The 110641-nt window shown below is 65.4% G+C and carries 112 protein-coding genes, 2 tRNA genes and 1 riboswitch; of the genes, 59 read left to right on the top strand and 55 right to left on the bottom strand.

Annotation, left to right across the window (positions count from 1 at the left end; genetic code table 11):
• The first annotated feature begins 9 nt into the window (after nucleotides 1-9).
• Nucleotides 10-297, top strand: a complete 288-nt coding sequence (locus ABD923_RS17160; protein WP_259553240.1) for a YggT family protein — start codon at nucleotides 10-12, stop codon at nucleotides 295-297.
• A 19-nt stretch (nucleotides 298-316) separates the two neighbouring features.
• Here the strand turns inward: ABD923_RS17160 and ABD923_RS17155 are convergent, their stop codons facing one another.
• Together ABD923_RS17155 and msrA are read right to left on the bottom strand one after the other, a co-directional pair.
• Nucleotides 317-994 carry a sulfotransferase family 2 domain-containing protein gene (locus tag ABD923_RS17155; protein WP_345229548.1) on the bottom strand — a complete coding sequence of 226 codons (678 nt, stop codon included), beginning with the start codon at nucleotides 992-994 and terminating at the stop codon, nucleotides 317-319.
• 143 nt (nucleotides 995-1137) lie between these two features.
• On the bottom strand, nucleotides 1138-1806 hold the full coding sequence (gene msrA, locus ABD923_RS17150; protein ID WP_259553247.1) for a peptide-methionine (S)-S-oxide reductase MsrA: 669 nt from the start codon (nucleotides 1804-1806) through the stop codon (nucleotides 1138-1140).
• A gap of 109 nt (nucleotides 1807-1915) precedes the next feature.
• Here msrA and ABD923_RS17145 point away from each other — a divergent pair, with 109 nt between their 5' ends.
• The 8 genes from ABD923_RS17145 to ABD923_RS17110 all read left to right on the top strand — a co-directional run bounded on the left by ABD923_RS17145 (nucleotide 1916) and on the right by ABD923_RS17110 (nucleotide 9502).
• Nucleotides 1916-2809 carry a D-amino acid aminotransferase gene (locus ABD923_RS17145; protein ID WP_259553248.1) on the top strand — a complete coding sequence of 298 codons (894 nt, stop codon included), beginning with the start codon at nucleotides 1916-1918 and terminating at the stop codon, nucleotides 2807-2809.
• Between the two features lie 53 nt (nucleotides 2810-2862).
• Complete coding sequence (locus tag ABD923_RS17140; RefSeq protein ID WP_259553249.1) at nucleotides 2863-3567, top strand: sulfotransferase-like domain-containing protein; 705 nt, start codon at nucleotides 2863-2865, stop codon at nucleotides 3565-3567.
• 56 nt (nucleotides 3568-3623) lie between these two features.
• Nucleotides 3624-5432, top strand: a complete 1809-nt coding sequence (gene ade, locus ABD923_RS17135) for an adenine deaminase (RefSeq protein ID WP_259553254.1) — start codon at nucleotides 3624-3626, stop codon at nucleotides 5430-5432.
• The gene (locus ABD923_RS17130; RefSeq protein WP_259553255.1) at nucleotides 5429-6916 is read left to right on the top strand and encodes an AMP nucleosidase; all 1488 of its coding nucleotides are present in this window, start codon (nucleotides 5429-5431) and stop codon (nucleotides 6914-6916) included. Before ade ends, ABD923_RS17130 begins: the two co-directional genes overlap by 4 nt.
• A gap of 133 nt (nucleotides 6917-7049) precedes the next feature.
• Entirely contained in the window at nucleotides 7050-7340 is a 291-nt protein-coding gene (locus tag ABD923_RS17125; protein ID WP_222191762.1) for an HU family DNA-binding protein, read from the top strand.
• A gap of 73 nt (nucleotides 7341-7413) precedes the next feature.
• Nucleotides 7414-8295, top strand: coding sequence for a DMT family transporter (locus ABD923_RS17120; protein WP_259553257.1), 882 nt, complete (start codon nucleotides 7414-7416; stop codon nucleotides 8293-8295).
• A gap of 58 nt (nucleotides 8296-8353) precedes the next feature.
• Nucleotides 8354-9067: a cytochrome c biogenesis CcdA family protein gene (locus ABD923_RS17115; RefSeq protein ID WP_259553258.1), complete on the top strand. Its 714-nt coding sequence runs from the start codon at nucleotides 8354-8356 to the stop codon at nucleotides 9065-9067.
• Between the two features lie 21 nt (nucleotides 9068-9088).
• The gene (locus ABD923_RS17110; protein ID WP_259553259.1) at nucleotides 9089-9502 is read left to right on the top strand and encodes a thioredoxin family protein; all 414 of its coding nucleotides are present in this window, start codon (nucleotides 9089-9091) and stop codon (nucleotides 9500-9502) included.
• A gap of 3 nt (nucleotides 9503-9505) precedes the next feature.
• On the opposite strand, the gene ABD923_RS17105 is transcribed toward ABD923_RS17110, so the two are convergent.
• Together ABD923_RS17105 and aroC are read right to left on the bottom strand one after the other, a co-directional pair.
• Nucleotides 9506-10054, bottom strand: coding sequence for a hypothetical protein (locus ABD923_RS17105; protein WP_259553260.1), 549 nt, complete (start codon nucleotides 10052-10054; stop codon nucleotides 9506-9508).
• Nucleotides 10055-10321: 267 nt separating this feature from the next.
• The gene (aroC, locus tag ABD923_RS17100) at nucleotides 10322-11422 is read right to left on the bottom strand and encodes a chorismate synthase (protein WP_259553261.1); all 1101 of its coding nucleotides are present in this window, start codon (nucleotides 11420-11422) and stop codon (nucleotides 10322-10324) included.
• Nucleotides 11423-11520: 98 nt separating this feature from the next.
• Nucleotides 11521-11629: riboswitch (TPP riboswitch) on the top strand.
• A 42-nt stretch (nucleotides 11630-11671) separates the two neighbouring features.
• Here aroC and thiB point away from each other — a divergent pair.
• From thiB to ABD923_RS17085, 3 genes are read left to right on the top strand one after another with little or no spacing between them, the layout of a single operon-like run.
• Complete coding sequence (gene thiB, locus ABD923_RS17095) at nucleotides 11672-12658, top strand: thiamine ABC transporter substrate binding subunit (protein WP_259553262.1); 987 nt, start codon at nucleotides 11672-11674, stop codon at nucleotides 12656-12658.
• Complete coding sequence (locus tag ABD923_RS17090) at nucleotides 12634-14199, top strand: thiamine/thiamine pyrophosphate ABC transporter permease ThiP (protein WP_259553263.1); 1566 nt, start codon at nucleotides 12634-12636, stop codon at nucleotides 14197-14199. Before thiB ends, ABD923_RS17090 begins: the two co-directional genes overlap by 25 nt.
• Nucleotides 14186-14875 (top strand): thiamine ABC transporter ATP-binding protein, encoded by a 690-nt coding sequence (locus ABD923_RS17085; protein ID WP_259553264.1) that lies wholly within the window; start codon nucleotides 14186-14188, stop codon nucleotides 14873-14875. Before ABD923_RS17090 ends, ABD923_RS17085 begins: the two co-directional genes overlap by 14 nt.
• Nucleotides 14876-14921: 46 nt before the next feature.
• Here the strand turns inward: ABD923_RS17085 and ABD923_RS17080 are convergent, their stop codons facing one another.
• From ABD923_RS17080 to dapF, 9 genes are all read right to left on the bottom strand, one after another.
• On the bottom strand, nucleotides 14922-15731 hold the full coding sequence (locus tag ABD923_RS17080; protein WP_259553265.1) for a cytochrome c1: 810 nt from the start codon (nucleotides 15729-15731) through the stop codon (nucleotides 14922-14924).
• Nucleotides 15732-15751: 20 nt separating this feature from the next.
• Nucleotides 15752-17110: a cytochrome b gene (locus ABD923_RS17075; RefSeq protein WP_259553266.1), complete on the bottom strand. Its 1359-nt coding sequence runs from the start codon at nucleotides 17108-17110 to the stop codon at nucleotides 15752-15754.
• A 20-nt stretch (nucleotides 17111-17130) separates the two neighbouring features.
• Nucleotides 17131-17709 (bottom strand): ubiquinol-cytochrome c reductase iron-sulfur subunit, encoded by a 579-nt coding sequence (gene petA, locus ABD923_RS17070; protein ID WP_259553267.1) that lies wholly within the window; start codon nucleotides 17707-17709, stop codon nucleotides 17131-17133.
• Between the two features lie 286 nt (nucleotides 17710-17995).
• Nucleotides 17996-18457: a GNAT family N-acetyltransferase gene (locus ABD923_RS17065; RefSeq protein ID WP_259553268.1), complete on the bottom strand. Its 462-nt coding sequence runs from the start codon at nucleotides 18455-18457 to the stop codon at nucleotides 17996-17998.
• Complete coding sequence (locus ABD923_RS17060; protein WP_259553446.1) at nucleotides 18457-19053, bottom strand: glutathione S-transferase; 597 nt, start codon at nucleotides 19051-19053, stop codon at nucleotides 18457-18459. The genes ABD923_RS17065 and ABD923_RS17060 overlap by 1 nt, the downstream gene beginning before the upstream one ends.
• Complete coding sequence (locus ABD923_RS17055) at nucleotides 19053-19334, bottom strand: hypothetical protein (RefSeq protein ID WP_259553269.1); 282 nt, start codon at nucleotides 19332-19334, stop codon at nucleotides 19053-19055. The genes ABD923_RS17060 and ABD923_RS17055 overlap by 1 nt, the downstream gene beginning before the upstream one ends.
• 29 nt (nucleotides 19335-19363) lie before the next feature.
• Entirely contained in the window at nucleotides 19364-20014 is a 651-nt protein-coding gene (locus ABD923_RS17050) for an FMN-binding negative transcriptional regulator (RefSeq protein ID WP_259553270.1), read from the bottom strand.
• Nucleotides 20015-20036: 22 nt separating this feature from the next.
• Nucleotides 20037-21296: a tRNA (N(6)-L-threonylcarbamoyladenosine(37)-C(2))-methylthiotransferase MtaB gene (gene mtaB, locus ABD923_RS17045; RefSeq protein ID WP_259553271.1), complete on the bottom strand. Its 1260-nt coding sequence runs from the start codon at nucleotides 21294-21296 to the stop codon at nucleotides 20037-20039.
• Nucleotides 21296-22132 (bottom strand): diaminopimelate epimerase, encoded by an 837-nt coding sequence (dapF, locus tag ABD923_RS17040; RefSeq protein ID WP_259553272.1) that lies wholly within the window; start codon nucleotides 22130-22132, stop codon nucleotides 21296-21298. Before dapF ends, mtaB begins: the two co-directional genes overlap by 1 nt.
• A gap of 108 nt (nucleotides 22133-22240) precedes the next feature.
• Here dapF and ABD923_RS17035 point away from each other — a divergent pair.
• The 3 genes from ABD923_RS17035 (at nucleotide 22241) to ABD923_RS17025 (ending at nucleotide 25353) form a co-directional block, all read left to right on the top strand.
• Nucleotides 22241-22316, top strand: a tRNA-Lys gene (locus ABD923_RS17035).
• Between the two features lie 287 nt (nucleotides 22317-22603).
• Nucleotides 22604-24298, top strand: coding sequence for a glycosyltransferase family 2 protein (locus ABD923_RS17030; protein ID WP_310796437.1), 1695 nt, complete (start codon nucleotides 22604-22606; stop codon nucleotides 24296-24298).
• 173 nt (nucleotides 24299-24471) lie between these two features.
• On the top strand, nucleotides 24472-25353 hold the full coding sequence (locus ABD923_RS17025; protein WP_259553273.1) for a glycosyltransferase family 2 protein: 882 nt from the start codon (nucleotides 24472-24474) through the stop codon (nucleotides 25351-25353).
• 41 nt (nucleotides 25354-25394) lie between these two features.
• On the opposite strand, the gene xylB is transcribed toward ABD923_RS17025, so the two are convergent.
• Complete coding sequence (gene xylB / locus ABD923_RS17020) at nucleotides 25395-26843, bottom strand: xylulokinase (protein WP_259553274.1); 1449 nt, start codon at nucleotides 26841-26843, stop codon at nucleotides 25395-25397.
• A gap of 162 nt (nucleotides 26844-27005) precedes the next feature.
• Here xylB and ABD923_RS17015 point away from each other — a divergent pair, with 162 nt between their 5' ends.
• The 8 genes from ABD923_RS17015 to ABD923_RS16980 all read left to right on the top strand — a co-directional run bounded on the left by ABD923_RS17015 (nucleotide 27006) and on the right by ABD923_RS16980 (nucleotide 36086).
• A complete protein-coding gene (locus tag ABD923_RS17015) occupies nucleotides 27006-28037 on the top strand; it encodes a LacI family DNA-binding transcriptional regulator (RefSeq protein WP_259553275.1) in 1032 nt (343 codons plus the stop codon).
• Nucleotides 28038-28132: 95 nt separating this feature from the next.
• Nucleotides 28133-29449, top strand: coding sequence for an ABC transporter substrate-binding protein (locus ABD923_RS17010; RefSeq protein ID WP_259553276.1), 1317 nt, complete (start codon nucleotides 28133-28135; stop codon nucleotides 29447-29449).
• 127 nt (nucleotides 29450-29576) lie between these two features.
• The gene (locus ABD923_RS17005; RefSeq protein ID WP_222191916.1) at nucleotides 29577-30443 is read left to right on the top strand and encodes a carbohydrate ABC transporter permease; all 867 of its coding nucleotides are present in this window, start codon (nucleotides 29577-29579) and stop codon (nucleotides 30441-30443) included.
• 13 nt (nucleotides 30444-30456) lie between these two features.
• Entirely contained in the window at nucleotides 30457-31287 is an 831-nt protein-coding gene (locus tag ABD923_RS17000) for a carbohydrate ABC transporter permease (RefSeq protein WP_222191785.1), read from the top strand.
• A 12-nt stretch (nucleotides 31288-31299) separates the two neighbouring features.
• Nucleotides 31300-32304: an ABC transporter ATP-binding protein gene (locus tag ABD923_RS16995; RefSeq protein ID WP_259553277.1), complete on the top strand. Its 1005-nt coding sequence runs from the start codon at nucleotides 31300-31302 to the stop codon at nucleotides 32302-32304.
• Nucleotides 32301-33074 (top strand): L-iditol 2-dehydrogenase, encoded by a 774-nt coding sequence (locus tag ABD923_RS16990; RefSeq protein WP_259553278.1) that lies wholly within the window; start codon nucleotides 32301-32303, stop codon nucleotides 33072-33074. The genes ABD923_RS16995 and ABD923_RS16990 overlap by 4 nt, the downstream gene beginning before the upstream one ends.
• Nucleotides 33062-34576, top strand: coding sequence for a mannitol dehydrogenase family protein (locus tag ABD923_RS16985; protein WP_345229545.1), 1515 nt, complete (start codon nucleotides 33062-33064; stop codon nucleotides 34574-34576). Before ABD923_RS16990 ends, ABD923_RS16985 begins: the two co-directional genes overlap by 13 nt.
• A 94-nt stretch (nucleotides 34577-34670) precedes the next feature.
• Nucleotides 34671-36086, top strand: coding sequence for an L-serine ammonia-lyase (locus ABD923_RS16980; RefSeq protein WP_259553280.1), 1416 nt, complete (start codon nucleotides 34671-34673; stop codon nucleotides 36084-36086).
• Between the two features lie 6 nt (nucleotides 36087-36092).
• Here ABD923_RS16980 and ABD923_RS16975 read toward each other — a convergent pair whose 3' ends face one another.
• Nucleotides 36093-36959, bottom strand: a complete 867-nt coding sequence (locus tag ABD923_RS16975; protein ID WP_259553281.1) for a LysR family transcriptional regulator — start codon at nucleotides 36957-36959, stop codon at nucleotides 36093-36095.
• Between the two features lie 98 nt (nucleotides 36960-37057).
• Between ABD923_RS16975 and ABD923_RS16970 the strand changes: the two genes are divergently transcribed.
• Nucleotides 37058-38113, top strand: a complete 1056-nt coding sequence (locus ABD923_RS16970; protein ID WP_259553282.1) for a sodium-dependent bicarbonate transport family permease — start codon at nucleotides 37058-37060, stop codon at nucleotides 38111-38113.
• Nucleotides 38114-38167: 54 nt separating this feature from the next.
• On the opposite strand, the gene ABD923_RS16965 is transcribed toward ABD923_RS16970, so the two are convergent.
• A complete protein-coding gene (locus ABD923_RS16965) occupies nucleotides 38168-39154 on the bottom strand; it encodes a LacI family DNA-binding transcriptional regulator (protein WP_259553285.1) in 987 nt (328 codons plus the stop codon).
• A 153-nt stretch (nucleotides 39155-39307) separates the two neighbouring features.
• On the opposite strand from ABD923_RS16965, the gene ABD923_RS16960 reads away from it, so the two are divergent.
• Both ABD923_RS16960 and ppsA read left to right on the top strand, forming a co-directional pair.
• Nucleotides 39308-39384, top strand: a tRNA-Arg gene (locus tag ABD923_RS16960).
• A gap of 97 nt (nucleotides 39385-39481) precedes the next feature.
• Nucleotides 39482-41866 (top strand): phosphoenolpyruvate synthase, encoded by a 2385-nt coding sequence (gene ppsA / locus ABD923_RS16955; RefSeq protein WP_259553286.1) that lies wholly within the window; start codon nucleotides 39482-39484, stop codon nucleotides 41864-41866.
• 160 nt (nucleotides 41867-42026) lie between these two features.
• Here ppsA and ABD923_RS16950 read toward each other — a convergent pair whose 3' ends face one another.
• Entirely contained in the window at nucleotides 42027-43211 is a 1185-nt protein-coding gene (locus ABD923_RS16950; RefSeq protein WP_259553288.1) for a cupin domain-containing protein, read from the bottom strand.
• 168 nt (nucleotides 43212-43379) lie between these two features.
• Here ABD923_RS16950 and ABD923_RS16945 point away from each other — a divergent pair, with 168 nt between their 5' ends.
• Nucleotides 43380-43685 (top strand): twin-arginine translocation signal domain-containing protein, encoded by a 306-nt coding sequence (locus ABD923_RS16945; protein ID WP_259553289.1) that lies wholly within the window; start codon nucleotides 43380-43382, stop codon nucleotides 43683-43685.
• 74 nt (nucleotides 43686-43759) lie between these two features.
• Here ABD923_RS16945 and ABD923_RS16940 read toward each other — a convergent pair whose 3' ends face one another.
• A complete protein-coding gene (locus ABD923_RS16940; protein WP_259553290.1) occupies nucleotides 43760-44461 on the bottom strand; it encodes a winged helix-turn-helix domain-containing protein in 702 nt (233 codons plus the stop codon).
• Nucleotides 44433-44726, bottom strand: a complete 294-nt coding sequence (locus ABD923_RS16935; protein ID WP_222191797.1) for a hypothetical protein — start codon at nucleotides 44724-44726, stop codon at nucleotides 44433-44435. Before ABD923_RS16935 ends, ABD923_RS16940 begins: the two co-directional genes overlap by 29 nt.
• A 319-nt stretch (nucleotides 44727-45045) precedes the next feature.
• Between ABD923_RS16935 and ABD923_RS16930 the strand changes: the two genes are divergently transcribed.
• From ABD923_RS16930 to ABD923_RS16915, 4 genes are all read left to right on the top strand, one after another.
• On the top strand, nucleotides 45046-45483 hold the full coding sequence (locus ABD923_RS16930; protein WP_345229543.1) for a hypothetical protein: 438 nt from the start codon (nucleotides 45046-45048) through the stop codon (nucleotides 45481-45483).
• 95 nt (nucleotides 45484-45578) lie between these two features.
• The gene (locus ABD923_RS16925; protein ID WP_259553294.1) at nucleotides 45579-46184 is read left to right on the top strand and encodes a ribonuclease HII; all 606 of its coding nucleotides are present in this window, start codon (nucleotides 45579-45581) and stop codon (nucleotides 46182-46184) included.
• 112 nt (nucleotides 46185-46296) lie between these two features.
• Nucleotides 46297-47397 (top strand): site-specific DNA-methyltransferase, encoded by a 1101-nt coding sequence (locus ABD923_RS16920; RefSeq protein WP_259553295.1) that lies wholly within the window; start codon nucleotides 46297-46299, stop codon nucleotides 47395-47397.
• Between the two features lie 133 nt (nucleotides 47398-47530).
• Nucleotides 47531-48166 (top strand): NAD(P)-dependent oxidoreductase, encoded by a 636-nt coding sequence (locus tag ABD923_RS16915; protein ID WP_259553296.1) that lies wholly within the window; start codon nucleotides 47531-47533, stop codon nucleotides 48164-48166.
• On the opposite strand, the gene ABD923_RS16910 is transcribed toward ABD923_RS16915, so the two are convergent.
• Nucleotides 48163-50049 carry an FAD-binding monooxygenase gene (locus ABD923_RS16910; RefSeq protein ID WP_259553297.1) on the bottom strand — a complete coding sequence of 629 codons (1887 nt, stop codon included), beginning with the start codon at nucleotides 50047-50049 and terminating at the stop codon, nucleotides 48163-48165. The genes ABD923_RS16915 and ABD923_RS16910 overlap by 4 nt on opposite strands.
• Nucleotides 50050-50183: 134 nt before the next feature.
• Here ABD923_RS16910 and ABD923_RS16905 point away from each other — a divergent pair, with 134 nt between their 5' ends.
• Nucleotides 50184-50621, top strand: a complete 438-nt coding sequence (locus ABD923_RS16905; protein ID WP_259553298.1) for a MarR family winged helix-turn-helix transcriptional regulator — start codon at nucleotides 50184-50186, stop codon at nucleotides 50619-50621.
• A 4-nt stretch (nucleotides 50622-50625) separates the two neighbouring features.
• Here ABD923_RS16905 and ABD923_RS16900 read toward each other — a convergent pair whose 3' ends face one another.
• Nucleotides 50626-51768: an alkane 1-monooxygenase gene (locus ABD923_RS16900; RefSeq protein WP_259553299.1), complete on the bottom strand. Its 1143-nt coding sequence runs from the start codon at nucleotides 51766-51768 to the stop codon at nucleotides 50626-50628.
• Nucleotides 51769-51824: 56 nt separating this feature from the next.
• On the bottom strand, nucleotides 51825-52898 hold the full coding sequence (gene mutY, locus ABD923_RS16895) for an A/G-specific adenine glycosylase (protein ID WP_259553300.1): 1074 nt from the start codon (nucleotides 52896-52898) through the stop codon (nucleotides 51825-51827).
• Nucleotides 52899-52981: 83 nt separating this feature from the next.
• On the opposite strand from mutY, the gene ABD923_RS16890 reads away from it, so the two are divergent.
• The 3 genes from ABD923_RS16890 to ABD923_RS16880 are packed head-to-tail and all read left to right on the top strand — an operon-like array spanning nucleotide 52982 to nucleotide 55345.
• Nucleotides 52982-53509 carry a DUF721 domain-containing protein gene (locus tag ABD923_RS16890; RefSeq protein ID WP_259553301.1) on the top strand — a complete coding sequence of 176 codons (528 nt, stop codon included), beginning with the start codon at nucleotides 52982-52984 and terminating at the stop codon, nucleotides 53507-53509.
• A 10-nt stretch (nucleotides 53510-53519) separates the two neighbouring features.
• A complete protein-coding gene (locus ABD923_RS16885) occupies nucleotides 53520-54218 on the top strand; it encodes a DsbA family protein (RefSeq protein ID WP_310796438.1) in 699 nt (232 codons plus the stop codon).
• Nucleotides 54215-55345 carry a CaiB/BaiF CoA transferase family protein gene (locus ABD923_RS16880; RefSeq protein WP_259553302.1) on the top strand — a complete coding sequence of 377 codons (1131 nt, stop codon included), beginning with the start codon at nucleotides 54215-54217 and terminating at the stop codon, nucleotides 55343-55345. The genes ABD923_RS16885 and ABD923_RS16880 overlap by 4 nt, the downstream gene beginning before the upstream one ends.
• Before the next feature lie 17 nt (nucleotides 55346-55362).
• Here ABD923_RS16880 and lpxK read toward each other — a convergent pair whose 3' ends face one another.
• From lpxK to ABD923_RS16850, 6 genes are all read right to left on the bottom strand, one after another.
• A complete protein-coding gene (gene lpxK / locus ABD923_RS16875; protein WP_259553303.1) occupies nucleotides 55363-56349 on the bottom strand; it encodes a tetraacyldisaccharide 4'-kinase in 987 nt (328 codons plus the stop codon).
• A complete protein-coding gene (locus ABD923_RS16870; protein WP_259553305.1) occupies nucleotides 56349-57647 on the bottom strand; it encodes a 3-deoxy-D-manno-octulosonic acid transferase in 1299 nt (432 codons plus the stop codon). Before ABD923_RS16870 ends, lpxK begins: the two co-directional genes overlap by 1 nt.
• An 8-nt stretch (nucleotides 57648-57655) precedes the next feature.
• The gene (locus ABD923_RS16865; protein ID WP_222191811.1) at nucleotides 57656-57901 is read right to left on the bottom strand and encodes a DUF4170 domain-containing protein; all 246 of its coding nucleotides are present in this window, start codon (nucleotides 57899-57901) and stop codon (nucleotides 57656-57658) included.
• Between the two features lie 82 nt (nucleotides 57902-57983).
• Nucleotides 57984-58769 (bottom strand): 3'(2'),5'-bisphosphate nucleotidase CysQ, encoded by a 786-nt coding sequence (locus ABD923_RS16860; RefSeq protein WP_259553306.1) that lies wholly within the window; start codon nucleotides 58767-58769, stop codon nucleotides 57984-57986.
• Entirely contained in the window at nucleotides 58756-60105 is a 1350-nt protein-coding gene (locus ABD923_RS16855; protein ID WP_259553307.1) for a TldD/PmbA family protein, read from the bottom strand. The genes ABD923_RS16860 and ABD923_RS16855 overlap by 14 nt, the downstream gene beginning before the upstream one ends.
• A 117-nt stretch (nucleotides 60106-60222) precedes the next feature.
• Entirely contained in the window at nucleotides 60223-61731 is a 1509-nt protein-coding gene (locus tag ABD923_RS16850; RefSeq protein ID WP_259553308.1) for a DUF2125 domain-containing protein, read from the bottom strand.
• A gap of 167 nt (nucleotides 61732-61898) precedes the next feature.
• On the opposite strand from ABD923_RS16850, the gene ABD923_RS16845 reads away from it, so the two are divergent.
• Nucleotides 61899-62657 (top strand): SDR family oxidoreductase, encoded by a 759-nt coding sequence (locus ABD923_RS16845; protein WP_259553309.1) that lies wholly within the window; start codon nucleotides 61899-61901, stop codon nucleotides 62655-62657.
• Entirely contained in the window at nucleotides 62654-63277 is a 624-nt protein-coding gene (locus ABD923_RS16840) for an enoyl-CoA hydratase/isomerase family protein (protein WP_259553310.1), read from the top strand. The genes ABD923_RS16845 and ABD923_RS16840 overlap by 4 nt, the downstream gene beginning before the upstream one ends.
• A gap of 5 nt (nucleotides 63278-63282) precedes the next feature.
• On the opposite strand, the gene ABD923_RS16835 is transcribed toward ABD923_RS16840, so the two are convergent.
• Nucleotides 63283-63588 (bottom strand): HNH endonuclease family protein, encoded by a 306-nt coding sequence (locus ABD923_RS16835; RefSeq protein WP_259553311.1) that lies wholly within the window; start codon nucleotides 63586-63588, stop codon nucleotides 63283-63285.
• On the opposite strand from ABD923_RS16835, the gene ABD923_RS16830 reads away from it, so the two are divergent.
• Nucleotides 63587-64795, top strand: coding sequence for a TIGR03862 family flavoprotein (locus ABD923_RS16830; protein ID WP_259553312.1), 1209 nt, complete (start codon nucleotides 63587-63589; stop codon nucleotides 64793-64795). The genes ABD923_RS16835 and ABD923_RS16830 overlap by 2 nt on opposite strands.
• A 56-nt stretch (nucleotides 64796-64851) precedes the next feature.
• Here the strand turns inward: ABD923_RS16830 and ABD923_RS16825 are convergent, their stop codons facing one another.
• From ABD923_RS16825 to ABD923_RS16805, 5 genes are all read right to left on the bottom strand, one after another.
• Nucleotides 64852-65451, bottom strand: a complete 600-nt coding sequence (locus ABD923_RS16825) for a glutathione S-transferase family protein (protein ID WP_259553313.1) — start codon at nucleotides 65449-65451, stop codon at nucleotides 64852-64854.
• Nucleotides 65452-65474: 23 nt separating this feature from the next.
• Nucleotides 65475-66506: a DNA polymerase III subunit delta gene (holA, locus tag ABD923_RS16820; RefSeq protein ID WP_259553314.1), complete on the bottom strand. Its 1032-nt coding sequence runs from the start codon at nucleotides 66504-66506 to the stop codon at nucleotides 65475-65477.
• Nucleotides 66503-66994 (bottom strand): LPS assembly lipoprotein LptE, encoded by a 492-nt coding sequence (lptE, locus tag ABD923_RS16815; RefSeq protein WP_259553315.1) that lies wholly within the window; start codon nucleotides 66992-66994, stop codon nucleotides 66503-66505. Before lptE ends, holA begins: the two co-directional genes overlap by 4 nt.
• Nucleotides 66981-69533: a leucine--tRNA ligase gene (gene leuS, locus ABD923_RS16810; RefSeq protein ID WP_259553316.1), complete on the bottom strand. Its 2553-nt coding sequence runs from the start codon at nucleotides 69531-69533 to the stop codon at nucleotides 66981-66983. The genes lptE and leuS overlap by 14 nt, the downstream gene beginning before the upstream one ends.
• Nucleotides 69534-69628: 95 nt before the next feature.
• A complete protein-coding gene (locus tag ABD923_RS16805; protein WP_425584035.1) occupies nucleotides 69629-70057 on the bottom strand; it encodes a DUF3576 domain-containing protein in 429 nt (142 codons plus the stop codon).
• 314 nt (nucleotides 70058-70371) lie between these two features.
• Between ABD923_RS16805 and ABD923_RS16800 the strand changes: the two genes are divergently transcribed.
• From ABD923_RS16800 to ABD923_RS16790, 3 genes are all read left to right on the top strand, one after another.
• Nucleotides 70372-71334: a porin gene (locus ABD923_RS16800; RefSeq protein ID WP_259553319.1), complete on the top strand. Its 963-nt coding sequence runs from the start codon at nucleotides 70372-70374 to the stop codon at nucleotides 71332-71334.
• 109 nt (nucleotides 71335-71443) lie between these two features.
• A complete protein-coding gene (locus tag ABD923_RS16795; RefSeq protein WP_259553320.1) occupies nucleotides 71444-71914 on the top strand; it encodes an acyloxyacyl hydrolase in 471 nt (156 codons plus the stop codon).
• Between the two features lie 43 nt (nucleotides 71915-71957).
• Nucleotides 71958-72611, top strand: a complete 654-nt coding sequence (locus tag ABD923_RS16790; protein WP_259553322.1) for a YggS family pyridoxal phosphate-dependent enzyme — start codon at nucleotides 71958-71960, stop codon at nucleotides 72609-72611.
• A 25-nt stretch (nucleotides 72612-72636) separates the two neighbouring features.
• Here ABD923_RS16790 and ABD923_RS16785 read toward each other — a convergent pair whose 3' ends face one another.
• From ABD923_RS16785 to ribA, 3 genes are read right to left on the bottom strand one after another with little or no spacing between them, the layout of a single operon-like run.
• Nucleotides 72637-73146, bottom strand: coding sequence for a L,D-transpeptidase family protein (locus ABD923_RS16785; RefSeq protein ID WP_259553323.1), 510 nt, complete (start codon nucleotides 73144-73146; stop codon nucleotides 72637-72639).
• A gap of 17 nt (nucleotides 73147-73163) precedes the next feature.
• Nucleotides 73164-73451: a DUF1330 domain-containing protein gene (locus ABD923_RS16780; RefSeq protein WP_259553324.1), complete on the bottom strand. Its 288-nt coding sequence runs from the start codon at nucleotides 73449-73451 to the stop codon at nucleotides 73164-73166.
• 54 nt (nucleotides 73452-73505) lie between these two features.
• Nucleotides 73506-74597 (bottom strand): GTP cyclohydrolase II, encoded by a 1092-nt coding sequence (gene ribA, locus ABD923_RS16775; RefSeq protein ID WP_259553325.1) that lies wholly within the window; start codon nucleotides 74595-74597, stop codon nucleotides 73506-73508.
• 165 nt (nucleotides 74598-74762) lie between these two features.
• Between ribA and ABD923_RS16770 the strand changes: the two genes are divergently transcribed.
• The 5 genes from ABD923_RS16770 (at nucleotide 74763) to ABD923_RS16750 (ending at nucleotide 78290) form a co-directional block, all read left to right on the top strand.
• On the top strand, nucleotides 74763-75449 hold the full coding sequence (locus tag ABD923_RS16770; protein ID WP_222191830.1) for a response regulator transcription factor: 687 nt from the start codon (nucleotides 74763-74765) through the stop codon (nucleotides 75447-75449).
• Between the two features lie 195 nt (nucleotides 75450-75644).
• Nucleotides 75645-76433 (top strand): exodeoxyribonuclease III, encoded by a 789-nt coding sequence (locus ABD923_RS16765; RefSeq protein WP_259553326.1) that lies wholly within the window; start codon nucleotides 75645-75647, stop codon nucleotides 76431-76433.
• A 67-nt stretch (nucleotides 76434-76500) separates the two neighbouring features.
• Nucleotides 76501-77409 (top strand): thioredoxin, encoded by a 909-nt coding sequence (gene trxA / locus ABD923_RS16760; protein ID WP_259553327.1) that lies wholly within the window; start codon nucleotides 76501-76503, stop codon nucleotides 77407-77409.
• 27 nt (nucleotides 77410-77436) lie between these two features.
• Nucleotides 77437-78081, top strand: a complete 645-nt coding sequence (locus ABD923_RS16755) for an LON peptidase substrate-binding domain-containing protein (protein ID WP_259553336.1) — start codon at nucleotides 77437-77439, stop codon at nucleotides 78079-78081.
• Nucleotides 78078-78290 (top strand): Trm112 family protein, encoded by a 213-nt coding sequence (locus ABD923_RS16750; protein WP_259553337.1) that lies wholly within the window; start codon nucleotides 78078-78080, stop codon nucleotides 78288-78290. Before ABD923_RS16755 ends, ABD923_RS16750 begins: the two co-directional genes overlap by 4 nt.
• 22 nt (nucleotides 78291-78312) lie before the next feature.
• Here ABD923_RS16750 and ABD923_RS16745 read toward each other — a convergent pair whose 3' ends face one another.
• A complete protein-coding gene (locus ABD923_RS16745; RefSeq protein ID WP_405048329.1) occupies nucleotides 78313-79575 on the bottom strand; it encodes an FAD-dependent monooxygenase in 1263 nt (420 codons plus the stop codon).
• A gap of 57 nt (nucleotides 79576-79632) precedes the next feature.
• Here ABD923_RS16745 and ABD923_RS16740 point away from each other — a divergent pair, with 57 nt between their 5' ends.
• From ABD923_RS16740 to ABD923_RS16725, 4 genes are all read left to right on the top strand, one after another.
• Nucleotides 79633-80976 carry an amidase gene (locus ABD923_RS16740; RefSeq protein ID WP_259553341.1) on the top strand — a complete coding sequence of 448 codons (1344 nt, stop codon included), beginning with the start codon at nucleotides 79633-79635 and terminating at the stop codon, nucleotides 80974-80976.
• 108 nt (nucleotides 80977-81084) lie between these two features.
• The gene (locus tag ABD923_RS16735) at nucleotides 81085-82266 is read left to right on the top strand and encodes an aminotransferase class I/II-fold pyridoxal phosphate-dependent enzyme (protein ID WP_259553346.1); all 1182 of its coding nucleotides are present in this window, start codon (nucleotides 81085-81087) and stop codon (nucleotides 82264-82266) included.
• A gap of 12 nt (nucleotides 82267-82278) precedes the next feature.
• Entirely contained in the window at nucleotides 82279-85167 is a 2889-nt protein-coding gene (locus ABD923_RS16730; protein WP_259553351.1) for a DNA translocase FtsK, read from the top strand.
• Nucleotides 85168-85243: 76 nt separating this feature from the next.
• The gene (locus ABD923_RS16725; RefSeq protein ID WP_259553356.1) at nucleotides 85244-85840 is read left to right on the top strand and encodes a LolA family protein; all 597 of its coding nucleotides are present in this window, start codon (nucleotides 85244-85246) and stop codon (nucleotides 85838-85840) included.
• Nucleotides 85841-85846: 6 nt separating this feature from the next.
• On the opposite strand, the gene ABD923_RS16720 is transcribed toward ABD923_RS16725, so the two are convergent.
• Both ABD923_RS16720 and ABD923_RS16715 read right to left on the bottom strand, forming a co-directional pair.
• The gene (locus ABD923_RS16720; RefSeq protein WP_259553357.1) at nucleotides 85847-86425 is read right to left on the bottom strand and encodes a transglycosylase SLT domain-containing protein; all 579 of its coding nucleotides are present in this window, start codon (nucleotides 86423-86425) and stop codon (nucleotides 85847-85849) included.
• Nucleotides 86426-86519: 94 nt separating this feature from the next.
• The gene (locus tag ABD923_RS16715; RefSeq protein ID WP_259553358.1) at nucleotides 86520-86714 is read right to left on the bottom strand and encodes a hypothetical protein; all 195 of its coding nucleotides are present in this window, start codon (nucleotides 86712-86714) and stop codon (nucleotides 86520-86522) included.
• A 202-nt stretch (nucleotides 86715-86916) separates the two neighbouring features.
• On the opposite strand from ABD923_RS16715, the gene hspQ reads away from it, so the two are divergent.
• Complete coding sequence (gene hspQ, locus ABD923_RS16710; RefSeq protein WP_222191841.1) at nucleotides 86917-87243, top strand: heat shock protein HspQ; 327 nt, start codon at nucleotides 86917-86919, stop codon at nucleotides 87241-87243.
• A 36-nt stretch (nucleotides 87244-87279) separates the two neighbouring features.
• Here hspQ and ABD923_RS16705 read toward each other — a convergent pair whose 3' ends face one another.
• The 3 genes from ABD923_RS16705 to ABD923_RS16695 all read right to left on the bottom strand — a co-directional run bounded on the left by ABD923_RS16705 (nucleotide 87280) and on the right by ABD923_RS16695 (nucleotide 89942).
• Complete coding sequence (locus ABD923_RS16705; RefSeq protein WP_259553359.1) at nucleotides 87280-88863, bottom strand: gamma-glutamyltransferase family protein; 1584 nt, start codon at nucleotides 88861-88863, stop codon at nucleotides 87280-87282.
• Nucleotides 88864-89119: 256 nt separating this feature from the next.
• The gene (locus ABD923_RS16700; RefSeq protein WP_345229542.1) at nucleotides 89120-89536 is read right to left on the bottom strand and encodes an ATP-binding protein; all 417 of its coding nucleotides are present in this window, start codon (nucleotides 89534-89536) and stop codon (nucleotides 89120-89122) included.
• 58 nt (nucleotides 89537-89594) lie between these two features.
• Entirely contained in the window at nucleotides 89595-89942 is a 348-nt protein-coding gene (locus ABD923_RS16695) for an STAS domain-containing protein (protein ID WP_259553361.1), read from the bottom strand.
• A gap of 79 nt (nucleotides 89943-90021) precedes the next feature.
• On the opposite strand from ABD923_RS16695, the gene ABD923_RS16690 reads away from it, so the two are divergent.
• Nucleotides 90022-91200: a thiolase family protein gene (locus ABD923_RS16690; RefSeq protein ID WP_259553362.1), complete on the top strand. Its 1179-nt coding sequence runs from the start codon at nucleotides 90022-90024 to the stop codon at nucleotides 91198-91200.
• Between the two features lie 81 nt (nucleotides 91201-91281).
• Nucleotides 91282-91737, top strand: a complete 456-nt coding sequence (locus ABD923_RS16685) for a GAF domain-containing protein (RefSeq protein WP_259553363.1) — start codon at nucleotides 91282-91284, stop codon at nucleotides 91735-91737.
• Nucleotides 91738-91772: 35 nt separating this feature from the next.
• Here ABD923_RS16685 and ABD923_RS16680 read toward each other — a convergent pair whose 3' ends face one another.
• The 9 genes from ABD923_RS16680 to ABD923_RS16640 form a co-directional block, all read right to left on the bottom strand.
• On the bottom strand, nucleotides 91773-93104 hold the full coding sequence (locus ABD923_RS16680; RefSeq protein ID WP_259553364.1) for a DNA recombination protein RmuC: 1332 nt from the start codon (nucleotides 93102-93104) through the stop codon (nucleotides 91773-91775).
• The gene (gene mutL / locus ABD923_RS16675) at nucleotides 93101-94969 is read right to left on the bottom strand and encodes a DNA mismatch repair endonuclease MutL (RefSeq protein WP_259553365.1); all 1869 of its coding nucleotides are present in this window, start codon (nucleotides 94967-94969) and stop codon (nucleotides 93101-93103) included. Before mutL ends, ABD923_RS16680 begins: the two co-directional genes overlap by 4 nt.
• 66 nt (nucleotides 94970-95035) lie before the next feature.
• On the bottom strand, nucleotides 95036-96358 hold the full coding sequence (locus ABD923_RS16670; protein ID WP_259553366.1) for a M16 family metallopeptidase: 1323 nt from the start codon (nucleotides 96356-96358) through the stop codon (nucleotides 95036-95038).
• Nucleotides 96355-97707, bottom strand: a complete 1353-nt coding sequence (locus ABD923_RS16665) for a M16 family metallopeptidase (RefSeq protein WP_259553367.1) — start codon at nucleotides 97705-97707, stop codon at nucleotides 96355-96357. Before ABD923_RS16665 ends, ABD923_RS16670 begins: the two co-directional genes overlap by 4 nt.
• A gap of 105 nt (nucleotides 97708-97812) precedes the next feature.
• Nucleotides 97813-98319: a DUF3035 domain-containing protein gene (locus ABD923_RS16660; protein ID WP_259553368.1), complete on the bottom strand. Its 507-nt coding sequence runs from the start codon at nucleotides 98317-98319 to the stop codon at nucleotides 97813-97815.
• Nucleotides 98320-98368: 49 nt separating this feature from the next.
• Nucleotides 98369-98842: a signal peptidase II gene (gene lspA, locus ABD923_RS16655; protein ID WP_222191852.1), complete on the bottom strand. Its 474-nt coding sequence runs from the start codon at nucleotides 98840-98842 to the stop codon at nucleotides 98369-98371.
• Nucleotides 98843-98866: 24 nt separating this feature from the next.
• On the bottom strand, nucleotides 98867-100453 hold the full coding sequence (gene purH / locus ABD923_RS16650; RefSeq protein ID WP_405048330.1) for a bifunctional phosphoribosylaminoimidazolecarboxamide formyltransferase/IMP cyclohydrolase: 1587 nt from the start codon (nucleotides 100451-100453) through the stop codon (nucleotides 98867-98869).
• 38 nt (nucleotides 100454-100491) lie between these two features.
• Nucleotides 100492-102186 (bottom strand): heparinase II/III family protein, encoded by a 1695-nt coding sequence (locus ABD923_RS16645; RefSeq protein WP_345229541.1) that lies wholly within the window; start codon nucleotides 102184-102186, stop codon nucleotides 100492-100494.
• A 134-nt stretch (nucleotides 102187-102320) separates the two neighbouring features.
• Nucleotides 102321-103691 carry an RsmB/NOP family class I SAM-dependent RNA methyltransferase gene (locus tag ABD923_RS16640; protein WP_345229540.1) on the bottom strand — a complete coding sequence of 457 codons (1371 nt, stop codon included), beginning with the start codon at nucleotides 103689-103691 and terminating at the stop codon, nucleotides 102321-102323.
• Between the two features lie 77 nt (nucleotides 103692-103768).
• Between ABD923_RS16640 and ABD923_RS16635 the strand changes: the two genes are divergently transcribed.
• Nucleotides 103769-103954, top strand: a complete 186-nt coding sequence (locus ABD923_RS16635; RefSeq protein WP_259553373.1) for a DUF1674 domain-containing protein — start codon at nucleotides 103769-103771, stop codon at nucleotides 103952-103954.
• Nucleotides 103955-103961: 7 nt separating this feature from the next.
• On the opposite strand, the gene ABD923_RS16630 is transcribed toward ABD923_RS16635, so the two are convergent.
• On the bottom strand, nucleotides 103962-104342 hold the full coding sequence (locus tag ABD923_RS16630) for a dihydrodipicolinate reductase (protein WP_259553374.1): 381 nt from the start codon (nucleotides 104340-104342) through the stop codon (nucleotides 103962-103964).
• A gap of 63 nt (nucleotides 104343-104405) precedes the next feature.
• Complete coding sequence (dapB, locus tag ABD923_RS16625) at nucleotides 104406-105218, bottom strand: 4-hydroxy-tetrahydrodipicolinate reductase (protein ID WP_259553375.1); 813 nt, start codon at nucleotides 105216-105218, stop codon at nucleotides 104406-104408.
• Between the two features lie 109 nt (nucleotides 105219-105327).
• On the opposite strand from dapB, the gene rbfA reads away from it, so the two are divergent.
• Genes rbfA through ABD923_RS16600 form a run of 5 tightly spaced genes read left to right on the top strand, consistent with a single transcriptional unit; the run spans nucleotide 105328 to nucleotide 108912 of the window.
• A complete protein-coding gene (gene rbfA, locus ABD923_RS16620; RefSeq protein ID WP_222191859.1) occupies nucleotides 105328-105759 on the top strand; it encodes a 30S ribosome-binding factor RbfA in 432 nt (143 codons plus the stop codon).
• Entirely contained in the window at nucleotides 105756-106511 is a 756-nt protein-coding gene (locus ABD923_RS16615; protein ID WP_259553377.1) for a phosphodiester glycosidase family protein, read from the top strand. The genes rbfA and ABD923_RS16615 overlap by 4 nt, the downstream gene beginning before the upstream one ends.
• A gap of 36 nt (nucleotides 106512-106547) precedes the next feature.
• Nucleotides 106548-107453, top strand: a complete 906-nt coding sequence (gene truB, locus ABD923_RS16610) for a tRNA pseudouridine(55) synthase TruB (RefSeq protein WP_259553378.1) — start codon at nucleotides 106548-106550, stop codon at nucleotides 107451-107453.
• 48 nt (nucleotides 107454-107501) lie between these two features.
• Nucleotides 107502-108026 (top strand): DUF1643 domain-containing protein, encoded by a 525-nt coding sequence (locus ABD923_RS16605; protein WP_259553380.1) that lies wholly within the window; start codon nucleotides 107502-107504, stop codon nucleotides 108024-108026.
• Entirely contained in the window at nucleotides 108016-108912 is an 897-nt protein-coding gene (locus ABD923_RS16600) for an alpha/beta fold hydrolase (protein ID WP_259553381.1), read from the top strand. The genes ABD923_RS16605 and ABD923_RS16600 overlap by 11 nt, the downstream gene beginning before the upstream one ends.
• Here ABD923_RS16600 and ABD923_RS16595 read toward each other — a convergent pair.
• Nucleotides 108909-110453 (bottom strand): calcium-binding protein, encoded by a 1545-nt coding sequence (locus tag ABD923_RS16595; RefSeq protein ID WP_259553382.1) that lies wholly within the window; start codon nucleotides 110451-110453, stop codon nucleotides 108909-108911. The genes ABD923_RS16600 and ABD923_RS16595 overlap by 4 nt on opposite strands.
• Between the last annotated feature and the right edge of the window lie 188 nt (nucleotides 110454-110641).

Here is a 110641-nt window from a genome sequence, read left to right as displayed (position 1 = left end):
GGCCCGCAGATGACCTCGCTTTTCCAGATCCTGATGCTGCTGATCGACGTGGCGTTCTTCATCGTCATCGCCCATGTGATCCTCAGCTGGCTGATCAGCTTCGGCGTGCTGAACATGCGCCAGCCCATCGTGGCGCAGATCTGGGACGGTCTGAACCGCCTGCTCGAACCGGTCTACGGCCCGCTCCGCCGCGCGCTGCCGCCGATGGGCGGCCTCGACCTTGCGCCGCTGGTCGTGATCATCGGCCTCTACGTGGTCGAGATCATCCTGCGCAACAACGTGGCGTTCTTCCTCTGACCAAGTCCCGCGGGGCGCGTCAGACCGGCGCCTCGTAGCCAAACATCTCGATTTCTTCGCGGCATAGATCCTGGATCTGACGGACGGCCCCGGGATAGGCCGCGAAGATCTCTTGCGCGGTTCCGCCCGATTTTGGGCGATGGCCCGACTTCGCCCGGATGTTCTTCTGCGTGTCCCCGACAAAGCCCAGGCCCGCGGCCTCCAGATCGTCCTGCAGGTGCTCGTAGCGCAGGTAGACGTCGAGCTTGTCCTCCCCGTGCAGGGGCGCGATGCGCAGGTTTTCCGTCAGCCGCTCGGGAAAGCGTTGATAGAACGCTTCGAAATCGAGCCCCTCGTCCCGGTTGCACGTCTTGGCCCAGAAATACCGCGACACGGCACGGTCATAGGGGCTGCGCACAATCGTGATCCAGCGGTATCCGTCCCGGATCTCGGGCGGCAACTTGGAGCGCGCCTCGGCGGCGGGCATGTGCTTCGTGAACACCTTGCCGTTCGGGGACAGAAGCCGACGAAAGCCCTTGTGCTTGTAATTCTGCGGTCCGCGAAACTTCAGGGCTGACCGGGTCTGCTCATCCACCTTGGAGATTGGCGTAATGATGCAATCCGGCCCGCAATACCTGGAGAGCGCGATCTCGAACGACGTCCCGCCAACCTTCTTCGTCTTGATGAATACCAGATCCAGTTCGTGGCAGACGATCACCTGATCATTCCTCCGGGGCAGCAGCAAAGGCCGGGCCGTCGAGCGGCCCGTGCTACGCATGGGACCACAAGCCACGGGAGGTCAAGCCAGAAGATCGGCTGCCGCGCGCCGCGCGGCGGAGGCTCGCCGGGACCCCCGGTGCCTCAGTACAGGAACGGCGCGTCCGCGCCCCAGATCGCCTCGACCCGGTCGTCGCGTCCGCACGCGTCGCGGTACAGCCCGTAGGCCACCGATTTCCGGCGCGGGCCGAAGCGTGTCAGGATCAACTCGTCGCTGCGGTAATAGTCCTGGTGATATTCCTCGGCCGGGTAGAAGGGCGCGGCATCGCGCACCGGCGTCACGACAGCAGCGCCCAGGTCCGCCTCGGCCTGGGCGATCGCGGTCTCGGCAATGGCGCGTTCCTCGGGCCCGTTCACGAAAATCGCGGTGGTATAGCTAAAGCCCCGGTCGCAGAACTGCCCGCCCTCATCCAGCGGATCGATGGAGCGCAGGAACAGGTGCAGCAGTTGTTCGTAAGCCAGCACATCGGCGTCATAGGTGATCGCGACCACCTCCAGATGCCCGGTGCCGCCATTCACCACCTGCCGGTAGCTGGGGTTCTCGACCGTGCCCCCGGCAAAGCCCGAGACGACCTCCTGCACGCCCTCGACGCGTTCGAAATCGGCTTCGACACACCAGAAACACCCACCGGCCACCACGGCGGTCCGGATATCCTCGGCATGGGCGCGACCGGTCTGGATGGCCAGTGCGGCCAGCATGGCCAATCCAAGCGTGACGGGTTTCAGCGTGTCGCGGATCGGGGCGCGGGGCATGGTCAATCTCCTTTCGGTGCCGCCACGGTCGGACGTGGCCCCTTGAAATGCAAGGCACAGGGGTGTGAGGTCACGCGGCGGTGAACGGCGGTGACAGGAAAGGGCGAGAATGGTCAGCACGCACCAGTCCGAAGAGGACGCGCGCAACGAGAACATCCTGATCTGGGTGAACGGCGCGCTCAAGCCCCGGCCCGAGGCCATGGTCAGCGTCTATGACAGCGGGTTCATGCTGGGCGATGGCGTGTGGGAGGGGCTGCGCCTCTATGACGGCAAATGGGCCTTTCTCGACGATCACCTCGACCGGCTGTTCGAGGCGGCGCTGGCCATCGACCTCGATATCGGTCTCGACCGCGCCGGCGTGATCGCCGCGCTGGAGGACACCCGCGCAGCGAACGGCATGACGACCGACGCCCATGCCCGCCTGATGGTCACGCGCGGGGTCAAGATGCGCCCCTTCCAGCACCCGGCGCTATCGGTTTCAGGGCCGACCGTTGTCATCATCATGGAGCACTCCAAACCCTCCATCCCGCGCCCCATTCGCCTTGCCACCGTCCCGCACCAACGCGGGTTGCCGATGACGCAGGACCCCAAGCTCAACTCCCATTCCAAGCTGAACTGCATCCTCGCCTGCATCGCCGCCGAAAAGGCCGGCGCGGACGAGGCGTTGATGCTGGATGTGCATGGCTTCGTGAATACCACCAACGCCTGCAATTTCTTCATCGTCCGCAAGGGCGAGGTTTGGACCAGCACGGGCGATTACTGCATGAACGGGATCACGCGGCAGAAGGTCATCGACGTGTGCCGCGCCGACGGCATCCCCGTCTTCGAGCGGAACTATTCGCTGGTCGACACCTACGGCGCGGACGAGGCGTTCCTGACCGGCACCTTCGGGGCACAGACCCCGGTGGGCGAGATCGACGGGCGTGTCATCGGGGATGGGCAACCGGGGTCGATGACGAGGCGGATTCGGACGCTCTACAAGGAACTGGTCGACCGGTCCTGAGCGGCCGGCGTGTATGCACGGGGTGTGTACAGGATGTGTACAGGATGTGACTCATGAAAATCGCGATGTGGTCGGGGCCGCGAAACCTCTCGACGGCCATGATGTACAGCTTCGCCGCGCGGGGTGATTGCGCCGCCTGGGACGAGCCGTTCTACGCCCCCTACCTCGCCGCGACCGGCATGGATCACCCCCTGGCGGAGGAGATCGTCGCCGCCCATGAAGCCGACCCCGAGAAGGTCGCCGCGCGCTGTGCCGGGCCGATCCCGGATGGCAAAAAACACTTTTACATGAAGCACATGCCCCATCACATGCTGCCCGGCTTTCCGCTGGATTGGGCCAAGGGTTGCGTGAATGTGCACCTCATCCGCCACCCCGCCCGCGTCATCGCCTCCTATGCCGCCAAGCGGGGCAGGGTGACGCTGGAAGACATCGGCTTTCCCCAGCAACTCCGCCTGTGGCAAGCTTTGCCCGGTCCCGTTGTGGACAGCGCCGATATTCGCCGCAACCCACGGGAAATGTTGCAGAAAATATGCACTGAGATCGGCCTCGATTTCACCGAATCCATGCTCCACTGGCCGCCCGGCCCGCGCCCTTATGACGGGGTCTGGGCACGGCATTGGTACGGCGCGGTCCATGCCTCCACCGGCTTTGCCGAGGCCGAGGGGCCGCTGCCTGAACTGCCCGCAGAGCTCGCCCCGCTACTGGCCCAAGCCCTCCCGATTTACGAGGAGATGCGCGCGCAGGCTCTCGCCGGCTGACGCCGTGTCATGCAATCGTCGCTTGAAGGGGCGCGATGCATCTGAAAACCTTAGACATGGACACGCAAACACCCTTCCCCGCCTGGCCCGACGTCGCCGCCGACCTTGTCGCGGTCGCCGCCGGCCGCACACCCGCCGATCTCGTTCTGACCAATGCGCAGGTCGTCCTCGTCCAGACCCGCGAGGTGATGGAGGGCTGGCAGGTCGCCGTCGCTAAGGGCCGCTTCGCCTATGTCGGCCCGGACGCGGGCCACTGCATCGGGCCGGACACGCAGGTCGTTGACCTGCAAGGGAAATACCTGGTCCCCGGCCTGTGCGACGCGCATATGCATATCGAGTCGGGCATGCTGACCCCTGCGGAATTCGCCCGTGCCGTGATCCCGCATGGCACGACCAGCATGTTCACCGACCCGCATGAGATCGCCAATGTCTTCGGCCTGCGCGGGGTCAAACTGATGCATGACGAGGCGCTGATGCAGCCGGTCAACATCTTCACCCAGATGCCCTCTTGTGCGCCCTCCGCGCCGGGGCTGGAGACGACCGGGTTCGAGATCACGCCCGAGGACGTGGCCGAGGCGATGACTTGGCCCGGTATCGTGGGCTTGGGCGAAATGATGAATTTTCCCGGCGTGGTCGCGGGTGACCCCAAGATGCTGGCCGAGATCGCCGCCACGCAAATCGCGGGCAAGACCGTTGGTGGCCATTACGCCAGCCCCGATCTTGGCCCCGCCTTTCACGCCTATGTCGCCGGTGGCCCCGCCGACGATCACGAAGGCACCTGCGAGGAAGACGCCATCGCCCGGATGCGGCAGGGCATGCGCTCGATGATCCGGCTGGGCAGCGCCTGGTACGATATCGAGGCGCAGATCACCGCCGTGACCGAGCGGGGCTTGGACCCGCGCAACATGATCCTCTGCACCGACGATTGCCATTCGGGCACGCTGGTCCATGACGGGCACATGAACCGCTGCGTGCGCCACGCCATCGACTGCGGGGCCGAGCCGCTGCTGGCCCTGCAAATGGCCACGATCAACACCGCCACGCATTTCGGGCTGGAGCGTGAATTGGGCCAGATCGCACCGGGCCGTCGCGCCGACATGATCGTCACCAGCGACCTGCGCAGCCTGCCGATCGAGGTGGTCTATGCGCGCGGGCTAAAGGTCGCCGAGGGCGGGGTGTGCCTTGTGGATTGCCCGCATCTGGACTGGCCCGAGGATACGCGAAACTCGGTCTATCTGGGCAAGGCGCTGAAGGCCGCCGATTTCGAGGTGAAGGCCCCGGAAGGCGCCAATGCCGTGACCGTCAAGGTGATCGGCGTGGTCGAGAACCAGGCCCCGACCGAGGCGCTGACCGCCGAGCTGCCGGTGGTCGATGGCGTGGTCGAGGGCGAAGGCGGCGTCTGCCAGATCGCGTTGGTGGAACGTCACCGGGGCACCGGGCAGGTCACCAACGGGTTCGTTTCGGGCTTTGGCTACCAGGGGCGCGTCGCCGTCGCCTCGACCGTGGCGCATGACAGCCACCACATGATCGTCGTCGGCACGGACCGCGACAGCATGGCCAAGGCGGCAATGCGCCTCGGCGAGGTTGGCGGTGGCGTCGCCGTCTGGAAGGACGGAGAGGAACTTGCGCTGGTGGAACTTCCGATTGCCGGCCTGATGTCCGACAGCCCCGCCGAAGAGGTCGCCGCCAAGGCACAGGCGATGGTCGAGGCGATGGCCGCCTGTGGTTGTACGCTCAACAATGCCTATATGCAGCATTCCCTCCTGGCGCTGGTCGTCATCCCGTCGCTCCGCATTTCGGATCTCGGGATCGTGGACGTGACCCGCTTCGAGGTAACCGATCTGTTCGTGACGGAGGATGAATGACCGCGCCGATGAAGCACCTGCCCGTGGAAACCCCTGAGCTGCCGGGCGTGAAGCCCTTTTCAGACGCTGCCAAGGCGGTGGCCTATCTCGAGGAGCTTTACGAGACAGGCACGCGGTTCCTGCGCGACCATTTCTCGGCCGTGGTGCGGGCCGGTGAAGCGCCGGGGGTGCGGTATCGCGCCTTCTATCCCGAGATCCGCGTCACGACGACGACCTACGGCCAGGTGGATACCCGCCTTGCATTCGGCCATGTGGCCGATCCCGGCACCTACGCCACCACCGTCACCCGCCCCGACCTGTTCCGCCATTACCTGACGCAGCAGATCGGCCTGATCCTGTCGAACCACGACGTGCCGATCTATATCGGGCCGTCTCAAACGCCGATCCCGGTGCATTTCGCGGTCCTGAACGACGCCGATGTGCAGATCCCGCAGGAAGGCGCACTGGCCTTCCCCTTGCGCGATGCGTTCGACGTGCCGGACCTTCAGACGACGCATGACGACATCGTCAACGGCTTCGGCTTCACGCACGAGGACGGGGCAGGCGCGCTGGCACCCTTCACCGCGCAACGCATCGACTATTCGCTGGCGCGTCTGGCGCATTACACCGCGACCAAGCCCGAGTACTTCCAGAACCATGTGCTGTTCACGAACTACCAGTTCTACATGGACGAGTTCGTGGAATACGCCCGCGCCGCGCTGGCGGATCCCGACAGCGGCTACACGGCGTTGGTCGGGCCCGGCAACGACGTGATCACCGATCATACGCAGGCGCTGAACCCGCCTGCGAAACTGCCGCAGATGCCGACCTATCACCTGACGCGCGAGGGCGGGGGCGGGATCACGCTGGTGAATATTGGCGTGGGGCCGTCGAACGCGAAAACCGCGACCGACCATATCGCCGTGCTGCGCCCGCATGTCTGGCTGATGGTGGGGCATTGCGCGGGCCTGCGGAACACGCAAAGCCTTGGCGATTACGTTCTGGCCCATGCCTACCTGCGCGAAGACCGGGTGCTGGACGACGACCTGCCGGTCTGGGTGCCGATCCCGGCGCTGGCCGAGGTTCAGATCGCGCTGGAAGAGGCGGTCGAGGACGTTTCTGATGTCTCGGGCTACGAGTTGAAGCGGATCATGCGCACCGGCACCGTCGCCACCGTCGACAACCGCAATTGGGAGTTGCGGGATCAGACCGGCCCGGTGCAGCGCCTGAGCCAGAGCCGCGCCATCGCGCTCGACATGGAAAGCGCCACGATCGCGGCGAACGGGTTCCGGTTCCGGGTGCCCTACGGCACGCTGCTCTGCGTGTCCGACAAACCGCTTCATGGCGAGTTGAAGCTGCCGGGCATGGCCTCGGCCTTCTACAAGACGCAGGTCTCGCGGCATTTGCTGATCGGAATTCGGGCCATGGAAAAGCTGCGCGAAATGCCTTTGGAGCGCCTCCATAGCCGGAAATTGCGGTCTTTCGAGGAAACAGCCTTCCTTTGACGGTGCAAAAACGCCCCTGAACCCCTGTTTTTAACGCTTTTTGGCCCACGAAGCGTTGTGTGTAGCCACAATGTTCGGTTAGCTTCCCGGCAACGAACCCCTAGGGTTCGGGCAGTATCAGGAGAAGAAATACATGGCACAGAAACCCATGACCAAGACCCAGCTCGTTGCCGCACTGGCCGATGAGATGGGCAGCGACAAGAAAACCGCAGCCGCCGCGCTCGATGCCGTGACCGCTGTCGTGACCAAGGAAGTCGCCAATGGCGGCGCCGTGACCCTTCCGGGCATCGGCAAGGTCTACTGCCGCGAGCGCCCCGAGCGCATGGTGCGCAACCCCGCCACCGGCGAGCAGATCAAGAAAGAGGCCGACAAGCAGGTGAAAGTCACCGTTGCGAAGGCTCTGAAGGACAGCGTGAACGGCTGATTGCCGACCGCATGGAATTCTGAAAGGGTCGCGCCCGACGGGCTGCGGCCCTTTTCTTTTTGACGGTATCTCGATGGATCTTCGCGCGTTGGCGATGGGGCTGCTGTTTGCCCTGATCTGGTCTTCGGCCTTTACCTCGGCCCGTATCATCGTCGAGGCGGCGCCCCCCCTCATGGCGCTTTCGCTGCGGTTCTTCCTGTCGGGGGTTCTCGGCATCGGCATCGCGCTTGCCATGGGGCAGAACTTTCGCCTGACCCGCGTGCAATGGGTGTCGGTCCTTGTCTTCGGGATCTGCCAGAACGCGCTTTACCTGGGCCTGAACTTCATCGCGATGCAGACGGTCGAGGCCTCGCTGGCCGCGATCATCGCCTCGACCATGCCGCTGCTGGTGGCGGCGGCCAGTTGGCTGGTGTTCCGCGAACGGCTGCCGCTGTTGGGTGTGGCCGGGCTGGTTGTCGGGTTCGGGGGCGTGGCCCTGATCATGGCGCAGCGGTTTTCGGGCGGGGCGGATATGTTCGGCGTCGCGCTCTGCCTGGTCGGGTCCGTCGCGCTGACGGCTGCGACGCTGGTGGTGAAGGGCGCGTCCAAGGACGGGGCGAACCTGTTGATGATCGTCGGGCTGCAACTGATGGTGGGCAGCCTTGCGTTGGCCCCCTTCGCCGCGGTGTTCGAGACCTATCAGGTCAGTTGGTCGACCTCTCTGGTCGTCGCGTTCCTCTATACGACGCTGATGCCCGGCCTTTTCGCGACATTCATCTGGTTCCGCCTTGTCGGACGGATGGGGGCAACGCGCGCGGCGACCTTCCATTTCCTGAACCCGTTTTTCGGCGTAGCCATCGCCGCCATTCTGCTGGGTGAGGCGCTGACATGGGCCGATGCCTTGGGCGTGACGGTCATCGCGGCGGGCATCCTTGCGGTGCAGATGGCGCGCCAACGCCCGCGTCCCGCGCCCTGACATATGGCTCACGCGGACGTTTGATGACTGTGTTCGCGCTTTGGCGCATCACAGCGGCATGGAATTGATCCTGTCATACGGCGCGGGGCTGCTGACCCTTATCAATCCCTGCGTCTTGCCGGTGCTCCCTATCGTTCTGGCGGGGGCCTTGCAGGCCAGCCGCTGGGGGCCGGTTGCCCTGGCCGCCGGGATGGGGCTGGCGTTTGTCACGCTTGGATTTGGCATCATCGCGGCGGGGCACCTGGTGGGCCTGACCGAGCAGACGGTCGCGCGGGCCGGCGCCGTTTTGATGATCCTTTTCGGTTTGGTGTTGCTGGTCCCGCAGGCGTCGGCCCGGTTCGCGACGGCCACCGCCGGAATGTCGGCCCGCGCCGATCAGGAGATGCACGGGATCGAGGCGCAGGGGTGGCAGGGGCAGTTTCTTGGCGGCCTGCTCCTTGGCGCGGTCTGGAGCCCTTGCGTCGGCCCGACGCTTGGCGGGGCCATTTCGCTGGCCAGCCAAGGGGAGGAGTTGGGGCGCGCCTTCGCCATCATGGTGGCCTTCGCCCTTGGCATCGGCACGGTGATCGTCGCGCTCGGCTATGGTGCGCGCTCCCTGCTGCAACGGCGCATGGGACTGCTGCGCCGCTTCGCCCAATCATCCCGCCCCGTTCTTGGGGGCGTCTTCGTTTTCGTCGGCGTGGCGATCTTGCTGCGCTGGCACCACATGGCCGAGGCCTGGCTGCTGGATCACATGCCGATCTGGCTTCAGGACCTGTCGGTCGCCCTTTGAGATCCTCCGGGAGGAACAGACATGACGCGACGCGAGATTTTTCTGGGCGCTTCGGCGCTGGTTTTGGCGCCAATGGCGGCGTCGGCGCAAAGTGCCGCGATGATCGACTATGAACCGGGCCTGCCCGAGCGGCTTCTGGCCGAGGGGCACACGGTGCTTCTCGATTTCGCGGCAAGCTGGTGCAGCACCTGCCGCGCCCAAGGCCGTATCATCGAGGCGTTGCGCGCCCAGAACCCCGCCTATGACGCCGCTATCACCTTTGTTCGCGTCGATTGGGACACTTACGGCCAGTCGGAGTTCGCGATGCTTCTGGGGGTGCCGCGCCGGTCGACCCTGATCATGCTGCGCGGCGAGGACGAGTTAGGCCGGATCATCGCCTCGACCCGCGAGGATGACATCCGCGCCCTGCTCGACACCGCCGTGGGCGAGGCCTGAGCGCTAGGCGTTCGGCGCGGAAAGGCTGACGATCAGCGAAAGGTTGTCGATGGCCCATTGGCCATCGCCCTGGCCCGTGATGGCCACCTCCAGCGTGTCACCGGGTGCGGCCACAGGGTAGGCAAGGTGTTGGAGGGTTGCGCCATCGGCGAGGGTGCGCACCTGCGATACGTTCGGTGAGACGGGTGCCCCGTTGATCGTGATGACCGGTGCCGTGGCACCGTCCCAGAGAATGAGATCGAAGCCAAGGCGCGCGGACGTCGCCCCATCGGGAAGCGGAAACCGCCGATCCAGCGTTTCGCCAGACAGGGGACCGAGCATGCGGCCAAGGCCATCGACGTCGCTGGCCTGCTCGGCCCATTCCGGCGCGGCGAACCTGTCGTCTTCAAGCGCAACGATACGCTCGGTCGGTGACAAAAGGTACAAGCCGCCAGACCGGGCAAGCGCCACGTCCGGGCCGATTTCTGACCGGATGGTCGTCAGGGCCACAAGGACCAGACCCGCTGCCGCCAAGGCAACGTAAGTCCAGTCGAGGGTGATCCCTCGGGCCAAAGTGGTTGAGCTGGCAGGCCGCCCCATCGCAAATACGTCCAATTTTCCCCAAGTGTGACGAAACTTGGGGTCAAATGTGGCAGGATCGTGGCGCGGAAGGGGCCGATTTGTTGCATTGTCCTTTGTTTCGCGCCAACGCGGCAAAGATAGGTGGAACTAGGCCCACTCCGGCAACAAAGAGAGGGAATTTCCAACAATCGACACGCACCGGCCCCGACTCAGCCTCGAAATCGTCACAATTGGAGAATCGTCCGAATCGGGTGTGGCTTAGCCGATCTGGCCTTGGTTCTCGCCCACATGCCCGCGGTGCCACAGCAAATGGTCGAGGATCACGCAGGCCGCCATCGCTTCGGCCACGGGGACCGCGCGGATGCCGACGCAGGGATCATGGCGCCCCTTGGTGACGATCTCGGTCGGTTCGCCCGACTTGGTGATCGTCTTGCGGGGCGTGAGGATCGAACTGGTTGGCTTGACCGCAAACCGCACGACCACGTCCTGCCCGGTCGAGATGCCGCCGAGGATGCCGCCCGCATGGTTGGAGCTGTAGTCCGGCCCGTCCGGCCCCATCGTGATCTCGTCGGCATTCTCGGTGCCGGTCAGAGCGGCGGCGGCCATGCCCTCGCCGATCTCGACGCCCTTCACCGCGTTGATCGACATCATCGCGGCGGCAAGGTCGGTGTCCAGCTTGCCATAGACAGGCGCACCAAGGCCGGCCGGCACACCGCGTGCGGTCACTTCGATCACCGCGCCCACGCTGTCACCAGATTTGCGCAGCGCGTCGAGGTACGCGGCCCAATCCTCGGCCGCCTTGGCGTCGGGTGACCAGAACGGGTTTTTCTCGATCTCGTCCCAGTTGAAGCGTGCGCGGTCGATGCCATGCGGCCCCATCTGGACCATGTAGCCGGTGATCCGCAGCTTCGGCGCCAGTTTCGCCAGCGCGGCCCGTGCCACGCCGCCGGCTGCGACCCGCGCGGCGGTTTCCCGCGCGCTGGATCGGCCCCCACCGCGATAGTCGCGGATGCCGTATTTCTGCCAGTAGGTGATATCGGCATGGCCGGGGCGGAATTTCTCGGCGATGTCGCCGTAATCCTTGGACCGCTGGTCGGTGTTGCGGATCATCAGCTGGATCGGGTGCCCGGTGCTGACGCCCTCGAACACGCCGGACAGGATTTCCACCGCGTCGGGTTCGCGCCGCTGCGTGGTGAACTTGTTCTGCCCGGGTTTGCGCAGGTCCAGCCAGTGTTGCAATGCCTCGTCGGTCACCGGCACGCCCGGCGGGCAGCCATCGACGGTCGCGCCAAGGGCCGGCCCGTGGCTTTCGCCCCAGGTGGTGACGCGGAAGATATGACCGAAGGTGTTGAAGCTCATCTGCACTGCCCCGTTGCTGTCGCCCTTCGGTTAGCGGCCCACGCGCGAAATGCCAAGTCGCAAGGCCCTTGCCGAGCGTCTCGGTCTGCCATACCTCTTGCCCTACCTCGGGGTGGCCGGTTGCGGCCTGAGATGCGTGGGATGCCACGCGAACCCGTTGAACCTGAACCGGTTAGGACCGGCGGAGGGAAGGTTTCGGGACCACGCACATGCCCCGGCTTCACTTCGCCCGTCGCAAGGAGGAGTGAGATGAGACACACCATCATTGCCGCGGGATTGACCATGATCGCAGGGGGCGCCTTGGCGCAGACCCCGGTGCTGACGGTCTATACCTACGACAGTTTCAATACCGAATGGGGCCCGGGCCCGGCCGTCGAGGCCGCGTTCGAAGAGACCTGCGGATGCGACCTGCAATTCGTCACCGCGGGTGACGGCGCGGCGCTTCTGTCGCGCCTGCGGCTGGAAGGCGCGCGCAGCGATGCCGATATCGTGCTTGGTCTCGACACCAACCTGACTGCGGCGGCGGTCGAAACCGGCCTGATCGCCGAGCATGGCCTGATGGCCGAGGGGCTGAGCCTGCCCGTCGCGTGGGAGGATCCGCATTTCCTGCCCTATGACTGGGGGTATTTCGCCTTCGTCCATCGCACCGACCTTGCCGATGCGCCGACCAGTTTCGAGGATCTTGCGGCCAGCGATGTGTCCATCGTCGTACAGGACCCGCGCAGTTCGACCCCGGGCCTTGGCCTGCTGTTGTGGGTGCAGAACGCCTATGGCGATCGCGCCGCCGAGATCTGGGAGGGGCTGTCCGACAACATCGTGACGGTGACCCCGGGCTGGTCAGAAAGCTATGACCTGTTCCTCGAAGGCGAAGCGGACATGGTGCTGAGCTACACCACCTCGCCCGCCTATCACCTGATCGCCGAAGAGGATGATGGCTACACCGCCGCCGCCTTCGACGAGGGGCATTACATGCAGATCGAGGTGGCTGGCGTGCTGGCCAACAGCGACCAGCCGGAGCTTGCGCGCGATTTCCTCACCTTCATGCTGAGTGGCGCTTTCCAGTCGGTCATCCCGACCACCAACTGGATGTATCCCGCCGCGCTGCCCGCTTCGGAGTGGCCAGAGGGGTTCGAGACGCTGATCCAGCCTGAAACCGCGCTTGTCTACGATGCCGAGGAGGCCGCCGCGATCCGCGACGCGGCCTTGGCCACATGGCAAAGCGCGCTCAGCAACTGAGACCCCTGGATTGGGCGGGCGCGGCCCTGGCCGCGCTCGTCTGCCTTGCCCTTCTGGGGCCTCTTCTGGCCGTCACGCTGCGCGCCGAGGCGCCGGGCCGTCTGGGCGCCGCCGATTGGGCGGCCATTCGGTTTACCCTGCTTCAGGCCGTGCTGTCGGCAGCGGTCAGCGTCACGCTGGCCATCCCCGTTGCCCGCGCGCTGGCGCGGCGACGGTTCGTCGGGCGGAGCCTGTTCGTGACGCTGACAGGCGCGCCTTTCATCCTGCCGGTGATCGTCGCTGTTCTCGGGCTGCTCGCCATTTTCGGGCGGGCCGGGTGGCTGAACGCGGCCTTGTCGGGCATCGGCCTTGGGACGCTCGACATTTACGGGCTTAGCGGCGTGGTCCTAGCCCACGTTTTCCTGAACCTGCCGCTTGCCGTGCGCCTGATCTTGCAGGCGTGGTTGTCTCTCCCGTCCGAGCGGATCCGGTTGGCCGCCTCGCTCGGATTTTCGGATGCGGATATGCGGCGACATTTCGAACGCCCCCTGCTGCACGAGGTGCTGCCCGGGGCCGCGTTGGTCATTTTCCTGATCTGCACGACCAGTTTCGCCGTCGCCTTGACGCTTGGGGGCGGGCCGCGTGCGACGACCGTCGAATTGGCGATCTACCAAGCCTTTCGGTTCGAGTTCGATCTCGGGCGGGCCGCATTGCTGGGTTTGGTGCAGGTCGCGATCTGCCTTGCCGCCGGTTTGATCGCGCTGCGTGCCGCGCGGGTCGAGCCGATGGGTGCGGGCCTCGATCGTCCGCCGCTGCCCTGGCCGGGGGATGGCCTGCGCGCGCGCATGACCGACGGGGCCGCCATCGTCGGCGCGGGCGCGTTCCTGTTGCTGCCTCTTGCCGCCGTGATCGGCGAGGGCGCTTTGGCCGTCTGGTCGCTGCCGGAAAGCGTCTGGTGGGCGGCGGTGCGGTCGATCCTTGTGGCAGTTGCGTCCTCGGCCCTTTCGGTGGCCCTTGCCCTGCCCATCGCGCTTTTCGTGGCCCGGGGGCGGGGACGCGGCGCGGTGGAGCTGGTCGGGTTCCTTTCCATTGCGATCTCGCCGCTGGTGGTCGGCACCGGGTTGTTCATCATCATTTATCCTATCGCCGATCCGGTCGCGCTGAGCCTGCCCATAACCGGGCTGGTCAACGCGCTCGTCGCGCTGCCGTTCCTGTTGCGCGCACTGGTGCCGGCTGCGCGGGCGGCCGAGGCGACGCAAGGCCGCTTGGCCGATGCACTGGGAATGCGGGGCGTTTCGCGCCTGCGTCTTGCGATCCTGCCCCGGTTGCGGCGTCCGCTTGGGTTCGGCGGCGGGCTCGCGGCGGCGTTCTCGATGGGAGATCTCGGGGTGATCGCCCTGTTCTCGGCCCCGTCGCAATCCACCTTGCCGCTCGAGATGTATCGTCTGATGGGGGCTTACCGGACCGACGATGCGCAAGGGGCGGCGGTGTTGCTGCTGGTGCTTAGCCTTGGGTTGTTCTGGATCTTCGACAAGGGGGGACGCGTCAATGCTGCGGCTTGAGAACACCGTCACGCGGTGGGGGGATTTCGTGCTGAGCGCCGATCTGTCCGTCGCACGGGGGGAGCGTGTTGCGCTGCTCGGGGCGTCGGGCTCGGGAAAGAGCAGCCTTCTGTCCCTGATTGCCGGGTTTCAACGCCCGGATGAAGGGCGCATCCTCATCGACGGGCGGGACATGACCGATACGACCGTCGCGGGTCGGCCACTGTCGATTCTCTTTCAGGACGGCAACCTGTTCCCGCACCTGAGCGTCTTTCAGAACGTCGCGCTTGGGGTGCGGCCCGATTTGCGCTTGGCGCCGTCCGATACGGAGCGTGTCGAGGGCGCTTTGGAGAAGGTCGGTCTTGTGGGCATGGGCGCGCGGGCGCCGTCCGAATTGTCGGGCGGGCAGCAAAGCCGCGTGGCGCTGGCCCGGATGCTGCTGCGGGATCGGCCCCTTGTGTTGCTCGACGAACCTTTCGCGGCGCTCGATCCCGGCCTCAGGTCCGAGATGCTGGGGTTGATGGCCGATCTTTGCGACGAGGCCGGGCTGACGCTGGTCATGGCCAGTCACGATCTGCGGGATGCCGAACGGTTGTGCGACCGGCTGATCCTGCTGTCCGAGGGGGCTGTCGTTCTCGACATGGGGCTGGCCGATGCGCTGCGCGATCCGCCCGAGATCCTGAAACCCTGGACATGAAAAAAGCGCGCCCGAAGGCGCGCTTTTCAATAGTTGTCTGCGTGGCTTACTCGGCCGGTTGCCGTGCCTTTGCGGCTTTCTTGACCGGCGCCCAGAGACGCTTGTTGGTCAGGTACAGCAGGGCCGACAGAAGGATCAGAAGCATCACGGCGGTGAAGCCCATCTGCTTGCGGTCCATCAGGTGCGGTTCGGCGGCCCACATCAGGAAGGCCGAGACGTCCACCGCCATGCTCTCGACGTCGTTGGGCGACCCGTCGGCGAATTCCACCATGCCGTCCCACAGGGGGGGCGCCATTTGGGTCCAGCCACCGTCGAAGGTTTCGTTCCCGTAGAGATAGGTGCCGTACTGTTCCATTTCCTCACCGGTGTAGTGGGTGAGGTAGGACGCGATGTACTCGGGTCCGCCGATGCCGTTGACAAGCGGGCTGAGGCCCAGGCCGTAGGGGCCGTGGAAGCCCGCGCGCGCCTTGGCCATGACCGACAGGTCGGGGGCCTCGGGCAGGGAGCTTTCGGGGAAGTGGTCGTTCGGCGTGGCCGCGCGCCAATCCTGCAGTTCTTCATCGTACACTTCGATGTAGTTCTGCTCGATATAGGCGCGGACCTCGTCGTCGGTCAGCCCTGGACCATCCTCGTCGCTGAGCGAGCGGATAGGAACAAGGTTCATGCCGTGACAGGCGGCACAGACCTCGGTGTAGACCTGAAGGCCACGCTGCAACTGCGTCTGGTCGTAGGTGCCGAAAGGCCCCTCGAACGAGAAGTCGTGGTCCGTGACGTGCCCGCCGCCGCCGGCGGCCAGCGCAGCCCCCGTTCCGAGGGACAGCGCCGTTGCGGTGGTGATGGCTAGTTTCCTGAACATTGCGATATGTCCTTTCCGCGTCACTCGGCCGGGGTGGGAATGCGCTCACCCGAAGGCGTGCCACCCGAGGCGTCGTCGTCGCCATAGTGCTCGTTGAAGTCGTCTTCGATCGTGGCAGGCTGCGGCAGCGGCTTCTCGATCACACCCAGAAGCGGGATGATCACGAGGAAATACGCGAACCAGACGGCCGATCCGATCAGGGCGATGTAGGGGTAGATCCCTTCGGCCGGCATTGCGCCAACCCACATCAGTACGAAGAAGTCGATGAAGAAGACCCAGAACCAGAACTTGAACATCGGGCGGTAGCGACCGGAGCGCACCGACGAGGTGTCGAGCCACGGCAGCAATGCCATCACCACGATCGAGCCGAACATTGCCAGCACGCCGAAGAACTTGGCGTCGACGATGCCGCCGGTGATGAAGCTGGCCAGCTGCACGACCCAGACCTCGCCATCGAAGGCGCGCAGGATCGCGTAGAACGGCAGGAAGTACCATTCCGGCACGATGTGCGGGGGCGTCACCAGCGGGTTGGCCGGGATGTAGTTGTCCGGGTGCCCGAGGTAGTTCGGCATGAAGCCCACGACCGCGAAGAACACGACCAGGATCACCGCCAGGGCGAAGAGGTCCTTGATCACGAAGTAGGGCCAGAACGGCAGGGTGTCTGCCTCGGCTTCCTTCCTCGAGGTGCGGCGGACTTCGACCCCGGTGGGGTTGCTGTTGCCGGTGGTGTGGAACGCCCAGATGTGCACCAGCGCCAGCGCGAGGATGACGAAGGGCAGCAGGTAGTGGAGCGACAGGAAGCGGTTCAGCGTGGCATTGTCCACCGACGGCCCGCCGAGCAGCCAGGTCTGCAGCGCTTCACCCACGAAGGGGATGGCGCCGAACAGGCCGGTGATCACGGTGGCCCCCCAGAAGGACATCTGGCCCCAGGGCAGAACGTAGCCCATGAACGCCGTGCCCATCATGCACAGGTAGATCAGCATGCCGATGATCCACGTCACCTCGCGCGGGGCCTTGTAGGACCCGTAGTAGATGCCGCGGAAGATGTGCAGATACACCGCGATGAAGAACAGAGACGCGCCGTTGGCGTGGATGTAGCGCATGGCCCACCCGCCGTTCACGTTGCGCATGATATGCTCGACCGACTCGAAGGCCAGGTCGACATGCGGCGTGTAGTGCATGACCAGCACGATGCCGGTGACGATCTGCAACACCAGGGTGAACATCAGAACGATGCCCCAGATCCACATCCAGTTGAGGTTCTTGGGGGTGGGAATCATGATCGTGTCGTAGATGAGCGACACGATCGGAAGACGACGATGAAGCCATTTTTCGGCGCCGGTCTTCGGTTCGTAGTGGTCGTGGGGAATGCCAGACATTGTCGAGTTCTCCCTCGCGGTTAACCGAGCAGGATCGTGGTTTCGTCCACGAACGCTGCGACCGGAATGTGAAGGTTTTCAGGGGCGGGGCCGCGACGAATGCGTCCCGCGGCGTCGTAGTGCGAGCCGTGGCAGGGGCAGAACCAGCCACCGAAGTCACCGGCACCGTTGCCGATGGGAACGCAGCCGAGGTGCGTGCACACACCGATCTGCACCAGCCATTCGCCGGTATTTTCGCCCTCGTAGGGGGGGAGCGTGCGGCTCAGGTCGGTTGCGGGTGCGTCGAACTCCGCATTCGGGTTGCGCGAGATCGGGTCCACCAGATCGTCCACGTCCGTTTCAGCGGCGGATGCGATCTGTTCCGGCGTGCGGCGGCTGATGAAAACCGGCTTGCCGAGGAAAAGAATGGTCAGTTGGGTGCCTTCCATGACGCCCGACACATCGACGCGCATCTGGCTGGCGGCCTGGACATCTGCCGACGGGTTCATCTGATCGATCAGTGGCCATACCGCGGCCCCGGTTGCAACGGTACCCACACCTGCGGTCGCGTAGTACAGGAAGTCGCGGCGGGTACCGGAATGGTCTTCTGCGTGTGACACTTGAAGCGTCCCCCTTGTCTGGGCCCGAGCGGACTATCAGGGCCTGGAAAAACCACATCGGGCCACGGTGCACCCGCCGTAACCCGACGCCTGCTGTCTATGGCGCATTACTCTAGTCGTCCAGCGGACAAACGCGCGCAGGAATGATCAAATGTCGCAGTGTTTCGTGCGAAAATTCACGAAAACGTGAGATTTCGACGCGCTTATGGCGAGCCAATCAACGAAAGCAATCGCCTTGATTGAAAATTCCGATGTGCGCCTGGACGAAAATCACTCGAATCGAGGGTCATTGCGCTATGGTGGCACTGGTCTTGGCGCGCCGGAATCCAAGCGCCATGTAGCGGTGCAGAATGCCCGAGCCATCGTCGAACTCGGGGCCTTCGGCGGTGAAGCCGAGGCGCTCGTAAAAAGGGATCGCGTAAAGCTGTGCTTCCAGCTCGGCGCCCGCAAAGCCCGATTGCCGTGCGTGCTGCAGGCAGAACTGCACCAGATCGCGTCCAAGCCCCGTGCCGCGAAACTCGGACAGGACGGCGACGCGCCCGATCTTCGCCCTGTCGCCCTTGCCGATGATACGGGCCGTGCCAGCCGGCTGACCGGACGGGGTGGAGGCCAACACATGCGTGCAGCGATCGTCGCACGCGTCCCATTCCTCGGCTTCGGGAATGCGTTGCTCGTCGATGAACACCGCACGGCGGATGTCGAAACAGGCCTGCCGGGCCGCGTTGGTGCGGGCGAGGGAGATCTGCATCAGGGGGCGGTGTCCACCATCGACGGGCGCGCATTGAACCGGGCGAACCAGTCGGCCAGGGCCGGGTGCCCGTTGCGCCACCCCTTGTCGTCATGGCGCAGGTCCAGATAGGCCAACGCGCAGGCGACCGCGATCTGACCCATGTCGAGCGGGCCGCTGAGATGGCTCATCCATTGCCGTTCCAGCGCGTCGAGGGACCGGGCGATCTTGGCCCATTGCCCGTCCAGCCACGGCGCGAACCAGATGTCCTCGGGGCGGTGCCGCTTTTCGTAGGTGATGTTGACGGCGGCATCCATCATGCCGTCCGCCGTCGCCTCGAGCGTCAGGGTCTCCCACACGCGGGTCGGGGGGTAGAGCCCGGCCTGGTAGCGGGCATCAAGAAAGCGGGTGACGACGCGGCTGTCGTAGATCGTCGGACCGTCGTCGCGGGTCAGTGCGGGGATCTTGCCCAACGGGTTGGCGGCATTCAGCGATTCCTCACCGCCAAGCGGCGACGCGGTCACCTCGGCGAAGGGGACATCCTCGATGCCGGCTTCGATCATCATGACCCGCGCTTTGCGCACAAAGGGCGAGGCGGGCGAACCGAGAAGCTTCATCATGCGATGCGATCAACCTTTAAACGCCCCAGGAGGGTCGCATCCACGCGCACTCCGCTGCCATTGCGCCCCAGGCGGAAGGCGCGCCGCCAGCGGGCAGAGCCGTTCACCTGCTCCTCGGTCTTGCGCAGGGTCAGACCCTCGGGCGTGGCGTCCATCTCGTCTTCGACCGGCTGGGCCAGGCGGCCCGGACCGATGGCGCGGGTCGCGACGTAGGTGGCCAGGGCCACGGCGCCGTAGCGCAGGGCGATGGCCCCGATGGGGGCGAATTGCAGGGCCATGGTCATCCTCCCGTTTCGACCGTTTCGGCCTAGATGTAGGTGACCGGTGCGTCCTTGTCTATTTCCGGCACGCCGCCCTTCATGAGCCACGACAGTGTTTCGACCTCGTGCCCGATGGGCGAATGCCGGATGGCCCCGGCGGCGTTTTCCCGCGCGCTGTCCGTCTTGTTCTGGTTCAGCTTCCAGGTGCCATCGACCTCCTCGATCTCGAACCGAAACGGCAGGATCTGGCGCATCATGCGTTCAAGCGTATCCTCGGGCATCTTGTCGACGGTCCACGGGCGTTTGAACAAACGCTCTTCGAACTGGGCGGACACCTTGTCGAGGTGGTCGCGCATCGTCTTGGGATCGCTTGGGATCAGTTTCCCGCGCAGGTGGACCGCCACGTAGTTCCACGTCGGCACCTGTGCCGGGTCGCCGTACCAATCGGGCGAGACGTAGCCATCCGGGCCGGAGATCGCGATGACCGCAGGCGTGGCTTCGGTCACGGCGCGCGCGATGGGGTTCGACCGCATCAGGTGCAGCTCGGCCTCCTTTTCGGCGTCGTCGAGGGCGAAGGGCACATGGCTGACCAGCGGCAGGGGGTCGCCGTTCAGAACCAGCGTCCCGAAGCCGCGTTTTCGGGCCAGATGCAGGTTCAGGAATTCCGGTTCCTGTCGAAAGGCGGGGTTTGGATGCATGGCGCGTCTCCTTGGCGGTCGATCAGACCCGGAGCTGTCGCCCATCCTGCCCGGTTATCCGCGCGGTGACGATCTGCCCCTCGGGCTGATCTAACGCAAAGGTCACCTCGGTGAACTGTTCCGTGCGCCCCATGCGCGGGTTTTCCATCAGGATGTGGTGTTCGCGACCTATCTGTTCGGACAGGTGCCGCGCGACTGCCGCATCACCGGCTTGGCGCAGACGCGCCGCGCGCGCCTTGATCGTGGCCCCGTCGAGTTGGGGCATCCTGGCCGCTGGCGTGCCTTGCCGGGCCGAGTAGGGGAAGACGTGCAGCCATGTCAGCCCGCACTCCGCCACCAGCCTCAGCGAGTTTTCGAAATGCGCCTCGGTCTCGGTCGGGAAGCCCGCGATGATGTCGGCGCCATAGGTCATATCGGGTCGCAGGCGGCGGGCCTCTTCGCAAAAGCGGATGGCATCGTCGCGCAGGTGGCGGCGCTTCATCCGTTTCAGGATCAGGTCGTCGCCATGCTGAAGGCTCAGGTGCAGATGCGGCATCAGGCGCGGCTCGGTCGCGATGGCCTGCATCAGGTTTTCATCCGCCTCGATCGAGTCGATGGAGCTGATCCGCAGGCGGGGCAGGTCGGGCGCCAGTTTCAGAATGCGCATCACCAGATCACCGAGACGCGGCGCGCCCGGCAGGTCGGCGCCCCAACTGGTGAGGTCGACGCCGGTCAGCACCACCTCGTTATAGCCACGATCCACCAGCCGCTTGATCTGGTCGACCACGACACCGGCGGGCACGCTGCGCGAATTGCCCCGGCCATAAGGGATGATGCAAAAGGTGCATCGGTGATCGCAGCCGTTTTGCACCTGCACATAAGCGCGCGAGCGCGTGCCGAACCCGTCGATCAGGTGGCCCGCCGTTTCGGTCACCGACATGATGTCGTCGACCTGCACCTTTTCCGTCTCGCCGATGAAGTCCGGCCCCATGCGCGACCATGTCTCGGGCTGCATCTTTTCGGTGTTGCCGATCACCAGGTCGACCTCGGCCATGTCGCGGAAGGTCTCGGGCTCGGTCTGCGCCGCGCAGCCGGTCACGATGACCTTGGCGCTCGGGTTCTCGCGCCGAAGCTTGCGGATTTCCTGCCGCGCCTTGCGCACCGCCTCGGCGGTGACGGCGCAGGTGTTCACGACCACGGCATTCTCGACACCGGCGGCGGCCGACAGCTCGCGCATCGCTTCGGTCTCGTAGGCATTCAGCCGACAGCCGAGCGTGTGAAAAACGGGGGCGCGGCGGTCCATCACAGCCCCCTCAGGAACTCGGGCGTCAGCACACCGGTAAAGACATGCGCCGTCGGCCCGGTCATCCAGACGCCGTCATCGCGCCACTCGATCTGGATGTCCCCGCCGTCGAGTGTCAGCCGCACCGACCGCCCCGTCAGCCCGCGACGGGCGGCGGCAACGGCCACGGCGCAGGAAGATGAGCCCGAGGCCAGCGTGATGCCGGTGCCCCGTTCCCACACCCGCATCCGCAGGTGATCGGGGCCGATGACACTGGCGAATTGGACATTCGTGCGCTCGGGGTAGAGGGGATGGTGCTCGATCTCGGGGCCGCGCGTGGCAAGGTCCACCGCTTCGGCGTCGTCGACGAAGAAGGTGCAATGCGGGTTGCCCATGCCGGTGGCGACCGGGTCGCCCGCGATGGGGAGGTGCAGCGGATCGACATCCTCGGCCAGCGGGATCTCGCGCCAGTCCAGAACCGGTGGCCCCATGTTGACCGAGGTCAGCGCTCCGCCAGCGTCCCGGGCGATCAGGATGCCGCGTTCGGTTTGCAGCGTAACCTCGGCTGCGCCGGTTCGGTCCATCTCGTGCCGCGCGATGCAGCGCGTGGCATTGCCGCAGGCCGCCGACAGAGACCCGTCCGCGTTGAAGAAGGTCAGCCGCAGGTCGGCAGCTTGGCCTTGCTCGATCACGGCCAGCTGGTCGAATCCGACGCCACGGTGACGATCCGCCAGCGCACGCGCCAAGGGCGCGGTGATGGCGGCATCGGTTTCCCGCGCGTCGATCACCACGAAGTCATTGCCAAGCCCGTGCATCTTCATGAAGGGCGTGCCGCTGGTCTGGCTCAGGTCGGACATGCGCGCGCGTATACAGGCCGTGCGGCGTGCTGGAAATCCCTTCTTCGAGAAAGTGCCGGATTTCCGCTTGACGCCCCGGGCCTCCCTGCGTAGGTAGCCCGCCTGAGTGGGCCCGTAGCTCAGTTGGTAGAGCAGTTGACTTTTAATCAATTGGTCACAGGTTCGAATCCTGTCGGGCTCACCATTTCCAACCCTAGATCCAACGCGTGCTGACGCCATGCAGATCAGACGCGATTCCGACGGCTCGGTTTGTCGATCAGGTCATGTGTCCAAGGAAGCTGCATCGGTCTCCCTCCCTTGGAAAGCGAAGGCCTATGGTCTTGCATTTCGTGCCGGCCCAACGCTTGATGGCCTCAGGCTCCGAGGCTTCATGGCTTCGGTGGCTCCTTCAACCGACTTGTGCCACAACCAAGCTAGGGAATCACGATCAGCCCCCTTGTTTGGCAGGCTGATTCAAACTTGGAAGCAACGATGCAGCGCCGTTCCAAATCCAAGCCCCAGAGCAAGAAAAAGACGATGAAAGGCCCGGCGGACGACGCGACGCCTTCGGCGGCGGACAAGACGCACGCGACTCGTTTGCTGATAGTCTCGGTGAAAAACGAGGCGCCATTCCTCCTGGAATGGGTCGCCTATCATCGTGCGCTTGGGTTCAATCGACTTGTCGTGTTCTCCAGCGAAAGCGATGATGGCTCCACGGACCTGCTCAACGCATTGGCTGCGAACGATATCATCGAGCATGTCGAGCACGCACCCGCGCCCGGCGTCGAGCGGCTGGCCGATGCGGCGCGCCTCGCGAATGAATCGGCCATACTCAACGGTGCCGATTGGGCGATGTGGCTGGATGTGGATGAGTTCCTGGTGATCTCCAAAGGCAACGGCACGCTGGACGCCCTGATCGATGCGCTTGCGGATCGTGACGGTATGCTGGTTCCCCGCCGCATGATGGGCGACGGCGGCAACGACCGTTTTCCCGGGCACCTGGTTTCCGAGGATTTTACCGACGCTGCCGCCGCTGATGATGGCAGCAACCTGGAAGCGAAAACGCTCTTTCGTTGCTCGGACAAGATCGAAGGCTTCTTCCTGCACGGGACGCACCGCCCCAAGATTCGCGCGGGCATGGATGCGTCCGACCTTTCATTCGTGATGGCGAGCGGTAATGCGCTTGACCTGCGTCACCGCGCGCATCGGCGGTGGATCAGCGGCGAGGATTTCAGCCGAACCAGACAGGTTCAACCTGACGAACACGGCTATGCCCTGGCTCAGATCAATTGCTACGCCGTGCGAACGCCCGAGCATTTCGTCCTGAAACACAACCTCGCGCATGGGGCGGAGGCCGGCCAAACGGCACAGAGCCTCGATCAGAATGCCAGCGGCCTCTATCGTGCACAGAATTACGCCGCGACGCAGGACCGCCGGATCCTGCGCCTTGCCGATGCGACGCGGGATCAGTTGACGTATCTTCGGTCCCTGCCAGGCGTGACCGAGGCCGAAGCCGAGGCTCGGACGCGTCTCGATGCCCGCCTTGCGGACATCCCGGCGCATGTCCTTGACGCCTGTAGGGCAACCCGCCCGGCCCGTGTCGAGCCGCGGCATTTCCCGTTGACCTTGCCAGACGAGGAAGCCGCGCTTTTGCGCGCGGAATACGCGAAAGCCGACACGATCCTGGAATATGGCAGCGGCGGGTCGAGTTTCGTGGCGCTCGAAGGCGATGCCAAGACGCTCTTCACGGTCGAGTCCGACCGCGCCTGGGCGCTTGCGATTTACGACAGCCTGCAAGCGGCACATCCACATGCCGACTTCACGGTCCAGTATGTCGACATCGGGCGCACGAAAGCGTGGGGCAAACCCGCAGGTTGCGAAGGCTATGCACAATATGCCCGGTACCCCGCCAGCGTCTGGGATCTGATCCAGTTCAAGCAACCTGACATTGTGCTTGTGGACGGACGTTTCCGAGCTGCCTGCTTCCTCACAACGCTCTTTCGGACACGAAAACCCGTCACGCTTTTGTTCGATGATTATACCGGCAGGCCCTACTACCATTGGATCGAGAAATATGCGCAACCGTCGCACATCGCGGGCCGCATGGCGCGCTTCGACCTAGAGCCGATGGCAATCCCTCCCCAGGATCTAACTCAAATCCTGTCGGCCTATGCCGATCCGCAGTGACCGCCAAGAGGCCCACGTCATGCCACCGGTGCGACGGGTGCCACGCCGTGTCAGGAGGCTATCCAGGCGGGGCGATTGAACGGCGTGATGCCCCCCCTCGCTGAAGCTCTGCTTGCGTCCAAGCCCCTTGTGTGTGAGCGTCAATTTGTCGGGCAGAAAAGCGAGGAAAAGCATTGCGGGTTGCTGCGGTTACCCATGTCAGGAAAGATGACTTCTTCCTCGATATCTGGGTGCGATATTACGGTCGGCTGCTTGGCCGCGAAAACCTGTACGTCATGCTCGATGGCGACGATTGGCAGACCGAGGTTGATCTCAGCGGTGTGAACGTCAGCCTCATGGAGGGCCGGTCTGGCCACCGCATTGCTGACAATGAACGCTTCATCAAGGCGCATTGGGATCTCCTGACGGCATTGCAGGGTCAGTACGATTTTTTCGTGCGCGGGGATTGCGATGAAATCGTCTGCGTTGACCCACAGAGTGGACGCAGCTTTCACGAAGCCATCCAGGATGCCGCCGATGTCGGCTATCGATATACCAAGGGCATCGAGGTCGTCGAAGTTCCGGGTGAGACGCCGCTGGACCCCTCGAAACCGTTGATGGCGCAGCGCTCCGTCGGGGCGATCAGCAAGCTCTATGTCAAACCGAACATCGTGAGCGGGCCAACCGAATTGACGATCGGCGGACATGTGGCAGTCGGAAAGCCGGTGGCGCTGTCGCACGACCTTCTGATGCTGCACATGGCCAACGCCTCTCTGCGTCATCTGGAGATGAAGGTCGGAGTTCGGACATCCGAGCAGGTGGGCGTCACCTTTACCAACCACACGTCGGGTCGCTTGAGTCTCACCCGCAATGTCGCAGCGTGCCGGGATATCGTTCCCTATGACGATGTTGCCGACAAGGTTTACACCGAGATCGGAAAGCGCGGCGATCGCGGCGCAACCCGCCCCCGCGATCTAAAGACCTACAACGCGATCTACGGGCACGATATCGAGAATCCTTGGGAAAACAGGATCATGGTGGTCAGCTTGCCCGACCGGTTCGACGATATCATTTGATTGGGCTAGCGGGCCGTCCTTCGCCGGCGCTGCGATGCAGATCAGTGCATCTTGGCCTGCACGCCCTTGAGGGCGGGGTAGAGCGCACGGAAGGCCGCGAGGCGCGGTTTCAAAGCGTCGCCGTGATCGCTCGAAGGCTCGAACCAATTCCGCACATCCGGTTTGGTCATGACCTCGGCAACCGTACCGCCGCCCGAGGCTACGCAAGCAAGCCGTGCAGCCCCCAACGCAGGGCCAAGGTCCGCCCCTTCGCTGCGCCCAAGTCGGCAGCCCGTGACATCGGCGATGGTCTGCATGAGGAAATCGCTTCTGGTGCCGCCACCGATGGCCAGCAACGCCTCGGGCGCTTGTCCGGAGTCGGACAGCGCGGCAATGGCGTCGGCGAAGGTAAAGGCGACGGCTTCGACCACGGCGCGCATCAGGCTGCCTTGCGACGTGGTTTCGCCCAGGCCTGCGAAGCCGCCGCGGATGTCCGTATCGCCATGGGGCGTCCGCTCTCCGGTCAGGTAGGGCAGGAAGAGGGGGCCGGACGGCGCGGCCTCGGCCTCGGCAAGCAGGGTTTCGATCGGGCGTTGCAACAGGTTCGCAAGCCACGCCATCGGGCGCGCGCCGTTCAGCATGGCCGCCATCTGGAACCAGTAACCCGGCATCGTGTGGGCATAGGCGTGGATGCGGCTTTCGGGGTTTGGTCGATAGTCGGGGGTCGTGAAGAAGAGCTGCCCCGACGTGCCGAGCGAGATGAACCCGTCCCCGGCCTCGACAGCGCCGATTCCGACCGCCCCCGCGGCGGCGTCGCCTGCCCCTGCCGCGACGGGAATGCCAACAGGCAGGCCAAGCTCTGCGGCGGGGTCCGGCAACAGGTGGCCCGCGATCTCGGTGCCGTGTTTCACCTCCGGCAGCCAGCATGGGTCGGTCGCGCTGATCTGGCACAGGCGGTCGGACCACGCGCGCCGCTCCTCGTCGAACCAGGATGTGCCGGCCGCATCGGACGGATCGGTGACCATCTCTCCATGCAGGCGCAGGCCGATATAGTCCTTCGGAAGAAGGATATGCGCGATACGGGCATGAACCTTTGGGTCGTGGCGAGAGAGCCAGAGCACCTTGGGCGCGGTGAAGCCCGCCATCGGAAGCACGCCAGAAAGCGCGCCCGCGTCGGGCTCTGCGGCCAGCATCACGGCGCATTCCTCGGTCGCGCGGGCGTCGTTCCAGAGGATGACCGGGCGCACCGGGCGCTTGTCCTTGTCCAGCAGGACCGCCCCGTGCATCTGCCCGGATAGCCCGATGGCCTTCACCTGCGCGCGCAGGTCGGCGGACAGGCTGCCAACGGCTGTGCAGGTGGCGGCCCACCAATCCGCGCAGTTCTGCTCGCTGGCGCCGTCGAACGGGTGGGAAACGGACAAGGCCGTTGTTGCCGTTGCGGCGACCCGGCCATCGGGTTGCAAAGCGCAGACCTTTACCGCAGACGTCCCGAGATCGATACCGAGATACATTTCGTGTCCTCCCAAATTCGGACGGGTTCGCCAGTCTCGGGCTTGGTCCGCACCTTTCCATGGTAAAGTAAAACTTTACTCGCGTAAGGTTTGCGGGAATTCTGGTTCGGGACGCAAGGGGTATTCCGGAGCACCGTCGTTTCGACGACACAGGAGGTCCGCATGGGCGAACAGAAGATCAGGAACATGGAGGAGTTCGCGGCGCTCAGCGGCCTGTCCCGGCCGACCGTGTCGAAATACTTCAATGATCCCGACAGCGTCCGCCCGTCCACCCGCAAGCGAATCGAGCAGGCGCTGGAGCAATACGATTTTCGTCCGAACATCTACGCGGTGAACCAGAACAGGCGCCTGACCAAGAATATCGGGATCGTGGTGCCCTACCTTGCTGACCCGTTCTTTGCCGAGATTGCCCGGAATATCGAACAACTCTGCATCGACACAGGGTATCGGCCGATCCTGATGAGTTCGCATGGTCAGACCGACCAGGAGAATGACAACCTCGACACGCTCCGTGCGCTGAAGCCTGCCGGCGTGTTGCTTGCGCCCTTGGGGCGGATCTCGGACAAGGGCGTGATCGAACGCTTCTGCCGCGATGTGCCGACCGTCCTGTTCGACAGCAATATCGAAGGCATGGGAGAGGCGTTCATCGGTTCCGACAATGCCAGTTTCGTGGATCAGACCGTCGATTACCTGTGTCGCAGCGGGGAGCCGCCCTGCTTTTTCGAGATGCGCACACCTGCCAACCCGAACGCGAACAAGCGCCGGATCGCCTATCTCGAGGCGATGGCGCGGCACGGCGAATCGCCCGTCGTGGTCAGCGTCGAAGGCGACGGATGGGGGTTCGAAGAGATCGGCCGGCGCGGTGCGCATAGCGCCATCGCGGCGGGTGACTTCAAGACGAACACGATTCTTTGCAGCAACGATCGCCTTGCGATCGGGGTGCTGTCGGCCTGCTATGAGCGCGAGCTGCGTGTCGGGCGCGGGCCCGATTGCGACCTGCGCGTGGCCTCGCATGACGACCACCCGTTTTCCCGGTTCACCTGCCCCGCGCTGACCACAGCGGCCCATGATTACAAGGCGGTAGCCGGGCGCAGCGTCGAAACCATGTTCGAGATGATCGAGCATGGAGGCCGGTTCCGCGAGCGCACGGAAACGCTGTTCAAGCCTTACCTGGTCGTGCGGGCGTCGGCGTGATCCGGACCTAAAATTGACGCGCGTAAAAATTTTGTTGACCCGCGTATGATTTGAAAGCAGGGTGCAGGCGTCACATCCAACCAGGGAGGATACGGATGTCTCTCAAGACCGTGCTCCGCGCGTCCGGTGCTGCTGCACTCTGCGCTATTGCCTCGGCCGCCACGGCCCAGGACACCACCATCACCATCGCGACCGTCAACAACGGCGACATGATCCGGATGCAGGGGTACACCGACCTCTTCACCGAACAGACCGGCATCGCCGTCGAATGGGTCACTCTGGAAGAAAACGTCCTGCGTCAGCGCGTGACGACCGACATCACCACCAATGGTGGCCAGTTCGACATCATGACCATCGGCATGTACGAGACGCCGATCTGGGGCGCGAACGGGTGGCTTGTGCCGCTCGATGGCCTGTCCGACGAGTATGACGTCGACGACCTGCTGCCCGCGATGCGTGCCGGCCTCAGCCATGACGGTACGCTTTACGCCGCGCCGTTCTACGGCGAGTCGTCGATGATCATGTATCGCACCGACCTGATGGAAGCCGCGGGCCTTGAAATGCCCGATGCGCCGACCTGGCAGTTCATCCGCGAAGCCGCCGCCGCGATGGATGATCCCGAAAATGGCGTCAACGGTGTCTGCCTGCGCGGCAAGCCCGGCTGGGGCGAAGGCGGGGCCTTCATCACCGTGACCGGCAATTCCTTCGGCGCGCGCTGGTTCGACGAAGACTGGAACGCCCAGTTCGATCAGCCCGAATGGGCCGAGGCACTGAACTTCTACGTCAACCTGATGAACGACTACGGCCCCGACGGCTACGAGAACAACGGCTTCAACGAGAACCTGTCGCTGTTCCAGCAGGGTCTGTGCGGCATGTGGATTGACGCCACCGTGGCCGCATCCTTCGTGACCAACCCCGAGGAATCGGAAGTGGCGGACAGCGTCGGCTTCGCACTGGCCCCGAACAGCGAAGGTGTCGAGCGTCGCTCGAACTGGCTGTGGGCCTGGGCACTGGCGATCCCCGCCGGCACGCAGCAGGCTGACGCCGCTCTGCAATTCATCGAGTGGGCCACCTCGCGCGAATACATCGCGCTGGTTGCCGAGAACGAAGGCTGGGCCAACGTGCCGCCGGGTGCGCGCACCTCGCTTTATGAAACGCCCGAGTACCAGGACGTGCCCTTCGCACAGATGACGCTCGACTCGATCCTTGCGGCTGATCCGACCAACCCGACCGTTGACCCGGTTCCCTATGTCGGTATCCAGTTCGTCGCGATCCCCGAATTCGCCGGCATCGCCACCGAGGTGAGCCAGGAATTCGCCGCCGCCTATGCCGGTCAGCAGACCGTGGAAGAGGCGCTGGAGCGCGCGCAAGACATCACGAACGAGGCGATGGAAGCGGCCGGCTACCGCTAAGCCGACGCTCGCCCGAAAATCGGAAGGCGGCGCGCGCCGCCGCCTTCCACCCCCCTCCGATTTCCGCACAATCCGCTAGTACCGGCTTGTCACGGGCGCTTGCGTCCGCATGCAGAGGATCTGTCTCATGGCGACCCAGCATTCCCGAACCGCAGCACGGATCATGATGACCCCCGCGGTCTTCCTGCTTCTGGTCTGGATGCTCGTGCCGCTGTCGATGACCCTCTGGTTCTCGTTCCGCCGTTTCCTGCCGCTTCGTGGTGGCGACCAGGGTTTCGTCTGGTTCGAAAACTACACCCGCTTCATCAGCTCCAGCTCGTTCTGGCCCGCGGTTCAGACCACCCTTGTCATCGTCGGTGGTGTCCTGCTGGTCTCCATCGTGTTCGGCATTCTCCTCGCGCTTCTGCTGGATCAGCCGATGTGGGGGCAGGGTGTCGTCCGCATCCTTGTGATCGCGCCTTTCTTCGTCATGCCCACGGTGTCGGCGTTGGTCTGGAAGAACATGTTCATGGACCCGACCAACGGCCTGTTCGCGCATCTCTGGCGGGCCTTCGGCGCCGACCCGGTCGTGTGGCTCAGCGATGTGCCAACCTTCTCGATCATCATGATCGTGTCGTGGCAATGGCTGCCCTTCGCCACCCTTATCCTTCTGACGGCGATCCAGTCGCTCGACAGCGAACAGCTCGAGGCCGCCGAGATGGACGGCGCGGGGCCGCTGGCGCGGTTCGGTTTCATCACGCTGCCGCATCTCAGCCGCGCGATCACCATCGTGATCCTGATCCAGACGATCTTTCTTCTGTCCATCTTCGCCGAGATTTTCGTGACCACCGGCGGGGCCTTCGGCACCCGGACCCTGACCTACCTGATCTACCAACGCGTTCTCGAAAGCCAGAATGTCGGCCTGGGCAGCGCGGGCGGCGTCTACGCCATCATCCTCGCCAATATCGTCGCGCTCTTCCTGATGCGCATCGTCGGCAAGAACTTGGACCGTTGAGGAGGACCTGACCATGGCACGCGCCGTTACCACTCAACGCAAGGCCATCAACACGACCATCGCCTGGGCGATCGGCCTTCTGATCTTCTTCCCGATCCTCTGGACGATCCTGACCTCGTTCAAGACCGAAGGGGAGGCCGTCGCGAACCCGCCCGTCTTCCTGTTCTTCGACTGGACGCTGGAGAATTACGCGGTCGTGCAGGAACGCTCGAACTACATGCGGTTCCTGTGGAATTCGATCATCATCGCGGGCGGCTCGACCCTGTTGGGCATCCTTGTCGCGGTTCCGGCGGCTTGGTCCATGGCCTTCGTCCCGTCGAAGCGGACCAAGGACATCCTGCTTTGGATGCTCTCGACCAAGATGTTGCCGGCGGTGGGGGTGCTCTACCCGATCTACCTGCTCTGCATCGAGTTGGGCGTTCTCGACAGCCGCGCGGCGCTGGTGGTGATCCTGATGCTCATCAACCTGCCGATCATCGTCTGGATGCTTTATACCTACTTCCGCGAGATCCCCGGCGAGATCCTGGAGGCCGCGCGGATGGACGGCGCGGGCCTGAAGGAAGAGCTTCTCTATATCCTGACGCCGATGGCCGTGCCCGGCATCGCCTCGACCCTCCTGCTGAATTTCATCCTCGCCTGGAACGAGGCGTTCTGGACCCTCAACCTCACGGCGGTCGACGCGGCCCCGCTGACGGCCTTCATCGCCAGCTATTCCAGCCCCGAGGGCCTGTTCTTCGCCAAGCTCAGCGCGGCTTCGACCATGGCCATCGCGCCGATCCTCATCCTTGGCTGGTTCAGCCAGAAACAACTCGTCCGCGGCCTGACCTTCGGCGCGGTGAAATAAGGAGACCTCTGCATGGGACGCATCACGCTCGACAAGGTCCGCAAGGCCTTCGGTGAGGTCGAAGTCATTCCGCCGCTGGACCTGACCATCGAAGACGGGGAGTTCGTGGTTTTCGTCGGCCCCTCGGGCTGCGGCAAGTCCACGCTCCTGCGGTTGATCGCGGGGCTGGAGGATGTCTCCGGCGGACAGATCCGCATCGACGGGCAGGACGCCACGATGGTGCCGCCCGCCAAGCGTGGCCTTGCCATGGTGTTCCAGTCCTACGCGCTTTATCCGCATATGTCGGTGCGCAAGAACATCGCCTTTCCGCTGCGCATGGCCAAGCTGGACCCTGCCGAACAAAACCGGCGAGTCGAGGCCGCGGCAGAGGTTCTGAACCTCACCGACTACCTGGACCGGCGTCCGGGCCAGCTTTCGGGCGGTCAACGTCAGCGTGTCGCCATCGGCCGCGCCATCGTGCGGGAGCCTGCGGCCTTCCTCTTTGACGAGCCGCTGTCGAACCTCGACGCGGCGCTGCGTGTCGGCATGCGGCTGGAGATTTCCGAGCTTCACAAGCGCCTCAAGACCACGATGATTTACGTCACCCATGATCAGGTCGAAGCCATGACCATGGCCGACAAGATCGTGGTGCTGCGCGCCGGGCATATCGAGCAGGTGGGCAGCCCGCTGGAACTGTATCGCGAACCGCGCAACACATTCGTCGCCGGGTTTATCGGCAGCCCCAAGATGAACCTTCTGGAAGGGGCCGAGGCCGAGAAGCGGGGGGCGGCCACTGTCGGCATCCGCCCCGAGCACATCACGCCGTCCGCGACCGAAGGCCAGTGGAAGGGCAGGGTCGGCGTGGCCGAGCACCTCGGCTCTGACACGTTCTTCCATGTCCATGTCGACGGCTGGCCCGAACCGATCACCGTGCGTGCGGGGGGCGAGGTCGACATGAACCACGGCGACACGATTTACCTCACGCCGGATGAAGAGCGGATGCACCGTTTCGACGCGCAGGGGCTGCGGATCGCATGAGCCGGCTTGAAGGAAAAACGGCGCTTATCACCGGTGCGGCCCGCGGTATCGGGCGGGCCTTTGCCGAGGCCTATGTGCGCGAGGGGGCCAAGGTTTGCATCGCAGATATCGACATCGCCCGCGCGCGGAAAACCGTGGACGAGATCGGCCCGGCCGCCACTGCGATCGCGATGGACGTGACGCGACAGGAAAGCATCGACGCCGCCGTGGACGAGGCGATCGCGGCCATGGGCCATATCGACATCCTGATCAACAACGCCGCGATTTTCAGCGCCGCGCCGATCGTCGAGATCACGCGCGAGGATTACCGGCGCGTGTTCGATATCAACGTCTCGGGCGTGCTGTTCACCATGCAGGCCGTCGCGCGCCACATGATCGACCGGGGCCAGGGCGGCAAGATCATCAACATGGCAAGCCAGGCCGGTCGCCGGGGGGAGCCGCTCGTCGCGGTCTATTGTGCCAGCAAGGCCGCGATCATAAGCCTGACGCAATCGGCCGGGCTGAACCTGATCGAACACCGGATCAACGTGAACGCCATCGCGCCCGGTGTCGTGGATGGGGAGCATTGGGACGGCGTCGACGCCTTCTTTGCCAAGTACGAGGGCAAGGCCCCCGGGCAAAAGAAGAAAGAGGTCGGCGCGGGTGTCCCCTACGGGCGCATGGGTCGGGCAGAGGACCTGACCGGCATGGCGGTATTCCTCGCCACCCCCGAGGCCGATTACATCGTGGCGCAGTGCTACAACGTGGACGGCGGACAATGGATGAGCTGATGATTGCAAGCACTGCCCACCCCGTCCGGCTGTCCAACAGCACGCTGGCCGATCTGCCCAAGGGAATCGCGCGTCCGAGCTATGACCGCTCGGCCCTGACCCCCGGGATCGTCCATATCGGGCTGGGCAATTTCCATCGTGCGCACCAGGCGTGGTATTTGCACCGGCTGATGCAGCAAAGCGAGGCGCTGGATTGGGCGATCATCGGCGCAGGTGTCCGGCCCTATGACGCGGCGATGCGCGAACGGCTGATTGCGCAGGATTGCCTGACCACCCTGATCGAGCTCGCCCCAGACCACCGCTCGGCGGAGGTCACCGGCGCAATGATCGACTACCTGCCCATCGAAGAGGGCAATGGCCCGCTTATTGCGGCCATGTCCAACTCGTCTGTCCGCATCGTGGCGCTGACCGTGACCGAGGGCGGGTACTACACAGACCCGGCGACTGGCCTGTTCGATAGCCGCCATCCCGACATCCGGCATGATGCAATTCACCCCGACCGGCCCCGCACGGCCTTCGGCGCGATGGTCGCGGCCTTGCGCGCAAGGCGAGAGGCGGGGATCGGCCCCTTTACCGGCCTGTCTTGCGACAACCTGCGCGGCAATGGTGGCGTTCTGCGGCAGACCGTCGTGGGCCTTGCCCGGTTGAGCGATCCGGCCCTGGCTGACTGGATTGAGGCCGAGGCGAGCTTTCCGAACTCGATGGTCGATTGCATCGTCCCGGCGACCGGGCCAGCCGAATTGGCCCTCGCGCGCGAGATGGGCATAGAGGACGCCGCCCCCGTCACGCACGAGAATTTCCGCCAATGGGTGATCGAGGATGATTTCTGCGCCGGTCGTCCCGATTGGGACCGTGTCGGCGCCACCTTTACCGACGATGTACATTCCTACGAGATGATGAAGATCCGTATCCTGAATGCGGGTCACCAAGTGTTGGCCAATGCGGGCGAACTGCTCTCGGTGCCGACCATCGCGGGATGCGCGGCGCATCCGGCCATCGCACCCTTTTTCCGAAAGGTGCAGACCGAGGAAATCGTGCCTTACGTCCACGCTGTCCCCGGCATGACGCCGACACAATACCTGGACCTGATCGAACGTCGTTTTTCCAACCCGGCCATCCGCGACACGACACGCCGCGTCGCGTTTGACGGATCGTCCCGCCACACCGGGTTTGTCCTGCCGATCCTGCGCGACGCGCTCGCCGTCGGTGGCCCCGTTCGAGGGCTGGCGCTGGTCGAGGCGCTGTGGGCCCGCATGTGTGCCGGCACGCGGGAGGATGGGTCGGTGATCGAACCGAACGATCCGGCTTGGGCCACCCTTGTTGCCGCCGCGCAAACGGCCAAGGACAATCCGCGCAGCTGGCTGCATCAGGGCGACCTCTACGGCGATCTCGCGTCGCATACGGATTTTGCCGATGCGTTCGAGCAATGGCTTCGCATGATCTGGCAAGACGGGACCGAGGTGGTTTTGCGCGAATACGCCCGGGCTTCGCGGTCGCCGTAACCGGGGGGCTGTCGCAGACCGGCCCCGCCGCGTCGCATGCGATGTGACCTGAGCTATCCGGCGCGCTAGGGTGCATCCCGAAAAGGGGTGCGCCATGTTTCTCAGCGTTTTCGACATCTTCAAGATCGGGGTCGGTCCTTCGTCGTCGCACACGATGGGGCCGATGACCGCCGCCGCGCGCTTCCTGTCCGATCTGCGCGGCGGGCGCGAGAAGGAACCGGGCGCGGGCGATCTGGCCGCGTTGGGCTGTTCATTGCACGGATCGCTGGCCTTCACCGGCAAGGGCCATGCGACCGACCGCGCCGTGATCCTTGGATTCGCGGGGTTCGAACCCCACACCCTCGACCCTGACCGCGCCGAAGAGCTGGAGGCCGACATTCGCGCCAGCGGGCAGGTGACGCCGCCCGGCCTGCCGCCCCTGCGGTTCGATCCCGAGAAAGACCTGGTGTTCGATTATGGCCCGCCCCTGCCGGGACACGCGAACGGCATGATCCTGCGGGCCTTCGACACAGCCGGGAACCTCTACATGGAGGAGACCTACTACTCCATCGGCGGCGGGTTCGTGATGACGGCGCGCGAACTGGCGCAGCAGGATCAGGGCGGGGCCGCCGCCCTGCATGCCGAGAAGGAAGAAGCGGGCTTTCCCTATCCGTTCGGCTCGGCGGCCGAGATGCTGGCGATGGGTCGCGCCTCGGGGAAAACGATCGCGCAGATGAAATGGGCGAACGAGGAACGCCTGACGCCGCGCGCAGCACTTCGCGACGGGGTCGATGGGATCTGGGCCGCGATGGACGATTGCATCGACCGCGGCCTGCGGATGTCGGGCGAGTTGCCCGGCGGCCTGCGCGTCAAACGCCGGGCACGGGCCATCCACGAACAACTCAAGGCCGAAGCAGGGACGAACATCGCCCAACCCCACACGGTGAACGACTGGCTGTCGGTCTACGCCATGGCCGTGAACGAGGAGAACGCCGCCGGTGGGCGTGTCGTGACCTCGCCCACCAACGGGGCGGCCGGCGTCGTGCCTGCCGTGATGCGCTACTACCGCGACCATTGCATCGGCGCGACCGAGGAGGGGCGGCGCACCTTCCTGATGGTCGCCGCTGCGATTGGCGGCCTCATCAAGCATAACGCCAGCATTTCCGGCGCCGAGGTCGGTTGCCAGGGCGAGGTCGGCTCGGCCAGTGCCATGGCGGCGGCGGGTCTTTGCGCCGCCCTTGGCGGCACGAATGAACAGGTGGAAAACGCCGCCGAGATCGCGCTGGAACATCACCTTGGCATGACATGCGATCCGGTGGCGGGCCTTGTCCAGGTGCCCTGTATCGAGCGTAACGGGCTTGGCGCGATCAAGGCCGTGTCCGCGGCCTCCCTCGCCCTGCGCGGGGATGGCACGCATTTCATCCCGCTGGACAACTGCATCGAGGCGATGCGCCAGACCGGGATCGACATGTCCCACAAGTACAAGGAAACCAGCCAGGGCGGGTTGGCGGTGAACATCCCCGAATGCTGAGCGGTTTCAGCCCTGCGGAAGCAACGCCTCCAGTGCCGGGTGGGGAAAGCTGCGCGGCACGGTGATCGCGAAAAAGCTTTCGACGATGTCCAGCTCGAAGGGCGCCGTTTGCAGCCGCCCGTCGCGTAATTCATCCGCGAAGACGACCGAAGGCGCGATGGCGAGGCCAACCCCTTCGCGCGCCAGCAGGCGCACCATCGCCATGTCGTCCACCTCGGCCGCGATGCGGGGCTGGATGCCCAGTTGCGCGGTCAACGCCTCGAACCCGGTGCGGATCGAGCTTTCGGTGGGCACGATGAAGGGCTCACTGGTCAGCAGGGCGGCCAGGGTGTCGTGGTGCAAGCGGTCCGGCACGCCGTGGATACCTACGGAGGTTTCCGCGATCCGCTGCGCGGTGAATTGCGCACCGTAATCGCCGGGGGGTGGATCGGTCGTCAGAACCACGTCGAGCGCCAGCGCCTTCAAGGCGTCGAGAAGTGTTTGCACATTACCCGAGCGCAGGGCGAGGCGAACTTCCCCGGCCTCCAGCGCCGGGCGCAGGAACCCAAGCTGAAAGTTGCGCGAGAGCGTGGACAGCGCCCCCACCCTCAGGGGCGCGGCGGCGCGCCCGGCATGGCGCAGGGTGGCCAGCAACTCCTCCCCGGTGCCAAAGATCCGGTCGGCATGATCCAGCGCGATCCGCCCCACCTCGGTCAGTTCCAGCCGACGGCCGACGCGGTCAAACAGCTTCTGCCCCAGCCGATCCTCCAACGCCTTGATCTGCGTGCTCAGCGCCGATTGCGACAGGTTCAGCCGCTCGGCCGTGCGGGTGAGGTTCCCGTCATGGGCAACCTCGCGGAAATAGCCAAGATGATGATAGTTCAGATCCTTCATGTTCTGAAAAATAGAATATTTTATCCTGAAAGATATATTTTTCTTCTTTTCATGCCGTCGCTACCTCCACTCCAGTCATTCATTCCCGGAGGTGTCCGATGGAGTTCCTGTCCGATCTGCTGACGACAATGGTCACGCAGCTGCAAAAGCCGACCTTGTCCTTTCTCATCGGCGGCATGGTTCTGGCTGCGCTTGGCAGCCAATTCAAAGTGCCCGACGCAATCTACAAGTTCATCGTCATGGTCCTGCTCCTGAAGGTCGGGCTGGAAGCCGGCATCTCGGTGCGCGAAGCCGATCTTGCCCAACTTCTCGTCCCCGCCATCGCCGCGATGGTTACCGGCATCGCCATCGTCCTGATCGGCGCGGTCACATTGGCGCGCGCCCGGGGGGTCTCACCGGTGGACGGCATCGCGACCTCGGGCCTGTTCGGGGCGGTCTCTGCCTCGACCCTGGCGGCGGGCATGGCGGTCATGCAGGATGGCGGCCTGCCCTATGAAGGGTTCATCGGCGCGCTTTATCCCTTCATGGATATCGCGGCGCTGGTCACGGCCATCGTTCTTGGGCGTCTGGCGACCGCGCGGACGGCGACCAGCGGCCAAGGGGGCGCAGCAACCATGACCCTGTCCTTTGGTGGGGCCGGTGGTGGCGGGCACCCCGGTGTCGTCAAGGAGATCATCACCGACACGCTGCGCAGTTCCGCTGTCTCGGCCCTGCTGCTGGGGTTGATCCTTGGCATCGTGGCGCGGCCCGATGCGGTGGTCGAAAGCTTCTACGATCCGCTCTTCTCGGGCCTCCTGTCGCTCCTGATGCTGATCCTCGGGATGGAGGCGTGGAGCCGGTTGTCGGAACTGCGCAAGGTCGCCCATGCCTATATCGCCTACGCGGTCGCCGCGCCCATCGTGCACGGCCTGATCGGTTTCGGCCTCGGGCTGGTCGCCCATTACCTGACCGGTTTCTCGGCGGGGGGCGTGGTCCTTCTGGCGGTCATGGCGGCCTCCAGTTCGGATATCTCGGGGCCGCCGACGATCCGCGGCGCGCTGCCCGAGGCCAACCCTTCGGCCTATATCGGGTCGTCCACCGGTATCGGGACCCCGGTCGCCATCCTCAGCATCCCGCTGTTCGTGGCCTTGGCCGATGCGGTGATCGGGTTCTGATCTGACGATTGTTTTCGGGGGCGGGTGCCACGCGCCGTCGCCCCCGTTTCCCGTTCAGCCGTCACGCACCGTGTCGCCCGGCTGAAACTCCGGCTCCAGCGTCACGATCTCGTCTGTCAATTCGCCGCTTGCGATCAGCTCCGCCGCCTTGCGGCCGATCTCGTGCCGCTTGCTGTCCATCGTGGCGATGCGCATGGGCAGACCGTCCAGCACCTCGAAGGCGTTGAACCCGGCCAGCCCAATCTGATCGGGGATCGAATAGCCCTTTTCGAGGCAATAGATCAGCCCGCCCACCGCATTCATGTCGGTGTTGAAGTAGAGGAAATCGAGGTCGGGCGTCCGCGTCAGGATCTCCTCGGCCATGCCGCGCCCGGTGCCGAAGCCGGAGCTTCCCTCGTAGAAACACTCGTCCGCAAGCCCGAGGCCCGCCTCGGCCAGCCCCTCGCGGAACCCTTTCAGCCGTTTTTGCGCCCGGTGATCGGCAATGGAAGACGAGCCGAGATAGCCGATCCGCCGATACCCGCGCGCCGCGATCTCGCGCGCCATGGCCCGGCCGGCCGCCTCGTGGCTGATGCCCACCGCCGCGGCGACGGGCTCGCCATCCACGTCCATCACCTCGACCACCGGGATACCCGCATTCGCCATCATCGCGCGGGCGGCATCGGTATGCTCCAACCCCGACACGATCAGGCCGGAGGGACGCCAGCTCAGCATCTCGTAGATGACTTTCTCTTCCTGCTCGGGATCGTAGCGCGACGTGCCGATCACCGGCTGGAGGGAGGTTTCTCCAAGCACCTCGCCGATTCCGCCCAGGACATCGGGAAAGACCATGTTCGACAGGGACGGGATCACGACCCCCACCAGGTTCACCCGGTTCGAGGCCAGCGCGCCCGCGATCTTGTTGGGCACGTAGCCCAGCTGGCGTGCCGCGGCGAAGACCCGTTCCCGGGTTTTCTCCGAAACATCCCCGCGCTGGCGCAGCACGCGGCTGACCGTCATTTCCGACACGCCCGCGGCCTCGGCCACGTCGCGCAGGGTCATCTGCGGTTTTCCGTCAAAAGGGTTGCGTCCGCGCAAAGGGGTCGTCCTGCCAGGGTAGCGCTATCATCCATTGATACGCGCCACGTGGCCCCGACCGCAACCCGGCTCGGGCAAGGTTGCGTGACCGATCGAAATGCCCGACAAGGGGGCATCGGCCCCGTGGCTCAACTGGATAGAGCAATCCCCTCCTAAGGGATAGGTTGCAGGTTCGAGTCCTGCCGGGGTCACCATCTTCTGCGCGAAACCTGATCAACCTTGACGTGTATCAAGGCTGCGCCTCGGTAGTCTGTCCGACCCTCTTCCGACAGGATCGGGAGGAAACGACACATGACAGCAACATCAGAGGCCAGTGTGATCTGGTTCGACGACCTGGTACGCGGGGATGTCGGCGTGGTCGGCGGCAAGAACGCGTCGCTTGGCGAGATGGTCCAGAACCTCTCCAGCGCAGGTATTCGCGTGCCGCCGGGTTTTGCCACCACTGCGGACGCCTTCTGGCGTTTCATCGACCACAACGATTTGCGCGCCGCGATCTCGGGCGCCATCGCCGAATGGGACGCCGAGCGGGCCAGCCTCCACGAAACGGGCGAGGCGATCCGTTCCATGATCCTGCGCGGCACATGGCCGGATGACATCCGCGAGGCGATCCTGTCGGCCTATGCCGCATTATCCGAGCGCGCCGGTACGCCGGAGTTGTCGGTTGCGGTCCGATCCTCGGCCAATGCCGAGGACCTGCCCGATGCCAGTTTCGCCGGCCTGCAGGAGACGTTTCTGAATATCCAGGGGGCTGACGCGCTGCTCGACGCGTGCCGCCGGTGTTATGCTTCGCTCTTCACTGACCGTGCGCTCAGCTACCGTCGCGTTCAGGGCTTCGATCATCTCGCTGTCGCGCTGTCCGTGGGGGTGCAGCAGATGGTGCGCTCCGACACCGGTGGGTCGGGCGTGATGTTCTCCATCGACACCGAAACGGGCTTCGACAAGCTGGTTCTGATCAATGCCGCCTGGGGGCTTGGCGAGAATGTCGTGCAGGGCGCCGTGACCCCCGACGAATACGAAGTGTTCAAGCCGCTTCTCGACGATCCCGCGCTGTCGCCGGTCATCGAAAAGACCCTCGGCGCGAAAGAGATCAAGATGATCTATGGCGAGGATGACGAACACCCGACCGTCAATATCGAAACGACACAGGACGAACGCGATCGCTTCGTTCTGTCCGACCCCGAGATCGTCGAACTCGCCCGCTACGCCGCGCGGATCGAGGCGCATTATGGCTGCCCGATGGACATGGAATGGGCCCGCGATGGCGACACGGGTGAGTTGTTCATCGTGCAGGCGCGCCCCGAAACGGTGCAATCCCGTGCCGACGAAAGCTTGTTGCGAAGCTATCAGGTTCATAACGCAGGCCCCGTTCTGCTCCGCGGTCTGTCCATCGGCAACGGCGCAGCCGCCGGGCCGGTCTGCGTCATCCGCTCGGCCGAGCAGATCGACCGCTTCATCGACGGGGCGGTTCTTGTCACCGGCACCACCGACCCGGATTGGGTGCCGATCATGAAGCGCGCTTCGGCCATCGTGACCGACTCCGGCGGGCGCACCAGCCACGCCGCAATCGTCAGCCGCGAGTTGGGCTTGCCTGCTATTGTCGGCACCGGCACCGCGACCGCGCTTTTGACCGATGGGCAGGAGGTGACCGTCAATTGCGCCGAAGGGGCCGACGGCACCGTTCATGAGGGCCGGGCCAAGATCTCTGTCGAAGAGGTTCGGCAGGTCACCCCACCCGACACGAAAACACGGGTGATGCTGAACCTCGCCAACCCGGCCTCGGCCACCCGTTGGTGGCGCCTGCCTGCGGCGGGTGTCGGGCTTGCGCGGATGGAGTTTGTCATCGCCAACACGATCCGCGCGCATCCCATGGCGCTGCATGATCCCTCCGTGCTCGATCCTCGGACGCAGGCCCAGATCGCCACTATCAGCCGCGGCTTCGACAGCCCGCGCGACTTCTTCGTTCAATCGCTTGCCCGCGGTCTTGCCCAGATCGCCGCCACCGTCTGGCCCGAGCCTGCCATCGTGCGGATGAGCGATTTCAAGACGAACGAATACGCCGCGCTCCTGGGCGGTGCGGGATTCGAGCCACAGGAAGAAAACCCCATGATCGGCTTTCGCGGCGCGGCGCGGTACACGACGCCGCAATACAAGCCCGGCTTCCTCATGGAATGCGCGGCCATCAAGCATCTGCGCGATGAGATGGGGTTCACCAACGTGATCGTGATGATCCCGTTCTGCCGGACGCCGGAGGAGGCCGATGGCGTTCTCACGGTCATGGAGGAAGCGGGGCTCAAGCGCGGCGAAAACGGCCTGCAAGTCTATGTGATGTGCGAGATTCCATCGAACGTGATCCTTGCAGAGGAATTCGCCAAACGGTTCGACGGGTTCTCGATCGGGTCGAACGACCTGACGCAGCTGACCCTCGGGGTCGACCGCGACTCCGGCGAATTGGCGGATCTCTTCCGTGAACGCGACCCGGCTGTCCTGTGGATGATCCGGCAGGTGATCGAACGCGCCCATGCGTCGGGTCGCAATGTGGGGCTCTGCGGGCAGGCCCCGTCCAACGATCCCGAGTTCGCGCGTTTGCTGGTCGAGGCCGGGATCGACACGATCTCGGTCACGCCGGATACGTTCTATCTGGTCAAGGAGAACGTTGCAGCAGCCGAGGCCGAGTGACGGGTCAGGTCACGGCCCCACCCCTTGCCTCAGGCGGGCGTCGCCTTTGGCACCGAGTCAATGCTGCTTCATCTTGGCAAGAAAACTCCGGGGGAGCGCGAGGGGGTAGCACCCCCTCGCATCGGTCGACGCGCGAAGCGCGGCGAAACCCTTGTCCGGGTCAGTGCACCACCATCAGGCCTTCGCGGACCAGCCGCTTTACCAGAACCACCTTGCCGGCATCGTCGAGCTCCCCGGGCATGTCGGCGATGCGGAACGTTGGCGTGGTGATCGCGTATTCCAGCGCCTCGCGGGCAAAATCGGGCATGATGACCTCGGTGCCCTGCGCCACGAGGCGCACCTGCCCGTCCTCTTCCAGATGCGCGAGGTCGTAGATTACATGCGGCCGCGCACCGACCTGAGCCTCCACCGTCAGGCCATCCAGCCTGGCCAGTTGCGCCATCTGCCCCTCGACCCTCGGCATGCGGTTCATCAGGAATTCCATCTTGAAGCTGGCCAGCAGCTTTGCCAGCGGCGCCTCTCCCAGACGCTTGACCAGCGCATCGAACGTGCCGGCATGGGCGCTTGCGTCGAAGCCCGCGCTTGCAAAGCCCGGGGGCAGGGCCCGGCGAAACGCTGCATCGTCATGCGCCATGACCTGCACCGCCTCGACCATCAGGTCGGCCCAGGTATGCAGCATCAGGCCAGTGGTGATGTGCAGCGACGGTTCACCGGTCGCCACCGCGTCATGGGCCAGCCCGCGCGGCACATAGAGCATGTCGCCCGGATGCAGAAGGAAGCGGTCGGTCTCTTGCCCGATCTCCACGTCATGCGGATTGAAGGCCTGGCTGTTCAGCGGCAGCTCCACCGGCGTGTCGTAGATCCGCCACTCTTTCGTGCCCGACAGTTGCAGAACGACCACATCGTGATTGTCGTAATGCGCCTTGAACCCCTGGGTCTGGGCTTGCGTCATGTAGATATTCGTCTGCACACGACAGGACATGACCTGCTCCAGCGCGCGGCAGTAACGTGCCAGTTTCGGCAGGCGGTCGTGCAGACCCGACAGGATCACCGTCGCTCCTTCATCGAAGAGCTGGTTCACCCGAACCGGATCGACAAGGCCGGATTCGTAGACGAAATCCTCGGGCGTTATGTTGCCGCCGGCCTTTGTCACGTTGATCTCGGGGTGGTGCAGACCCATCGTCGTGATGACCCGGTCGATGTCTTCGTAGGTCAGCAGATCGCCGTAATACTCGGGGTCGTTGCGACGTACGACCATCGGCTTCTTTTCGAAATACTCGCCGAAGAAGGTTTCCGGTGTTTCCGGGGCGATCGTCCAATCGAAGCTGTAATCGTTTTGGGTCATGTGTGTTCCGTGACGTATGGTTATTGTTGGCACAAGTCAGACCACGCCGGCGGCATTGGATCAACGTCCATTCCCCTTGCGTAAGGCTTTCGTTGACGCGGCTGGAATGGGCCGCCTATGGTCGCGCCATTGATACAGCCAGACAGCGCGCACGGGAGATCACGCAAAATGTCCAGCGACGACGACAAGAAGAAAACCCTCACCGACGACCAGATCACCACCGATCACAAACCTCAGGCGACCGGCCGCCGTGGCTTTCTCGGCCTGATGGCTGCGGGTGGGGCCGCCGGTGTGACCGCATCGCTGGCGCCGACGCCCGCCGAGGCGCAAGGCACCGATGCCGACAACGGCAACTGGACCGACCGCGCCGGCTGCGGTCGCGGTTACGGCGGCGCCTATAGCGGCTATACCGATGCCGACAACGGCAACATCACCGATCGCGCTGGTTACGGTCGCGGTGCGCCCTACTGCTGATCTTCTTCGATAGCTGAGAATACGAAACGCGGCGCCGGGCGCCGCGTTTTCATGTCTGGCAAGACGCACCCGCCTCACATCATCCGGATGACGTCCTTGTCGATCGCCAGGACGTAGCCCTTTCTGGCGATGTTCTTGACCAGAAGTTCGCTGACGATCTGGTTGCCGAGCGTGTCACGCAGCCGCTTGATCCGCGTCGCCCCCGCGGCCTCGTCGACGTCGGACTCCCGCTTGCCGGACACCATCGCCTCGATCTGTGCGCCGGTCAGCACATCGTCGTCCAGCCGCGCCTCGGCCAGCACGCTCAACGTCTCCATCGCGGCCTGGGTCAGCTTGAATTCCAGGTTGTTGATCAGCACCACGCCTTCTTCCCGGCTGAGGATCAGGGAGGAGACCTGGATGCCCTGCCGCTCGATCTCGCCCATGCGGCGGTTGAGCGTGATGATCGTGATCAGGAACACAAGGCACGCAATCAGCAGGGCGGTGGCGAAGACGATCAGCACGAAGATCACCGCCCGGTAGCTGCCCAGAACCTTGGAAAAGGTTGTCCCGGTCAGCGCAAGGATTTCCAGCACGCGTGTGGCATCGGGGTCGCGCACGTCGCTTGCCACGAAGATTTCCTGCACGGCGGTGTTGAACGCATCCGCATCGGGCAGGTTCACGAAGAGGAGCACGGCCGAGGTCACGAGAATCGCGATCACGGCCAGAATGCCCAGTTGCACCACGCGGGTGGTGGCGATCCGCGTCTCAGTAACGGAGGAAGAATTCTCCGGCATCGGCCCTCCTCGAGGCGAGCCCCGAGTCGTCGAAGACCGAGATCACCTGCATCAATGTCCAACCTCCCGATGCGATGCGGCTGGAAATCACGGGCGCGGCGGCGGCGACCGAACAGGCGCTATCGGGCAATTCGATCACACCGTAATGCAGTCTGAGCGGGTTATCCATATTCGCGCGATAATCGGCGAAACAGCCCGCATGCAGCGGGGCTGCGAGGACCGCGAGCATCGCGGCCACGAGGGGGAGTTTCACAAGTCGTTTCATGTCTTTGTCTCTGGCTCGATATGGTTCTTTGCGGTCATGTGCACCGGGACTAGCGTCTGCGCAGGCCCTTGCAGCGGCAGCTCGGCCTGACAGATGCCCCCTGTGTCCCGTGTCATGCAATGACATCGCGGTTTTCGCGCGGCGTTATCCGATAACCAACCCGCGATATTGCTTGGCGATCGCCAATAAAGGGACGCTTGCGTCATGGCCCCGAGCCGTGCCGCCCCTGTCGCACGCATCCGGGGCGCCCAACGACCGTCAGGAGACCCAAGTGATGACCCCATCAATTTTCCGAATCCTGCCTGCGGCCGGTCTGTCATTGGCCCTGTTCTTCGGTGCGCTTGGTGCGTCGAGTTCACCTGCACGCGCAGACGCCGATGATGCCGCTGCCCTTATCGGCGGGCTGATCGCGCTTTATGCGCTTGGCCAGGCCCTTGATAATGACCACCGAGGCCAGGCGATCCCGGTGGACCGCATCTACAACTGGCCGCCGGGCGCGCCGCCGCGCCATGTCCAGCCCCCGCGCCGCCACGTGTTTGTGGCGCCCACCCGCTGTTTCATCCAGGGCCGCGACCGCAACGGCGTGTACCGTGGCTATGTCCGTCGCTGCATGCTGAATAATGTGCGGCATCCCAACCTTCTGCCGGCTCACTGCCTGCGCGAGGTGCGGACGGACCGTGGACGCCGCATGATCTATGGCGGCCGGTGCCTCGCCCAGAACGGCTGGGTCCGCGAGGCGGATCTGCGCCGCCACTGAGTATAAGGATCATCGAGCAGACCGATCCCGGGCGGTACGCTGAAAGCGTGCCGCCCTTTCTTGTGCCGCGCGGGCCTGCATGGGATGACATCGCCATGAGTGAATTGCCTGATTTCAGCCGGGAGGCCGCCTTGGGTGGCCGTGTCGCCGGCGTGGACGAAGTCGGTCGCGGCCCGCTTGCCGGCCCGGTGACCGCCGCTGCCGTGGTTCTGGATCCCACCCACCTGCCGCCGGGCCTGAACGACTCCAAGAAACTGACCGCTGCGCGCCGTACCGCTCTGGTCGAGGCGATCGAAACCCATGCCGAGGTCAGCCTCGGATGGGCCTCGGTCGAGGAAATCGACGCGATCAATATTCGGAATGCCGCCCTGCTCGCCATGCGTCGCGCGGTCGAGGGCCTGCCCAGTCCACCGACCCACGCGCTGATCGACGGAAATGCCATTCCCGATGGTTTGCCCTGCGCGGCCACCGCCGTGATCAAGGGCGATGCCCTGTCCCTGTCGATTTCCGCCGCCTCGATCATCGCCAAGGTGGCCCGCGACGCGGTCATGACGCGGTTGGCCGAGGAATTTCCCGGCTACGGCTGGGAGAAGAACGCAGGTTATCCGACAAAACTGCATCTTCAGGGACTCCAAGATCTTGGGGTCACCCCGCATCATAGACGTTCCTTCCGACCCGTGCACAACATCTTGTGTGCCTAAATTTCGCCCAAGTCTCTGATTCAAAAAAATAAATTGACGGCGAATCGCGTTTCGGCGACTCTCTGCCCATACGAACGAAACGCCCGTCAGAGGCGTCGGAACGAGGCAGACAATGACCACGAAAACCAAGACACCGGCAGCCACGCTGCCGCTCAACACCATTTTGTCCGGCGATTGCATCGAGGCGATGCGCGCGCTCCCTGACGCGAGCGTGGACCTGATCTTTGCCGATCCGCCCTATAACCTGCAGCTCAAGGGCACGCTGCACCGCCCTAACAATACCCAGGTCGATGCTTGCGACGACCACTGGGACCAGTTCGACAGTTTCCGCGCCTATGACGAGTTCACCAAGGCGTGGCTGGCCGAGGCCCGCCGCCTGCTTAAACCGAACGGTGCGCTGTGGGTCATTGGCAGCTACCACAACATCTTCCGAGTCGGGGCCGAGTTGCAGAACCAGGGGTTCTGGATCCTCAACGACGTGGTCTGGCGCAAATCGAACCCGATGCCGAATTTCCGCGGCAAGCGCCTGACCAATGCCCATGAGACGATGATCTGGGCCAGCCGTGACGAGGGCGCGAAATACACCTTCAACTACGAGGCCCTGAAGGAGCTGAACGAAGGCGTGCAGATGCGCTCGGACTGGGTGATCCCGATCTGCAATGGCGGTGAGCGGCTCAAGGACGACAAGGGCGACAAGGCCCACCCGACGCAAAAGCCCGAGGCGCTGCTGCATCGTATCCTGGTTGGGTGCACGAAGCCGGGCGACGTCGTGCTCGACCCGTTCTTCGGTACCGGCACGACCGGGGCCGTGGCCAAGATGCTGGGGCGCGACTGGATCGGGATCGAGCGCGAAGAGGCGTATCGCAAGGTCGCCGAAAAGCGTTTGTCCAAGGTCCGCCGCTTCGACAAGACCGCGCTGGAGGTCACGCAGTCCAAGCGCGCCGAGCCGCGCGTGCCCTTCGGCCAGCTGGTCGAGCGCGGCATGCTGCGCCCCGGTGAAATGCTGGTCAGCCCCCGGGGGCATATGGCCAAGGTCCGCGCCGATGGCACGCTGATCGCCGATGATGTGAGGGGCTCGATCCACAAGGTCGGCGCCACGCTGGAAGGGGCGCCGTCCTGCAACGGCTGGACCTACTGGCATTTCCGTCGCGATGGAAAGACCGTCTCCATCGACGTGCTGCGCCAGCAGATCCGCGCTGAGATGGGCCGCTGATCAAGGGATAACACCGCCTGCCGGCTGATACCTCGCCGGCGGACACTTCGCCCCGCCACCCATTCGGTTGGCGGGGTCTTTTCGTTGCGATGTCACACAACGCGCCTATCTGAGTGGTGCAGGAGGTATCGTCATGCGCATTACGGTGATCGGAGCGACCCGCGGCATCGGCCGCAAGGTGATGGAAGAAGCGCTGTCGCGCGGGCACCATGTGCGCGCCGTTGCGCGCAGCGCCGACAAGATCGACATCGAGGACGAAAACCTCGAAAACCTGGTCGGCGATGCCACCAGCCCCGAGGATATGGCCCGCGCGGTCGAGGGGGCGGATGCCGTCATCCTTGCCATCGGCGTGCCGCATAGCGTCAAGGCGCTGATGCCCACGACGCTGTTTTCCGATGCGACCCGCGCCATCCTTCCGGCGATGGAGGGGGCGGGCGTCAAGCGCCTGCTGACGGTGACGGGGTTCGGGGCCGGGGACAGCTACGCGAAACTCTCCTGGCCCGAAAAGGCGACCTTCAAGGCGATCCTGGGTCGTGCCTATGCCGACAAGGCCGTGCAGGAGGACCTGATCAAGGCGTCCACGCTCGACTGGACCATCGCGCGCCCCGGCATCCTGACCGACAACAAGGGCACCGGCCGCTACCAGGTGCTGGTCGAGCCCGAGACGTGGCGGCAGGGTGTGATCGCCCGTGCCGACGTGGCCCATTACCTTGTTGGCGCGGCCGAGAACGGGACCGAGATCCACAAGACCCCGGCCATCCAGCGTTAGGCCGTCGCGGGGCGCATGAACCCGTCGAAAAAGCCCTGCAAGGCGGCGTGTTCGTCCAGCGGCAGGACATGGCCGACATATTGGTCGGGCCGCACGATCACCAGCGCGCCCTGCTGACGGTCGATGCCCCGCAGGTCGAAGATATCCGGCCCGTCCTTCAGGTCGGGGCAGAAAACCTTCTCGTAGTCGCACAGCCCGAACCGTCCTTTGGCCGGGCGCAGCAACTCGGGCATCGCGCTGAAGGCCAGATCGCGGAACCCTTGCTGAAACACCGCGCGCAGGTCAAACACGGCATCCACATCCGCGCCCTCGGGCGTGTAGCGCCTGAGCGGGGAGGCCGGGTCATCCGTCAGCCGTGCGCAAAGGGCGGCAATAGCCGATCCTTCGTCCCCCCGGTCGCCCTCGGGCGCAAAGGCGAACAGCCGCCAGCGTCCATCGGCCTGCACCACATGGCCCAGGTGCATCGGCTTGCCATCGGCCAGCCGGATCACCGGCGCAGAGTGAAACCGCGTCCCGATCTCGAACCCTTTGGCCAGCCCCTGCCATGTAGCCGTGCCGGTCAGGATGGACGGTGCGTATTTCACCGCGACCCCGGCCGTATACCGCCCCTGCTTGACGAAGGCGCGCTGGAAGTGGGGGGTGTCCCCGTCCTCCTCCCGCCGTTCGCTGATGATCCGCGCCCATTCCCGGTCGAAATCGATCAGGTCCTGCGCCACGCCCTGCCGTTCCTCGGAATAGCTGTGCAGCAGTTCCGGCTTGCACTGCCCGCGCAGCACGGCGGCCAGTTTCCAGCCGAGATTGAACGTGTCGCCCATCGACACGTTCATGCCTTGCCCCGCCTTGGGGCTGTGGGTGTGGCAGGCATCGCCCGCGATGAAGACGGTCGGCAGGCGGGTGGCGACCTCCTCCTCCGGGACATCATCGAACTTGTCGGTCAGGCGCTGGCCGATCTGGTAGACGGACCACCAGACCACGTCTTTCACCTCGAGGCTGTAGGGATGAAAGATGCGCTTGGCGCGTTCGATCAGTTTCTCGATGGTGATGTTGCGGTCCGCGACGCGCTCATCCGGCTTGAGCTTTTCCTGTTCGATATAAAGCCGCACGAGGTAGCCGCCCTCGCGCGGGATGATAAGCACCGTGCCTTCGCTGTCGGACTGGATCAGGCTTTTCATCCGGATATCGGGGAAATCGGTCACCACCAGCACGTCCATCACGCCCCAGGCCTGATTGGCCGAGTCGCCCTGAAGCTGTCGTCCGATCGCTTGCCGCACGCCGCTGCGCGCCCCGTCACACCCGACGACGTAGCGGGCGCGGACGGTTTCGCGGTCGCCGGTTGCCTCGTCTTCCAGCGTGACGGTCGCGGGGTAGTCTTCTGCCGTTGGGTGGACCCTCAGATCGACCAATTGCAGCCCGTAATCCGGCTCCATCCTTGTGGGCGCGTTGCGCATCAGTTCCAGATACATGTCATGCACGCGCCCTTGGTTCAGGATGACATGGGGCATTTCGGAAAGGCCGTCTTCGACATCCTGCACCCGACCCGCGCGGACAATCTGGCTCGGGTCGCTGGCATCGGGTTTCCAGAAGGTCGTCTCGTTCACCCAATAGGCTTCACGCTTGACCCGATGGGCGAACCCGAAGGCCTCGAACATCTCCATCGAGCGGCAGGAGACGCCGTCGGCCTGCCCCTTTTCCATCGGTCCCGATTTTCGCTCGACCAAACGCGTGGTGATCTCGGGGTACTGTGCCAGTTGCGCGGCGAGGGTCAGGCCAGCGGGGCCGCTGCCGACGATCAACACGTCAACTTCGTCTGATTTGACCGAGCGGCCGGCTTCCTCCGCGATCTCAGGGTTGCCGGGCCGAAAACCGTTCAGGTGAAATTGCATGCTGTCCTCCCGCCCTGCGTCAAGTGATAAAGTATGTATACTTACTATCTGCGTCAATCAAAAAGATATGTATACTTACAATGGGCTTCGTGGCGCGCTAGACTGCGCGCACCCTCACCTGCGGGAGCAAGCGCATGAAGCTTTATGGAATGCCCGGCCACCTGATCCGGCGGCTGCACCAACGCTCCACCCATATTTTCCAGGAGCGCGCGAAAGAGGTTGGTGTCGACCTGACCTCGGTTCAGTTCGCGGCGATGGACGCCCTGCGCACACATCCCGGCATCGACCAGGCGCGCGTTGCCGCCCTGATCGCCTATGACCGCGCGACCATCGGCGGGGTGATCGAACGGCTGGAGCGCAAGGGCCTGGTCGAGCGCAGCGTCAGCGAACAGGACCGCCGCGCGCGCGTGGTGCAGTTGACCGAGACTGGCCGTGCGCTCCTTGAGGAATTCACGCCAACCGTAAGCACCATGCAGGGCGAAATCCTGGCCCATCTCGACGAAAGCGAACGGGCGCAGTTCAACGCCCTGCTGCGAAAGGCCCTCGATCTGGATGCCGAGGCCGCGGACTAGGCGTTCAGGCCGCCCCGCGCGGCGCCGGGTTCAGCCCCTTGTTGTAAGGGTGCCAATCCTCGATATCGGGATAGTATGTCCGCCGCCACGCCTTGACCCGCTTGTTCATGATCCGCTTCCAGAGTGGCGGAACCATGGCTGCCGCTGTCATCAGCGGATAGCCAAAGGGCAGTTGCGGCGCCTCGTCCTCGGAATAGTTCTGCAACAGGGGAAAACGGCGGTCGGGCTTGTAGTGGTGATCGGAATGCCGCTGCAAGTTGATGAACAGCCAGTTCGACGCCTTGTGCGCGGCATTCCAGCTATGGCGCGGCAGGACATGCTCGTATTTGCCATCGCCGAGATAGCGCCGGGTCAGGCCGTAATGCTCGACATAGTTGGTCAGTTCCAACTGCCAGACGGCGATGAAAGCCTGGAATAGGAACAGGCCCAGCCCGCCCCATCCGCCAAGCGCATAGGCAAGCGCGAGGCAAGCCGCCTGCAGGGCCCAGAATTTCCAGAAGGGGTTGCTCGGGTGATACCATGGGCGCCCCTTGCGTTTCAGCATCGCCGCTTCGGACCGGAAGGCCGAGGCATAGCCTTCGACCAGAACGCGCGGAAAGAAGCGGTGGAACCCCTCGTTATAGCGCGCGGTCACCGCGTCGCGCGGCGTGCCGACATAGCGGTGATGCACCAGCAGGTGTTCCGAGCGGAAATGCGAATACAGCACGGTCGCCAGCAGCAGGTCCGCCAGCCAGCGTTCCGACTTGGTCTTCTGGTGCATCAACTCGTGGCTATAGACGATCCCGATCGTGCCCGAGATGACGCCGACGCCGAAGAACAGCCCGAGTTTCTCGCCGGTGCTTAGATGGTCGGTGTGCTGCGCGTACCAGATTAAGCCGTAGATCACCGCGAATTGCAGCGGGAACCAGATCATCGTGATCAGGCGATACCAGAAGAGCTGATCCTCTGTCGTTTCGAGGTCCGCGTTTTCCAGGTTCAGCCCGGTGATCGCGTCGAGCAGCGTGAACAGCCACCACGTGCTGAGCGGCATCAGGATCAGCCACCAACCGCCCTGTGTCGCCACGAAGATGATGAGGGGGATCAACAGGATCGACGCCCAGAAGGGCATGGCATTGCGAAAGGATTGCACTTGTTCAGCGGGGATCATGGCCACAGCTCCGTTCACCCAAGTCTGCCAAAGGCTCTGCCCATTCCGATGTCGCGTCAATGCGGCGCCGATGTCGCGGGCATGGCCCCTTTGGCGAGGTCGAAGGCTTTTCGCATGACCGTGGGCAGGCTTGCGGGCCGGAACGTGGCAAGCTCGTGGAAATCGCCCCGTCGCGGCACCGCGTTCAGCGGTGCACGTGCGACCCGCAGCGACAAACGCAGGTGGAAATGGGTGAAGGTGTGCCGCACCTCCAGCCCCGGATCGTGCCACGCGGCATCCAGCGGCGGGGTGGCGGCGGGTTCGCCCTCCACCCAATCGCTGCCGGGCCAGCCCAGCATGCCCCCGAGCAGCCCTTTCTCGGGCCGCGTTTCCAGCAGCCACGCGCCATCCTCGCGCTGGACGAGATAGGCGATGCCGTGCCGCGTGGGCTTGGCCTTCTTCGGCGCCTTGGCCGGCAAACCTGCGGCGATCCCGGCCTTGCGGGCGGCGCAGGCCGCCATGACAGGGCAAATCCCGCAGGCGGGGCTTTTCGGGGTGCAGATCGTCGCGCCCAGGTCCATCAAGGCCTGCGCGTGGCAGCCGGGCCGATCCTCGGGCGTCAGCCGCGCGGCATGGCTTTTCAATTCGGGCTTGGCGGCGGGCAGGGGCGTTTCCACCGCGAAAATCCGCGCCATCACCCGCTCGATATTGCCGTCCATCACCACCGCCGGCCGGTCAAAGGCGATCGAGGCAATGGCGGCGGCCGTGTAGGGGCCGATCCCCGGCAGCTCGCGCAGCCCGTCCTCGGTCTCGGGAAACCGCCCGTCCATGTCCCCGGCCACGACCCGTGCGCATTTCAAAAGGTTGCGCGCCCGCGCGTAGTAGCCAAGGCCGGCCCACTCGCCCATCACGTCGGCATCTTCGGCCGCTGCCAGGTCGCCCACCGTCGGCCAAAGCGTCGTGAAGCGCAGGAAGTAGTCCTTCACGGCGGCCACTGTGGTCTGTTGCAGCATCACCTCGGACAGCCAGACGCCATAGGGATCGGGCAATTCCCCCCGCATCCGCGCCGCCGGACCCACACGCCACGGCAGGTCGCGCGCATGGGCGTCGTACCAGTCGAGTAACGCGCGTTGTAACTCATCGTCACGCAAGCTTTATCCCGCCCCTTGTCGGTCTGTTATTGGTTAGCACCCCGATGCGGCATAGATTGCCCGGGAACTCAGGAAGGCAACCCATGGCCCGCAAGGCAGTCACATCGCCCGAACCGCCCACCCGCCGCAAGCGCGGGTTCGAGCGCGCGGGTGCCTTGGTTTCGGGGCACCTCCGTGGCCCGGCCGAAAAGCGCGGCTTCGCCGAGGCGCGGCTCCTGACCCATTGGGCCGAGATCGTGGGCGCCGAGATCGCCGAGATCGCGCTGCCGGTGCGCATCACCTATGGGCGCGGCTTTGGTGGCACGCTGGTCCTGTTGACCACCGGGGCCAACGCCCCCGTGCTGGAAATGCGCCGCGAAGACGTCGTGGAGCGCGTGAACGCCTGCTACGGCTATCGCGCCGTCAGCCGGGTACAGGTCACGCAAACCGCGCCGACCGGCTTTGCCGAAGGGCAGGTGGCCTTCGCCCCGAGAGCCAAGCCCGTCAAGGCCGCCCCCGATCCCGAGCGTCTGAAACAGGCGACAACGGGGCTGACCCATATCGAAGACGAGGGGCTGCGGAACGCGCTTGCAGCCCTCGCCCGGAACGTTTTAACCAACAAACGAACTTGAGGAGTGTTTCATGACCATCGACCGCAGAACCCTTCTGATCGCCGGCGCAGGCGCGGGTGCATTGGGCCTTGGCGGCTATAGTCTGTTGCAGGGGGGCAATACACCCTCCCCGCTGTTGCCCGTCGGGATGGCCAATGCCCAGACCGAGGACGGGGCCGCCGGCGACGCGCCCGAGATTCTGGACATGGTGCTGGGATCGGATGACGCCCCGGTCACGATGTACGAATACGCCTCTTTCACCTGCCCGCATTGCGCGACCTTCCACGCCAACGTCAAGCCGCGCCTCGTCGAGGATTACATCGACACCGGCCTTGTGCGGTTCGTCTATCGCGAAGTCTATTTCGACCGTCCGGGCCTCTGGGCCGGTATGGTCGCCCGCTGCGGTGGTCCCATGCGCTATTTCGGGATCGTCGATCTGATCTACGACCAGCAGCGCGAATGGGTGCAGGGCAGCCCGGCCGAGATCGTCGAAAACCTGCGCCGCATCGGCCGTACGGCAGGCCTGTCGAATGACGAACTCGACGCCTGCCTGACCGATGCCGACATGGCCCGCGCGATGCTGGCCAATTACGAGGCACAGATGGATGTGCATCCGATCGAAGGCACGCCGTCGGTCGTAATCAATGACGAGGTGTTGGGCAACATGAGCTACGAAGACCTTGCCGGCCATCTCGACGCTGCCCTCGAAGAGGCGCAGGCCGACGGATGACGGCACCGCTCAAGGGTATCCGGGTTCTTGAACTCGCCCGCATCCTGGCTGGCCCCTGGGCCGGTCAGACGCTCGCCGATCTTGGGGCCGAGGTCATCAAGGTCGAAGCGCCCCAAGGCGACGATACCCGACGTTGGGGGCCGCCCTTCGTCGAGCGGGACGACGACACCTCCGCCTCCTATTTCCACTCCTGCAACCGCGGAAAGAAATCAATCATCGTCGATTTCCGCACCGAGGACGGCCAGGCGCGTATCCGCGATCTCGTCCGTGAGGCAGACGTTGTCATCGAGAACTTCAAGCTGGGCGGGCTGGTGAAATACGGGCTGGACTACGACAGGCTGCGCGCGATCAACCCCGGCCTGATCTATTGCTCCATCACCGGGTTCGGGCAGACGGGGCCATACGCGCACCGCGCCGGGTATGACTACATCATCCAGGGCATGAGCGGTGTCATGTCCGTGACCGGCGATCCGTCGGGCCAGCCGCAAAAGGTCGGCATCGCGGTGACCGACATCCTGACGGGCCTGTATTCCGTCAATGCCATCCTCGCCGCGCTGCATCTGCGCCGGGAAACGGGCGAGGGGCAGCATATCGACATGGGGCTTCTCGACGTCGCCACCGCCTTCATGGCGAACCAGGCGATGAACTACCTGACCACGGGCACCCCGCCGCAGCGGATCGGCAACGCGCATCAGAACCTGACGCCGTACCAGGTGTTCGATTGCGCCGATGGCTGGATCATCATCGCCACGGGCAACGACGCGCAGTACCAGCGGCTTTGCCATCTGCTCGACCTTGGCGACATGGCCGACGCGCCCGAGTTCCTGACCAATGCCGACCGTATCGCCAATCGCGACGAGATGACCCGGCGGCTGACCGAGGCGACGCTGAAACGTTCCAAGGCCGATTTGCTGGCCGCCTGCGAGGCGCAGGGCGTGCCGGCCGGTCCGATCAACGATCTGGCCGAGGTCTTCGCCGATCCGCAGGTGCAGGCGCGGGGCATGCAGATCGAACTGGATGGCGTGCCGGGCGTGCGCCCGCCCTTCCGGTTTTCGAATGCCGATCTCGCCCTCGACCGCCCCGCGCCGAAATTGGGCGAAGACGACGATATCACCGGCTGGAGTTGAGGTTTCGCGCCTGATTGTCAGGTCGGAAACAGGCGATCCAACTGCGCGTCGATGGGGGCCCAATCTTCCAGCTCCAAGCGCACCGGAACCGTCATCACCTTGGGGCGCAACTCGGGCGGCAGGCGCACCGCGTCTTTCTCTGTGGTCACCACCTGCGCGCCCAACTGCTTCGCCTCGCGCAGCATCCGGGCCATCAGCGTATCGGTCAGCGGCTGGTGATCGTCCAGCGCATGAACGGCACGCAGGTCGGCGCCGAGGGCCTTGAGCGTTTGAAAGAATTTCTCGGGATGCCCGATCCCGGCAAAGGCCAGAACCGGGATGCCGGTCAGCGGCAGGCCCGTCGGCAGGGGCGCAAGATGCCCCTTGGCGTGGGGCAGCTTGATCTTGCCGCCCCACTCCTTCGCGAATTTCTCCTGCGCGGTATCTGGCCCGATCGACAGAAGCAGGTCGGCGCGTGCGAGGCCTGCCTCGACCGGTTCGCGCAGGGGGCCCGCCGGGATCACCCGGCCGTTGCCGAAGCCCCGATGCGCATCCACCACCACGATCGAGAGGTCGTGGAACAGCGCGGGGTTCTGAAACCCGTCGTCGAGGATGATCGCCTCTGCGCCGGCCTCGACGGCGGCCCTGGCCCCCGCCAAGCGATCCTTGGCCACCCAAGTGGGCAGAAAGGCCGCCAGCAACAGCGCCTCGTCGCCCGTCTGGTCCGCCGTGTGGGAGAGTTCCTTGACCTGCACGGGGCCTTCGAGGCTTCCGCCATAGCCGCGCGTGACGGCGTGGGCCTTGATCCCCCGTGCCGACAGGTGCATCGCAAGCGCCATCGCGGTCGGCGTCTTGCCCGTTCCGCCCGCGTTGATGTTGCCGACGCAGATCACCGGAACACCAACCTTTTCGCGCGGCCCTTGCGACAGGCGTCGCCGCGTCCCCGCGGCATAGATCGCCCCCAGGGGCCCCAGCAGCGTGGACAGGGCACCGGGATCGCGATGCCAGAACAGCGGTGCCCGCATCACTCCGCGCGCTCCGCAGCCCCGTCCAGATGATCCAGCACGAGGTCGACGGCCTTGTCGGTGATTTCCGATCCGGCCGAGACGACCTCCCACGCGGCATGGGCCATCGAGGCGGCGCGATCCGGGTTCAACAGGTCGTTCACGGCAATGGCCAGCTTGTCGGGCCCGGAAATCAGCCAGGCGGCCTTCGCCTCGGTCAGGCGTTGGTAGATATCGACGAAATTCGTGACATAGGGCCCATGCAGGATGGCCGAGCCAAGCGCCGCAGGTTCGAACGGGTTGTGCCCGCCCACGGGTGTCATCGACCCGCCGACAAAGCTGATCGGGGCGATCCGGTACCACAGGCCCAGTTCCCCGATCGTGTCGGCGAGGTACACATTGGCCTCGTCATCGGGCAATTCGTCCGCCGTGCGCCGGTTGAACCGCCAGCCATCCGCCTGGATCATCTGCGCGATCTCGTCGCCGCGCTGCGGATGGCGCGGTACGATGATCAGCAGCAGGCGTGGGTTGGCCTTGAGCGCGATGCGATGTGCATCCAGCGCGATCCGCTCTTCGCCGGGATGGGTGGACGCGGCCAGCCAGACGGGGCGCCCGCCGAGATGCTCGGCGATGGCGCGGCGTTCATCCTCGTCGCAGGGCAGGGCGGCAGCCCCTTCCTTCAGGGTGCCCGTCACCTCCATCCGCAAGGGCGGCAGGCCAAGGCGGCGCAGGTACATCTCGGTCAGGTCGTCCTGCACAAGGGCATGGTCGAAGCGGCGCAGCAGGGATTTTGCCATGCCACGCAGGAATCGCCACTTGTCATGGCTGGCCTTCGACATGCGCGCGTTGATCATCAGCATCGGGATGCCGCGCGCATGCGTTTCGCAGATCAGGGTGGGCCAAAGTTCCGACTCGGTCCACACGGCGACATCGGGACGCCAGTGGTCAAGGAACCCCGTCACGAAGCGCCGCGCGTCGAGGGGAATATACTGGTGGATTGCCCGCTCGGGCAGGCGTTCGGCCATCACGCCGGCCGAGGTCACGGTGCCGGTCGTGACGAGAACCGAAAGATCCTCGCGTTCTTCCAGCAGGCGGCGGATCAGTTCCAGGATGGCCAGCGACTCGCCCACCGAGGCGGCGTGAAACCACACCAGCTTTCCCTCTGGGCGCGGCACACGCGGTTCCCCCCGGCGTTCGTAGAGGCGGTCACGATCCTCTTTGCCGGCCTCCAGCCGTTCGCGCAATTTGCGCTCGGCGAAGGGGGCCGCGCCGCGGCCTGACCACGTCAGATAGAGGGCAAGTGCCGGTGAGACCCCCATGCGCGCGCTCAGCCACCCAGTTCCTCGGTCGGGGACACTTCGATTTCCTCGTCCCGCAGCCGGTGAATATGGGCGATGAAATAGCGCATATGCGCGTTGTCGACGGTGCGCTGCGCTTCGGCCTTCCAGGCGTCATAGGCGCTGGCATAGTCGGGATACATTCCGACGATATGGATATCATCGGTATTCACGAATTCCGTTCGTTGCGGATCGACGAGTTCGCCGCCGAAAACGAGATGAAGACGTTGGGGCATTGGGAACCTCGGGTCTGGGTCGGGATTTGGCCTGCACCCTACGCGCAGACCGGTGAGCGTCAAGCGCGACGCGGCTGCCCGGCTACCTTCGGCGGCGCTTCAGCAGGGCTGCGTGCAGCTTGGGCGGCGCGGTCAGCACGCCTTTGACCTGCGGGTGGCGCTGGTTGAAGCGCAAGGGCTGGCCTTGCCCGTCGGTTGCCGTGCCGCCCGCCTCCTCGATCAGGATGGCGCCTGCGGCGATGTCCCATTCCCAAGTCGGGCGAAAGGTGGCCATGCCGTCGAAATGTCCTTCGGCCACCAGGGCCATGCGATAGGCAAGCGACGGGCGATAGACCCGCTTGACGGGTGGGATCCCCCCCGGCCAGTGATTTTCGCGCATCATCGGTTTCGTGGCCAGAAGCTGCGCTTCGGCCTCAACCCGGGCGCCGGAGACATGAATGGGTTGGCCATTCAGCGTCGCGCCACACCCCAAGGCGGCGGCGTAAAGCTTGTCCTTCTCCGGCAGGAAGACCACGCCCGCGATGATCCGTCCCTGCTCGGCCACGGCCAGCGCGTGGGCATAGCTGTCTTGTCCTTCGATGAAGGCGCGCGTGCCGTCGATCGGATCGAGGATGAACACCCGGTCGTCATCCAGACGCTCGGCATCGTCCTCGGTTTCTTCGGACAGCCAGCCGTAGTTCGGGCGCGCCGCCAACAGATCGGTCCGCAGCACGCGGTCGATGGCGATATCGGCCTCGGTGACGGGGCTTTCATCGCCCTTCTGCCAGATCTCGGGGTCGCGGCGGAAATGGATTTGCGCGATGGCTCCCGCCGTTTTCGCCGCTTCGATCAGCAGGGCAAGGTCGTCGGCTGGGTCATGCGCCTGCAAGGGTCATCCCTTCGACAAGAAGCGAGGGCACCACGCGGCTGAGATGCGTGCGCGCGTCATTTGCGGGCCGGATCGACAACAGCATGTCGCGCAGATTGCCCGCGACGGTGCATTCATTGACAGGGTAGGCGACGTCGCCCCCCTCGATCCAGAACCCCGACGCCCCGCGTGAATAGTCGCCGGTCGTGGCGTTGATGGAGGACCCGATGAGCGATGTAATCAGCAGGCCCGTGCCGATCTCGGCCATCATGTCCGCAAGGCTTTGGTCGCCCTGGGTCAGGGTGACGTTGCCAACCGAGGGCGAGGGCGGGCCACCGGTGCCGCGCGAAGCGTTGCCGGTCGACGGCAGACCCAGCTTGCGCCCGGTGGCGAGGTCGAGGGTCCACCCCGTCAGCATCCCGTTCTCGACGATGGCGCGGCGCTTGGTCGGCAAACCCTCGGCGTCGAAGGGGCGGGACCCCGAGGTGCGCGGGCGATGCGGCTCTTCTACAAGATCAAGGCCAGCCGGCAAAACCTGCTCGCCCAACAGGTCCCGCGCCCAACTGGCGCCGCGCACGATCGCGCTGCCATTGGTTGCGGCCAGAAGATGCCCGATCAGCCCCGAGGAAATGCGTTCGTCATAGATAACCGGATAGGCGCCGGTCTTGGGCTTGCGCGCGTCGGCTCGGGCGACGGCCCGTTCGCCGGCGATGCGCCCGATCTCTTCCGGTGTCATCAGGTCGGCGGCGTGGTTGCGCCCGTCGCCGAAATAGTCCCGCTCCATGCCCAGGCCTTCGCCGGTGATGGCGACACAAGACAGGCCGAAATCGCTGCGGCCATAACCACCGGAAAACCCGTTGCTGGCGGCAAGATGGATACGGCGGCGCGAATAGCCGGCATTGGCCGATTGCACCTGGCTGACGCCTTCGATGGCCAGCGCCGCGGCCTCGGCCCGCAGCGCGGCGTCTTCCAGCGCGGCAGGGTCCGGGTCGTCGGTCGGGTCCAGCATGTCGAGCCCCGCGCCATCCCGCGCTTCGCTGAGTTGCTCGGGATCGGCAAGGCCGATGGTGGGGTCCTCGGGGGCCAGCCGCGCCATGGTGACGGCACGCTCGGCCATCTCGGCCAAGGTTTCCGCCCGCGTGTCCGAGGCCGAGACGCTGGCCTGCCGCGGACCGACCATGACCCGCAGGCCGATCTCGATCCCCTCGGCGCGGTCGGCTTGCTCCAGCGCGCCGTTCATCACCCCGATGGAGAGCGACGTGCCATCGACGACCAGCGCATCGGCGGCCTCGGCCCCGGCTTTCCTGGCGGCGTCCAGCATGGCCTCGGCCAAGGTGGCAAGCGACGTGTCGGTCATCGGGTGTCCTTCGCGCGGGAAAACAACTGTGTTGGACCTAGGGGCGACGGGGCCAAGGCGCAAGCGCAAGCGGCCGCGCAAGGGGGCGCGGCTGCCGTCCAATCATGGGATGCGTGACTACTGCAGCGGAATGCCGTTCGCGGTGATCCCGCCGCCTTCGGAAAACTCGACCGTGGTTTCCAGCGTGTCGGGCGTGGCGCCGGGCCGGGTGAACATGCCCGCGAACCCACGCGCCATGGCGGCCTGCTCGTTCGGAACGAGCCCGGCGCTGACCAGCCGGTCCAGCAGGGTCATGCCGCCCGACAGGTTCAGATCGACGCTGCCCACCGGCATCGGCATCATCTGTCCTTCGGCAAAGGTCAGATCGCCCGTGCCCGTCAGTTCCGCGCCGCCAAGGCTGACCTGCAACTCGTTCACGGTCAGCGCGCGCAACTCGCCCGGGGGCACCTCGCTTTCCATCGCTTCTGGCGACAGCAGGTCCATCAGCAACCGGATCTGCGCGGTGGCGTCCAGGATGACGATCGCGGGATCGCGCGGCAACTGGCCCGCCGGGTCGAAGATCGACCACATGCCATCGGCCACCGTCACGCCGTCGTAGGCGATGCGCAGCGCGGCGTCCTCGGGCGTGTCGGAGGCCGCAAGCGGCGCGGTCAGGCCAAGCTCGCCCGATGCGGCAGAGACGGCGACCGGGAAAGGCATCTCGCTGCCCGCGATGCGCGTTTCCATGTCGCGCACGTCAATGTCGTAGCTGATTTCCTCGGTGGTGAGCGCCGTCGCAAGGCGCCCGCCCGCGTTGGAGTAGAACAGGTCGAAGCTGTCGCCGCGATCCTCGAACGCGAATTCGAGCATGAAGCGCCCATACTCCACGGCCCCGGCGATATCGAACCCTTCGGGCAGGGCCTCCATCGTGCTGGCTTGGCTGGCCATGGTCAGCGCCGTGACCGACCCGCTGCCGGTCGTGGTCATGTCGCCCATGGTGAAACTGACCTTCAGCGATCCATCGATATCCCGTGGCGGGGTGACATCAAGCACGCCTTCCAGGCTGCCAAGGGTTCCCTCCGAGGTGAAGGTCTGCGCTTCGGCGCTGTCGCCCGACAGGCGATACACCGTGGCCAGATCGGTGCCCGTGATCGTCATGTCGATGACTGGAACGTCATCCTCGTCTTCCGCCTCGATATCGACCAGCGCCATGATCAGCGTGTCTGCCGCGTAGTCGTAGACGCGGGCATCCGCCTCGTCCGAGGCGGTGATCGCCAGCCCCTCATGCGTCAGGTCGAAGGTGAGGGTCACCAGCGGCCCGCCTTCGTATTCCGGGAAACGGGTGGTGAGGGTGTAGGCCTGCGGCACCCCGATCTCGACCGTTCCGTCCGGCGTATTTGTCAGGGTGATCTCATCCGTGCGGCCCGAGCTTTCCACGCCTTCCTGCGTCATGGTCGACACGAAATTCGTAAGCACGAGGCCGGTCTCGGTTTCCGTCACCTCTGCGCTGATCTGTTGCCCGGAGGCAGAGGCGGTGGCCTGCCATTCCGCCCAAAGCTCGGCGGCGGTGACATCGGCGAAGGCAGGCGAGGAAAGGCAAAGGGCGAAAACGGAAAGGCTGCAGCTGGTGCGGGAAATCTGTGACATGGGGCTCCATCCGGGGCTGAGTTTCTGCTGGCAGTCTTCGGACCACGTCCTTTTGGGTCAAGGGCGGAAACCCTGACCTTTGTCCGAGCGCGCCTTTTGGCTGGCCCTGAGCGTCGCTGGAAGTTAGCCCTTGGTGGACGGAGCTTCACGACTTGAGGGAGAGGGCGATGACCGAGGATCTGAAAGGTAAGACCGCTGCCATCACGGGGGCGAGCCGCGGTATCGGGGCCGCTGCCGCACGCGAATTCGCGGCGCGCGGGGCAAACGTGATCCTGATGGCGCGCGACAGGGACTCGATCGCGGGGTTGTCGGGCGAGCTGGGAAAGCAGGCCTTGGCGGTGCCCTGCGACGTCTCCCGCTTCTGGGAGGTCGAATCGGCCCTTGCGGCGGGGGCGGACGAGTTCGGCAGCCTCGACATCCTGATCAACAATGCCGGCATGATCGAACCGGTGGCCCATCTCGGCACCGTCGATCCCGACGCATGGGCGCAGGTGATCGACGTGAACCTCAAGGGGGTCTTTCACGGCATCCGCGCCGCCTTGCCGCTGATGCTGGCCGAGGGGGGCGGCACCATCATCACCATCAGTTCCGGCGCCGCCCATAACCCGCTTGAGGGGTGGAGCCATTATTGCAGTTCCAAGGCCGGGGCGGCGATACTGACCGACTGCCTGCACCTCGAATACGCGGCCAAGGGCATCCGCGCGATGGGCCTGTCCCCGGGCACGGTGGCGACCCAGATGCAAAAGGAAATCAAGGCCTCCGGCGTGAACCCGGTCAGCCGGTTGGAGTGGTCCGATCACATCCCGCCGGACTGGCCGGCCAAAGCCTTGGCGTGGATGTGCACCGGCGAGTCAGATGAATTCCTCGGGACAGAGATTTCCCTGCGCGATGAAGCCATCCGCGCGCGCCTGGGGCTGGTCGCATGATCGAGGTCAGCCGCGACGGCGGCCTTTGGACGGTCACCCTGAATCGGCCCGACAAGGCCAATTCGTTGACCGCCACCATGCTCGAACGGCTGGTCGAGATCGCGGAGGAGGCCGCGTCTGACGAGGCCTTGCGCGCGCTGATCCTGACCGGGGCGGGCGACAAGGTGTTTTCCGCCGGGGCCGATCTGGACGAGGCGCTGGCCGGTCTGGCCACTTCGCCGCTCTGGGAGCAGGTCTCAAGCGGGATCGCGGCCTTGCCCTGTCTGACCATCGCGGCATTGAACGGAACGCTGGCCGGTGGCGCCTTTGGAATGGCGCTGGCCTGCGATTTGCGGATCGCCGTGCCGGAGGCGAAGTTTTTCTACCCCGTGGCGCGCCTGGGCTTTCTGCCGCAGCCATCCGATCCGGGCCGTTTGCGGGATCTGGTCGGCCCGGCGCGGGCCAAGCTGTTGCTTCTGGGTGGCCAGAAACTCCCTGCGGACGAGGCCTTGTCCTTTGGCCTGGTAGACCGGCTGGTGCCGCGCGAGGGCGTGTTGGACGCGGCGCGCGAGATCGCGGAGGCCTCCGTTCAGGGCAACCCGGACGTGCTGCGCCGCATCAAGGCGATGTGCGACGCGTGAGGCACTCAGCGCCGTTTCCAGCCGCGCCGCGCGCCGGGGGTCTTGGAATGGAAATCGGGCGGGCGCTTGCCGACCCATGCGACGAATTTCGCAAGGCGGGGATGCGCGCGCAGCGCCTCGATCGTGTTGTAGTTTCGGGCCAGGTCGGCCTCGGACAGGGTCGCGTGAATCTCGTTATGGCAGATCTGGTGCAGCAGAACGGTCGGCCCGCCCTTGCCACCGCGCAGGCGCGGGATCAGGTGGTGCAGGCTTTGCTTGGCGTCCGGCGGAATGGGCCGCTCGCACAGGGGGCAGATTGGGGTGTCGTTCATGGCGCATGAGGATGGCACGCCGGGGCCGGACGGCAAGGTGGAACAGCTTGATGCCCTGGTAATCGGGGCCGGACCGGCGGGGCTGATGGCGGCCGAGGAACTGGCGCGGGCCGGGCGCGAGGTGGCGGTGGTCGAAGCCAAGCCAAGTGCGGCGCGCAAATTCCTGATGGCCGGGAAATCGGGACTGAACCTGACCAAGGACGAGCCGTTCGAGCGTTTCGTTGCGGCCTATGGCGAGGCGGCGGAGTGGCTGCGGCCGATGCTGGAGGAGATGGGGCCGCAGGCGGTGAAACGCTGGGCCGAGGGGCTGGGGCAAGAGCTGTTCACCGGGTCGTCCGGGCGCGTCTTTCCCGAGGTGATGAAGGCCTCCCCGCTGGTGCGGGCATGGTTGGGGCGAATACCGGCGACGCTGCGACTCGGCTGGCGGTGGACCGGGTGGACGGGGGAGGCCTGGCGGTTCGAGACGTCGGAGGGTCAATCTTTGTTGGCTCCGCGTGTCGTCGTTCTGGTGCTTGGCGGGGCGTCGTGGCGGCGGTTGGGATCGGACGGGGCTTGGGCCGCATGGATGGCTGAAAAGGGGATCGAGATCGCGCCGTTCAAACCTGCGAACATGGGGTTCGTGGTGGATTGGTCGGATCATATGCGCCCGCATTTTGGCGCGCCGGTTAAGGCTATCCGTTTGATTGCAGGCGAAAAATCTGTGCGGGGGGAGGCGGTTGTCTCTTCCCGGGGGATCGAGGGGGGCGGGGTCTATGCCGTGTCCGCTGCGGTGCGGGACGGGGCAGAACTCGCCCTGGACCTGACGCCTGACCTGAGCGAGGGCGAGGTCGCCGCGCGCCTTGCGAAAAAGCCGAGGAAACAGACCCTGTCGCGATACCTTGGCAAGGCGCTGGGCCTTGATCCGGTCAAGCGTGCGCTGTTGCAGGAATGGGGCCGGCCCCTGCCGGAAGGTCAGGAATTGGCGCGCCTTATCAAGCGTTTGCCGGTGAGGCATCAAGGCCCGCGCCCGATGGACGAGGCGATTTCCACGGCGGGCGGCATCCCCCGCGCCGAGGTGGACGAGGCCCTGATGCTGCGCAAGCTGCCGGGGGTGTTCGTCGCCGGTGAGATGCTGGATTGGGAGGCGCCGACGGGCGGCTACCTGATCACCGGATGCCTTGCGACGGGGCGCTGGGCAGGGCGGCACGCGGCGCGCTGGACGCCCTGACTCGGCACGTCACACCCCGTACACATCCTGTACACACCCCGTACATACGCGCTGGCCTACGCCTCGAGCGCGCGCTGAAACGCCGGACGGTCCCGCATCATCGCGGCGTGCGCCCGGATGCGCGGGTCGGAGACCGGGAATTTCGCGCTGACCGCCCAGCCCATGCAATGGGCCAGCAGGATGTCGGGGATCGTCATCGTCTCGCCCATCAGGAACGGCCCGTCCTCGGCCATGTGGTGGGCGAACCCCTCTTGCGAGCGCTCGAATTCCCACTTGAGCGACTCTTTCACCTCGGGGGTGCGTTTCTCTTCGGGCAGAACGAAACTGTGCCGTGCGGCGGTCCAGAGGACGGCGTCGAACTCGTCATTGATGGCGTGGGTCAGGCTGTCTTGCCGCGCGCGCTCGATCGAGCCGGCGGGGTGGGTGAACTGGCCGTGCTTGTCGGCGAGATAGGTCATGATGGCGACCGAGTCGGTGATCGGTACGCCCTCGGCGATCAGGACGGGGATCTTGCCGGCAGGGCTGAAGCGCGTCACCTCGTCCGAGCGCGGGGCGGCGGGGACATGCTCGTAGGGCAGGCCCATTTCCTCGAGCAGCCAGAGCACGCGCAGCGCGCGGCTTTTGACGCTGCCGATCACCTTGTAGTCGTCGGACATGAACCCCTCTCCCTTTTGGTCGTTCAGCGCCCGCGCCGGTTGGGCAGCATGGCCAGCCGGATCAGCGCGCGTTCCATCACCGCCATCTGAGGCGCGGCGGTCGAGGAGCGCAAGGTCAGATCGGTTTCCACCAAGAGCGACAGGGCCTGTTCCAGTTGCGGGCGGCCCCATCGGTTGAGCTGCCGCATGAGCCGGTCGCGGCGTGGGCCGAAGACCGGCGGGCGCTGCGCGGCCAATCCGGCGGCGGCACCCTTGGGGTGGCAGGCGGCGGCATGCAGCGCCCTGAAATGGCGCAAGGCGGAAATGCACAGCGTGACGGGGGCCACGCCCTGCGCGCTGAGGCGTTTCAGGATCGGGCCGATCGCGCCCGAATCGGCCTCGGCGGCGGCGTGCAGGATGTCGTCGAGTTCCGCCTCGCGCGAGAGGGGGGCCACGGCGTCGAGGTCGGCGGGGGAAACCGGGGTGTCGTCGCCGCGCTTGTAAAGGCCCAGCTTGTCGATCATCTGCCGGAAATCGCCGGGGGCCAGGGCGCGGGCCAGCGCGTCGAGGTCATTGGCGGCCTCGCGGTCGACCTGCCCGACCTCGGCGGCGCGCAGCATCTCCTCGATCTCGGCGCGGCCGGGGGGATCATCGTAGATCGCGGCGCAATAGGCGGTTTTCGCCCCTTCGAACAGTTTGCGCAGGGCCGATTTCGCCGTCAGCCGCTGCGCGGTCGCGATGATCTGGGCGTCGCCTTGCGCCCAATCGGCCAGGGCATCCTTGAACACGGGGGCCAGCCCGTCGGTCGCGCCCTCGACCAGCACGGCGCGGGGGCCGGGGAAAAAGCCCACGGCCTTGACGGCATCCAGAAGGGCGGCGTGATCCGAGCGCAGGTCGGCGGCGGCGATGCGGGTCAGGCGCATTTCCTCCTCGGCATTGGGACCGAGAAGGTTGGCCAGCAGATCCTGCCGTTTCTGGCCGACGCGCACCGGGTCTTCGCCGTAGATCAGGCACCCGGCGGCGGAGGTGTCGGGACGTTTGAAATAGGCCGATGCGTCGCGCGGGGCGAGCTTCATGACCAGTTGCCGGCGCCCGAGATCAGGCGGGCCACGATCTGGTCGGCCAGGGCGATCATCAAGCGGTCCTCGGCATCGCGTTCGGCGGCCGAGGTCGATACCGGCGAGGCAGAGGTCGCGTAGGCGGTGAAGGTCGACACCTCGCCCGTCTGCACCTGAATGCCGGTCGCCACCTCGGTCACCGTGTAGGAGACCGTGCCGTAGATGTTCACGCGGTTGATCTCGTCCGCGTCCGAGATGGCGAGGTTGCTGCGCGACGTTTCGATGGCATAGCTCAGCCGGTAGGGGGCGCTGCCCGTGCGGCCCAGGCGATCCTCAAGGCGCGAGACGAGTTCGAAGTCCAGTCGCGTGTCGGGTTCCGCAAGCGCAAGGCGGTCGCGAATCTCCAACCCCGGGCCGCCCGGCGCATAGACCGGGGTGAACCCGCAGGCCGCCAGCGGCAGCGCGCCCAGAAGGGCGAGGAAGCTGCGACGATCAGACGACGACATTGACGATACGGCCCGGCACGACGATCACCTTTTTCGGGGCCCCGCCATCGAGGGCCTTTTGCACAGCGTCATCCGCCAGCGCGATCTTTTCAACCTCTTCCTTGGAAAGATCCTTGGCGACCGTGATTTCCGAGCGGCGCTTGCCGTTCAGCTGGATCGGCAGGGTGACGGTATCCTCGACCAGCATGGCCTCGTCCGCGACGGGCCAGGGTGCGTTGGCGATCAGGCCCTCGCCGCCCAGCATGGACCAGATTTCCTCGGCCAGGTGCGGGGTCATCGGAGACATCAGTTGCGCGAGCGTTTTCGCCGCGGTCTTGCGCGCCTCGGCCCCGGCCCTGGATTTGGCCAGCGTGTTGGTGAAGGCGTAGAGTTTCGCGATGGCCGCGTTGAAACCGAAGGATTCGACGCCGTTCGTCACATCCCGAATGGCCTTGTGCATCTCGCGCAGAAGCGCCTCATCCTCGGCCCCGGCGGGCGTGGTATCGGCCGTGATTTCGCTGGCAAGGCGCCAGACGCGGGCAAGGTGCTTGTTCGCGGCCTCGGCCCCGCTGGCGGTCCATTCCACGTCGCGTTCCGGGGGCGAATCGGACAGCACGAACCAGCGCGCGGTGTCGGCCCCGTATTGCGAGATGATGGCGACCGGATCGACGACGTTTTTCTTGGATTTCGACATCTTGGCCGAGGGGATGACCTCGGCCTCGGTGCCGTCGGAAAGGAAGGCTTTGCCGTCGCGCAGATCCACATCCTCGGGGAAGTGGTAGACGGGGCGGCCGTTTTCATCGCGGGTCTGGTAGATTGCGTGGGTCACCATCCCTTGCGTGAAGAGCGCGTTGAACGGCTCTTTCGATTTCTCGGGCAGGTGGCCGGTGATGTGCATCGCGCGGGCGAAGAAGCGCGAGTAGAGCAGGTGGAGAATCGCGTGCTCGATGCCGCCGATATACTGGTCGACATTCATCCAGTACTCGGCCTCGGCCATGTCGGTGGGCGTGGTGGCGCGCGGCGCGGTGAAACGGGCGAAATACCACGACGAATCGACGAAGGTGTCCATCGTGTCGGTTTCGCGCTTGGCCGGGGCGCCACAGGAGGGGCAGGCGCAGTCGCGCCATGTCGGGTGCCGGTCCAGCGGGTTGCCCGGAATGTCGAAGCTGACATCCTTGGGCAGTTCGACGGGCAGGTTCTCTTTCTTCTCGGGGACGACGCCGCAGGTCTCGCAATGGACCACGGGAATCGGGCAGCCCCAGTAGCGTTGCCGCGACAGGCCCCAGTCGCGCAGGCGGAACTTGGTTACACCGCGGCCTTTGCCGGCGGCCTCGAACCAGTCGATGGTGCGCGCGATTGCCTCGTGGCCCGTCGCCTCGCCGATCCCGGCGAAATGGTTCACATAGACGACCTGCACCTCTTTCGGCGGCACCAGCGCCTCGTTTTCCACCTCGACCCGGTGGTCCGGCAGGTAGAAGGCATTGCGCACCGGAAGGCCGTATTTGCGGGCGAAATCGAGGTCGCGCTGATCGTGCGCCGGGCAGCCGAAGACGGCGCCGGTGCCGTAATCCATCAGGACGAAATTGCCAATCCAGACCGGCAGGTCCCGGTCCTCGGCTGGATGGCGGACCGTCAGGCCGGTGTCGAAGCCCAGCTTTTCGGCCTTTTCAATCGCCTCTTCGTTGGTCGCGCCCTGCCGGGCCAGCGCACAGAACTCTGCAAGCTCGGCATTCTCGGCCTCCAGTGCCTTGGCCAGCGGGTGGTCGGGCGAGATCGCCAGAAAGCTTGCCCCGTGCATCGTGTCGGGCCGGGTCGAATAGCAGGTCAGCACCTCGATGCCGTGGGCGGTCGCGGTCAGGGTGAAATCGACCTCGACCCCGCGGCTCTTTCCGATCCAGTTGCGCTGCATCAGCTTGACCTTCTCGGGCCAGTCATCGAGGCCATCCAGCGCCTCCAGTAATTCCTCGGAGAAATCGCTGATCTTGAAGAACCATTGCGTCAGCTCGCGGCGCTCGACCTCGGCGCCCGAGCGCCAGCCCTTGCCGTCGATCACCTGTTCGTTGGCCAGAACGGTCATGTCGACCGGGTCCCAGTTCACGGTGGCGTTCTTCCGGTCGATCAGCCCGGCCTTGAGGAAATCGATGAACAGCGCCTGCTGCTGGCCGTAATATTCCGGGTCGCAGGTGGCGAATTCGCGGCTCCAGTCGATGGACAGTCCAAGGGGCTTCATCTGGCCGCGCATGGTGTCGATGTTCTGATAGGTCCAGTCGGCGGGGTGGCCGCCATTGTCCATCGCGGCGTTCTCGGCGGGCATGCCGAAGGCGTCCCACCCCATCGGGTGCAGCACGTTATGGCCGGTCGACAGCTTGTAGCGCGCGATCACGTCGCCCATCGTGTAGTTGCGCACATGCCCGATATGGATGCGGCCCGACGGGTAGGGAAACATTTCCAGCACGAAATACTTGGGCTTGTCGTCGGTGCGTTGGGCAAGGAACGTCCCGGCCTCGTCCCAGGCTTTCTGCCATTTGGGTTCCAGCGTCGCGGGGTCGTAGCGGGACATTGCGGTCTCCAGTCGGGTGAAACGAAAAACGCCGGGCGATCAGGCCCGGCGCGTGTTTATGCGGCGTTTGCCGCGTGGTCCAGAGCCGCGCGGGGTCAGAGGCCACCGTCGCGGATGCGAATCTGCCGCGCACGCGTCAGGATGGCGTCTTCGATCTGGCGCGCGGTGTCGCGGCTGACCGGCCCGCCGCGGGTCTGAAGCGCGACCCGCAGGCTGCGCGCTTCGAGCGCGGGGTCGGTGATATAGACGGTCGCGCGATAGGCGGTGCCGCCGCCCGGCGGCGTGCCGTATCCATAGGCGATGATTCCCGTGAAGGGGTCCGCCGCCTCGATCGGCATGAAATCCAGGATTTCCAGGGCCGCGGTCCAGAGGTAGCGATTCACCTCGACCGAGGTGTTGGGATCGTCGCCGCCGCTGAAGAGATCGAAGATCGTTTCGCGGTTTTCGTCGAGGATCAGGCCTTCTTCACGCAGCTGTTCATTCTGCCGTTCGCGGTTGGCCCCACCGCCGATGCACCCCGTCAAAATCAGGGAAACCGCCAGAATCGTTCCGATACGCCCAATGTGCTGCCGCTGCATGTTCATCGCTTTCCGTGTTCCAACAACTCGCGCTCGTATGCGTGCGCCCCTTGCTACAGAAGCCCCCCTTTCGCGGCAAGCCCAAGCAGGAAAAGGCCCGACAGGAGGGGTGTGGCATGTCTGCACCACGAGTCCGACAAGATCAGGAGGGGCCGTGTCGCTTTCTTGCAATCAAGGGGGGGACAGGCGAGAGAGAGGCATACTCAATGCGGATATCCGTTTTGAGGTGCACCTTGAATATGAACACGAGGGAAACAACCATGAAAAAGGTTCTCTTCGCTACGACCGCACTCGTTGCGACCGCTGGCGTGGCTTCGGCCGAAGTTGCCATCTCCGGTGGCGCAGAAATGGGTATCGTCGGCGGCGACCTGTTTTACCCGGGCAACGACGCAGCTCAGTTCCTGACGTCTGTCGATGTCCGCTTCACCATGACCGGTGAAACCGATGGTGGCCTGCAGTTCGGCGCAACCGTCGACGCAGACGACATCGCCGACATGGGCCTGAACGGCTACGACCCGGTCGACAACGTCAACGGCCAGTTCGCTGACTACACCGTCTTCATCTCGGGCGATTTCGGCACCTTCACCATCGGTGACACCGATGGCGCCTACGACCGCGTCCTGACCGAGAACTTCGGCAACCCGGGCTCGATCGGCGACGAAGAAACCGGCCACAACGGTTACAACGGCGGCAACAACTTCGACGGTTTCTACGACGGTCAGATCGCACGTTACGACTACTCGTTCGACGCGTTCAGCGTTGCCGTGTCGGTTGAGATCAGCGACTTCAACGACGAGTACGTCTTCCAACTCGGTGGTGCGTACGAGTTCGACTTCTCCGGTGGTTCGGCCGAAGTCGGCCTGGCCTACGCCTATGACTCGTGGACCGAAGACACCCTGATCGGTATGACCGGCGGCGTCATGCTCGACTCGGGCTTCGAAGGCGGCATCATGCTGGAGCAGTTCAACGACGAGTTCTTCAACGGCCTCTTCGACTACACCTACGTGGGTCTGTCGGCCGGTTACTCGTTCGACGCGATCTCGGTCGGCGTGAACTACGGCGTGTATGATGCGGACAACTTCGGTGAAGCTGCTGGCTTCGGCCTGGCTGCTGCCTACGATCTGGGTGGCGGTGCTGCCATCCACTTCGGCTACGGCACCAACACCGAAGGTGCGAACGACGGCGACTCCGGCTACTCGTTCGGTCTGGCCATGTCGTTCTGATCCATCCGGATCACGCGATACGGAAAGAGCGGGCCCTTGTGCCCGCTCTTTTTGTGCCAGCCACCTGAATGCCGGTGTTTCAAAGCCAAAGCTGATTTCGGGGACTGACATGAAACTGATCGCCGCCCTTTCCGCCGCCATGTTGACCTGTGCCGCCTCCGTGGCGGGTGCACAAAGCCTCGATCTGGGCGTGACGACCGATTACGACACGGGTGGGGCCGGTCTGGTGGCCGAGTATCACGGCGCGCCCGCCTTCTCGTCTGGCAACTGGTCGGGCGCATGGGGCGCCGCGGGCCGTGCCGATGCCGATGGCGACGCCTGGTTCGGCGCCGGTTTCGCGCTGAACTACGACCTTTCCGAGACCCTGTTCGTCGAGGCGAGCTTCATGCCCGGCTATTATGTCGAAGGGGACACCGTCCTGGGCGGCAACCTGCATTTCCGCTCTCTTCTCGGGCTGGGGTGGAACGTGTCCGACCGGGGCGCCATGATCCTGAGCATCGATCACCTGTCGAATGGCGGGCTTGACGACGTGAACCCGGGCTCCGAGGCCATCGCGTTGCGCTACCGCCTGCGGTTCTGACCGAAGGCTTGCGGTCGCGGTCGCTTTGTGGCCAAAAGCCCCCATGGCGCTGAGCGATATCCAATCCCGACTTGATACTGCCGTGGCCGATGCGGGCCGCGCGCCCGGTTCCGTCACGCTGGTCGCCGTCAGCAAGGTGCAGCCGCCCGAGCGGGTGGAGGCGGTCCTGGAGGAAGGTCACCGCATCTTCGGCGAGAATCGCGTGCAGGAGGCGCAGGGCCGCTGGCCCCAGTTCCAGGCGCGTTATGACGGGATCGAGCTGCACCTGATCGGGCCGCTTCAGACCAACAAGGCGCGGCAGGCGGTCGAGATGTTCGATGCCATCCACACGCTGGACCGCCCGAAACTGGCCAATACCTTTGCGCGCCTGGCGCAGGAACGCGGGGCCTGCCCCGACCTGTTCATCCAGGTGAACACGGGCGAGGAGCCGCAGAAAGCGGGGTGCCTGCCGTCCGAGGCCGACGCGTTCATCGCCGAGGCGCGCAAGATGGACCTTCCCGTAAAGGGGTTGATGTCCATCCCCCCGGTCGAGGAAGAAGCGAGCCTGCATTTCGCGCTGCTGGCCAAGATCGCCGAGCGCAATGGGCTGGATGGCCTGTCGATGGGCATGTCGGCGGATTTCGAGAAAGCGGTGAAATTCGGCGCGACCCATGTTCGTGTCGGTTCGGCCATTTTCGGAGAGCGCGTCTACGCGTAGGGCTGGACTGGTCCCGCCGCCCCCTTTACCCGGCCAGGCTTTGCGGCACGATCAGCCGCGTCTGAAAGCCGATACGCTCCACGATCCAGCGCAGATGCACGGGGTTCAGGCCGATGCACCCTTCGGTCGGGCGACCCGGCGCGCGCCAGCGATGGATGAAGATCGCCGATCCCCGCCCTTTCTCGGCACGGGGCCAGTTCCAGTCGGTCAGAAGCACCAGATCATAGAGCGGATCGGCCCGGCACAGCGCTTCGTGGCTGAACGGATGCGGTGCGCGCACCATCAGGTTGTAATCGTCATCGCGGACATCGTCCGACCAGAGGTCGCGCGGCCCGACCGGCACCGCCCAGTCGCAGGGCCGCGCCATCCGGTCCGGACGGTACAGGCACCCGACTATGCGATGCGTGCCCACCGGCGTGGCCCCATCGCCTTCGCGCTTGTCAGACCGGACGCCGCCGCGCCCGATGGTGCAGGGAAAGACATGCCCCATGAAACGCAGGCCCATGCGGGTCAGGACCATGTCGGTAGGTGTCACGCTTTAAACTCCGTTCCTCAGACGCCGGAAACGATGCGCAAATCGGTATCCGCAATCGCCTCGCGAATCGCCTTGGCCGAGGTGTAGCCGGCGGAGTCGTAAAACCGCCGCGCCGTTTCGACATCGTCGAATTCGACAAGGACGGAGATCCCGCCGACCGAGCCTTCGCGGTTGTCCGGCGACGGGTCGCGGGCCAGCACCCGCCCGCCGTATTCGGCGATCACCGGCGCCGAGGCTTCGGCAAACCGTTTCATCCCGTCCATGTCATCGGTCCGGATATTCGCCACGATATAGCCCTTTGGCATGTCTCGATCCTCCCTGGTGATTGGAGAAAGCCTAACACGGGCGGTAAGACACGCCTAAAGCAGATGCCCTGATTTCCTGGCCTTGGTTTCGAGATAGTGGGCGTTATGGCGATTTGTGCCGGTGACCAGCGGTACGCGTTCGGTGACGGTGATGCCCTCGCCTTCCATCATCTCGACCTTGCGGGGATTGTTCGTCATCAGCCGCACCGCGCCGAACCCCATGCGCCGCAGGATATCGGCCCCGATGCGGAAATCGCGTTCGTCATCCTCGAAGCCGAGCCGGTGGTTCGCCTCGACCGTGTCGAACCCCTGATCCTGAAGGGAATAGGCCCGCATCTTGTTCGCCAAGCCGATGCCGCGCCCTTCCTGGTTGAGATAGAGCAGCACGCCCGCGCCTTGCCGCCCCATCTCGGCCAGCGCCGTGCGGAGTTGCGGGCCGCAGTCGCATTTCAGGCTGCCCAGCACGTCGCCGGTAAAGCAGGCAGAGTGCAACCGGGCGAGAACGGGCGCATCGCGGTCGGGTTGCCCGATCTCGATCGCGTAATGCTCCACCCCGCCGTTGTCGGGGCGAAAGATGTGCAGGCGTCCGGCCTCGCTTGCCTCCATCGGCAGGCGCGCGGCGGCGACCGGCAAAAGCGGGTGGTGCCGCGCCAGGTCCTCGGCGGCCATTTCGGCGGTCAGACGGGTCAGGTCATGGGCGGCGGCGAAGCCCGCGGGATCGGCAATCGGGGCCGTGACCACGGCGGGCAGAAGCTGCGCAGATTTCGCCAGCAATACGGCGAGGCGATAGGGGCCCGCGTCGCCCTCGCGCTCGGTCATCAGCGGGCCTTTCATCGGCGCGATCAGGTCGCGGGCCGGGTCGGCCAGGTCGCGCAGCCAATGCGCGTCGGCCTCGGTCGGCATGATGACGCGGGCAAGATCACCGTCATAGGCGCGCGCCCTGAGGGTCGCGGCGCGGCGCTCGGTGATCGCCACGGTGATGCGGTCGGACAGCTCGCGCAGGGCGGCGAGGCGATCGGCGCGCGCGGTTTCGGCGGCCAGAACCAGAAGCCCGCCTTGCCCCTCCCCCAGAACAACAGGCAGGCCCACGCGCAGGTCAGAGCGTGCACGCGCCATCCGTTCGGCCTGGGTGGGGATCAGGGTCATGGTTTCGCCGGTTGTTGCCCGTCTCACTTAGCGCGGCGTGACAGGATTTGAAACATTCCCCCGTTTCCCGACACGCCTGCGTGAGATTTGATTGCGATTTCTTGTCTTGGGCGCGAGCGCTACGCATTTCGGCTGGCAAGACAAGCAAATACGAGAGGTGCCAAGATGGCCACGTTGCGAAAGATCCTGCTGGTCGACGACGATGACGACCTGCGCGAGGCCTTGTCCGAACAACTGGTGATGACCGAGGATTTCGACGTGTTCGAGGCCGACTCGGGCAGTTCGGCGATGGAAAAGGCCAAGGAGGGGATCTACGACCTCGTGATCCTCGACGTGGGTCTGCCGGATACCGATGGCCGTGAATTGTGCCGCCTGATGCGCAAGCAGGGCGTAAAATGCCCGATCCTGATGCTGACGGGCCATGACAGCGACGCCGATACGATCCTCGGGCTGGATGCCGGCGCGAACGACTATGTCACCAAGCCCTTCCGCTTCCCGGTTCTCCTGGCGCGTATCCGCGCGCAACTGCGTCAGCACGAGCAGTCGGAAGATGCCGTCTTCCAGCTGGGGCCGTACACGTTCAAACCCGCGATGAAGATGCTGGAGACCGAGGATAACAGGAAGGTTCGCCTGACCGAGAAAGAGACGAACATCCTGAAGTTCCTGTATCGTGCGCAGTCCGGCGTGGTGCCCCGTGACGTGCTGCTGCACGAGGTCTGGGGCTACAACGCCGGTGTGACCACCCACACGCTGGAGACCCACATTTACCGTCTGCGCCAGAAGATCGAGCCCGATCCGTCGAACGCGCGCCTGCTGGTGACGGAATCGGGGGGCTATCGCCTCGTGGCATGAATGCCCGCGAAACGGGTTTGATCTGGGTCAACGTGCAACCTGGGGTTGTGGTTTAGATACATTCCATTACCTCCCTGTTGGACTTGGCCCGGACATCGCGTTCGGGCCTTTCTTTTTTCCCGGCCGCCTGTGTTGAGGATGGCACGGCGCGCGGATAGGGTCGCGCCCTGATCCAGACGCCAGCGGAGCCTGCCCATGCCCTTCACCCTTGCCACGTGGAACATCAACTCGGTCCGGCTGCGGGCCGATCTCGTGTGCAAGCTCCTGCGCGAGGAAGGGCCGGACGTGCTGTGCCTGCAGGAATGCAAAAGCCCGGTGGACAAGATCCCCGCCGAGGTGTTCGCCGCGCAGGGCTACACCCACATGGTTGCGCGCGGGCAGAAGGGATATAACGGCGTGGCGATCCTGTCGCGCTTGCCGCTTGAGGATGTCGGCCATCGCGATTTCGTGGGCAAGGGCGACGCGCGGCACGTGGCGGCGCGGCTGGAAAACGGCGTGACCCTCCATAATTTCTACGTGCCCGCGGGCGGTGACGTCGCCGACCGCGAGGTGAATGAGAAATTCGGCCACAAGCTGGATTTCCTGACCGAGATGCGGGACTGGTTCGGCGAAGACCGGCCCGAGAAGGCGATCCTGGTGGGGGACCTGAACATCGCCCCGCGCGAGGATGACGTGTGGTCGCACAAGCAGTTGCTGAAGGTGGTCAGCCACACCCCCATCGAGGTCGAGCACATGGCCGAGGTGCAGGAGGCCGCGAACTGGGTCGACATCACGCGCCAAGACATTCCCGAGGGGCTGCTCTATAGCTGGTGGTCCTACCGGGCGCGCGATTGGGATGCGGCGGACAAGGGGCGTCGGCTGGATCACGTCTGGGCCACGCCCGATATTTCGAACGCGGCGCATTCCAGCCGGGTGCTGCGCGAGGCGCGCGGATGGGAGAAACCCAGCGACCACGCCCCGGTTTTCGCGACATTCGACCTGTAACCAACCCTTGGCGCGGGCGCTGCCCGGACGCATATAAGGGCAAACGCATATTTGACGGAGACAAGCGATGATCGAGCTTGGGCAATCCAACCCGCAACCCGCCGCCGGTGACCTGGTCAAGGACGGCACCGACCAGACTTTCATGGCCGACGTGGTCGAAGCCTCGAAAGAGGTGCCGGTGATCGTCGATTTCTGGGCGCCCTGGTGCGGCCCCTGCAAGACGCTGGGACCGCAGCTTGAGGCCGCGGTGCAGGCCGCGGGCGGCAAGGTGCGCATGGTCAAGGTCAATGTCGACGAGAACCAGGCGGTCGCGGGCCAGTTGCGGGTGCAGTCGATCCCGACGGTCTATGCCTTCTGGCAGGGCCAGCCGGTCGACGGGTTCCAGGGCGCCGTGCCGCAAAGCCAGATCACGGAGTTCGTGACCAAGCTGGCCGCGATGGCCGGGGACGGGGGCCTGTCCGAAGCGCTGGAGGCCGCCGAAGAGATGCTGGGCCAAGGCGCCGTGGCGGATGCCGCGCAGACCTTTGCCGCGATCCTGGGCGAAGACCCGGCCAATGCCGCTGCGATGGGCGGACTGGCTCGCGCGCATATCGCCATGGGTCAACTGGACCAGGCCGAGGCGCTGCTGAACAACGCCCCCGCCGAGATCGCCAACGCCCCCGAGATCGAGGCCGCGCGCGCCCAACTCGATCTGGCGCATCAGGCCGAGAACGCAGGCCCGCTGACGGAACTGGCTGCCGCGGTCGAGGCCAACCCCGACGATCACCAGGCGCGGTTCGACTACGCCAAGGCGCTCCATGCGGCAGGCGAGGTCGAACAGGCGGTCGAGCAGTTGCTGGAGCTGTTCCGGCGTGATCGCGAGTGGAATGACGGGGCCGCGAAGACGCAGCTCTTCACCATTTTCGACGCGCTCAAGCCGCAGGATCCGATCGCGCTGCATGGCCGTCGCAAATTGAGCTCGATGATATTTGCCTGAGGCCCGTAAAAGGCTAGGTGGCGCGGTATGATCAAACCCGCCGATCTGCCCCAGACCATTCCGGTCTTTCCCCTGCCCGGTGCGCTGCTGTTGCCGCGCACCCGGTTGCCCTTGCATATCTTCGAGCCGCGATACCTCGCGATGCTGGATGATACGCTGAAAACCTCGCACCGGCTGATCGGCATGGTACAGCCGCGCGAGGTGCCGGGCAGCACGGAAAAGCGCCTGCATTCGATTGGCTGCGCCGGGCGTGTGACGCAATTTTCGGAAACCGAGGATGGGCGCTACATGATCACGCTGGCGGGAATGTCGCGGTTCCGTGTCAACGAAGAGGTCGCGGGATTCACGCCCTATCGCCGCTGTGACGTGTCGTGGGAGGGGTTCGACGCCGATCTCGGCCCGACCGAGCATGACCCGACCTTTCAGCGCGAGGCCTTCCTCGACCTGCTGGGCCGGTATTTCGACGCGATGAACCTGTCGACCGATTGGGACAGCCTGAAAGAGGCCGAGGACGAGTTGCTGATCAATTCGCTGTCGATGCTGTGCCCCTTCGACCCCGAGGAAAAGCAGGCGCTGTTGGAGGCGCCATCGCTGTCCACGCGTCGCGAAACGCTGGTGACCCTGATCGAGTTCGCCCTGCGCGGCGGCTCGGACGAGGAGACGATGCAATGAGGGACACGGAGCCGAACGATCAGGGCCAAAAGGCCGACACGCCGCTGGATCGCCGGATGCTGGAGGCGCTGGTCTGCCCGTTGACCCATGCCACTCTCAGCTATGATGCCGAACGCAACGAGTTGGTGTCGAAGGCGGCGCATCTGGCCTACCCGATCCGCGGCGGCATCCCGATCATGCTGGAAGAAGAAGCGCGCAAGCTGGGCTGACCTGTCGCCTCGGCCCCCTTGCTCAGAGTGGGCGGCCCTGCAACAGGCGCGGCACGTCGCCGGTCAGGCCGGCGGCTTCGCGGATGAAGCGGCGGCGCAGGCCCGGCATGGATTGCACGGCCCCCATCCCGATATCGCGCGCAACCCGCAGGATCGGATTGTCGTTCGAGAACAGCTTGTTGAACGCATCGGTCGCCACGGCCATCGCCGCCGTGTCGAAGCGCCGCCAGGACTGGTAGCGTTCCAGCACGTCCAGGCGCGCGAAATCCTCGCCCCGACGCTTGGCGTCGGCCAGCACCTCGGCCAGTGCGCCCACGTCGCGCAGCCCGAGGTTCAGGCCCTGCCCGGCGATGGGGTGTACCCCGTGCGCGGCATCCCCGATCAGGGCGAGGCGCTCGGCCACGAAGGCGTTGGCGATGGTCAGGTTCAGCGGGTAGGTGAAGCGCTTGCCGGCAAGGTGGATCTGCCCAAGGAAATCGCCGAAGCGGGGGCGCAGCACGTCGAGATAGGCCGCGTCATCCAGCGCCTGGATCTCGGCCGCGCGGGCGTGGGTTTCCGACCAGACGATGGAACAGCGATTGCCGGGCAGGGGCAGGATGGCCAGCGGCCCGGCCGGCATGAAGAACTGATGCGCGATGCCGTTATGCGGCAGCTCGTGCCCGATGGCGCAGACCAGCGCGGTTTGCCCGTAATCCCAGCCGGTGCGCTTGATGCCCGCGCGTTCGGCGGTGCCGCTGCGCCGCCCGTCCGCGCCGACGATGATCTGGCCGGACAGGGCGCGGCCATCGGCCAGCGTCAGGCGCGCGCCGGTCGTGTCGACCTCTTGCGCGGTGACCATGCTGCCCGGCATGTGGGTGATCTGTGGGTTGGCGTCCATCGCCCCGAGAAGCGCGCGGCGCAGGTAGCGATCCTCGATCATGTGGCCCATCGGGCCTTCCTCGATCTCGGCATGGTCGAAATGCAGGAAGAAGGGCGCGGGTCCCTCGCCGGGGCGTCCGTCGCTGGCCTTGATCTCGAGGATGGGCTGGGCGTGATCCTCCAACCCGTCCCACAGCCCCAATGCGGAGAGCATCCGGACCGAGGCCAGGGCAAGCGCGTAGGACCGCCCGTCGAACGTGTCGCTTTCGCGGGTATCCTCGGGCAGGGCGTCGATCACCGCCGAGGAGATCCCGGCAGTGGCGAGGGAAAGGGCAAGCGCCGGGCCGTTCAGCCCGCCGCCGACGATCAGGACATCGGCATCATGGGTCATGCGCCTGACTATGGCGCGGCGCCGGGGATTGTCCATGCCGCGCGCGGTCGCTAGCGTCGCCCGCGACAACGTGGCGGGGCCGGAGAGTGAGACATGGACGAGTGGCGATGGATGAGCGCCTGTGACCTGGGGCGCGGGATCGGGGCGGGTCAGATCGACCCGGTGGAGTTGACCGAGGTCTATCTCGCGGCCTGCGACGGGCATGAGTTTACCGACCGGATCTATACCGTCCTGACGCCGGATCGCGCTCGGGCCGAGGCCGCGGCGGCGGGTGAACGTGCGAAGAATGGCGTGCGGCGCGGGATGCTGGATGGCGTGCCGATCAGCTGGAAGGACCTGTTCGACAGCGCAGGCGTGGTGACCGAGGCGGGCTCGGCCCTGTTGGAGGGGCGCGTGCCCGAGGCGGATGCCGAGGTTCTGGCGCGGGCGACGCGCGAGGGTCTGGTCTGCCTCGGCAAGACCCACATGTCCGAACTGGCGTTTTCCGGGCTGGGCCTGAACCCGGCCTATCGCGGCAGCGTCGAGGCGGGCACGCCGCCCAACGTGAACGATCCGGCACTGATCCCGGGGGGCTCGTCCTCGGGGGCGGCGACCTCGGTCGGCTATGGATTGGCGGCGGCCGGGATCGGGTCTGACACGGGCGGATCGGTGCGGGTGCCTGCGGCGTGGAATGACCTCGTGGGGCTCAAGACCACCTCGGGCCGCCTGTCGCTGAAGGGCGTGGTGCCTCTGGCCGCGCGGTTTGACACGGTCGGCCCGCTCTGCCGCACGGTCGAAGATTGCGCGCATCTTCTGGCGGTGATGGAGGGCGGAAAGGCCCCCGATCTGCGGGGCGCAACGCTGGAGGGGCGGCGGTTCCTTGTGCTGGAGCCTTACACCTCCGATGTGCGCGACGCCCCCGGCGACGGGTTCGGCTCCGCCGTGGAGCGGTTGGCCAAGGCCGGCGCGCGGATCGAGACGGGCACGGTCGACGGCATCGAAGAGGCGATGGACCTTGCCGGGGTTCTGTTCGCGCCCGAGGCCTACGGGACGTGGAAGGATGTGATCGAAGCCGCGCCCGACAAGATGTTCGCACGCATCCTCGAACGGTTCCGGGGTGGGGCCGAGGTTTCAGCCCCCGATTTCGTCGCCGCATGGCAACGGTTGGAGGCGATCCGCGAAAGCTGGCTGGCGGAAACGGCATTCTATGACGCCGTGTTGTTGCCGACGGTGCCGAACCTGCCGCCCGATACGCAGCGGCTGATGACGGACACCGAGTATTACGTCACCGAGAACCTGCTGACCTTGCGCAACACCCGCGTCGGCAACCTGATGGGCCTGTGTGGCCTGACTCTGCCGACGGGCGTGCCCTCGACCGGGGTGATGATGCTGTGCCCGCCGATGGCCGAGGAACGCCTGCTGCGCCTTGGTGCGGCCGCCGAAGCCGCACTGGCCTGAGGGCCACATCCCGCCGCAAACGCAGTCCTTTTTCTGGACAGATGCGGCGGGGCCAAGGTAGATTGCCTTGAAACCGGGGCGCAATGATCCCGGAACTTTGAGGCAGACATGGTGTTTCCCGAGCGGTTTTCGAACCTGCCAGATTACGCGTTTCCGCGTTTGCGGAAGCTTCTCGACGTCCATCAGCCGGGCGACGAGCCGATCCTGATGACCATTGGCGAGCCGCGCCACGGCTTTCCCGAATGGGTCGGCGACGTCATCGCCGACAGCCTTGAGGGGTTCGGACGCTACCCGCCGAATGACGGCACGCCCGCGTTGCAGTCGGCCATCGCGCGCTGGATCGCGCGGCGCTATGGCGTCAGCGTTGCCGCGGATCGCCAGATCCTGCCGCTGAATGGCACGCGCGAGGGGCTATTCAATGCCTGCCTTGCGCTGTGCCCGGAAACCAAGGGTGGCAAACAGCCCGTCGTGGCGATGCCGAACCCGTTCTACCAGGTCTACGCCGTGGCGGCCCTCGCGGTGGGGGCCGAGCCGGTCTATGTGCCCGCAACGGATGAAACCGGGAACCTGCCCGATTTCGCAGGGCTGCCCACGGATGTGCTGGACCGCATGGCGGTGGCCTATATCTGCTCGCCCGCGAACCCGCAGGGGGCCGTGGCGGACCGGGCCTATTGGACGGACCTTCTGGTGCTGGCCGAAAAGCACGATTTCCGCATTTTCGCCGACGAGTGCTATTCCGAGATCTACCGCGATACGCCGCCTGTCGGTGCATTGCAGGTCGCGGGCGACACCGGCGCCGACCCCGAGCGCGTGGTGATTTTCCACTCGCTGTCCAAGCGGTCGAACATGCCCGGCCTGCGCTCGGGCTTTGCCGCCGGGGGCGAGGAAAGCATCGCGCGGCTGAAGCAGCTTCGGAACTATGCGGGCGCGCCGCTGCCCCTGCCGCTGCAGGCGGTGGCCGAGCGCGCGTGGAGCGACGAGGCCCATGTCGAGGTGAACCGCGCCCTCTACCAGGAGAAATACGCCATCGCCGACGAGGTGCTGGAGGGCGTCCCCGGCTATCGCGGCCCCGCGGCGGGGTTCTTCCTGTGGCTGCCGGTGGACGATGCCGAGGCGGCGACGCTGCGCTTGTGGCGCGAGACCGGGGTGCGCGTGCTGCCCGGCCATTACCTCGCGCGCGAAGTCGAGGGGATCACCCCCGGCGCGGACCGGATCCGCGTCGCGATGGTGGCGGAAAAAGAAGAAATGCGTCGCGGCCTGATCCGGCTGCGCAAGACGCTGTACGATTGAGGAACGACAGAGATGGCTTACCAGACAAGACAGCGCGATCCCCTGCTGGATGACGAGATGCAGGCCGCCCTCGTGCGACGCGGGCAGGAGATGATCGGTTTTGTTCTGGTGGCCCTCGGGATCGCGCTGAGCGCGATGTTGATTTCCTATACGCCGGAAGATCCCAACTGGATGGCGGCGACCGACGCCCCGCCACAAAACCTGATGGGGCGGACCGGGGCCTCGATCGCGGCGATCCTGATGATGATCGTGGGCTATGGCGCGCTTGCCCTGCCCATTGGCTGTTTCGCCTGGGGGTTGCGGTTCTTGCTGCATACCGGCTCCGAGCGCGCCCTCGCCCGCATCCTGTTCCTGCCGATCGCGCTGGCGCTGGCCTCGATCTACGCGGCCAGCCACGTGCCGCCCGAGGGGTGGACGCATAGTTTCGGCCTTGGCGGTCTGTTCGGCGACACGGTTCTGGGCGCTGTTCTGAATGCGCTGCCGATGGGGCCGCAGGCGGGGCTGAAGCTGGTGGCGGCACTGGCCTTTGTCGCGGGACTTGGCCTGATGCTCTATGTGGTCGGCACCAGCCGGGGCGAGATGCGCCTTGGTCTGCGCTTTCTGCTGATCGGCTTGTTCACCTCGGGGGCGATGGTCACGGCGGCGCTGCGCGGGTTGGGCCGCGGGGCCGGTCAGGCCGCCGGGCAATTGCGCGATGCGCGGGCCGCGCGGATGGCGGAGCGGGGCGTGGCCTACGAGGATGACGGGTATGACGAGGCAGACGGCGACGTTGCGCCGTTGCGTGGTTTCTCGCTGCGCCGTGCGCCGCGCGACGAGGACCCAGCCCTTTACGAGGACGAACCGCCCCTGCGCCGGGGCGGTGGTCTGTTGTCCCGCGTGCCGCTGTTGCGCCCACGCGAGCCTCAGCCCGAGATGCTGGAGCCGGAACTGCCCGAGCGCAGCTTCCGTGCCCCGGACGACATCGAAGCCCCGGACGAGGACCGTATCCGCGCCAAGATCTCGGACGTGATCCGCAATCGTGTGCGCCGTCCCAGCCCGGTGGCGGCTGCTGCGCAGCGCCGGTTGCAGGCGGGCCCGCTCCCGTCAGCGGCGCCGTCGCGCGTTGTGCAGTCCCCCGCGCTGCGGGCCGAGCCGCCGCTGACCGCCGCGCATGTGCCCCAGGGCGCCCAGGACGTGGTGGACGATACCGGGCTCGATGACGAGAATCTGTTTGCCAAGGACGGGACCGAGCCGGTTGCCCCGGCCGCCCCTGCGCCCCGCGCCGCCGGAGGGACCGAGTTGCAGCGCCGCGTCGTGCAGCACGCGATGAAGCGCCAGACGGCCCCCTCGCGTCGCGCGGTGGCCGAGGCGCAGCCGTCCTTGCCGTTGCAGCCGCAGGCCGAGGTCTTCGAGTTTCCTCCGCTGACCCTGCTGACCAACCCCGACACGATCCAGCGCCATCACCTGAGCGACGAGGCGTTGGAGGAAAACGCTCGGATGCTGGAAAACGTGCTGGATGACTACGGCGTGAAGGGCGAGATCGTCAGCGTCCGCCCCGGCCCCGTCGTGACCATGTACGAGTTGGAACCGGCCCCGGGCCTGAAGGCGAGCCGCGTGATCGGTCTGGCCGACGATATCGCGCGCTCCATGTCGGCGCTGTCGGCGCGTGTATCGACCGTGCCAGGGCGTTCGGTCATCGGGATCGAATTGCCGAACCAGCACCGCGAAAAGGTTGTCCTGCGCGAAATCCTGTCGAGCCGCGAGTTCGGCGACGGGACGCAGAAGCTGCCGCTGGCGCTGGGCAAGGATATCGGCGGCGAACCGATCGTCGCGAACCTGGCCAAGATGCCCCACCTCCTGATCGCGGGGACGACTGGTTCGGGCAAATCCGTGGCGATCAATACCATGATCCTCAGCCTGCTGTACAAGCTGCCGCCCGAGGATTGCCGGATGATCATGATCGACCCGAAGATGCTGGAACTCAGCGTCTATGACGGCATTCCGCATCTTCTGTCGCCGGTCGTGACCGACCCGAAAAAGGCGGTCGTCGCCCTGAAATGGGTCGTGGCCGAGATGGAAGAACGCTATCGCAAGATGTCGAAGATGGGCGTGCGCAACATCGACGGCTACAATGGCCGCGTCGCCGATGCGCTGGCCAAGGGCGAGATGTTCAGCCGCACGGTGCAGACCGGGTTCGACGACGAAACCGGCGATCCCGTCTTCGAGACCGAGGAATTCGCGCCCGAGAAGATGCCCTATATCGTCGTGATCGTCGACGAGATGGCCGACCTGATGATGGTCGCCGGCAAGGAGATCGAGGCTTGCATCCAGCGCCTTGCGCAAATGGCGCGGGCCTCGGGCATCCACCTTGTCATGGCAACGCAGCGCCCGTCGGTCGATGTCATCACCGGCACGATCAAGGCGAACTTCCCGACGCGGATCAGTTTCCACGTCACCTCCAAGGTCGACAGCCGCACCATCCTGGGCGAGCAGGGGGCCGAGCAACTGCTGGGCATGGGCGACATGCTTTACATGGCGGGTGGCTCCAAGATCACCCGCGTGCACGGTCCCTTCGTCAGCGACGAGGAGGTCGAGGAGATCGTCCGCCACCTCAAGAGCTTCGGCCCGCCGGATTATGCCGCCAGCGTTCTGGACGGTCCCGACGAGGACAAGGAAAGCGATATCGACGCGGTCCTGGGCCTGAACACGGGGGGCAATACCACGGGCGAGGATGCGCTCTACGACCAGGCTGTCGCCATCGTGGTGAAGGATCGCAAATGCTCGACCTCCTACATCCAGCGAAAGCTGGGGATCGGCTATAACAAGGCCGCGCGGCTGGTCGAGCAGATGGAAGAGCAGGGGCTTGTGTCCGCGGCCAACCATGTCGGCAAACGCGAGATCCTCGTCCCCGAGCAGGAGTGAGCGGCCCAATGACAAAGCCGCGAGCGGAGAGTGCAGGGACTTGGCCCGCGTGGCACGGCGTTCCTAGATAGGTGTCATGAAACAGGTCCTCCTTGCCCTCGTGCTTGCCTCGATCGCCGCCGTTCCGGCGCTGGCCGATGCCATTCCGCTGAACGCGATTTCCCGCTACCTGAACGGGATCGAAACCGCCGAGGCCGATTTCACGCAGATCAACGATGACGGGACGGTCTCGACCGGGCATCTCTATCTGCGCCGGCCCGGCAACATGCGGTTCGAGTATGCGGGCGACGATCTGCTGGTGATGGCGGGCGGTCAGCAGGTGGCCATTTTCGACGGGCGGTCCAACACGCGGCCCGATCAATACCCGCTGCGCGAAACACCGCTGTCGATCATTCTGGACGAACAGGTCGATCTGAGCCGGTCGAACATGGTGGTGCGGCACGAGTTCGACGGGACTTCGACGCGCGTGGTCGCGCAAGACCCGGACCGTCCCGAGATCGGGTCGCTGACCATGGTCTTCACGCCCGACCCGATCGAACTGCGTCAATGGGTCGTGCGCGACGACACGGGGGCGGAAACCACCGTCGTTCTGGGCGCGATGGAGGAAGGCGGGAGCATCCCGCTGACCCGGTTCAGCATCACCCAGGAAATCCAGCGCCGTCGCGGCGACTGACCCCCCTTAGCGGCAGGTCGCCAGCTGTGCCTCGTAGATCGCGGCCCGTTCCGCGACCCGGTCGGCCACGCGCATCAGCCACGGCTTGCTGCGGTAGCTGCCACGCCGATAGCCCGCGTGCCCCTCGTGATAGGCGAGATACTGGTTGCGCGCATCGTCCAACGCGATGCCGTTCCGCTCGAGGCTGAGGTTCATGTACCAGCCCATGAAATCGGTGGCGTCGCGGATGTTGTCGCGGCGGGCGCGGCGATTGCGGGTGTCGGCGAGGTATTCTTGCCACGTTCCATCAAGCGCCTGGCTGTAGCCAAAGGCCGAGGATATGCGGCCCATCGGGATGATCTCCAGCGCGTAGACATGGGGCGGGCGGGCATCGCCGACAAAGCGGCTTTCCTGATGGAAGGTGGCCATCTGGACGTGAACGGGAACACCCCATTCGCGTTCCGTGCGCTGCATGGCGCGGAAATACTGCGGCCGCTCCTCGGCAAGGGCGCACGCATTGTCGAGGTTGCGCGGCGCAGAAAATTCGCGCGAACCGCAACCGGCCAAGACGCCCAGCACGCAAAGCGTAAGAAGGGTTCTTTTCATGGATCCTGCTCGGGTTTTTGTGCCCATTCGGGCTTAGTTGCTAAGAATCATACGCGAGATGGGCCCTCATGGGAACCACGGCGCTGCCGCAAGGTCAGAGAAGAAACGACAATGTGATCGGCAGGGCAGCGCAGGCCATCGACGTCGAGACGACGACCAGGCCCGCTACGGCCTCGGCTTCGACCCTGTAGCGTACCGCCAGAAGGGAGGATGTGACCGCGACCGGCGTGACCATCTGCAGGGGCTGCATCGGCGCGGTGAAGATCAGGCAAGGCACGGCCAGCGTCATCACGAGGTGCGTTACGAACTCGGTCCGGTCGTCGTAGCCGACGCGCCGTCACACGTAGCCGATACTGGCCAGGATGAAGACCGGCGCCGTGATCCGAGCCACTGTAAGGGCGAGTTCCACAGTCTGTTTCCGCGCGAATCGGCCCGCCCGCATGGACAAGCCCCCCGCCTCTTGGTTAGGGAAGTATCAGGGGGCTTATGCCATGCTGAAGACTCACGCCAAGTATAATATCGGTCAGGTCGTCCGGCACCGGAAACATCCGTTCCGCGGTGTCGTGTTCGATATCGACCCGGAATTCGCCAATACCGAGGAATGGTATGATGCGATCCCGGAAGAGGTGCGCCCTGCGAAAGAGCAGCCCTTCTATCACCTGCTGGCCGAGAACGATCACACCTATTACGTCGCCTATGTCTCGGAGCAGAACCTGGTGCCGGATGAAACCGGTGAGCCGGTGGACCACCCCGACCTGCCCGATCTGTTCGGGGAATTCCAGGAAGGCCGCTACCCGCTGGAATACCAGCTGAACTGACCGGCGCGCACGGGACGCGCGCACCGGCCTGCCGTATCAGTAGCCTAGGGCGATGCCATCCTTGCGCGGATCGGAGCCGCCTTCGAGCACGCCAAGGTCGTGGTCGATGCGGATCGCCTGAGCCCCGCCGATGCCCACGGGCGGCGTGGACACCTTGTGCCCCAGATCCGCAAGCTCTTGCCGCACCGTGTCGGAATAACCCGTCTCGACCTTCATGTCGCCGTATTCGCTGAAGCAGCGGGGGGCGTCGATCATCTCCTGCGGGCCGAGGCCGTAGTCGACCATGTTGGTCACCATCCGGGCGTGACCGGTGGATTGATACTGACCCCCCATCACCCCGAACGGCATGATCACGCGCCCGTTCTGCCGCAGCATGGCGGGGATGATCGTGTGCATCGTGCGTTTGCCGCCATTGGCCTCGTTCGGATGGCCTTCTTCCAGGGTGAAGCCCGCGCCGCGGTTCTGGAACAGGATGCCGAACTTGTCAGACGCGATGCCCGATCCGAAGTCCTTGAATACCGAATAGATCAGCGACACGGCCATGCGGTCGCGGTCGACCACGGTCAGGTAGATCGTTTCCTTGTGCACGGCTTCCGTCAGCGGCTTGGCGCTTGCCATGGCGCGGGACGGGTCGATCAGCGCGGCCAGTTTTTTCGCCGTTGCCGGGTCCAGCATGTGGGCCAGACGGGTCATGTGATCCATGTCCGACAGGAACCGGTCGCGTGCATCATAGGCCAGTTTCGTGGCTTCGGCCTCGATATGGGCGCGCAGCGTGCCGAACGGCTCCATCGACGGCAGGTCGAATTCGGCAAGGATGTTGGCCAGCAGGATCGCGGTCGCGCCTTGCCCGTTTGGCGGATGCTCGACCAGTTCGATACCTTTGTAGGTGCCGCTGATCGGGGTGGTGTAGTCGCAGCGCGTCTTCGCGAAATCGTCGAGCGTGTGCACGCCGCCCAGGGCGCGCAGCGATGCGACCATGTCCTCGGCAACCTCGCCCTCGTAGAACGCCTCGCGTCCCTGGGCGGCGATGCGACGGAGCACCTCGCCGTGCTTCGGGTGTCGGAAGATCTGGCCGGTGCGCGGCGCGGCGCCATCCACCATGTAGAAGTCTCTCGCCGCGCCGGTCAGGTTGTCGTGATGCCCGGCCCAGTCGAAGGCCGCACGCGGGGCCACCGGCACGCCGTGATCGGAATAGTGAATCGCGGGCGCGAGAATATCGGCCAACCCCAGTTTCCCGTGATCGGCGGACAGGGTGCAGAACGCATCGATCGCGCCCGGCACAGTGACGGAGGCCGGGTTTCCGAAGACCGGCATCGTGCTGTGCCCGGCCTCGCGCAGGGCGGCGCCGCTCAGGGCCGCGGGCGCCCGGCCCGACCCGTTCAGGGCGATGATGTCCTCGCTGCCGGCCGGTTTGACCAGCACGAAACAATCGCCGCCAATCCCCGTCATCGCCGGTTCGCACAGGCCCAAAAGCACCGCGCCCGCGATCGCGGCATCGACCGCGTTGCCGCCCTGCTGAAGGATCGACACGGCGGTCTGCGCGGCCAGCGGGTGCGACGTTGCGCATATGCCGTTCTCGGCGAAAACGGCTGACCGGCCCGGTGTGTGAAAGTCTCGCATCCCTGTCTCCCCTGCGATGAAATCCCGCGCGAACCCTAAGCCGACGGCAGGCAGGGGCAAGATGCTTGGGTTGGAGATTTTCAGGAAGGAGCCGCAGAAGACCTCGACGCCGCACACTGGGTGGGGGCTTGATACGCGCGACGCCGAGGGAAGCCTCTGCAGCTACATCTCTGTTATCGCTGTCATTCGGGGCATCGATACGATTGGATTAGGGCATTCCGGTGGCAAATCGGAGGATATCGGGGCATCTCGCCGCTCACCCCAGGCGCAGGCGCATCGTCAGGCGATTCTCGTCCTCGACCCGGCAATAGCGCAGCCCCGTGGTCAATTGCCGGATCAGAACCCATCCGAAGCCGCCTTCGGGAAGATCCTGCACCGCGGTAACCGCGATGGCGGGCAGAGCCGCCCCGGGAAGCGGCCCTTCCGACATGGGTGTCCCGGAATCGCGAATGGCGCAATCGACGTGGTGTTCGGATCTGGAGATCTCGACCCGGATGCGCCCGCCTGCATCCGTTGGATAGGCGTGTTCCACGACGTTGTTCAGCGCCTCGGCCAGCACGATCTGCGTGTCGGTCTGCTGGCCTTTTGACAGGCCCCAGGTTTTCAAACGATCCCCGATATCCAAAAGGGCCGCGCGCACCGCGTCAGGGCTCGCTTCAAGGTCCAGGTGCAAGCGAGCGGGCGCGTTGTGGCAACTTTCCGGGACGATAATCGGCGTGTTGCCCATCACATTAATCTGAAGCCCGGTCCCGCTGCCTGACCGCCGCGTCAAGGGTGTCGTGGATCGGGAAGACGGTGTTCATCCGCGTCAGTCGCATGACCCTGTCCACCGCCGGTTGCAGCGCAGCCAGTTCAAGGCCACGCCCCGCCGGCAGGAGCTTGCGCGCCGCGACCACCGCACCGAGGCCGCTGGAATCGATGAATTCGACCTGGTCGAGGTCGAGGATCACATCGCCCTGTGCATCCCGCGTTACCTCGCGAAAGCGGTCCTTGAACCGGATCGCGACACTGGCGTCGATCCTTGGATGATCGACATGAACGATCGCGATCCCGTGCCGTGTTTCGAAACTGAGATTCATCGGTGCACTCCTGTCCATCGCTCTGGTAAGAGCCTAGATCGAAAGTCTTGCCAAATCGTATCCAGCAGGGGGGAAACCGATGGACGAGGTCGTAATCGCAGGCGCAGCCCGCACGCCGATGGGGGGATTCCAGGGGGCGCTCTCGGGGGTTGCTGCCGCCGAATTGGGGGGCGTTGCCATCAAGGCCGCGCTCGAGGGCGGCGGGGTCGACCCCGGCCAGGTGGACGAGCTGTTGATGGGCTGCGTTCTGCCGGCCGGCCAGGGCCAGGCCCCGGCGCGACAGGCGGGCTTCAAGGCGGGGCTGGGCGAAGAGGTGCCGGCAACCACGCTCAACAAGATGTGCGGATCCGGCATGAAAGCCGCGATGATGGCATGGGACAGGCTGGCCCTCGGGCAGGCCGACATCATGGTCGCAGGTGGCATGGAGAGCATGACAAATGCCCCCTACCTGTTGCCCGCCATGCGCGCCGGGGCCCGGATCGGCCATCAGAAAACCTATGACCACATGTTCCTCGATGGGCTGGAAGACGCCTATGACAAGGGGCGCCTGATGGGGACCTTCGCCGAGGATTGCGCCGAGGCGTTCCAGTTCACCCGCGAAGCGCAGGATGATTACGCGCTGGGGTCGCTGTCGAATGCGCTGACGGCGATCGAAACCGGTGCCTTCGCGCGCGAAGTCGCGCCGGTCACCGTTCGGTCACGCAAGGGAGACACCACCGTTTCGGTTGACGAACAGCCCGGCAATGCGCGCCCCGAGAAGATCCCCCAGCTCAAGCCCGCCTTCCGCGAAGGGGGCACGGTGACCCCGGCGAATAGCTCTTCGATCTCTGATGGTGCAGCCGCCCTCGTCCTGGCGCGTGCCGACGTCGCCGAGGCCAAGGGATTGACCGTTCGCGCCCGGATCCTTGGGCATGCCAGCCATGCGCAGGCGCCCTCGCAATTCCCCACGGCGCCCGTCCCCGCGGCGCGCAAGCTGTTGGAGCGCCTCGGATGGGGTATCGACGATGTCGACCTGTGGGAGGTTAACGAAGCCTTCGCCGTGGTCCCGATGGCGTTCATGCATGAGCTTGGCGTGCCGCGCGACAAGGTGAACGTGAATGGCGGGGCCTGTGCCCTCGGCCACCCCATCGGTGCGTCCGGCGCCCGGATCATGGTCACCCTTCTGAATGCCCTTGAGGCGCGCGGCCTGAAACGCGGAGTCGCGGCGATCTGCATCGGAGGTGGAGAAGGCACCGCCATCGCGATCGAGCGCGTCTGACCCCTTCATCTTGGCCCGAAAACTCCCGGGGGCGCGGGGGCGGGCAGCCCCCGCATCTCGGCCAGACGAAAGCGCGTCCCCATGCACGTTGACTACGCCGATCTCGAGAAAACCATCGCAAGCCTGACCCATGGCGAAACCGACGAGGTCGCCCTGATGGCCACGCTGGCCTGCGAGATCCACCATGCTGACGACCGGTTCGACTGGACCGGCTTCTACCGGGTCACCGAACCCGGCCTGCTCAAGATCGGCCCCTATCAGGGCGGGCACGGCTGCCTGGTGATTCCCTTCGACAAGGGCGTGTGCGGGGTTGCGGCGCGCACCGGCGAGACGCAACTGGTTCCGGACGTTGACGCCTTCCCTGGCCATATCGCCTGCGCGTCCTCGACGCGGTCGGAACTGGTCATCCCCGTCCGCAACCGGGAAGGCGACGTGATCGCCGTCCTCGACATCGACAGCGACCAACCGGACGCCTTCACCGAAACCGATGCGGCACGCCTCGACGCGATCCTGCAGAAGGTCTTCGGCACGCTCTGATCCGGGCCGAAAAATCTTCCAGAAGATTTTTCGGCTCAACGGCGCGGCAGGTTCACGATCCCGGCGGTGTCGCCGCTTTCGGGCGCAAGTTCCTCGAAATCGAAATTATCGAGGCGCTCTGCCCGCTTTCCGGCGCGCGCGGTGGCGGTCAGGATGCCCGAGACATCGTCGCCCGCCTGGCGCAGATGTGTCTCCAGCTTGCCTGCGCGTTCCTCGATGATTTCCACGTCGCGGTGCAGGTTCTTCAGCGCCTTGCGGATCTCGCCGGCTTGTTCCCGCATCCTTGCGTCCTTCATCACCGCGCGCATCGTGTTGAGGGTCGCCATGCAGGTGGTGGGCGACACGATCCAGACGCGATTGTCAAAGCCTTCGCGCACGACCTCGGGCAGGCGGGCGTGCAACTCGGCATAGATCGCCTCGGAGGGCAGGAACATCAGCGCGCCATCCGCCGTCTCGCCTTCGAGGATGTATTTCGAGGCGATGGCCTTGATATGCACCCGCACTGCGGCGGCGAGGTCGCGCAAAGCCTTACGTTGCGCCTCCTGCCCCTCGGCGACCATCAGCGCCTCATAGGCTTCCAGCGGGAACTTGGCATCGATCACGATGGGGCCGGGCGGGTTCGGCAAAAGGATTATGCAGTCGGCGCGCTTGCCGTTCGAGAGCGTCGTCTGGAAAGCGTAGCTGTCCGAGGGCAGCGCGTTCGCCACGATATCGTTGAGCTGGATTTCCCCGAACATGCCCCTGCGCTGCTTGTTCGAGAGGATATCCTGCAGCCCCAGGACGTCCGAGGACAGTTTCTCGATATTCGTCTGGGCCTTGTCGATGGTGGCCAGCCGTTCCTGAAGTTTCGCCAGCGACTCGGTCGTTTTCTCGGACGATCCGGCCAGCGTCTTGTCGATCCGTTCGTTCAGTTGCGCCAGCACCTGCGCCTGTTTCAGCGCGTTCTGGGCCATCTGCTCGTTCATGCGCTCCTGCAGGTCCGACAGCGCGTTGCCCTGTTTCAGCGCGTTGACGTGCAACTGCTCGTTCAGGCGTTCCTGTAGCGCGGCAAGGTTCTGCGATTGGCGGCTGGCGGCCTCGTGCATGCGCTCGGCCATGGCGGTCTGCACCTCGGACAACCGCACCTCCATCGTCTGCATGATCTGGAGATTGGCCTGCGCCTGCCCGTCTGAGGTGGCCTGCATCCGTTCGGCCAGCCGCTCCTGCCCGCGGGCGAGATGTTCGACCACCTCCATCGACCGCCGCGTGCGCGAGGCCGAGGTGACCAGAAGCCAGAGGATCAGCCCAAGGATCGCGGCCCCGGCCAAGAGCGGCCAGAGGGTGGCGGGATCGGACAGGTCGAGGGTGATGTCACCGATCTGGATCATGTGCGCCCGAAAAGCCGTTCGATATCGGCCAGTTTGAGTTCGACATAAGTGGGCCTACCATGGTTGCATTGACCCGAATGGGGGGTCGCCTCCATCTCGCGCAGGAGCGCGTTCATCTCGTCGGCACTCATCCGGCGCCCTGACCGGACGGACCCGTGGCAGGCCACGCGGCTGAGGATCGCTTCAATCCGGGATTGGAGCATCGTGCTGTCGCCGAGGTCGTCCAACTCGTCGAGGATGTCGCGCAACAGGGCCTCGGCATTCACCTCGCCGAGGATGGCGGGGGTCTCGCGCACGGCAACCGTGCCCGGCCCGAAGGCTTCGATGATCAGGCCCAGCTTTTCCAACTCTCCGGCACGGTCGAGAAGGCGGTCCGCATCACCGCCGAGATTGACGATCTCGGGGATCAGCAGGGCCTGCCGGGCGATGCCGTGATCGGCCATCTGGCGTTTCAGGCGTTCATAGACCAGCCGTTCATGGGCAGCGTGCTGATCGACCAGCACCATGCCGTCGCGGGTCTGGGCGAGGATGTAGTTCTCGTGCAGTTGTGCGCGCGCGGCCCCGAGCGGTTTGTCCTGCAGATGGGCGACGGTGTCGGGCTGTGGCGGCTCGACCCGCGCCGACGGGGGCGCCTCCCACAGGGGCGCATCCTCAGCGAACCCGTCTTGTGCCGCCGGGGCCTGCCAGTCGCGCGCGGCGGCAACCGTGGACGGGCTGGGCCGGTCCCAGCCGCGGCGGTCCATCTGGTAGATCCGGGGCTGGTCGGTCGGTTCCGGGCGGAACGCCCCGAGGGTGGCTCCGGCCACGGTGGTCGAGGCGCGATGCCCGGCCTCGGCCAGGGCATGGCGCAGGGCCGAGACGATCAGGCCGCGGGCAACGCCCGGTTCGCGGAAGCGGACCTCGGATTTCGCGGGGTGCACGTTCACGTCGACGCGTTCGGGCGGGCAATCGATGAACAGGGCGGCGGCGGGGTGCCGGTCGCGGCTGAGGAAATCCATGTAGGCGGCGCGCAACGCGCCCACCAGAAGCTTGTCGCGGACAGGGCGGCCATTCACGAACAGGTACTGCGCCACGGCAGAGCCGCGCGAATAGGTGGGCAGGGCGGCGTAGCCGGTCAGGCGCAGGCCTTCGCGGTCGGCGTCGATGGCCAAGGCGTTCTCGGCGAACTCACGCCCGAGGATCGCGGCAAGGCGCGATTGCAGCGCGGCGAACAGCTCGCCCTGTTCGGCATCGACCCGGAAGGTGACGCGCTCGGCCTCGGTCACGTCCTTGAGGGTGAAACCGATGGCGGGTTCGGCCATGGCGAGGCGTTTCACCACATCCGAGATCGCCTGCATCTCGGCCCGGTCGGAGCGCAGGAATTTCAACCGAGCGGGCGTCGCGTAGAACAGGTCGCGCAACTCGACCACGGTTCCCCGCGACAGGGCGGCGGGTTTGACCCGGCCCATCTCTCCGCCCGAGACCCGCAATTCATGCGCGGTATCGCCCTGGGTCCGGCTGGTGAGGGTCAACCGCCCGACGGCGCCGAGCGAGGGCAGCGCCTCGCCGCGAAAGCCGAAGCTTCGGATATTCAGAAGGTCGCTGCCGTCGATCTTGGAGGTCGCGTGGCGGCTCAGCGCCAGCGGCAGGTCCCCGGGCCCCATGCCGCAGCCATCGTCGGTGACGCGGATCAGCGATTTGCCGCCATGGGCCACCTCGATGGTCACGCGCCGCGCGCCCGCGTCGATGGCGTTCTCGACCAGTTCCTTGACCGCGCTTGCGGGGCGTTCGACCACCTCGCCCGCCGCGATGCGATTGATCGCGGCATCGTCGAGTTGACGAATAACCGGGCGCGTGTCGCTTATATTGGGGTCACCGAGGGGCATGCCACGATACCTAGCATGCCCCAGCGGGATTCGGAAAGGCTCGGCTGTGCCCCGGCGCCGCTTTGCCTAGCCGTCGCTTTGCAGGCCCTCGGGGCGTCCGACCACCACGAAATGCAGGTCCTCGGGGCGCAGGATGCGCGCGGCCACGCGGCGAAGATCCTCGATCGTGACGGCGTTCACGCGGTCATTGCGCGTCGCGATGTAGTCGAGTGGCATGTCATCGGCCTGCATCGACGCAAGGATGCCAGCGATGCGGCCATTCCCGTCGAACCGCAGCGGGTAGGCCCCGGTCAGGTAGCGCTGTGCGGCTGCGAGTTCTTCTTCGGTGATCGCGTTCTCGGCGATGTCGGCCCATTGCGCACGGATCACCTCGATGGCGTCGGCGACGAGGTCGTTCGAGGACGAAAACTGGCCCACGATGCGTGGCCCGAAATCGGCAAGCGAAAGATAGGACGAGATCCCGTAGGTCAGGCCGCGCTCGACGCGCACTTCCCGCATCAGGCGCGAGCGGAAGCCACCGCCGCCCAGAACCTCGTTCAGCACGAATGCCGGAAAGAAATCGGGGTCATCGCGGGCGATGCCCTCGTGGCCGAACACGGCGACCGATTGCGGCGAGGGGAAATCGATGACCGTTTCCCCGCCCGAGAGGCCCCACTCGGCCTGTGTCGGCATCGGCGCACCCTCCGCCGGCAGGTCGCCGAGGATGCGGTCGATTAGAAGGCCAAGCTCCTCTGCCGTGATGTCGCCGGCGGCCCCGACCACCACGCGGTCGCGCGCCAGGGTCGCGTCATGGGCTGCGACGAGGTCATCGCGGGTCAGGGCCGAGACGCTTTCGACCGTCCCTTCGAGGGCGGAACCATAGGGGTGGTCGCCATATCCAAGCGCATTGAAGGTGCTGGAGGCGATGTCATCGGGGTCGCGGCTATTACCTTCGATGATCGAGATGACCTGACCGCGCACGCGCTCGATCGAGTCCTCGTCAAACCGCGGCTCGACAAGGGCGGCGCGCAAAAGGTCGGCCGCCGCATCGCGGTTCTCGGTCAGCATCTGGGCGCTGACCGTCACCGCATCACGATAGGCACCGAAGCTGAAACTGGCGGCCATCCCCTCGGCTGCCTGAGCGAATGCGGTCGAGTCCATCTCGCCTGCGCCTTCCTCCAGAAGGCCGGTCATCAGGTGGATTGCGCCGCGCTTGCCCTCGGCATCCAATGAAGCGCCCCCGATGAACCAGATCTCGATGGCGACGAAGGGGTTGCTGTGATCCTCGACCAGCCAGGCGTCGATACCGCCCGGCGAGGTGATCTCCTGCACGTCGATCTCGGTCGCCGACAGCGGGGTCGAGACGAGCAGGGTCAGGGCCGTGAACAGCCCGGTCAAACGGGGGATCATTGCGTCATCTCCTCGGTTGCGGGCTCTTCCGGTCGGGTCAGGTAGCCGGTGACAGAGGTTGTTTCGGTGAACAGGCGCTGCGCGGCTTCCATCACGTCGTCGATGGTGGTTTCGGCCAGAACATCCGGCCACGCCTGCACGTCGGCGACGGTCAGGCCGCTGGTCAGGGCCGTCCCGTAGCGGCGGGCCAAACCTTGGGTGTCGTCGGCGGAATAGATCGCGTCGGCCTGGATCTGGAACTGGATACGGTCGAACTGGTCAGGGTCCACACCCTCTTCGAGGAAGGCGGCGATGGCCGCGTCGAGGTCGGCTTCGGCCTCTTCCAGCGACAGGCCGGGCAGCGGAACGTTGACCACCGAAAAGGTCGAGGGGTCGAGGCTGGTCGCGTCGTAATAGGCCGAGGTGAAGATCGAGCGGGGGTTTTCAAGCTCCAGCCGTTGCGACAGTTCCGATGTGGTGCCGGACCCGCCGAGGATTGCCGCCAAGAGGGTCAGGGCCGCGGCCTCCTGCTGATCGCCGGGGCGACGAACCGGCGCGAGGTAGTTGCGCGCGACATAGGGGTTCGCGACGCGCTCGTCCTCAAGGACAAAGCGGCGGTCCGCGATGTGCGGCGGTTCGCTGGGGCGCGCACGCTCGACGATCTCGGGGTTGGCGGGGATCGGGCCGTAATGCTCCTCGGCCAGTGCCAGCACCTCGTCGGGGGTGACGCCGCCTGCAATGACCAGGATGGCGTTGTTCGGCGCGTAATGCGCGTCATAGAAGGCGCGCGCGTCCCCGATATCCAGCTCTTCCATCTCGTGGCGCCAGCCGATGATCGGGACGCCGTAGGGGTGGTTCAGGAAAAGCGCGGCGCGCATCTGTTCGTTGAACAGGCCGCCGGGGCTCGAGTCGGTGCGTTGCGCACGTTCTTCGAGGATCACGCTGCGTTCGGTCGTGATCTCGTCCTCGATGAACTGGAGGTCCACCATGCGGTCGGCTTCCATCTGCATCATCAGGCCGAGGCGGTCTGCGGCGACGCGCTGGAAATAGCCGGTGTAATCCCAACTGGTGAAGGCGTTGTCAGAGCCGCCGTTTTCTTCGACGATGCGGCTGAATTCGCCGGTCTCAAGCTCGTCGGTCGCCTTGAACATGAGGTGTTCGACGAAATGCGCGATCCCGGACACGCCGGGCGGTTCGTCCGCCGCCCCGACCCGGTACCAGACCATGTGCACCACGGCCGGAGAGTTCGGGTCCTCGATCACCACGACATCCATGCCGTTTTCGAGCGTGAATTCGCTTACGGTTTCGTCCGCCAGCACGAGGGCGGGCGACAGGGCAAGACCGAGCCCGAGACTCAAGCGACGCAACATGCGCATCCTCCGCATTGACCAGATGACAGGGTAAATATGGGGCTGCGGCCCGGCATCAACGGATGTTGACGCAAGCGTGACGCGATCGGGGTGTGACCCGTTGCGTCACTGGGCTGGCGGAGCCGTGGGCGTGCGGACGCCCGCGCGCCGCAGACGTTCCAGCTCGGCATACTGGTCCAGCGACATGCTGCGATAGGCGCGGTAGTACACCGTCGTGCCGAACATGCGTTCCAGCAACCGGCCATCATTGCGGCGGCGGAATTCCTCGTCTTCGGCGGCAAGGGTGGGCCGGATGTCGGGGCTGACACCGAACCGCGTGGCGTGCTGGATCAGCCCGGCCGATCCGCGCGCGGCGCGCGACGGGTTGCCGCCAAGGGCCGCGATCGCGTCCCCCTCGGGGTCGGGATCGGCAAGGTTGCGGGCGCCCGGCGTCGGCGCGGGCAATTCGCGCAGGTTGTCGGGCATTTGCAGCGGTTCGTTCGGGACAACGGAAAACTCGTCTGGCCCGGCCTCACGGTTGGTCAGGTTCATGAGCGTCGGCGTCCCGCCGCTACAGGCCGCAAGGGCCAGCAAGGCGACACCGAGAATCGCAGATGTTGTCAGACGCGTCATGCGGCCCTCCTTTACGCGGCCACGGGTCTAGCGCAAACGCAGTGATCCGTCACGGGGTCATCTTGGAGGTATCGGCAAAGATCAGCAAGCCGATGGCCCCGCCGACGATTCCGACATCCGCGATGTTGAAGGCAAAGGGGTTGTCGATCCCGCAGCAGGACATGTTGAGAAAGTCGATGACCGCCCCTTGGGTCACCCGGTCGAGCGTGTTGGCCAGCGCACCCCCGATGACGGCCCCGGCAGACAGGAACGAGATGCGGCGGTGCATGCCGTTCTTGGCCCACCACAAGAGCCAGGCCGAGATCACGAGGGCGATTCCGATCAGAAGGTAGCGCGTGGTCTCGGGCCCGCCTGCGAACAGGCCGAAATTGATGCCCGTGTTGTAGCCGAGATGGAACACGAGATAGGGCGGGAACACCTCGATCACGCCCTGCTCGACCAGACCGGCCCAATGCAGGACGAGATACTTGCTGATCTGGTCGAGGGCGAACCAGACGATGGCCGAGATGTAGAGTAGCCGCATCGCTTTACCTGTCGCTTGCTCCGGTCAGTGGCGGAAGTGGCGCATGCCGGTGAAGAGCATGGCAAGGCCGGCCTCGTCGGCGGCCTCGATCACCTCGGCGTCGCGCATCGACCCGCCGGGCTGGATCACCGCCGTCGCGCCCGCCGCCGCAGCGGCCAGCAGGCCGTCGGGGAAGGGGAAGAACGCGTCCGAGGCCACGACCGACCCCTTGGCGAGGCTTTCGGGCAGGCCGCAGTCGCGGGCCATGCGCTCGGCCTTCAACGCCGCGATGGTCGAGCTGTCGACCCGGCTCATCTGGCCCGCCCCGATGCCGACCGTTGCCCCGTCGCGGACATAGACGATGGCGTTGGATTTGACGTGCTTGGCGACCGACCAGGCAAAGACCATGTCGGACATCTCTGCCGCCGACGGGCGCCGCTTGGTCACGGGCTTGAGGTCTTCCTCGTCGATGCGGCCGGTGTCCTTGTCCTGCACAAGCAGACCGCCCGACACCTGCCGAACGGTCAGGGGCGTGTGGCCGGGGTTCGGCAGTCCGCCGGTCGTCAGCAGCCGCAGGTTCTTTTTCGCGGCGAAAATGGCCTTGGCCTCGTCGGTCGCTTCGGGGGCGATGACGACCTCGGTGAAGATCTCGACGATTTTCTCGGCGGTCGCGGCATCCAGCGTCTGGTTCAGCGCGACGATCCCGCCGAAGGCACTGGTCCGGTCACAGTCGAAGGCGCGCATATAGGCGTCGGTCAGCGTCTTGCCGCGCGCGACGCCGCAAGGGTTGGCGTGCTTGATGATCGCGCAGACCGGGCCATCCTGGGGGTTGAATTCGGCCACCAGTTCAAAGGCCGCGTCGGTGTCGTTGATGTTGTTGTAGGACAGCTCCTTGCCCTGGTGCTGCACGGCGGTGGCGACACCGGGACGCGAGGCATCCTCGACATAGAACGCCGCCTTCTGGTGCGGGTTCTCGCCATAGCGCAGGGTCGACGACAGCGTGCCCGCAAAGGCGCGACGGCGCGGCGCGAATGCGTTGGTGGCCCCGGCCATCCAGTTCGACACGGCCGCGTCATAGGCGGCGGTCCGGGCATAGGCCGCCTGGGCGAGGCGTTGACGCAGCGCATAGCCGAGCGCGCCGTCGTTTTCCCCCATCTCGGACAGGATCGCGGCGTAGTCCTCGGTATCGACGACAACGGCGACATGGGCGTGGTTCTTGGCCGCGGCGCGGATCATGGCGGGGCCGCCGATATCGATATTCTCGATGCAGGTGTCGTAGTCGGCGCCCTTCGCGACCGTTTCCTCGAACGGGTAGAGGTTCACGACCAGCATATCGATGCCGCCGATCCCGTGTTCTTCCATCGCGGCGACGTGTTCGGGGTTGTCGCGCAGTGCCAGAAGGCCGCCATGCACCTTGGGATGCAGCGTCTTGACCCGGCCATCCATCATCTCGGGGAAGCCGGTGACCTCGGCCACGTCGATCACGGTCAACCCGGCGTCACGCAGGGTGCGGGCCGTGCCGCCCGTCGACAAAAGCTCCACCCCGCGACCGGCCAGCGCGGTGGCGAAGTCGACCAGGCCGGTCTTGTCGGAAACGGAAAGGAGGGCGCGGCGCACGGGCACGAGTGTCATCAAAGGGGTTCCTTAAGCTTGGTCGCGGCTTTGTCGCCTCAGGCGCGGGAAAAGCCAACCGGCGCGGGCAGGAAGGCGGTGGGGCGCGCAAGGCTCCAACTGATGGCGTTGCCATAGCCTTTCATGCGGGCGGTGAGAACGATTTGTTTTGTCGCGCGCGGCTTCAGGCGGGCGCTGTCCAGGTAAACCGAGGGCTGAAGGCTGAGTTCGGCGGAACTGGTGTGACGGAAAACCCATGTCTCGCCCGAGGCCAGTGTCAGCGACACGGCAGTGCCGCCAAGGTCCATCTCGGCCTCGACATCGGGGTGAAGGTGGAAGCGGAGGGTATACTTGAGACCAAGGCCGCGCGGCAGGCGCGTATAGACCCGGTCGAGGCGCAACCGATCCGCGCTGGTCATCGCGGCCAGCGCATCCTCGCCCCGCAGGAGCGAACCGTTATCTTCCAGCGTGAGGCTGCGCAGATGGATCAGCCCGTGCGTCTTGCGCCAGCCATCATGTGACAGGGCAATGCCCGCGGCGCTTTTCATCGAAGATTCCTGCACCGCCACGTCGCTTGGACCATCGGCGAAAGGCTGCTTCTCAGGGGCGATGCCAGACGCCTTCGGGGCCAGTCGCGAGGACGAATACCCTTCGAGGCAAAGCGTCGAATGGCTGACCGTGGCACGCCCCGCGCGTCGCCAGTCGGCACTGAACCGCGCGCCCGACCCGCAACTGACGATCAGCGGCTCGGACCCGCTGGTCAGCTCGAAAGACAGCGTGCTGGCATGGGCATTGGCGCTGCGCGGCCCCTGCATCGGCAAGGCCGCGTCGATGATGACGGAGACGTTGTCGGTCGCCAGCCGGGCAAAGCCCATGGCCAGCCCCCTGGTGTTGGACGGGCGCACGCGGCTTTGCACCAGCGCACTGACCAGCCGCCCCGGTGCGCCGCGCCCGCCGCCATGGGCGCGCACGAGGCCGCCATCGACATGGCGCAAACTGCGCAGCGTCGGGGCAATCCGTGCTATGGCCGTGTTGACCGCCGGGTCCGGCTCTTTCCCGGTATCGGACAGGATCTGCATCACCCAGGTGAGCAGGATGAACACCTCTAGCAATTCTTCCGGGTTTCGCGTGACGATGCCGCCGGACGCGTCGATTTCCTGCGCGCATTCCTGCGCCAGCGCGCGCAGCGCGGGGTCGAGTTCGGGTTCCATCCCGATCAGCGTGCAGGCCGAATAGATCAGCCCGGTCAGCGCCTCGAACCGTGGTAAGCCCGGAGAGGCCTTGCGCCAGCGCCGCTCAAGGAACCGCGCTTGCCGTCCGAGGGTCGTGATGAACCGGCGACTATCTGCCGATTCCATGCCGTTCATCAGGAAAAGGGCGTGGCTGATCCACCGAATCTGGCGCCGTCCGGCCAGATCGGGGGTCCAGCCCGGCCCCGCGCCGCGCCCATAGCGCCGCATCCAGTCGATAAGCCAGCTTTGAGCGGTGGCACGGCCATCGTCATTCGGGATCGCGGCCAGATCGTCCAGCCAGTCGAACCCGTGCAGCGACTCCTCGAAGAGGTCGTTGGGGGGCACGATGTCCCACGGGCTTTGCCCGGGCGCTTCGATCAGGGCGCCCCCCATGCGGTAATTTCCCGCCATCAACTGGCGTCCGCGGGCCGCCGAGCCGGGAAAGCGGGGCTCTGGCCGCCAGTAAAAGCCGCGCACGCGACCGCTGAACCCGGCGCTCAGCGCGGCAAGCCGATTGGCCACGCGGCCGCCGGTGCCGGGCCGTGGGCGGGGCGCCGCAGACGGTGAAGGATCGCTGAGATGCGTGTCGGACATGTGGCCCGGTTTCTGCTCGGGATTATGATTGGCGCCAAGACTACCGTGCCCCCGCGTGGGAGTCACGCGGCAGCCGCGTCCTTGACGAGGCAGGCCATGTAGAACCCGTCGATCCCGCCGCGGTCCGGCCAGAAATCGGGCCGCAGGCGCAAGCCGCCCTCGGCGCTGGCCCACTCCGGATCACCACCGAGCGTGGCGGCGTCGGCGGGCAGGACGGACAGATCGGGGTGGCGCTTGACCGCTGCGGTGACCTGGTGCTCGCCCTCGACCGGCAGCAGCGAACAGGTGCAATAGACCAGCCTGCCGCCCGGTTTCAGAAGGGTCAGCGCGTGGTCGATCATCCGCATCTGAAGGCGCGTCAACTCTTCGACCTCGTGCCATTTCTTGACGAAGGGCAGGTCGGGATGGCGGCGGATCGTGCCGCTGGCGGTGCAGGGCGCGTCCAGCAGGATGCAGTCATAGGGCCCGTCTGCATGGTCGAAGGCATCGCCGACGACGATTTCAGCGCCGAGGCCGGTCCGCAGGAGGTTCTGGCGCAACTTGTCGAGGCGGGTATCGGACAGGTCCAGCGCCGTGACCTGCGCCCCGGCGGCGGCCAGTTGCAGGGTCTTGCCGCCCGGAGCTGCGCAAAGGTCGAGAACGCTTTTCCCCGATACGTCGCCCAGCAGGCGCACAGGCAGGGCGGCGGCGGCATCCTGCACCCACCAATCGCCCTCGGCGTAGCCGGGCAGGGCGCTGATCTGGCCGGGCTCGACCATCCGCAGGCTGCCGGTTGGCACGCGCTCGGCCCCCGGCAGGTCGGTATCGGCCTGCTTGGGCGTGATGTCGACCGGCGCACCCTTTTCATGCGCGGCTTCGATCGCGCGAAGCACCTCGGCCCCCCAGCGTTTCTTGACGGGGCCACCGATCCACCCGGGAAGGCGTTGCGGTGTATGATCCTGCCAGATCTCCGCGCCGGCCTCGGCGATGCGGCGCAGGACAGCGTTGACCAATCCCGCCGCGCGTTCGGTGCGTCGGCTTCCGCGCGCGATGGTGACCATCGCGTTGACCGTGCCGTGGGCTTCTTCCTGCGCGATCAGCAACTCCGCCGCCCCAAGGCGCAGAAGGGCAAGGGTGGCCGGTTGAGGCTTGCGCTCGACGAATTGCGCGATCACCGCGTCCAGCGGTTCGACATGGCGCAAGACCATCATCACAAGGCGCATCGCGCGCGCGGCCTCGGGCGGGGCAAGACCGGCGGCTTGCGGCAGGTGGGCCAGCATCCGTTTCTGGCGCAGCACCTGGTCGAGGGCCGAAAGCGCCGCTTGCCGCGCCACCAGGCTGCGGTCCGGCGATTGCGGTGCGCGTCCGGCCATGCGACGGCCTGAGGGGCGGCGTTTACCCCGCCCGCCGGTTTGCGTTTTGCCGCTGCCCTTGCCGCGCCCTTCGGTCGCCATGCTTGCCCAAGTCCTTGTCTGAAAACCCCAGCGGCGTATATCAGGGACAGCTTGCGCACAAGCCGGAGACGACTTTCATGGCCGACACCACCGATACCCCGCAGGGTCTGCCGCCTGCCGCACAGCGCGCGCTGGCCGAAGCCGAAGAGCGCCGCAAGAAGGCCAAGGAATTGGACCTGCCCGTCGAACTTGGCGGCCGCGACGGGCCCGAGCCGGTGCGCTACGGCGATTGGGAAAAGAAGGGCATCGCCATCGATTTCTGACGTCTGCTCAGCGCAGGGTCAGATCGGCGAATTCACCCGCGCCCCGGTCCGGTGTGAAGCGCAGGGTTTCACCCGACACCTCGACCGTCTGGCAGTTGAAGCCCAGATCCTCGGACCCGAAGTAGAGGTCGCGGCAGAAATAGCCGTCGTTCCAGGCCCACGCCCCCGTCACCCGCGTACCAAACGCGCGGCCGACGATTTGACCGTCCGGCGTCACCATCAAGCGGATGCCGAAGCGGCTCAGTTCACGCCCTTCGACAAGGCGCACGAAACTGTCCCGCGTGGTCAGCGTCGAAAACTCCTCGGCCATCGCCGTGTTGGCGGTGCCTGTCATGCCCAGCAGCACTCCGGCGCAAAAGGCGGCCGGACCCGTCAAATGGCGCAGCATGGTCCATTCTCCCTGTTCGGTTGTCGCGTTCCGAAGCGGGAGATAGCGGGTGGATGCGAGCGATCAAGCGAGGCCGAGAACGCTTGCCATCGAGTAGTGGCCGGGGCCTTTCCCTTGCCCCCAGAGCGCGGCTTTCAATGCGCCGCGGGCAAAGATGGCGCGGTCGGTGGCGACGTGGCGCAGAATGATCCGCTCGCCCGCGCCTGCGAAGATCACCTCATGTTCGCCGACGATATCGCCCCCGCGAATGGCCGAGAAACCGATATGCCCGGCCTCGCGTTCGCCGGTGATGCCGTCGCGGCCCCGGTCCGAGACATCGTTCAGCGCCACGTTGCGCCCGGCGGCGGCGGCCTCGCCCAGCATCAGCGCCGTCCCCGAGGGGGCATCGACCTTGTGCTTGTGATGGGCCTCGACGATCTCGATGTCGAAATCCTCGTCCAGCGCGGCGGCGACCTGTTGCGTCAGGCGGGTCAAAAGGTTCACGCCAAGGCTCATGTTCCCCGCGCGCACGATGGTCGCGTGTCGGGCGGCGGCGTCGAGCTTGGCGATATCCTCGTCCGTCAGGCCGGTGGTGCCGATCACGTGGACCGTCCGCGCCTGCGCGGTCAGCTCGGCATGGGACAGGGTCGCGGCAGGCGTCGTGAAATCGATGACCGCTTGCGCCTTGACGATCAGGTCCAGCGGGTCGTCGTAAACCGGCACCCCCATGCTGGGACGCCCAAGGCAGTCGCCCAGATCGCGACCGATCCAGTCATGCCCCGGCCGTTCCGACACGCCGACAAGGGTGGCCCTGTCGCTGTGCGTGACCACATCGACCAGCATGCGCCCCATGCGGCCCGAGGCGCCCATCACCGCTATTTTGACCTGATCGCTCATCTGTGACTCCTTCTTTGGCATTTTTCCTAGCGGAACGGCGGGATGGCGGAAAGGCGTCGCTTGCGACGGGCCTGTCGATGCCATACCTGCTGCAAGGAAGGAGACCGACATGGGCAAGAACAGGCATCACGAAGGAAGCGGCCCCTCGCAGCGACAGTTGCGGGTCGGGGAGCTTATTCGCCGGACGCTATCGGACGTGCTGGCGCGCGGTGACGTGCATGACCCCGAATTGAACCGCATGTCGATCACGGTGGGCGAAGTGCGCACCTCGCCGGACCTGAAGATCGCGACGGTTTATGTCATGCCCCTTGGCGGCGGGGAACGCGCCGAGGCGATTGATGCGCTCAAGCGCAACCGCGGTGAATTGCGGCGCGCCCTGATGCGGGACATGACGCTGAAATACGCCCCGGACCTGCGGTTCCTGATCGACGAAACCTTCGACCAGATGGATGCGACGCGCCGCCTGTTTCAGGATGAAAAGGTGCGCCGCGACATCGAGGCGCCGGATGCGGAGGATGCCTCCCCGGAGGACAAGGCATGATCCGCGAGGTCCTGTTATCGACCTTTCTGGCGGCAATTCCGGTTGCCGGACAGGCCTGTGAGACGGTCGAGTTCGACAATGCGCCCTTCACCTTCTGCGAGATCGACCTGAGCGAGACCGAACTGCGGCTGTTCCTTCGTGATCGGCAGGGCGCGATTCTGGGCACCTTCGCGCGGGTCGAGGCCGCGTTGGGTGAGGGGGAACGGCTTGGCGTCGCGATGAACGCCGGCATGTTCCACGAGGACCGGTCGCCGGTCGGCCTGTACATCGAGGATGGCGAGCAGGAGATGCGGATCGTCACGTCGGACGGTCCGGGAAATTTCGGCCTGCTGCCGAACGGCGTGCTGTGCCTGAACGATCATGAGGCCGACGTGATCGAAAGCCGCCGGTTCGCCGAAAATCCGCCCGAGTGCCAGTACGCGACCCAATCCGGCCCGATGCTGGTGATCGACGGCGATTTGCACCCGCGCTTTTTGGCCAGCGGCACCAGCCTGAACATCCGCAACGGCGTGGGGATCAGCGCGGATGGCGAGCGCCTGTTCCTCGCGATCTCGGACGAGCCGGTGAATTTCCACCATTTCGGGCGCTTCTTCCGCGATTATCTCGAAACGCCGAACGCGCTCTATTTCGACGGGCGCGTGTCGCGCCTGCATGCGCCGGGGATCGGACGGTCGGATCTCGGCTTTCCGGTGGGGCCGATCATCGGGGTTGTCATGGACGACACCGTTGACGGCGCAGAACCTGCGGAGTAGCAGACCGCCCTTCCACGAGAACCTCGGAGGGCTGTGATGGCACGCAAGCGCAAAGGACGGGACATTTCCGGCTGGGTCCTGATCGACAAACCGGCGGGCATGACCTCGACCGCCGTGGTCGGAAAGGTCCGCTGGGCGTTCGAGGCGAAAAAGGCGGGCCATGCCGGCACGCTCGACCCCGATGCTACCGGCCTGCTGCCCATCGCAATTGGTGAGGCGACCAAGACCATCCCCTATCTGGGCGATGCGTTGAAAGCCTATGATTTCCTGGTGAAGTTCGGTGCGTCGACCACAACAGACGATGCCGAGGGCGAGGTTCTGGAAACATCCGATGCACGCCCAAGCGATGCCGAAATCGAAGCGGCGCTTCCGTCTTTCGTTGGCGATATCCGGCAGGTTCCGCCGCAGTTTTCCGCCGTCAAGGTCGATGGCGCGCGGGCCTATGACCTCGCCCGCGAGGGGGAGGCTCTGGAGCTTGAGGCGCGCGATCTCTACGTGGACGAGCTGACGCTGACCGAACGCCCCGACCCGGATCATGCGCTGCTGCATTTCGTGTGCGGATCGGGCGGCTATGTCCGCTCGATTGCCCGGGACCTCGGCCAGCAGCTTGGCTGTTTCGCCCATGTCGTGCATCTGCGGCGCAGTTGGGTCGGGCCGTTCGACATCGAGGACGCGGTCACGCTGGACAAGATCGTCGAGTTGGAACGCACCCCCGAGATCGACAGCCTTCTGGCGCCGGTTTCGCTCGCCCTCGACGGCTTGCCGGAGCTGAAGCTGACCGAACAGGGGGCGATCCGGCTGAAGAACGGCAATCCGGGGCAGGTCCTGCCGGGGAATGTGGAATATGGCGATCTCGCCTGGGCGTCGTTTGACGGCAAGCCCGTGGCGGTCGGTCGTTTCCGCGCCGGGGAGTTGCACCCGGAGCGTGTGTTCAACCTTTGACACCGGGGGGCCTTTTCCCGTGGCCTCAAGCCGATTACCAGTTTCGCCATGATCCTGCGTGAACACCAAAAGGGCGACGCGGCCTCGGTCGCGGCCTATTCCGATTGCGAGCGGTATCGGTATTCGCTGACCCGGGTCTGGGACCCGGATGGCCGCCGCGCCCTGTTCATCATGCTGAACCCGTCGACGGCGACCGAGGTTCAGAACGATCCCACCGTCGAACGCTGCGAGCGCCGCGCCCGCGCGCTGGGGTTCGGGGCCTTCCGCGTGCTCAACATCTTTGCGTGGCGCGCTACCGACCCGCGCGACATGCGCAAGGCGGAAGATCCGGTCGGGTTGGCCAATGACGCCGCGATCCTCGACAGCCTCGACTGGGCCGACCAGGTGATTTGCGCCTGGGGCACCCATGGCGCGCATCTGGATCGCGGGGCGAAGGTCGAACGGCTCTTGCGCGATGCCGGGGCCGAGTTGTTCCATCTCGGACTGTCCAAGGCCGGTCATCCGAAGCATCCGCTCTATATCGGCTACCACGTGCAGCCGGTGCCGTGGGAGGGCTCAGCAAATGGCGATTGAAGGGTTCACGCAGTCGCGCATCGAAACCAACGGGATCGAGGTGAGCGTGCATCAGGCCGGGCGGGGCGAGCCCCTGATCCTGCTGCATGGCTATCCGCAGAACCACATGTGCTGGGCCAAGATCGCGCCGCGTCTGGCCGAGCGGTTCCACGTGATCGTGCCGGATTTGCGCGGCTATGGGGCCAGTGATGCGCCGCAGACCGATCCCGAGAACCGCACCTATTCCAAGCGCGAGATGGCGAAGGATATCGTGGGCCTGATGGATGCGCTGTCTATCGAGCGCGCGCATGTGTTGGGCCATGATCGCGGCGCGCGCGTGACCTATCGGCTGGCGCTGGATCACCCGCAGCGGGTTGCGCGGATCGGTATCATCGAGATCGTGCCAACCGGCGATTTCTGGGCCGCGTGGAACGCGGAGTTGGCGATGAAGGCTTATCATTGGACCTTCCTCGCGCAGCCCAGCCCGCTGCCCGAACGCATGATCCTGTCGGATGGGCCGGGCTATATCGACTGGACGCTGGCAAGTTGGACCGTGGCGGGTGACCTTGCGCCCTTTGCGCCGGATGCTTTGGACAGCTACCGGGCGCAGGGCGGCGACCCGGTGCGCGTTGCCGCGATGTGCAATGACTACCGCGCCGGGGCGACGATCGACCGCGCGATCGACGACGAAGACCGCGCCGCAGACCGCCAGATCGCAGCCCCGCTGCATTTCGTGTGGTCGGATCATGGGTTTCCATCGCGCACGGGCAACCCGTTGGACCTGTGGCGATCCTGGGCGCCGCATGTGACGGGAAGCGAGATCGCGGGCTGCGGGCATTTCGCCATGGAAGAGGCACCCGATGCCGTGCTCTCCGCCGTGCTGCCGCATTTCACCGCGGCTGGTTAGGCGGGTTCCAGTTCCATCTCGGTCAGTTCGACCAGGGCCGGGTCCAGGCCTTGCGCGCCCATGACATGCAGGATGACCTCGCCGTTGAGCAGGATATCCGCGCCGTTTCCATCCGCGAAATCGACGATGGTGATGTCCGGGTTCGGGGTCAGGTCGGGGTCGTAAAGCACCTCGATGACATCCTCTGCCGGGTTGAAATCGGTCACGGTGCCCGCGTCGTCCCCCTCGGCGATGTAGCCGCCCGAGGCGAAGGTGTCGCTGCCGTCGCCGCCGGTCGCCAGATCCCCGGCGCCAAGGACAAGGATATCGTCGCCGTCGCCGCCGGAGAGCGTGTCGGCATCGTCTTCATCCGTTGGGCCGAACGCGCCATCGCCGTTGGAGAACGTGCCGTCGATCCTGTCATCGCCGCCCCCGCCCGAGAGACTGTCCGCACCGAACCCGCCTTGCAGGAAGTCGTCGCCGTCGCCGCCATCCATGGTGTCGTCGCCATCCCCGCCGAACAGCAGGTCGCCATCCGCGCCGCCGTCCACGCTGTCATTGCCGTCGCCACCGACAAGGAAGTCGTTGCCGTCCCCGCCGGACAGCGTGTCGTCGCCCTCGTCCCCGTAGGCTTCGTCATTGCCAGTCTGGCCGGAGATCTGGTCATTGCCCTCGTTGCCGAAGAGGGCGTCATTTTCGCTGCCGCCATCGAGAACGTCATCGCCGCTGCCGCCCGTGATCGCGTCTGCGCCGCCTTCACCGAACAGGCTGTCGATCCCTTCGCGGCCGCGCAGCACGTCGTCGCCCGTGCCGCCGTTCAGCAGGTCGTCGCCGGCATAGCCATCGATGGTGTCGTCCCCGTCGCCGCCCGAGATCGTGTCGTCGCCGGGGGTGCCGTCCAGAACCTCGCCCTCCCCGTCGGGCGGGGCGAGCATGACCACTTCGATGGCCTCCAGATTGCCCAGGGTGACGCCGTCGAGGAAGGTCACGGGCACGCCATTCGCCATGACCAAGGTGCCATCGGGATTGGTGTCGGTGTCGAGCGTGATGTCGGGGGCGTCTGCATCCTCTCCGATGAAATCGAGGATCAGGCGGTCGGTGGACGGGTCGAAATCGGTTACGCTGGCCGCCACGGTGCCATCGGGCAGATCGACCGTTGCAAGCACCTCGAAAATGTCCGCCCCGTCGCCGCCGCTGGCCATGTCGCCGGCGCCGAGGATCAGGTGGTCGTCTCCAGCTCCGCCGTCCAGCGTGTCGGCCCCATCGCCCCCGTCGAGGGTGTCGTCGCCCGCGCCGCCGTTCAGAACGTCGTCGCCGCCGAGCCCCGTAATCTCGTCGTCCGCGTCGGTGCCGGTCAATTCATCCGGGTCATCCGACCCGAACAGGAGATCTGCAAGGCCATTGCCGCCGCCCCCCTCGCCCGTGTCGGAAGCTGATCCAGGGTCATCCTCTGGCGTAGGGTCGTCCGTGTCGCCGTCGCCGGCTTCGCCGCCCGAACCGATCAGGCCGGTCGCGGCAAAGCCCATGAACAGCAAGGCAAGAAATCCTCCGGCGGCAAGCATTTTTCAGGTCCTTGATTGGTGAGACATGGCTATTGAGTGGCTGCATGCCCTTCTGACGATGCTTACCGGGTATGTCCGGTCGTGCCGCCGATCCTGCGACGCCGTCCGGTGCCGGTCTGGGTTCCGATAGTTCAACGGCAAGTGTTTCATAGAAATTAATCGAGATCGTTAATTCGGCGGCAGTTTGT

It is taken from the genome of [Roseibacterium] beibuensis (genome assembly GCF_039542305.1).
Lineage (GTDB): Bacteria > Pseudomonadota > Alphaproteobacteria > Rhodobacterales > Rhodobacteraceae > Roseibacterium > Roseibacterium beibuensis.
The sequence above is the reverse complement of the archived record's forward strand: the minus strand, read 5'-3'. Positions and strand labels throughout refer to the sequence as shown.

Bases quoted from the DNA above. Each gene is read 5' to 3' on its own strand.
- ABD923_RS17160 (WP_259553240.1), top strand. From the start codon at position 10: ATGACCTCGCTTTTCCAGATCCTGATGCTGCTGATCGACGTGGCGTTC.
- msrA (WP_259553247.1), bottom strand. From the start codon at position 1,806: ATGCCCCGCGCCCCGATCCGCGACACGCTGAAACCCGTCACGCTTGGA.
- ABD923_RS17145 (WP_259553248.1), top strand. From the start codon at position 1,916: ATGGTCAGCACGCACCAGTCCGAAGAGGACGCGCGCAACGAGAACATC.
- ABD923_RS17140 (WP_259553249.1), top strand. From the start codon at position 2,863: ATGAAAATCGCGATGTGGTCGGGGCCGCGAAACCTCTCGACGGCCATG.
- ade (WP_259553254.1), top strand. From the start codon at position 3,624: ATGGACACGCAAACACCCTTCCCCGCCTGGCCCGACGTCGCCGCCGAC.
- ABD923_RS17130 (WP_259553255.1), top strand. From the start codon at position 5,429: ATGACCGCGCCGATGAAGCACCTGCCCGTGGAAACCCCTGAGCTGCCG.
- ABD923_RS17125 (WP_222191762.1), top strand. From the start codon at position 7,050: ATGGCACAGAAACCCATGACCAAGACCCAGCTCGTTGCCGCACTGGCC.
- ABD923_RS17120 (WP_259553257.1), top strand. From the start codon at position 7,414: ATGGATCTTCGCGCGTTGGCGATGGGGCTGCTGTTTGCCCTGATCTGG.
- ABD923_RS17115 (WP_259553258.1), top strand. From the start codon at position 8,354: ATGGAATTGATCCTGTCATACGGCGCGGGGCTGCTGACCCTTATCAAT.
- ABD923_RS17110 (WP_259553259.1), top strand. From the start codon at position 9,089: ATGACGCGACGCGAGATTTTTCTGGGCGCTTCGGCGCTGGTTTTGGCG.
- aroC (WP_259553261.1), bottom strand. From the start codon at position 11,422: ATGAGCTTCAACACCTTCGGTCATATCTTCCGCGTCACCACCTGGGGC.
- thiB (WP_259553262.1), top strand. From the start codon at position 11,672: ATGAGACACACCATCATTGCCGCGGGATTGACCATGATCGCAGGGGGC.
- ABD923_RS17090 (WP_259553263.1), top strand. From the start codon at position 12,634: ATGGCAAAGCGCGCTCAGCAACTGAGACCCCTGGATTGGGCGGGCGCG.
- ABD923_RS17085 (WP_259553264.1), top strand. From the start codon at position 14,186: ATGCTGCGGCTTGAGAACACCGTCACGCGGTGGGGGGATTTCGTGCTG.
- ABD923_RS17080 (WP_259553265.1), bottom strand. From the start codon at position 15,731: ATGTTCAGGAAACTAGCCATCACCACCGCAACGGCGCTGTCCCTCGGA.
- ABD923_RS17075 (WP_259553266.1), bottom strand. From the start codon at position 17,110: ATGTCTGGCATTCCCCACGACCACTACGAACCGAAGACCGGCGCCGAA.
- ABD923_RS17065 (WP_259553268.1), bottom strand. From the start codon at position 18,457: ATGCAGATCTCCCTCGCCCGCACCAACGCGGCCCGGCAGGCCTGTTTC.
- ABD923_RS17060 (WP_259553446.1), bottom strand. From the start codon at position 19,053: ATGAAGCTTCTCGGTTCGCCCGCCTCGCCCTTTGTGCGCAAAGCGCGG.
- ABD923_RS17055 (WP_259553269.1), bottom strand. From the start codon at position 19,334: ATGGCCCTGCAATTCGCCCCCATCGGGGCCATCGCCCTGCGCTACGGC.
- ABD923_RS17050 (WP_259553270.1), bottom strand. From the start codon at position 20,014: ATGCATCCAAACCCCGCCTTTCGACAGGAACCGGAATTCCTGAACCTG.
- mtaB (WP_259553271.1), bottom strand. From the start codon at position 21,296: ATGGACCGCCGCGCCCCCGTTTTTCACACGCTCGGCTGTCGGCTGAAT.
- dapF (WP_259553272.1), bottom strand. From the start codon at position 22,132: ATGTCCGACCTGAGCCAGACCAGCGGCACGCCCTTCATGAAGATGCAC.
- ABD923_RS17030 (WP_310796437.1), top strand. From the start codon at position 22,604: ATGCAGCGCCGTTCCAAATCCAAGCCCCAGAGCAAGAAAAAGACGATG.
- xylB (WP_259553274.1), bottom strand. From the start codon at position 26,843: ATGTATCTCGGTATCGATCTCGGGACGTCTGCGGTAAAGGTCTGCGCT.
- ABD923_RS17015 (WP_259553275.1), top strand. From the start codon at position 27,006: ATGGGCGAACAGAAGATCAGGAACATGGAGGAGTTCGCGGCGCTCAGC.
- ABD923_RS17010 (WP_259553276.1), top strand. From the start codon at position 28,133: ATGTCTCTCAAGACCGTGCTCCGCGCGTCCGGTGCTGCTGCACTCTGC.
- ABD923_RS17005 (WP_222191916.1), top strand. From the start codon at position 29,577: ATGGCGACCCAGCATTCCCGAACCGCAGCACGGATCATGATGACCCCC.
- ABD923_RS17000 (WP_222191785.1), top strand. From the start codon at position 30,457: ATGGCACGCGCCGTTACCACTCAACGCAAGGCCATCAACACGACCATC.
- ABD923_RS16995 (WP_259553277.1), top strand. From the start codon at position 31,300: ATGGGACGCATCACGCTCGACAAGGTCCGCAAGGCCTTCGGTGAGGTC.
- ABD923_RS16990 (WP_259553278.1), top strand. From the start codon at position 32,301: ATGAGCCGGCTTGAAGGAAAAACGGCGCTTATCACCGGTGCGGCCCGC.
- ABD923_RS16985 (WP_345229545.1), top strand. From the start codon at position 33,062: ATGGATGAGCTGATGATTGCAAGCACTGCCCACCCCGTCCGGCTGTCC.
- ABD923_RS16980 (WP_259553280.1), top strand. From the start codon at position 34,671: ATGTTTCTCAGCGTTTTCGACATCTTCAAGATCGGGGTCGGTCCTTCG.
- ABD923_RS16975 (WP_259553281.1), bottom strand. From the start codon at position 36,959: ATGAAGGATCTGAACTATCATCATCTTGGCTATTTCCGCGAGGTTGCC.
- ABD923_RS16970 (WP_259553282.1), top strand. From the start codon at position 37,058: ATGGAGTTCCTGTCCGATCTGCTGACGACAATGGTCACGCAGCTGCAA.
- ABD923_RS16965 (WP_259553285.1), bottom strand. From the start codon at position 39,154: ATGACCCTGCGCGACGTGGCCGAGGCCGCGGGCGTGTCGGAAATGACG.
- ppsA (WP_259553286.1), top strand. From the start codon at position 39,482: ATGACAGCAACATCAGAGGCCAGTGTGATCTGGTTCGACGACCTGGTA.
- ABD923_RS16950 (WP_259553288.1), bottom strand. From the start codon at position 43,211: ATGACCCAAAACGATTACAGCTTCGATTGGACGATCGCCCCGGAAACA.
- ABD923_RS16945 (WP_259553289.1), top strand. From the start codon at position 43,380: ATGTCCAGCGACGACGACAAGAAGAAAACCCTCACCGACGACCAGATC.
- ABD923_RS16940 (WP_259553290.1), bottom strand. From the start codon at position 44,461: ATGCCGGAGAATTCTTCCTCCGTTACTGAGACGCGGATCGCCACCACC.
- ABD923_RS16935 (WP_222191797.1), bottom strand. From the start codon at position 44,726: ATGAAACGACTTGTGAAACTCCCCCTCGTGGCCGCGATGCTCGCGGTC.
- ABD923_RS16925 (WP_259553294.1), top strand. From the start codon at position 45,579: ATGAGTGAATTGCCTGATTTCAGCCGGGAGGCCGCCTTGGGTGGCCGT.
- ABD923_RS16920 (WP_259553295.1), top strand. From the start codon at position 46,297: ATGACCACGAAAACCAAGACACCGGCAGCCACGCTGCCGCTCAACACC.
- ABD923_RS16915 (WP_259553296.1), top strand. From the start codon at position 47,531: ATGCGCATTACGGTGATCGGAGCGACCCGCGGCATCGGCCGCAAGGTG.
- ABD923_RS16910 (WP_259553297.1), bottom strand. From the start codon at position 50,049: ATGCAATTTCACCTGAACGGTTTTCGGCCCGGCAACCCTGAGATCGCG.
- ABD923_RS16905 (WP_259553298.1), top strand. From the start codon at position 50,184: ATGAAGCTTTATGGAATGCCCGGCCACCTGATCCGGCGGCTGCACCAA.
- ABD923_RS16900 (WP_259553299.1), bottom strand. From the start codon at position 51,768: ATGATCCCCGCTGAACAAGTGCAATCCTTTCGCAATGCCATGCCCTTC.
- ABD923_RS16890 (WP_259553301.1), top strand. From the start codon at position 52,982: ATGGCCCGCAAGGCAGTCACATCGCCCGAACCGCCCACCCGCCGCAAG.
- ABD923_RS16885 (WP_310796438.1), top strand. From the start codon at position 53,520: ATGACCATCGACCGCAGAACCCTTCTGATCGCCGGCGCAGGCGCGGGT.
- ABD923_RS16880 (WP_259553302.1), top strand. From the start codon at position 54,215: ATGACGGCACCGCTCAAGGGTATCCGGGTTCTTGAACTCGCCCGCATC.
- lpxK (WP_259553303.1), bottom strand. From the start codon at position 56,349: ATGCGGGCACCGCTGTTCTGGCATCGCGATCCCGGTGCCCTGTCCACG.
- ABD923_RS16870 (WP_259553305.1), bottom strand. From the start codon at position 57,647: ATGGGGGTCTCACCGGCACTTGCCCTCTATCTGACGTGGTCAGGCCGC.
- ABD923_RS16865 (WP_222191811.1), bottom strand. From the start codon at position 57,901: ATGCCCCAACGTCTTCATCTCGTTTTCGGCGGCGAACTCGTCGATCCG.
- ABD923_RS16855 (WP_259553307.1), bottom strand. From the start codon at position 60,105: ATGACCGACACGTCGCTTGCCACCTTGGCCGAGGCCATGCTGGACGCC.
- ABD923_RS16850 (WP_259553308.1), bottom strand. From the start codon at position 61,731: ATGTCACAGATTTCCCGCACCAGCTGCAGCCTTTCCGTTTTCGCCCTT.
- ABD923_RS16845 (WP_259553309.1), top strand. From the start codon at position 61,899: ATGACCGAGGATCTGAAAGGTAAGACCGCTGCCATCACGGGGGCGAGC.
- ABD923_RS16840 (WP_259553310.1), top strand. From the start codon at position 62,654: ATGATCGAGGTCAGCCGCGACGGCGGCCTTTGGACGGTCACCCTGAAT.
- ABD923_RS16830 (WP_259553312.1), top strand. From the start codon at position 63,587: ATGGCGCATGAGGATGGCACGCCGGGGCCGGACGGCAAGGTGGAACAG.
- ABD923_RS16835 (WP_259553311.1), bottom strand. From the start codon at position 63,588: ATGAACGACACCCCAATCTGCCCCCTGTGCGAGCGGCCCATTCCGCCG.
- ABD923_RS16825 (WP_259553313.1), bottom strand. From the start codon at position 65,451: ATGTCCGACGACTACAAGGTGATCGGCAGCGTCAAAAGCCGCGCGCTG.
- holA (WP_259553314.1), bottom strand. From the start codon at position 66,506: ATGAAGCTCGCCCCGCGCGACGCATCGGCCTATTTCAAACGTCCCGAC.
- lptE (WP_259553315.1), bottom strand. From the start codon at position 66,994: ATGTCGTCGTCTGATCGTCGCAGCTTCCTCGCCCTTCTGGGCGCGCTG.
- leuS (WP_259553316.1), bottom strand. From the start codon at position 69,533: ATGTCCCGCTACGACCCCGCGACGCTGGAACCCAAATGGCAGAAAGCC.
- ABD923_RS16800 (WP_259553319.1), top strand. From the start codon at position 70,372: ATGAAAAAGGTTCTCTTCGCTACGACCGCACTCGTTGCGACCGCTGGC.
- ABD923_RS16795 (WP_259553320.1), top strand. From the start codon at position 71,444: ATGAAACTGATCGCCGCCCTTTCCGCCGCCATGTTGACCTGTGCCGCC.
- ABD923_RS16790 (WP_259553322.1), top strand. From the start codon at position 71,958: ATGGCGCTGAGCGATATCCAATCCCGACTTGATACTGCCGTGGCCGAT.
- ABD923_RS16780 (WP_259553324.1), bottom strand. From the start codon at position 73,451: ATGCCAAAGGGCTATATCGTGGCGAATATCCGGACCGATGACATGGAC.
- ribA (WP_259553325.1), bottom strand. From the start codon at position 74,597: ATGACCCTGATCCCCACCCAGGCCGAACGGATGGCGCGTGCACGCTCT.
- ABD923_RS16770 (WP_222191830.1), top strand. From the start codon at position 74,763: ATGGCCACGTTGCGAAAGATCCTGCTGGTCGACGACGATGACGACCTG.
- ABD923_RS16765 (WP_259553326.1), top strand. From the start codon at position 75,645: ATGCCCTTCACCCTTGCCACGTGGAACATCAACTCGGTCCGGCTGCGG.
- trxA (WP_259553327.1), top strand. From the start codon at position 76,501: ATGATCGAGCTTGGGCAATCCAACCCGCAACCCGCCGCCGGTGACCTG.
- ABD923_RS16755 (WP_259553336.1), top strand. From the start codon at position 77,437: ATGATCAAACCCGCCGATCTGCCCCAGACCATTCCGGTCTTTCCCCTG.
- ABD923_RS16750 (WP_259553337.1), top strand. From the start codon at position 78,078: ATGAGGGACACGGAGCCGAACGATCAGGGCCAAAAGGCCGACACGCCG.
- ABD923_RS16745 (WP_405048329.1), bottom strand. From the start codon at position 79,575: ATGGACAATCCCCGGCGCCGCGCCATAGTCAGGCGCATGACCCATGAT.
- ABD923_RS16740 (WP_259553341.1), top strand. From the start codon at position 79,633: ATGGACGAGTGGCGATGGATGAGCGCCTGTGACCTGGGGCGCGGGATC.
- ABD923_RS16735 (WP_259553346.1), top strand. From the start codon at position 81,085: ATGGTGTTTCCCGAGCGGTTTTCGAACCTGCCAGATTACGCGTTTCCG.
- ABD923_RS16730 (WP_259553351.1), top strand. From the start codon at position 82,279: ATGGCTTACCAGACAAGACAGCGCGATCCCCTGCTGGATGACGAGATG.
- ABD923_RS16725 (WP_259553356.1), top strand. From the start codon at position 85,244: ATGAAACAGGTCCTCCTTGCCCTCGTGCTTGCCTCGATCGCCGCCGTT.
- ABD923_RS16720 (WP_259553357.1), bottom strand. From the start codon at position 86,425: ATGAAAAGAACCCTTCTTACGCTTTGCGTGCTGGGCGTCTTGGCCGGT.
- ABD923_RS16715 (WP_259553358.1), bottom strand. From the start codon at position 86,714: ATGACGCTGGCCGTGCCTTGCCTGATCTTCACCGCGCCGATGCAGCCC.
- hspQ (WP_222191841.1), top strand. From the start codon at position 86,917: ATGCTGAAGACTCACGCCAAGTATAATATCGGTCAGGTCGTCCGGCAC.
- ABD923_RS16705 (WP_259553359.1), bottom strand. From the start codon at position 88,863: ATGCGAGACTTTCACACACCGGGCCGGTCAGCCGTTTTCGCCGAGAAC.
- ABD923_RS16695 (WP_259553361.1), bottom strand. From the start codon at position 89,942: ATGAATCTCAGTTTCGAAACACGGCACGGGATCGCGATCGTTCATGTC.
- ABD923_RS16690 (WP_259553362.1), top strand. From the start codon at position 90,022: ATGGACGAGGTCGTAATCGCAGGCGCAGCCCGCACGCCGATGGGGGGA.
- ABD923_RS16685 (WP_259553363.1), top strand. From the start codon at position 91,282: ATGCACGTTGACTACGCCGATCTCGAGAAAACCATCGCAAGCCTGACC.
- ABD923_RS16680 (WP_259553364.1), bottom strand. From the start codon at position 93,104: ATGATCCAGATCGGTGACATCACCCTCGACCTGTCCGATCCCGCCACC.
- mutL (WP_259553365.1), bottom strand. From the start codon at position 94,969: ATGCCCCTCGGTGACCCCAATATAAGCGACACGCGCCCGGTTATTCGT.
- ABD923_RS16670 (WP_259553366.1), bottom strand. From the start codon at position 96,358: ATGATCCCCCGTTTGACCGGGCTGTTCACGGCCCTGACCCTGCTCGTC.
- ABD923_RS16665 (WP_259553367.1), bottom strand. From the start codon at position 97,707: ATGTTGCGTCGCTTGAGTCTCGGGCTCGGTCTTGCCCTGTCGCCCGCC.
- ABD923_RS16660 (WP_259553368.1), bottom strand. From the start codon at position 98,319: ATGACGCGTCTGACAACATCTGCGATTCTCGGTGTCGCCTTGCTGGCC.
- lspA (WP_222191852.1), bottom strand. From the start codon at position 98,842: ATGCGGCTACTCTACATCTCGGCCATCGTCTGGTTCGCCCTCGACCAG.
- purH (WP_405048330.1), bottom strand. From the start codon at position 100,453: ATGACACTCGTGCCCGTGCGCCGCGCCCTCCTTTCCGTTTCCGACAAG.
- ABD923_RS16640 (WP_345229540.1), bottom strand. From the start codon at position 103,691: ATGGCGACCGAAGGGCGCGGCAAGGGCAGCGGCAAAACGCAAACCGGC.
- ABD923_RS16635 (WP_259553373.1), top strand. From the start codon at position 103,769: ATGGCCGACACCACCGATACCCCGCAGGGTCTGCCGCCTGCCGCACAG.
- ABD923_RS16630 (WP_259553374.1), bottom strand. From the start codon at position 104,342: ATGCTGCGCCATTTGACGGGTCCGGCCGCCTTTTGCGCCGGAGTGCTG.
- dapB (WP_259553375.1), bottom strand. From the start codon at position 105,218: ATGAGCGATCAGGTCAAAATAGCGGTGATGGGCGCCTCGGGCCGCATG.
- rbfA (WP_222191859.1), top strand. From the start codon at position 105,328: ATGGGCAAGAACAGGCATCACGAAGGAAGCGGCCCCTCGCAGCGACAG.
- ABD923_RS16615 (WP_259553377.1), top strand. From the start codon at position 105,756: ATGATCCGCGAGGTCCTGTTATCGACCTTTCTGGCGGCAATTCCGGTT.
- truB (WP_259553378.1), top strand. From the start codon at position 106,548: ATGGCACGCAAGCGCAAAGGACGGGACATTTCCGGCTGGGTCCTGATC.
- ABD923_RS16605 (WP_259553380.1), top strand. From the start codon at position 107,502: ATGATCCTGCGTGAACACCAAAAGGGCGACGCGGCCTCGGTCGCGGCC.
- ABD923_RS16600 (WP_259553381.1), top strand. From the start codon at position 108,016: ATGGCGATTGAAGGGTTCACGCAGTCGCGCATCGAAACCAACGGGATC.
- ABD923_RS16595 (WP_259553382.1), bottom strand. From the start codon at position 110,453: ATGCTTGCCGCCGGAGGATTTCTTGCCTTGCTGTTCATGGGCTTTGCC.